Origin of the sequence: Fervidobacterium nodosum Rt17-B1 (assembly GCF_000017545.1) — a bacterium.
GTDB classification, from domain to species: Bacteria; Thermotogota; Thermotogae; order Thermotogales; family Fervidobacteriaceae; genus Fervidobacterium; species Fervidobacterium nodosum.
The window spans coordinates 173,015-288,357 of record NC_009718.1; the positions used below are offsets into that span (position 1 = coordinate 173,015).

The 115,343-nt window shown below is 35.0% G+C and carries 102 protein-coding genes and 1 riboswitch (1 of these 103 cut by a window edge); of the genes, 51 read left to right on the top strand and 51 right to left on the bottom strand.

Annotated features, from left to right (window positions below):
• Positions 1–19: 19 nt before the first annotated feature.
• The gene (locus FNOD_RS00890) at positions 20–1,834 is read right to left on the bottom strand and encodes a heme NO-binding domain-containing protein (protein ID WP_011993360.1); all 1,815 of its coding nucleotides are present in this window, start codon (positions 1,832–1,834) and stop codon (positions 20–22) included.
• Between the two features lie 113 nt (positions 1,835–1,947).
• On the opposite strand from FNOD_RS00890, the gene FNOD_RS00895 reads away from it, so the two are divergent.
• Positions 1,948–2,640, top strand: a complete 693-nt coding sequence (locus FNOD_RS00895) for a class II glutamine amidotransferase (RefSeq protein ID WP_011993361.1) — start codon at positions 1,948–1,950, stop codon at positions 2,638–2,640.
• A gap of 63 nt (positions 2,641–2,703) precedes the next feature.
• On the opposite strand, the gene FNOD_RS00900 is transcribed toward FNOD_RS00895, so the two are convergent.
• The 9 genes from FNOD_RS00900 to FNOD_RS00940 are packed head-to-tail and all read right to left on the bottom strand — an operon-like array spanning position 2,704 to position 10,708.
• Entirely contained in the window at positions 2,704–4,059 is a 1,356-nt protein-coding gene (locus FNOD_RS00900) for an NCS2 family permease (RefSeq protein ID WP_011993362.1), read from the bottom strand.
• Between the two features lie 50 nt (positions 4,060–4,109).
• The gene (locus FNOD_RS00905; protein WP_011993363.1) at positions 4,110–4,328 is read right to left on the bottom strand and encodes a hypothetical protein; all 219 of its coding nucleotides are present in this window, start codon (positions 4,326–4,328) and stop codon (positions 4,110–4,112) included.
• A 17-nt stretch (positions 4,329–4,345) separates the two neighbouring features.
• A complete protein-coding gene (locus FNOD_RS00910) occupies positions 4,346–5,476 on the bottom strand; it encodes a DegT/DnrJ/EryC1/StrS family aminotransferase (RefSeq protein WP_011993364.1) in 1,131 nt (376 codons plus the stop codon).
• A gap of 22 nt (positions 5,477–5,498) precedes the next feature.
• Complete coding sequence (locus tag FNOD_RS00915) at positions 5,499–6,677, bottom strand: hypothetical protein (protein ID WP_011993365.1); 1,179 nt, start codon at positions 6,675–6,677, stop codon at positions 5,499–5,501.
• Positions 6,670–7,347: a RadC family protein gene (radC, locus tag FNOD_RS00920; RefSeq protein WP_011993366.1), complete on the bottom strand. Its 678-nt coding sequence runs from the start codon at positions 7,345–7,347 to the stop codon at positions 6,670–6,672. The genes FNOD_RS00915 and radC overlap by 8 nt, the downstream gene beginning before the upstream one ends.
• The gene (locus tag FNOD_RS00925) at positions 7,338–7,907 is read right to left on the bottom strand and encodes a Maf family protein (RefSeq protein ID WP_011993367.1); all 570 of its coding nucleotides are present in this window, start codon (positions 7,905–7,907) and stop codon (positions 7,338–7,340) included. Before FNOD_RS00925 ends, radC begins: the two co-directional genes overlap by 10 nt.
• Positions 7,908–7,935: 28 nt before the next feature.
• Entirely contained in the window at positions 7,936–8,880 is a 945-nt protein-coding gene (locus FNOD_RS00930; protein WP_011993368.1) for a ribonuclease, read from the bottom strand.
• 55 nt (positions 8,881–8,935) lie between these two features.
• A complete protein-coding gene (locus tag FNOD_RS00935; protein WP_011993369.1) occupies positions 8,936–9,541 on the bottom strand; it encodes an MBL fold metallo-hydrolase in 606 nt (201 codons plus the stop codon).
• 24 nt (positions 9,542–9,565) lie between these two features.
• Entirely contained in the window at positions 9,566–10,708 is a 1,143-nt protein-coding gene (locus tag FNOD_RS00940) for a CD0519/CD1768 family membrane protein (protein WP_011993370.1), read from the bottom strand.
• 218 nt (positions 10,709–10,926) lie between these two features.
• Between FNOD_RS00940 and rnr the strand changes: the two genes are divergently transcribed.
• From rnr to FNOD_RS09340, 11 genes are all read left to right on the top strand, one after another.
• The gene (rnr, locus tag FNOD_RS00945) at positions 10,927–13,227 is read left to right on the top strand and encodes a ribonuclease R (protein ID WP_011993371.1); all 2,301 of its coding nucleotides are present in this window, start codon (positions 10,927–10,929) and stop codon (positions 13,225–13,227) included.
• A gap of 44 nt (positions 13,228–13,271) precedes the next feature.
• Complete coding sequence (ligA, locus tag FNOD_RS00950; protein ID WP_011993372.1) at positions 13,272–15,317, top strand: NAD-dependent DNA ligase LigA; 2,046 nt, start codon at positions 13,272–13,274, stop codon at positions 15,315–15,317.
• Complete coding sequence (locus tag FNOD_RS00955) at positions 15,281–16,012, top strand: IspD/TarI family cytidylyltransferase (protein WP_011993373.1); 732 nt, start codon at positions 15,281–15,283, stop codon at positions 16,010–16,012. The genes ligA and FNOD_RS00955 overlap by 37 nt, the downstream gene beginning before the upstream one ends.
• 16 nt (positions 16,013–16,028) lie before the next feature.
• Entirely contained in the window at positions 16,029–17,105 is a 1,077-nt protein-coding gene (locus FNOD_RS00960; protein WP_011993374.1) for a lysylphosphatidylglycerol synthase transmembrane domain-containing protein, read from the top strand.
• Complete coding sequence (locus FNOD_RS00965) at positions 17,098–17,592, top strand: metallophosphoesterase (protein WP_011993375.1); 495 nt, start codon at positions 17,098–17,100, stop codon at positions 17,590–17,592. Before FNOD_RS00960 ends, FNOD_RS00965 begins: the two co-directional genes overlap by 8 nt.
• Positions 17,570–18,250 (top strand): ComF family protein, encoded by a 681-nt coding sequence (locus FNOD_RS00970; RefSeq protein ID WP_011993376.1) that lies wholly within the window; start codon positions 17,570–17,572, stop codon positions 18,248–18,250. Before FNOD_RS00965 ends, FNOD_RS00970 begins: the two co-directional genes overlap by 23 nt.
• A 32-nt stretch (positions 18,251–18,282) precedes the next feature.
• On the top strand, positions 18,283–18,528 hold the full coding sequence (locus FNOD_RS00975) for a hypothetical protein (protein WP_011993377.1): 246 nt from the start codon (positions 18,283–18,285) through the stop codon (positions 18,526–18,528).
• A gap of 85 nt (positions 18,529–18,613) precedes the next feature.
• On the top strand, positions 18,614–19,876 hold the full coding sequence (locus FNOD_RS00980) for an ABC transporter substrate-binding protein (protein ID WP_011993378.1): 1,263 nt from the start codon (positions 18,614–18,616) through the stop codon (positions 19,874–19,876).
• 147 nt (positions 19,877–20,023) lie between these two features.
• Positions 20,024–20,914: an ABC transporter ATP-binding protein gene (locus FNOD_RS00985; RefSeq protein WP_049750982.1), complete on the top strand. Its 891-nt coding sequence runs from the start codon at positions 20,024–20,026 to the stop codon at positions 20,912–20,914.
• Between the two features lie 41 nt (positions 20,915–20,955).
• On the top strand, positions 20,956–21,756 hold the full coding sequence (locus tag FNOD_RS00990; RefSeq protein WP_011993380.1) for an ABC transporter permease subunit: 801 nt from the start codon (positions 20,956–20,958) through the stop codon (positions 21,754–21,756).
• Positions 21,753–22,385: a TetR/AcrR family transcriptional regulator gene (locus FNOD_RS09340; protein ID WP_011993381.1), complete on the top strand. Its 633-nt coding sequence runs from the start codon at positions 21,753–21,755 to the stop codon at positions 22,383–22,385. The genes FNOD_RS00990 and FNOD_RS09340 overlap by 4 nt, the downstream gene beginning before the upstream one ends.
• Positions 22,386–22,441: 56 nt before the next feature.
• Here FNOD_RS09340 and FNOD_RS01000 read toward each other — a convergent pair whose 3' ends face one another.
• The 5 genes from FNOD_RS01000 to uvrC all read right to left on the bottom strand — a co-directional run bounded on the left by FNOD_RS01000 (position 22,442) and on the right by uvrC (position 28,509).
• On the bottom strand, positions 22,442–23,635 hold the full coding sequence (locus tag FNOD_RS01000; protein WP_011993382.1) for an ABC transporter ATP-binding protein: 1,194 nt from the start codon (positions 23,633–23,635) through the stop codon (positions 22,442–22,444).
• The gene (locus FNOD_RS01005; RefSeq protein WP_011993383.1) at positions 23,632–24,663 is read right to left on the bottom strand and encodes an ABC transporter ATP-binding protein; all 1,032 of its coding nucleotides are present in this window, start codon (positions 24,661–24,663) and stop codon (positions 23,632–23,634) included. Before FNOD_RS01005 ends, FNOD_RS01000 begins: the two co-directional genes overlap by 4 nt.
• Entirely contained in the window at positions 24,663–25,595 is a 933-nt protein-coding gene (locus FNOD_RS01010) for an ABC transporter permease (protein WP_011993384.1), read from the bottom strand. Before FNOD_RS01010 ends, FNOD_RS01005 begins: the two co-directional genes overlap by 1 nt.
• Positions 25,596–25,609: 14 nt before the next feature.
• Complete coding sequence (locus tag FNOD_RS01015) at positions 25,610–26,647, bottom strand: ABC transporter permease (protein WP_011993385.1); 1,038 nt, start codon at positions 26,645–26,647, stop codon at positions 25,610–25,612.
• A 170-nt stretch (positions 26,648–26,817) separates the two neighbouring features.
• Positions 26,818–28,509 (bottom strand): excinuclease ABC subunit UvrC, encoded by a 1,692-nt coding sequence (gene uvrC / locus FNOD_RS01020; RefSeq protein WP_011993386.1) that lies wholly within the window; start codon positions 28,507–28,509, stop codon positions 26,818–26,820.
• 140 nt (positions 28,510–28,649) lie between these two features.
• Between uvrC and FNOD_RS01025 the strand changes: the two genes are divergently transcribed.
• The 5 genes from FNOD_RS01025 to FNOD_RS01045 all read left to right on the top strand — a co-directional run bounded on the left by FNOD_RS01025 (position 28,650) and on the right by FNOD_RS01045 (position 32,856).
• The gene (locus FNOD_RS01025) at positions 28,650–30,227 is read left to right on the top strand and encodes a CTP synthase (RefSeq protein WP_011993387.1); all 1,578 of its coding nucleotides are present in this window, start codon (positions 28,650–28,652) and stop codon (positions 30,225–30,227) included.
• Positions 30,227–30,949 carry a PHP domain-containing protein gene (locus FNOD_RS01030; protein ID WP_011993388.1) on the top strand — a complete coding sequence of 241 codons (723 nt, stop codon included), beginning with the start codon at positions 30,227–30,229 and terminating at the stop codon, positions 30,947–30,949. Before FNOD_RS01025 ends, FNOD_RS01030 begins: the two co-directional genes overlap by 1 nt.
• 34 nt (positions 30,950–30,983) lie before the next feature.
• Entirely contained in the window at positions 30,984–31,577 is a 594-nt protein-coding gene (tsf, locus tag FNOD_RS01035) for a translation elongation factor Ts (protein ID WP_011993389.1), read from the top strand.
• A 210-nt stretch (positions 31,578–31,787) separates the two neighbouring features.
• Positions 31,788–32,255 carry a type II secretion system protein gene (locus tag FNOD_RS01040; RefSeq protein ID WP_011993390.1) on the top strand — a complete coding sequence of 156 codons (468 nt, stop codon included), beginning with the start codon at positions 31,788–31,790 and terminating at the stop codon, positions 32,253–32,255.
• Between the two features lie 163 nt (positions 32,256–32,418).
• Entirely contained in the window at positions 32,419–32,856 is a 438-nt protein-coding gene (locus FNOD_RS01045; RefSeq protein WP_011993391.1) for a prepilin-type N-terminal cleavage/methylation domain-containing protein, read from the top strand.
• 61 nt (positions 32,857–32,917) lie between these two features.
• Here the strand turns inward: FNOD_RS01045 and kamE are convergent, their stop codons facing one another.
• Genes kamE through atoD form a run of 11 tightly spaced genes read right to left on the bottom strand, consistent with a single transcriptional unit; the run spans position 32,918 to position 43,158 of the window.
• Positions 32,918–33,703, bottom strand: a complete 786-nt coding sequence (gene kamE, locus FNOD_RS01050) for a lysine 5,6-aminomutase subunit beta (RefSeq protein ID WP_011993392.1) — start codon at positions 33,701–33,703, stop codon at positions 32,918–32,920.
• Positions 33,704–33,731: 28 nt separating this feature from the next.
• Positions 33,732–35,282, bottom strand: a complete 1,551-nt coding sequence (gene kamD, locus FNOD_RS01055) for a lysine 5,6-aminomutase subunit alpha (protein WP_011993393.1) — start codon at positions 35,280–35,282, stop codon at positions 33,732–33,734.
• Between the two features lie 20 nt (positions 35,283–35,302).
• On the bottom strand, positions 35,303–36,730 hold the full coding sequence (gene kamC / locus FNOD_RS01060) for a lysine 5,6-aminomutase reactivase ATPase KamC (protein ID WP_011993394.1): 1,428 nt from the start codon (positions 36,728–36,730) through the stop codon (positions 35,303–35,305).
• A gap of 36 nt (positions 36,731–36,766) precedes the next feature.
• Complete coding sequence (kamB, locus tag FNOD_RS01065) at positions 36,767–37,765, bottom strand: lysine 5,6-aminomutase reactivase subunit KamB (protein ID WP_011993395.1); 999 nt, start codon at positions 37,763–37,765, stop codon at positions 36,767–36,769.
• Positions 37,765–38,166 carry a MaoC family dehydratase gene (locus FNOD_RS01070; RefSeq protein WP_011993396.1) on the bottom strand — a complete coding sequence of 134 codons (402 nt, stop codon included), beginning with the start codon at positions 38,164–38,166 and terminating at the stop codon, positions 37,765–37,767. Before FNOD_RS01070 ends, kamB begins: the two co-directional genes overlap by 1 nt.
• A 14-nt stretch (positions 38,167–38,180) precedes the next feature.
• Complete coding sequence (kamA, locus tag FNOD_RS01075) at positions 38,181–39,449, bottom strand: lysine 2,3-aminomutase (protein WP_011993397.1); 1,269 nt, start codon at positions 39,447–39,449, stop codon at positions 38,181–38,183.
• 38 nt (positions 39,450–39,487) lie between these two features.
• Positions 39,488–40,525, bottom strand: coding sequence for an L-erythro-3,5-diaminohexanoate dehydrogenase (gene kdd, locus FNOD_RS01080; RefSeq protein WP_011993398.1), 1,038 nt, complete (start codon positions 40,523–40,525; stop codon positions 39,488–39,490).
• On the bottom strand, positions 40,522–41,349 hold the full coding sequence (gene kce / locus FNOD_RS01085) for a 3-keto-5-aminohexanoate cleavage enzyme (protein WP_011993399.1): 828 nt from the start codon (positions 41,347–41,349) through the stop codon (positions 40,522–40,524). The genes kdd and kce overlap by 4 nt, the downstream gene beginning before the upstream one ends.
• 25 nt (positions 41,350–41,374) lie before the next feature.
• Complete coding sequence (gene kal, locus FNOD_RS01090) at positions 41,375–41,797, bottom strand: 3-aminobutyryl-CoA ammonia lyase (RefSeq protein ID WP_011993400.1); 423 nt, start codon at positions 41,795–41,797, stop codon at positions 41,375–41,377.
• Between the two features lie 55 nt (positions 41,798–41,852).
• Positions 41,853–42,503: a 3-oxoacid CoA-transferase subunit B gene (locus FNOD_RS01095; RefSeq protein ID WP_011993401.1), complete on the bottom strand. Its 651-nt coding sequence runs from the start codon at positions 42,501–42,503 to the stop codon at positions 41,853–41,855.
• 1 nt (position 42,504) lies between these two features.
• A complete protein-coding gene (gene atoD / locus FNOD_RS01100; RefSeq protein ID WP_011993402.1) occupies positions 42,505–43,158 on the bottom strand; it encodes an acetate CoA-transferase subunit alpha in 654 nt (217 codons plus the stop codon).
• A gap of 298 nt (positions 43,159–43,456) precedes the next feature.
• Between atoD and pgeF the strand changes: the two genes are divergently transcribed.
• Together pgeF and FNOD_RS01110 are read left to right on the top strand one after the other, a co-directional pair.
• Entirely contained in the window at positions 43,457–44,257 is an 801-nt protein-coding gene (gene pgeF / locus FNOD_RS01105) for a peptidoglycan editing factor PgeF (RefSeq protein ID WP_011993403.1), read from the top strand.
• Positions 44,258–44,294: 37 nt separating this feature from the next.
• Positions 44,295–44,966 (top strand): Mpv17/PMP22 family protein, encoded by a 672-nt coding sequence (locus FNOD_RS01110; RefSeq protein WP_011993404.1) that lies wholly within the window; start codon positions 44,295–44,297, stop codon positions 44,964–44,966.
• Between the two features lie 9 nt (positions 44,967–44,975).
• On the opposite strand, the gene FNOD_RS01115 is transcribed toward FNOD_RS01110, so the two are convergent.
• The 3 genes from FNOD_RS01115 to FNOD_RS01125 are packed head-to-tail and all read right to left on the bottom strand — an operon-like array spanning position 44,976 to position 48,153.
• Positions 44,976–45,926 (bottom strand): alpha/beta hydrolase, encoded by a 951-nt coding sequence (locus FNOD_RS01115; RefSeq protein ID WP_011993405.1) that lies wholly within the window; start codon positions 45,924–45,926, stop codon positions 44,976–44,978.
• Between the two features lie 8 nt (positions 45,927–45,934).
• On the bottom strand, positions 45,935–46,591 hold the full coding sequence (locus FNOD_RS01120; RefSeq protein ID WP_011993406.1) for a phosphatase PAP2 family protein: 657 nt from the start codon (positions 46,589–46,591) through the stop codon (positions 45,935–45,937).
• Positions 46,588–48,153 (bottom strand): PatB family C-S lyase, encoded by a 1,566-nt coding sequence (locus FNOD_RS01125; protein WP_011993407.1) that lies wholly within the window; start codon positions 48,151–48,153, stop codon positions 46,588–46,590. Before FNOD_RS01125 ends, FNOD_RS01120 begins: the two co-directional genes overlap by 4 nt.
• Positions 48,154–48,279: 126 nt before the next feature.
• Between FNOD_RS01125 and FNOD_RS01130 the strand changes: the two genes are divergently transcribed.
• Together FNOD_RS01130 and FNOD_RS09345 are read left to right on the top strand one after the other, a co-directional pair.
• Positions 48,280–49,560, top strand: a complete 1,281-nt coding sequence (locus FNOD_RS01130) for a hypothetical protein (protein WP_011993408.1) — start codon at positions 48,280–48,282, stop codon at positions 49,558–49,560.
• 4 nt (positions 49,561–49,564) lie between these two features.
• Positions 49,565–50,623 carry a SpoIIE family protein phosphatase gene (locus FNOD_RS09345; RefSeq protein ID WP_011993409.1) on the top strand — a complete coding sequence of 353 codons (1,059 nt, stop codon included), beginning with the start codon at positions 49,565–49,567 and terminating at the stop codon, positions 50,621–50,623.
• Positions 50,624–50,627: 4 nt separating this feature from the next.
• On the opposite strand, the gene guaA is transcribed toward FNOD_RS09345, so the two are convergent.
• The 3 genes from guaA to aglB form a co-directional block, all read right to left on the bottom strand.
• Positions 50,628–52,196, bottom strand: coding sequence for a glutamine-hydrolyzing GMP synthase (guaA, locus tag FNOD_RS01140; protein WP_011993410.1), 1,569 nt, complete (start codon positions 52,194–52,196; stop codon positions 50,628–50,630).
• 140 nt (positions 52,197–52,336) lie between these two features.
• Positions 52,337–52,468, bottom strand: a complete 132-nt coding sequence (locus FNOD_RS09910) for a hypothetical protein (protein WP_274376820.1) — start codon at positions 52,466–52,468, stop codon at positions 52,337–52,339.
• 37 nt (positions 52,469–52,505) lie between these two features.
• The gene (gene aglB, locus FNOD_RS01145; RefSeq protein ID WP_011993411.1) at positions 52,506–53,930 is read right to left on the bottom strand and encodes a cyclomaltodextrinase; all 1,425 of its coding nucleotides are present in this window, start codon (positions 53,928–53,930) and stop codon (positions 52,506–52,508) included.
• Between the two features lie 174 nt (positions 53,931–54,104).
• On the opposite strand from aglB, the gene FNOD_RS01150 reads away from it, so the two are divergent.
• Together FNOD_RS01150 and FNOD_RS01155 are read left to right on the top strand one after the other, a co-directional pair.
• Positions 54,105–55,652: a Na+/H+ antiporter NhaC family protein gene (locus FNOD_RS01150; protein ID WP_011993412.1), complete on the top strand. Its 1,548-nt coding sequence runs from the start codon at positions 54,105–54,107 to the stop codon at positions 55,650–55,652.
• 199 nt (positions 55,653–55,851) lie between these two features.
• Positions 55,852–57,426: a bifunctional aspartate carbamoyltransferase catalytic subunit/aspartate carbamoyltransferase regulatory subunit gene (locus FNOD_RS01155; protein ID WP_011993413.1), complete on the top strand. Its 1,575-nt coding sequence runs from the start codon at positions 55,852–55,854 to the stop codon at positions 57,424–57,426.
• Between the two features lie 169 nt (positions 57,427–57,595).
• Here FNOD_RS01155 and FNOD_RS01160 read toward each other — a convergent pair whose 3' ends face one another.
• Genes FNOD_RS01160 through nuoE form a run of 4 tightly spaced genes read right to left on the bottom strand, consistent with a single transcriptional unit; the run spans position 57,596 to position 62,626 of the window.
• Entirely contained in the window at positions 57,596–58,279 is a 684-nt protein-coding gene (locus FNOD_RS01160; RefSeq protein WP_011993414.1) for a redox-sensing transcriptional repressor Rex, read from the bottom strand.
• A complete protein-coding gene (locus tag FNOD_RS01165; RefSeq protein ID WP_011993415.1) occupies positions 58,227–60,230 on the bottom strand; it encodes a [FeFe] hydrogenase, group A in 2,004 nt (667 codons plus the stop codon). The genes FNOD_RS01160 and FNOD_RS01165 overlap by 53 nt, the downstream gene beginning before the upstream one ends.
• A 22-nt stretch (positions 60,231–60,252) precedes the next feature.
• On the bottom strand, positions 60,253–62,151 hold the full coding sequence (locus FNOD_RS01170; protein WP_011993416.1) for an NADH-quinone oxidoreductase subunit NuoF: 1,899 nt from the start codon (positions 62,149–62,151) through the stop codon (positions 60,253–60,255).
• Between the two features lies 1 nt (position 62,152).
• Complete coding sequence (gene nuoE, locus FNOD_RS01175) at positions 62,153–62,626, bottom strand: NADH-quinone oxidoreductase subunit NuoE (RefSeq protein ID WP_011993417.1); 474 nt, start codon at positions 62,624–62,626, stop codon at positions 62,153–62,155.
• Between the two features lie 299 nt (positions 62,627–62,925).
• On the opposite strand from nuoE, the gene FNOD_RS01180 reads away from it, so the two are divergent.
• The gene (locus FNOD_RS01180; RefSeq protein WP_011993418.1) at positions 62,926–63,927 is read left to right on the top strand and encodes a glycosyltransferase family 2 protein; all 1,002 of its coding nucleotides are present in this window, start codon (positions 62,926–62,928) and stop codon (positions 63,925–63,927) included.
• 30 nt (positions 63,928–63,957) lie between these two features.
• Here the strand turns inward: FNOD_RS01180 and wecB are convergent, their stop codons facing one another.
• Entirely contained in the window at positions 63,958–65,025 is a 1,068-nt protein-coding gene (gene wecB, locus FNOD_RS01185; RefSeq protein WP_011993419.1) for a non-hydrolyzing UDP-N-acetylglucosamine 2-epimerase, read from the bottom strand.
• A gap of 177 nt (positions 65,026–65,202) precedes the next feature.
• Between wecB and lpdA the strand changes: the two genes are divergently transcribed.
• Positions 65,203–66,567 carry a dihydrolipoyl dehydrogenase gene (lpdA, locus tag FNOD_RS01190; protein WP_011993420.1) on the top strand — a complete coding sequence of 455 codons (1,365 nt, stop codon included), beginning with the start codon at positions 65,203–65,205 and terminating at the stop codon, positions 66,565–66,567.
• Positions 66,568–66,572: 5 nt separating this feature from the next.
• Here lpdA and FNOD_RS01195 read toward each other — a convergent pair whose 3' ends face one another.
• The 3 genes from FNOD_RS01195 to FNOD_RS01205 are packed head-to-tail and all read right to left on the bottom strand — an operon-like array spanning position 66,573 to position 68,518.
• Positions 66,573–67,022, bottom strand: coding sequence for a YqeG family HAD IIIA-type phosphatase (locus FNOD_RS01195; RefSeq protein WP_011993421.1), 450 nt, complete (start codon positions 67,020–67,022; stop codon positions 66,573–66,575).
• Positions 67,023–67,036: 14 nt separating this feature from the next.
• Positions 67,037–67,660 (bottom strand): sigma-70 family RNA polymerase sigma factor, encoded by a 624-nt coding sequence (locus FNOD_RS01200; protein ID WP_011993422.1) that lies wholly within the window; start codon positions 67,658–67,660, stop codon positions 67,037–67,039.
• 27 nt (positions 67,661–67,687) lie between these two features.
• Entirely contained in the window at positions 67,688–68,518 is an 831-nt protein-coding gene (locus FNOD_RS01205; RefSeq protein ID WP_049751066.1) for an HAD-IIA family hydrolase, read from the bottom strand.
• A 200-nt stretch (positions 68,519–68,718) separates the two neighbouring features.
• Here FNOD_RS01205 and FNOD_RS01210 point away from each other — a divergent pair, with 200 nt between their 5' ends.
• From FNOD_RS01210 to hydE, 7 genes are all read left to right on the top strand, one after another.
• Positions 68,719–69,978, top strand: coding sequence for an IS110 family RNA-guided transposase (locus FNOD_RS01210; protein WP_011993258.1), 1,260 nt, complete (start codon positions 68,719–68,721; stop codon positions 69,976–69,978).
• Positions 69,979–70,331: 353 nt separating this feature from the next.
• A complete protein-coding gene (locus FNOD_RS09350; RefSeq protein WP_011993424.1) occupies positions 70,332–71,123 on the top strand; it encodes a hypothetical protein in 792 nt (263 codons plus the stop codon).
• A 256-nt stretch (positions 71,124–71,379) separates the two neighbouring features.
• Complete coding sequence (locus tag FNOD_RS01220; protein ID WP_011993425.1) at positions 71,380–73,140, top strand: NADH-dependent [FeFe] hydrogenase, group A6; 1,761 nt, start codon at positions 71,380–71,382, stop codon at positions 73,138–73,140.
• A 384-nt stretch (positions 73,141–73,524) separates the two neighbouring features.
• Entirely contained in the window at positions 73,525–73,779 is a 255-nt protein-coding gene (locus FNOD_RS01225) for a TM1266 family iron-only hydrogenase system putative regulator (protein WP_011993426.1), read from the top strand.
• Between the two features lie 28 nt (positions 73,780–73,807).
• Positions 73,808–75,217, top strand: coding sequence for a [FeFe] hydrogenase H-cluster radical SAM maturase HydG (hydG, locus tag FNOD_RS01230; protein WP_011993427.1), 1,410 nt, complete (start codon positions 73,808–73,810; stop codon positions 75,215–75,217).
• Entirely contained in the window at positions 75,204–75,464 is a 261-nt protein-coding gene (locus FNOD_RS01235; RefSeq protein WP_011993428.1) for a hypothetical protein, read from the top strand. Before hydG ends, FNOD_RS01235 begins: the two co-directional genes overlap by 14 nt.
• Positions 75,461–76,510, top strand: coding sequence for a [FeFe] hydrogenase H-cluster radical SAM maturase HydE (gene hydE / locus FNOD_RS01240; RefSeq protein WP_011993429.1), 1,050 nt, complete (start codon positions 75,461–75,463; stop codon positions 76,508–76,510). The genes FNOD_RS01235 and hydE overlap by 4 nt, the downstream gene beginning before the upstream one ends.
• A 51-nt stretch (positions 76,511–76,561) precedes the next feature.
• On the opposite strand, the gene FNOD_RS01245 is transcribed toward hydE, so the two are convergent.
• Entirely contained in the window at positions 76,562–76,831 is a 270-nt protein-coding gene (locus FNOD_RS01245) for a CPF_0552 family protein (RefSeq protein ID WP_011993430.1), read from the bottom strand.
• Positions 76,832–76,999: 168 nt separating this feature from the next.
• Between FNOD_RS01245 and FNOD_RS01250 the strand changes: the two genes are divergently transcribed.
• The 6 genes from FNOD_RS01250 to FNOD_RS01275 all read left to right on the top strand — a co-directional run bounded on the left by FNOD_RS01250 (position 77,000) and on the right by FNOD_RS01275 (position 83,074).
• Positions 77,000–77,746 carry an ABC transporter permease gene (locus FNOD_RS01250; RefSeq protein ID WP_011993431.1) on the top strand — a complete coding sequence of 249 codons (747 nt, stop codon included), beginning with the start codon at positions 77,000–77,002 and terminating at the stop codon, positions 77,744–77,746.
• A 33-nt stretch (positions 77,747–77,779) separates the two neighbouring features.
• Positions 77,780–78,502, top strand: a complete 723-nt coding sequence (locus tag FNOD_RS01255) for an ABC transporter ATP-binding protein (protein ID WP_011993432.1) — start codon at positions 77,780–77,782, stop codon at positions 78,500–78,502.
• Positions 78,499–79,419, top strand: coding sequence for an ABC transporter substrate-binding protein (locus tag FNOD_RS01260; RefSeq protein ID WP_011993433.1), 921 nt, complete (start codon positions 78,499–78,501; stop codon positions 79,417–79,419). Before FNOD_RS01255 ends, FNOD_RS01260 begins: the two co-directional genes overlap by 4 nt.
• A gap of 39 nt (positions 79,420–79,458) precedes the next feature.
• Positions 79,459–80,670: a [FeFe] hydrogenase H-cluster maturation GTPase HydF gene (gene hydF / locus FNOD_RS01265; RefSeq protein ID WP_011993434.1), complete on the top strand. Its 1,212-nt coding sequence runs from the start codon at positions 79,459–79,461 to the stop codon at positions 80,668–80,670.
• 16 nt (positions 80,671–80,686) lie between these two features.
• Positions 80,687–82,066 carry an aspartate ammonia-lyase gene (locus FNOD_RS01270; RefSeq protein ID WP_011993435.1) on the top strand — a complete coding sequence of 460 codons (1,380 nt, stop codon included), beginning with the start codon at positions 80,687–80,689 and terminating at the stop codon, positions 82,064–82,066.
• A gap of 75 nt (positions 82,067–82,141) precedes the next feature.
• Positions 82,142–83,074, top strand: a complete 933-nt coding sequence (locus FNOD_RS01275; RefSeq protein WP_011993436.1) for a glycosyltransferase family 4 protein — start codon at positions 82,142–82,144, stop codon at positions 83,072–83,074.
• 52 nt (positions 83,075–83,126) lie between these two features.
• Here the strand turns inward: FNOD_RS01275 and FNOD_RS01280 are convergent, their stop codons facing one another.
• Positions 83,127–83,387, bottom strand: coding sequence for an SHOCT domain-containing protein (locus FNOD_RS01280; protein ID WP_011993437.1), 261 nt, complete (start codon positions 83,385–83,387; stop codon positions 83,127–83,129).
• A gap of 157 nt (positions 83,388–83,544) precedes the next feature.
• Between FNOD_RS01280 and FNOD_RS01285 the strand changes: the two genes are divergently transcribed.
• From FNOD_RS01285 to FNOD_RS01300, 4 genes are all read left to right on the top strand, one after another.
• A complete protein-coding gene (locus FNOD_RS01285; protein ID WP_011993438.1) occupies positions 83,545–84,732 on the top strand; it encodes an ISL3 family transposase in 1,188 nt (395 codons plus the stop codon).
• 155 nt (positions 84,733–84,887) lie between these two features.
• Positions 84,888–85,643 (top strand): glucoamylase family protein, encoded by a 756-nt coding sequence (locus FNOD_RS01290; protein ID WP_238374598.1) that lies wholly within the window; start codon positions 84,888–84,890, stop codon positions 85,641–85,643.
• Between the two features lie 29 nt (positions 85,644–85,672).
• Entirely contained in the window at positions 85,673–86,863 is a 1,191-nt protein-coding gene (locus tag FNOD_RS01295; RefSeq protein ID WP_011993439.1) for a glucoamylase family protein, read from the top strand.
• 239 nt (positions 86,864–87,102) lie between these two features.
• Complete coding sequence (locus FNOD_RS01300) at positions 87,103–88,029, top strand: DUF4382 domain-containing protein (RefSeq protein ID WP_011993440.1); 927 nt, start codon at positions 87,103–87,105, stop codon at positions 88,027–88,029.
• 65 nt (positions 88,030–88,094) lie between these two features.
• On the opposite strand, the gene FNOD_RS01305 is transcribed toward FNOD_RS01300, so the two are convergent.
• From FNOD_RS01305 to FNOD_RS01340, 8 genes are all read right to left on the bottom strand, one after another.
• Positions 88,095–89,660, bottom strand: a complete 1,566-nt coding sequence (locus FNOD_RS01305; RefSeq protein WP_011993441.1) for an ABC transporter permease — start codon at positions 89,658–89,660, stop codon at positions 88,095–88,097.
• Between the two features lie 42 nt (positions 89,661–89,702).
• Positions 89,703–90,443: an ABC transporter ATP-binding protein gene (locus FNOD_RS01310; protein WP_011993442.1), complete on the bottom strand. Its 741-nt coding sequence runs from the start codon at positions 90,441–90,443 to the stop codon at positions 89,703–89,705.
• A gap of 126 nt (positions 90,444–90,569) precedes the next feature.
• Complete coding sequence (locus FNOD_RS01315) at positions 90,570–93,605, bottom strand: hypothetical protein (RefSeq protein WP_011993443.1); 3,036 nt, start codon at positions 93,603–93,605, stop codon at positions 90,570–90,572.
• 87 nt (positions 93,606–93,692) lie between these two features.
• Positions 93,693–94,682, bottom strand: coding sequence for a FecCD family ABC transporter permease (locus FNOD_RS01320; RefSeq protein WP_011993444.1), 990 nt, complete (start codon positions 94,680–94,682; stop codon positions 93,693–93,695).
• Position 94,683: 1 nt separating this feature from the next.
• Positions 94,684–95,574 (bottom strand): ABC transporter substrate-binding protein, encoded by an 891-nt coding sequence (locus tag FNOD_RS01325; RefSeq protein WP_011993445.1) that lies wholly within the window; start codon positions 95,572–95,574, stop codon positions 94,684–94,686.
• A 58-nt stretch (positions 95,575–95,632) separates the two neighbouring features.
• Positions 95,633–95,804: riboswitch (cobalamin riboswitch) on the bottom strand.
• Positions 95,805–95,905: 101 nt separating this feature from the next.
• Positions 95,906–96,274 (bottom strand): hypothetical protein, encoded by a 369-nt coding sequence (locus FNOD_RS01330; RefSeq protein ID WP_148202022.1) that lies wholly within the window; start codon positions 96,272–96,274, stop codon positions 95,906–95,908.
• On the bottom strand, positions 96,271–98,157 hold the full coding sequence (gene feoB, locus FNOD_RS01335; RefSeq protein ID WP_011993447.1) for a ferrous iron transport protein B: 1,887 nt from the start codon (positions 98,155–98,157) through the stop codon (positions 96,271–96,273). Before feoB ends, FNOD_RS01330 begins: the two co-directional genes overlap by 4 nt.
• A gap of 2 nt (positions 98,158–98,159) precedes the next feature.
• Positions 98,160–98,636, bottom strand: a complete 477-nt coding sequence (locus FNOD_RS01340; RefSeq protein WP_011993448.1) for a FeoA family protein — start codon at positions 98,634–98,636, stop codon at positions 98,160–98,162.
• Positions 98,637–98,945: 309 nt separating this feature from the next.
• Here FNOD_RS01340 and glnA point away from each other — a divergent pair, with 309 nt between their 5' ends.
• Positions 98,946–100,265, top strand: a complete 1,320-nt coding sequence (glnA, locus tag FNOD_RS01345; RefSeq protein WP_011993449.1) for a type I glutamate--ammonia ligase — start codon at positions 98,946–98,948, stop codon at positions 100,263–100,265.
• 32 nt (positions 100,266–100,297) lie between these two features.
• Complete coding sequence (locus tag FNOD_RS01350; protein ID WP_041257042.1) at positions 100,298–101,995, top strand: YgiQ family radical SAM protein; 1,698 nt, start codon at positions 100,298–100,300, stop codon at positions 101,993–101,995.
• Here the strand turns inward: FNOD_RS01350 and FNOD_RS01355 are convergent.
• Entirely contained in the window at positions 101,961–103,037 is a 1,077-nt protein-coding gene (locus tag FNOD_RS01355; protein ID WP_011993451.1) for an alanine/ornithine racemase family PLP-dependent enzyme, read from the bottom strand. The genes FNOD_RS01350 and FNOD_RS01355 overlap by 35 nt on opposite strands.
• Before the next feature lie 258 nt (positions 103,038–103,295).
• Between FNOD_RS01355 and FNOD_RS01360 the strand changes: the two genes are divergently transcribed.
• From FNOD_RS01360 to FNOD_RS01390, 7 genes are all read left to right on the top strand, one after another.
• Complete coding sequence (locus FNOD_RS01360) at positions 103,296–104,099, top strand: purine-nucleoside phosphorylase (RefSeq protein WP_011993452.1); 804 nt, start codon at positions 103,296–103,298, stop codon at positions 104,097–104,099.
• Entirely contained in the window at positions 104,096–105,094 is a 999-nt protein-coding gene (locus FNOD_RS01365; protein ID WP_011993453.1) for a DHH family phosphoesterase, read from the top strand. The genes FNOD_RS01360 and FNOD_RS01365 overlap by 4 nt, the downstream gene beginning before the upstream one ends.
• A gap of 271 nt (positions 105,095–105,365) precedes the next feature.
• The gene (locus FNOD_RS01370) at positions 105,366–108,878 is read left to right on the top strand and encodes a diguanylate cyclase (protein ID WP_041256765.1); all 3,513 of its coding nucleotides are present in this window, start codon (positions 105,366–105,368) and stop codon (positions 108,876–108,878) included.
• Entirely contained in the window at positions 108,872–112,834 is a 3,963-nt protein-coding gene (locus tag FNOD_RS01375; protein WP_011993455.1) for a GGDEF domain-containing protein, read from the top strand. Before FNOD_RS01370 ends, FNOD_RS01375 begins: the two co-directional genes overlap by 7 nt.
• Positions 112,827–113,747: a UDP-N-acetylmuramate dehydrogenase gene (gene murB / locus FNOD_RS01380; RefSeq protein ID WP_041257044.1), complete on the top strand. Its 921-nt coding sequence runs from the start codon at positions 112,827–112,829 to the stop codon at positions 113,745–113,747. The genes FNOD_RS01375 and murB overlap by 8 nt, the downstream gene beginning before the upstream one ends.
• Before the next feature lie 29 nt (positions 113,748–113,776).
• Positions 113,777–115,129: an aminopeptidase gene (locus FNOD_RS01385; protein ID WP_011993457.1), complete on the top strand. Its 1,353-nt coding sequence runs from the start codon at positions 113,777–113,779 to the stop codon at positions 115,127–115,129.
• Between the two features lie 41 nt (positions 115,130–115,170).
• Positions 115,171–115,343: the start of a MarR family winged helix-turn-helix transcriptional regulator gene (locus FNOD_RS01390; RefSeq protein WP_011993458.1), read on the top strand. It continues 256 nt past the right edge of the window; the window shows 173 of its 429 coding nt (coding positions 1–173); its start codon is at positions 115,171–115,173; its stop codon lies off the right edge, out of view.

The window sequence follows — 115,343 nt, forward strand, 5'->3', positions numbered from 1 at the left end:
TTTATAATTTTTTCAAGTCTTATATTTTTACTTCCTTGAAATTCTCTTGTATCATGTTGAGAAGACTAATTGTTTGCTTAACGTTAGCAAAGACGTTATTTAGTTCATCTAAAAATCTTTGAATTGATGCGCTTATCTCTTCAGCTGTTGCCGAACTTTCTTCAGAAATTGCAAGTAGGTTTTGAATACTTGTTGTTATTGCTTCCAGTTTTTGCGTTTCGTTGTTTAAAGAATTTACCAAATCATTTAGTTGATTTGTGATATGGGAGATTATATCGCTTGATTCTTTACTCTTTGTTGCACTATCCGAAAGGTTTTTAGCTTGTTCTTTCAGTTCCTCATAACCTTTTACGACACTTTGGCTTAGTTTATCAATACCGTTTGAAATTGTCCCTAAGAATTGCGATATTTTTACGGCAGATGCTTTGCTTTCTTCAGCCAACTTCCTTATTTCATCTGCAACAACTGCAAACCCTCTTCCAGCTTCCCCACTTCTTGCAGCTTCAATTGCAGCGTTAAGCGCTAACAAATTTGTTTGTTCTGCGATGCTCATCACTGTATTTGCGATATCCATAATTGCGCTTGCTTGAGTTCTAAGCTGTTCGCTTTCTGTTGCAATATTCTCAAATTCTTTACTCATTGCGTTCATACCTGAGGCAGAAAGCTCTACGCTCTTAGCAGCTGTGATTATTTTTTCAACAGCGACGTTTAAATCATGAATAATTTGATTTTGTTGACCTATTGTTCTTGAGATAGTTTCGACATTCGATGAGACCGCTTCTGATATTCGTTCGGCATCGTTACTAATTTGAACGGCTGTATCGGCAACTTGACTTGATAATTCTTTCATTGTATCAATCTGTTCTTGTACTACACTGGACGATTCCAATGTTTTCTTTGCGAACGCCATAATTTCTTCTGTGTCACCTTGGAGAGAAATTAAAAATTCTCTCAATTCATAGATAGCTTCAATATGTTCTTTTGATACTTCCTCGAATGATTTTTCTCCACCAATAACAAGTAAATTATTAAAATCTTTGTTTTTGTAAACCTTTGCAATATCCTTTGTCGCACTCAAACCTTTCTTAAAATCAACCAAACCGAAAGAAACTCCAACCAAAATCGCTAAACCTACGGCGATGGAACCAAACAATGGGCCAAATAAAGATGTGAATAGCCAAGACAAAACGAAAGTCAAAATTGGGAATGTTACAGTATATGTTTCAACCAAAGATTTTAGCAAACCAAAAGAGAAGATTTTGTACGATTTTAAATTTACTTTCTTTCCGTAAGGTTTTGTTGAAATGATTTTAACTTCTATAAAAGAACCAGAATCCGTTTTTCCTTGGTTTAGTACTTCGATTTTCAATGGATCATTGAAAAATTCAGATGCACCTTTAAGTAATCCCATAAAGTAATACCTAAAATCCCTTCTTGACTCATAGCGAACAATTGCAGTTTTTTCATCTATGTAGTTAAAGATTATTCTTGGTGGCTTCGCACCGGTTATTCGCCTTGTGAGAGCTCTATGTACACTATCCATAGCACTTAAAAACGACATACAACCTTCTTTTTTAAAGTAATTTGGATAGAAAGAATGAAATGAGCGGATATTGTGATAACCGGTTTCTTCCCATAATTCTTCGTATTTTTTCCCAACTTTCTGTGCAAGCTTTTCTGAAAATCTTACAACAAGTTCGTCTGGTACATCATTTGTTGGGATTAATAGTTTTGTTCTGTCGATATTGAATTCCTGAACTAAATTATCAACAATCGATTCTCCATAAATTTTTTTCCACGTGGATAACCAGATATTCATAACGAAACTCTTCATTAAAAATACACCTCCCACATTTTACTATAGCATTTTAATACTGTAATGGTATAATATATTATATCACAAAAGTCTCTATTTATAAATTCAATTTTTATTTGGAGGGATTTTATATGTGTAGAATGGCTGGTTTTAGTTTTGATGATAATCAAAATATATCTGAAATTTTTGAGTTTGTCAAATCTATGGCACTTAACGGTATGGAGGCACCACATAACGATGGTTGGGGATGTTTCTGTAAAAATGATGTTAATCATATTTTGTACAAGTCACTCAGACCAATATACGAAGATTCATATAACATAAATAAAATAACTGAAGAAAAATTTAAATTAGGTTTAATTCACGCAAGGCTTGCTTCGAAAGGTCTTCCAAAGACAACATTGCAGCTTCATCCATTTTACATAAACGGGAGATATTTTGCGCACAACGGCACAATAAAAAGCGCAAGAAGAGAAAATATTTACGAGAGTGATACTTACGAATATTTTGAAAATATCGTCAATTTTAATTCGATTGGTCAACTTGTTCAGAATATCTTGAAATATTCTAAAATAAATGAGTTTAGTGGTATGAATTTTATTATGGTTGATGAAAAAGAAAACGCTTTATACGTATGTTGTCTTTACACAGACACATCAAGAAATAAAGAGTATTTTACGTTGCACTATTACTATAACAAGTCTGATAAGAAGTTCATCGTTTATTCAGAAAAGTTCTCTGATGAATTCCAACCAATGAAAAATGGTGAAATAATTAAGGTCATCGATGGTATCATAGTGGAAAAGTTTTTTGTTAATATTTAAAATTAAATTGTATAAAAAAGCGGTCCAATAAAAACTTTGGACCGCTTTTATTTTTTGATTATTTTATTCTCTAAAGAATGTGAGGTAAGCTATGAAGAGTAAGGCAAGGACCCATGTGAACCAGTGAACTTCTTTTCTCTTTCCCGAAAAGGTTTTAACGATTGGGTATGTTATTATTCCTAATGCTATACCGTTTGCTATTGAGTAAGTGAAGGGGATCATAGTGAGTGTGACAAACGCGGGTACCGCATCTGTTATATCATCCCATTTTATAGACATTAAGCTCTTAATCATTAAGACGCCGACGAATATAAGAGCTGGCGCTGTAGCGGCCGATGGAATTGTTAACGCTAGTGGCGAGAAGAATAACATCGCTAACATTAAAAGTGCAACTACGATAGCTGTTAAACCTGTTCTTCCACCTGCTGCAATACCGGTACTGCTTTCAATATACGTTGTTACAGTTGATGTACCAAACAAAGAACCAATAACTGTACCAATAGCATCAGCTAAATAGGCTGGTTTTGCTCTTTCAAGTTCGCCTTTTTTCTTTGTAAATCCAGCGCTTTCAGCTAATCCTGTAAGTGTACCTAAAGTATCGAAGAAATCAACAAAGAAGAATGTTGCAACAACTACCCAAAATGCACCTGAGAGAAGTGTTTTTGAATCGAATTGTATTTTGAAAAACGTTGGAGATATATCGGGAATTTTTCCTATTATTCCTTGATAATGTGTAACGTTGAATATAGGAAATGTTCCTATTACAGTTGTCAATATTATTCCAAGGAGTATGGAACCTGGTACTTGTAGTGCGAATAAAACAACGGTTATGAAGAATCCAATTATTGCAAGCAATGTGTCTGGTTTATTCAAATGTCCGAGTGTAACTGCTGTTATCGGATCAGGCATGACTATCCCAGCATTTTTCAATCCAATTAAGGCAATAAACAAACCAATTCCAGCCCCTGTTGCTGCTTTAACTGGTTGTGGTACAGCTGTAGCTACGAAACTTCTTGCGCCAGTGAGAGTTAATATAACAAATATCAAACCTTCAATAAACACAGCTGTAAGTGCTAATTGCCATGGTATTCCAAGTTTTAAACATACTGTGTAAGTGAAATAGGCGTTAAGTCCCATACCGGGAGCCAAGGCGAATGGGTAATTTGCAAATAATCCCATTATGAGTGTTGCTGTTGCGCCACCAAGAATGGTAGCAACCATGAAAGCCCCGTAGTATGAGTTGTAGAGTGATTGGTCGATAATCTTCCCGGTTTGGTCAAAAATACCAGGAACTGCTTGAACTAATATAGACGGGTTTACGAAAACGATGTAAGCCATCGTTAGAAAGGTTGTGATACCTGCAATAACCTCCTTACGGACTGTGGAACCTGACTGTGAGATACCGAAGTACCTATCCATACTTTATCACTCCCCCCACGAAATGTTCGGTAAAAATTGATGGATATTTTTTATTTTAGCTTTATCTTTGTTCTATTTTCAAATTCAACAACTGTGCCATCGACTATGATATGATCTATGTCTGTGCCTTCCACCATTTGTATAATGGCGTCTTCAAGGTCTTTTTTCTCTTTGTTTAATTCTTTTATTGTATCTTTAACTCTTAAATATCTTCTCACGAAATTTTCAAGCGCTTGAAGTAATTGTTCATTTTGTATATCGTTATCCATATGAAAGACCTCCTAGTTTATAGTGATTCTTTAATTTTTTCAACAACCTCTTTTATCTCTTCGTTTCTTAGCTCTGGGAAAATTGGTAAAGCAAGCGTTGTTTTTGATAAACTTTCTGCAACAGGGAAATCGCCTTCTTTGTAACCATACTCTGAAAAACACTTTTGTAAGTGTAGTGGTAATGGATAATATAAAGCTGTCCTTATTCCACTTTCTTCTAAATGCTCCTTAACTCTATTTCGTGTTTCTTCATTTTCAAACTCAACAACGTATTGGTGGTATACATGATTGCGATATCCAGTCTCTACAACTTTTGGATATTTCACTGGAAGTTTATAATCTTCAAATAATCTTTGGTATTCCTTTGCAATTTCTATTCTTCTTGTCGTCCATTCGTCTAAGTACTTAAGTTTAACAGATAATATTGCAGCGTGAATTGAATCAATTCGCGAATTGTACCCTACCATTTCGTGATAGTACTTTTTCTTTGAGCCGTGTTGTCTAAGCATTCTGCATTTTTCTGCTAATTCATCATTGTTTGTTACTATCATCCCGGCATCGCCGTATGCTCCAAGGTTTTTGGTTGGAAAGAACGAAAAAATACCAATATCACCGATTGTTCCAGATTTTAAAATTTTATTGCCGATTTTTCCCTCACTTCCTACGGATTGCGCCGAATCTTCTAATATTTTAACATGATACTTTTCTTTTAGGAAGAGTAGATTTTCAAAATCAACTGACCTACCAAAAAGATGGACTGGTATAACAATTCTTATTTTTTCTCTTTTCAACACATCTTCAACTTGATTCAAATCTATGTTGTAAGTTTCCTTATCTACATCAACAAAGACTGGTACTCCACCATTCCTAACTATGCACGATGCAGTAGCGAAGAATGTGTATGGTGTTGTGATTACCTTCTCACCTTTTTCTATACCGATAGAATGTAGTGCAATAACCAAGGCATCGCTGCCGTTAGCAACTCCAATTGCGTGTTTAACATTTAAATACCTAGCAAATTCACTTTCAAATTCGCTAACTGCAGGTCCAAGTATAACTTTCCCACTTAATAAGACATCATCAATCGCTTTGAGTATTTCTTCACGTAAATTTTCATATTGCCTTGTCATATCGAAAAGTGGAATCATATAACTTTAGCCTCCTTAAACCTTATTTGTAATTGATTTTACAATGCTTTTCAGAAAAAACTAAACGTACGAATTCGTACTTTCTGTAATTTACATATACATCGTAACCGGTGTTTTTCTGCAAGAAATCAATAATTGATGGATTTTCCTGTTTTAAAGGAGTAAAACCATTTGGAATAGATATGAACTGTTCGATACCTATTTTTGGTTGTTTCAGTGGTTTTGTATATATAGCATAAAATCCAACTTGGGACTCGAACATTTTAAAATATTCTTTTGCTACGGTAATATTTCCCTCGTTGAAGTGATAAAATCCCAAAAATAGTTTGAATTCGGGTGATTTTTCGAATTTTCTAAGATTTTGAATCTCTATTTTATAACCTGCTAAATATTTTCTAGCAGCAGCAATTAGTTGACCATAAATACACCATTCAGGTGGTGTAACAGTCTCTCCTCGCAAATAAGCTCTATGTGTATTGATACATGTGTGAGACAAATTGGGAATTTCTTTTGTACTATCTACATAAACATTTAGTAAGAGTATTAAAGTCGCGAATATTCTTTCTCTGACTGCTTGAATTATATCTTGTTCGGTGGCTTGGTTAACGAAAAGTTTGTGTATTAAATTCCAAAATTCAGATTTTTTGGACAATATTTGCAATATTTTATCCATACCATCGGCTGAGCCCTTTAACATTTCTCTTTCCAGAAGTAAGAGCAAAGGATACAAAGAATCTGGATTTTTTTTCAAAAGCAAAACAGCGTTTTTTGATATGTCTTCGCCAGAGTACATTTCTGCTAATAATTTATTGTACTCCGCCTCAATGCCTCCAGCTTGGCTAAATGAAGCAATCGAATTTTTTATGTTTCCATTGAGGAGATTTATCAACCCCTCGAATATGTTTTTTCGGTTAATGTTATTTGTTCTTTGTTGAAATATACGTAAGGTTTTTTCGATTGAGTCGATACTTGCGTCGTAATCATGGGAATTTATATCGTATAGTGTTAAACTTTCTTCCTCTGTAATATGAGCACTTACTGTTAGATTTTCCTTGAGACGTTTTATAGTCTCTTCATCATATTTTGTTTCTTTTGCATCCTTTGGTTTATCTTTGAGTAAACCTTTTTTCTTAAGGTCTTTTTCTAGTTCTTTTTTCAACTTTATTATATTTTCTAACTTTTCATTTTCATTATCAAACATTATCCCACCCTATTTCTTTACATTTTTGTCTTAGACTGTAAAATGTTTGACCAATTATGACATGGTCATGGAGGTTTATTCCCAATAATTCGCCCGCTTTCTTAATCTTTTTAGTTAATTCTATATCATCTTTGCTTGGCGTTGGATCTCCAGAAGGATGATTATGCGCAAGTATTATACCTGTGGAACTTCGCAAAATCGCTTCTCTGAAAATATCCCTTGGGTGTGCCATTGAAGAGTTTATAGTTCCTTTAGATACATCTTTGCTTCCAATTACTTTTAATTTTGTATCTAAGAATATAACTCTTACTATTTCTTGGGGATAACTTTGCATATCTATACAATATTGAAAAACATTTTCAGGTGAAGTCAATTTTGGGTCTAAGATAACTGTTTCTTCCTTAACTAATCTTTTAGCGAGTTCTAAAGCTGCCATAAGAGTTACTATTTTCACATCTCCAAGTCCTTTAATACTTTTGAAATCATCAAATGTTGCTCTTGACATTTTGTATAAACTTCCACCAAATTTATTGAATAATTCTTTTGAAGTTTCTAATACATCTTTTCCGTTTGTTCCTGTTCTGAGCAGAATAGCTATTAATTCACTTGTTTCAAGAGCTTCACTGCCTTCTTTTAATAACTTTTCCCTTGGACCGTATTCTATTGGCATGTTTTACCCACTATCCCCCTATCGAAGAGAATTTTCCAAAGCTTAGGTAAAGGTAATCCAACAACGTTTGTGTAATCACCTATGATTTTTTCAACAAAAACACCGCCTAATCCTTGAATACCGTACGCTCCAGCTTTGTCGAGTGGCTCTCCAGTGGATATGTAATATTCTATCTCGCTATCTTCGAGTTTTCTAAACTTAACTTTTGTCATTTCATAAAATAATATTTCTTCGCTCTTTATTTTAACACAAACACCTGTAAAAACTTTATGCCATTTTCCTGAAAGTTCTTTAAGCATTTCAAAAGCTTCTTTTGAGTTTTTTGGTTTCCCAAAAATTTTTTTACTGGTACAAACTAGTGTATCTGCCGATATGATTGTATCATCTGCTTTAGCTTTTATAGCGTTCGCTTTTTTTAAAGCAAGTTCGATAACGATATCTTCAGGATTGGTTGAGTTTATTTCGCTTTCGTCAATTTCTGGGGAAATGGCAACAAAATCTATTTTAAATGTTTTTAATAGTTCTATCCTTCTTTGGGATGATGAACCGAGAATTATCAACTATGATACCTCCTATACTTGATAATTTTCACAATTTTAATTCGTACCATATGTTTTTTATGTTAATTTCGTATTCTTTAAACCTGTCCATTGAACATACGACTCCTTTATATTCTTTCGCGAGGTTTATAATTAACTCATCGGCGGGTGAATGGTAATAAGTTTTCTTGTAGTTGAAGTATTTTGTGTGAAATTTGTATTTCGCGTTCTCATCAAAAACAATGTAAAATGGAAAATAGACTTTATCAAGTTTAGCAATAAGTTCAAGCAATGAATCTATTTTTTCAGGACCTTTTATATTTTTAGACATAAGTATGTTGTTTCCATCTATTATAACAGGTATGGTATTTTCCTTAGAGGATAAAACCTTCCAAACATATGGATGGAGTCTTGCTTTTAAGCTTTTGGACTCAATAGGATTTAAATATTTAATGAAATCCCGCATCCATAAATATTCTTCAAGCGTTTCGGGAGTTATTGAAATAGCTTTTTGGATGATATCTTTTATAAATGTATCGTTTTGTGCACTCTCGAGTGCGTACAATTGGACGAAATTTTCTAAGTTTAATTCTTTCAACTTTTTCTTTTGTTTCACTAGGAAGTCTTTATAGTTTTTTATGTTATCAGTTGGGAATGGATACAAAGAAGGCTTTGCCCAAAAAAGTATCTCAAAGAGCACATATCTGGAAATTTTATTTTTTTCAAATTCAATTATTTTATTTTCAATGCTCTCATTAATGTTAAAAAGACTATGCAGTAAAAAAGAAAAAGTCAGAGGATTTATCTTCTTTAAATCCGCTTTCTCTGGTCTTTCAAAGTTTCTAATTAATACTCCTATCTTTTGCTGGTTCATGCTCTTGTATTCTTTAAGTATATCCAATATAACTCTTCTTTTAACTTCGAGGGATTTGATGCGTTCGAGATACTCTTGACTGTATATATCCACATACTTATTGTTATCTAGTTTAGCCACATAAAGCCCCCTAATTTCTAAATTATTTTAGTTAGTTTTGATTAGCTTTGACTCATCAAAAAGATTTGAAGAATGGATTAATTTCAAATAATCTCTTTATTGTCGTTTGGTTTTCATGACCAGGACAGATTTTCCAGTCATCAGGAAAAGTTTTAAAAATTCTCCTTAAATTTTCTATCGTTTTTTTCATTTCTTCACGCATTTTTTTGGCTTTTTCCTTATCTATATAAAGATCCACTCTTCCTATAGTATCTGAAAAAACAACATCTCCGGTGAATAAATGTCCATTTATGATAATTATTCGAGAGCCCGCAGTGTGACCGGGTGCTAAAATTGTCTCGAAGTACTCATCGATATTATACCATTTATAATCTATACTGAAAATCTCGTCGAAAAATATAGAAAGGTTTAAAGATGGATTTGATAGGCATTCGCTATCTTCAGGCGATATGTATATTTTTCCCACATTTATTTCCTTTAATCCAGCGATATGGTCGTAATGACCATGTGTAATTATAACATCGTAAGTTTTTGTTTTATCAACATAGTTACCAATTCCTTTTCCTGGATCTACTATGTAATCTATACCATTAATTGTAAAAGAATAGCTGTTTGTTTGTAATTCACCAGATGTTTTGAACACTTTAAGATTTTCAATCATATTTATTCTCCCTCTTTTTGACACTTAAATATGAATAAAAAGATTATACATCAAATTTGCACTGAAGCCAGCCACTATACCACCGATTGTATGTGATAATATAGCCTTACTTGTTAAATATCTATATCCAAGTGCATCCATCATTCCAACGTGTGTACTCAGATATCCACTCCATGTCATTCCAATAGCGGTGAAGACAGCCACATCACTTGGTTTTATAAGGCCATGTTCCATAAATCTTGGAACAAGTGCGAGGGCCGCGCCTGTTGAGCCAAGACAAGTGATAGGAAATGCAATGAGCTGTGGTGAATCGAAGCCAAAAAGGATTTTCAATGGCCAAAATAAGTATTTTCCAATTTTATCAAAAAGTGCGATTCCTTCATATGCAAGTCCTTGATAACCGACAGAGTTGTCCTTAGGGCCGAATGTAAGCATCATAACGAGTGTGCTTATTATAAGAACGCCTGGTATAATTCCTATACCGATATCAACACCCGTTTTCCCGCCATCTAACATCGCTTCAAGGAATCTTTCAAAGGCATTACCTTCTCTTATCTCTCTATGTTTCAAATTTACGTTCTCAACTTCTTTATGAACGCTCCCAAGCTTTTTCTTAGTCCATATAGAGAAAAGTCTAACACTGACTATACTACCTATAATTGTCGCGATATTCCCAACTATAACTGCAGGAACTAGGTTAACTCCAGCTCTTCCACCCTGCGCAATGAAAAAAGTAGATACAATCATTCCCATACCAAATGCTGTACCAAGATTACATAATAAAGGTTCCTGCCACTTTTCAAAATGCGAGATGAAAGATTTATCTTTTGCAAGCGCAATTATAGCAGGGTTGTCAGAAAAGTAAGTTGACAGTATTCCCATTGCAGCAATTCCAGGTAAATTGTAAAGGGGTTTCATCAATTTATCAAGAAGCAGGTGTATCCAGTATATAACTCCAAATTCATTCAAAAGAGCTGCGAAAGCACCAGTTAATACTGCAACTGCCATAATGAAGAATACAGTATTTAACAATAAGTCATGAGCAGTTGACATTAAAGTCTTAAAAAAATTTGCGCTTCCCATTGTTGAAGTAAAAATCCAAAAAAATATTATAAGAAAGAAAAGAAATACAAAAGTTTCAAATGAAAATAAAGGTTTCCTATTCATAAAAGGTATCCTCCTTCTCCTGCATAAATTTATATGAATTTCATTACAAATAGAGTTTATCATTGCCATTATCACTGGTCAAACTTTTTGTATTGTAAAAAATTAGGTTTTTGAACTATATATGTTTTAATGATATAATATTCTTTAGTATTGACAGTTGTTTTTTTTGCTACTTTCGGTATGCAACTTTTAGGATAATATTTAAAGGGGGAATATAAATGCCAAAGAAAACGGAATTGAAAAAATTATTTAGTCAAAAAGAATACACACCAATGACATTCAAGGAGATTTGCAGATACTTTGGGATAATAGAGGATAATCAGAAAGAACTTTTGAAAGAGCAACTCAACGAATTAATAAATATTGGATATATATTCAAAGATGATAATGGTAGGTATCAACTCTCTAAGGGTAATTTATTTGTTGGGACAATAGAATTTACCAGAAGTGGTAATTTAACTTTTGTTACAACAGAAGATGGTCAAGAGATAGCGGTACCAATCGAGAAAACAAATCTTGCGATGCATAAGGATAAAGTCCAAGTTCAGATTATAGGTAAATGGTACGAATTACCAGAGGGTAGAGTTGTCAAAATACTGGAAAGAGGAATAAAAAAATTCGTTGGTGTTTTTGAAACGCGAGGGCAGTTTGCATATATCATACCTGATGATCCAAAATTACCTTTCGAATTTAAAGTTCCGATAGAAGATATAAATGGTGCTAAACCTGGGATGAAAGTAGTGGCTGAAATTACCAAGTATCCAAGTATAAAAAGAGGGCCGGAGGCAAAAGTTGTTGAAGTACTTGGAAAAGTAGAAGACCCTGCTACAGATTTTCCAACAGTTGTTGTGAAACATGACTTACCAGTTCAATTCCCAGATGATGTGATGGAAGAAGTCTCGAAACTACCAGATAAAGTTTCTGAAAAGGATTTGGAAGGAAGATGGGATTTCAGGAACGAAGTCATCGTAACAATTGATGGTTTGGATGCGAAGGATTTTGATGATGCAGTACATGTTAAGAAGTTACCAAATGGTAATTATCTGCTTGGCGTTCATATCGCTGATGTTTCGCATTACGTGAAACCAAATACGGCTCTCGATAGAGAAGCTTTCAATCGTGCAACGAGCATATACCTTGCAGATAGGGTTATACCGATGCTACCATTTAAACTATCTAATGGCTTGTGTAGTTTGGTACAAGGTGAAGACAGATTGGTAATGTCGCTTTTAATGGAAATTGATAAAAAAGGGGAAGTTGTTGACTATAAAGTTGGGAATGGTGTTATACGAAGCTACAGAAGGCTTGTTTACGATGACGTAAATGCATTTTTAGAAGGACGTCCTGAGGGTGATAAACTTAAAGACCTTGCTGAGCACATTTACCTTATGAAGGAGCTAAAAGATATTCTCAGAGAAAATAGAAGACGTAGGGGAGCTATATTGGATATAGAAGGTGATGAAGTAAAGATTATTTTAGATGAAAAAGGCCATGCAATTGATATAGTACCCCGAAAGCGTGGAGAATCAGAGGTAATAATAGAAGAATTTATGATAAAAGCTAACGAAACTGTCGCCGAAATATTCCATAATGCCGATATACCTTTTATTTATAGAATTCACGAACAACCTGACTTTGATACATTATTCCAGTTGAAAAATTACCTAAGTGCGATAGGTATCAATATGAAACTTCCCCAACAGATTCATCCTAAGATACTCCAAGAGCTTTTGGAGAAAACAAAAGATCATCCTCTTAGAAGTAGTATTCAAAGGCTTTTGGTTAGATCTATGAAACGTGCCATTTACTCGCCAAGCAATATAGGTCATTTTGGTTTAGCGTCGGAAGCTTACACGCACTTTACATCTCCGATAAGAAGGTATCCTGATCTTATCGTTCATAGATTGTTGAAAAAATACCTCGAAACTGGAGGAAGTATTTCTAAAAAAGAGATGAAAAATATTGAAAAATATCTTGAAAAAGCTTCAATACATTGTAGTAAACGTGAACGCGTGGCAGACGAAGCCGAATGGGATTATGAAGCATTAAAGAAGATAGATTACATATCAAAACATATCGGTGAAGTGTACAAAGTTGTTGTAACATCTGTTGCCAAATTTGGTTTATTCGTGGAGATACCTGATAAATATATCTCAGGACTTATACACATTTCCACTTTGGATGATTATTACTTTTATGATGAGCAAAAGAGTATTTTAACGGGGAAACACTCTGGAAAAATCTATAGAATAGGTGACGTGTTGTACGCAAAAGTTGTTAAGGCTGATAAGGTAAGGATGGAAATAGATTTTGTTGAAGCTTCTTCAGAAGATTCAGCACTAATGGAAGAAACTGAACAGATAGTAAAAGAATACGGTGTATCTATAAAGGCTAAATCAAAAGAGAAATCATCGAAAAAGGCTTTAAATAAGTCAAAGAGCTATGAGCAAACTGTACAAAAAAGAAAGAAATCAAGCAAAGAATCTAAAACGGGAATGAAAGATAAAAAACAGAAATAATTTTTAAATATTCGAAAATTTCGAAAATTTCCGAGGTGGTAATCATGGTTTCTGAAAAAATAAAACAGGAGGTAGAAAAGCTAAGAAAAGAAATTGAGTACCATAATTACAGATACTATGTTCTTGCTCAGCCAGTCATAAGTGATGAAGAATACGATAAATTGATGAAACGATTAATGGAGTTAGAGGAAAAATATCCTGAGTTAAAAACTCCCGATTCACCAACACAAAGAGTTGGTGGACAGCTGATTGAGGGATTTGAGACAGTTGAACACAGCGAACCAATGCTCAGCCTTGATAATACATACAACGAAAATGAAATAAGGAATTTTCACGAAAGAATTAGAAAAGTTGTTAGAGATGTTCAATACGTTGCAGAACTTAAAATTGACGGAGTATCTATTGCTTTGAGATATGAGAATGGTCTTTTAGTAAGGGCTATCACAAGAGGCGATGGGTTAAGAGGCGATGATGTTACTGCAAATGTCAAAACAGTTAAATCAATTCCGCTTAGACTTCCCGAACCTCTAACGATAGAAGTACGTGGTGAAATATTCATGCCAGTTCAATATTTTGAAGAATTTAATCGACAACGTGAAGAAGAGGGTTTACTGCCATTTGCTAATCCAAGGAACGCAACGGCGGGAACGCTTCACCTACTTGATCCATCACAAGTTGCTCAAAGAAAATTGGATTCCTTCATGTACTATATTGTAAAACCACAACAATACGATTTGAAAACTCAATGGGATGCGCTTAAGTTTTTGGAAAAATTACATTTCAAAGTTAATCCACATAGTAAATTATTAAGCTCGATAGAAGAAGTGATAGATTATTGGAAAGAATGGACCGAAAAAAGGAAGAAACTTGAGTATTGGATAGATGGTGTTGTAGTAAAGGTTAACGATTTTGAACAGCAAAACGAACTTGGTTGGACTGCTAAATCACCACGTTGGGCAATTGCCTTTAAATTTCCAGCGCAACAAGTTAGAACGAAGGTCTTAAATATCACATTCCAGGTAGGAAGAACAGGGACTATTACACCTGTTGCGGAGTTTGAACCGGTTGAACTTGAAGGTAGCATAGTTAAGAGGGCTTCTTTGCACAATTTTGACTATATAAAAGAAAATGATATACGTGTAGGAGATTATGTTTTTATAGAAAAAGCTGGAGGTATAATTCCACAGATTTCGTATGTCTTAAAAGAATTACGTGACGGTGATGAAATAGAAACTGTTCCACCAGAAAAATGTCCCGAATGTGGAGGACCTGTTGGTAAAGAGTCGGGAGAATACGTAGCTTACAAATGTCTGAATCCACATTGCCCAGCAAAATTGAAAAGACATATTGAAGTATTTGTATCACGTCAAGCGATGGATATACAAGGTCTTGGGCCAAAGATTATTTCTAAGATTGTTGATGCTGGATTAGTTAAGGATATAGCAGATTTATATTATTTAAATATCTTTGATTTAGCGCAAATAAGCGGACTTGGTCCAAAAATGATATCAAATATACTAAGTGAGATAGAAAAATCAAAACAAAATCCAATTGAAAAATTGCTAGTTGGACTTGGAATACCAGGTGTTGGTGAAAAGATTGCAAAAGTGCTTGCCAAAAAGTATAAAAGCATGGAAGAACTTTCAAAAGCAGATATAAAAGAATTGAGTGAAATTGAAGGAATTGGAGAAGATATCGCTAAGAATATAGTCGAATATTTCAATTCGCCAAAGACAAAGGAAATATTGGAAAAATTACGAAAAGCTGGAGTAAATCTCGAAAGTGCTGAAACTACAACTTCAAATATTCTAGATGGACTTACATTTTGTGTAACTGGAACCTTGGAGAATTTTTCAAGGGAAGAGATAAAACGCTTTATAGAATCACTTGGTGGACATTTTACGGATAACCTTACTAAGAAAACAGATTATCTTCTAGTAGGCACAAACCCGGGAAGCAAATTAGAAAAAGCGAAAAAGTTTGGTGTTAAAGTTTTGAATGAACAAGAATTTTTAGAAATGCTTGAAAAGAAAGGAGTTGAACTCAAAGAATCGTGGAAAAAGCCGAAACCAAAAGATACGCTGTTTTAGCATTTGGTGGTCAAGGTAACAGATTTGGATGGGTAAAACCAAAACAATTTTATCCTATAAAAAACGATAAAACTATATTAGAATACATTGTTGAAAAATTTATTTCTTTTGACTTGTTTGATAAAATAATTTTGCTGTCTCCAGAAAATTACATCGATGAAACAAAGAGGATAATCAGTGGAATATCCGACTTTTCGAGAAATAGCATAACAATTCTACCTGGTGGTGACACACGTCAGCATTCGATATGGAATGCGATCTCTTTCCTAAAAGACTTTGCGTATGATGAAGATATAGTTTTAATCCACGATGGGGCAAGACCTTTAATTACAGAAGATATAATCTTAAGAAATTTGGAAGAATGCAGAAAATTTGGAGCTGTTGTAACAGCAATATCTGCAACAGACACTGTAAGTTATTCTGGAAATGGTGAATTGATAGATGAAATAATTCCAAGAAGTAAGATACACCTTCACCAAACTCCTCAAACTTTTAAATTTGAAATAATTAGAAAATCAATGGAAGAACATTTAAATATGCTTCATTTATTTTCAGATGACGCTTCCATAGTTTTGGCTTCTGGCTACAGTGTAAAGTATGTAAATGGTAGTAGGGCGAATATAAAAATAACAACGATGGAAGATATTGAAATAGCAAAAAAATTAATAGAAAAATCGGAAGAAACAAAGTACTAGTAAGGGGGAGAGTTATTTGAATTTAAGGAAAATAATAATTAACATAATAATAGCTGTTGTCGTAAGTTTATCCGTTATAAATATTGTTGGTATTTTCTTTGCCAAGGAAAATCCTTACAAGGCTTTGATTTCTTATCCTTTTAAATATGTCCCTGTATTTTTAGTTATTTTAGCGCTTGATTATTTAGCACATGCCATTAGGACGATGATAGTTGTAAAAAGTATGGGATACAAAATAACATTCTTTCAAGCACTTGAAAATGTGTTTTTCAATATCTATTTTTCTTTTGTGACACCAATGTCTATCGGGGGACAGCCTTTTCAGATATACCATCTTACAAGGCTTGGGCTTTCAACTTACGATGCAACTAACATAACTATTTCCAGGATGTTTGTTGGAATAATGATTGTTTTCACAGTAGACATAATTTTTATCAACAAAGTTATAGGAATCTTGAGGGGTACGGTGGGTTTAGGAGTAGTACTACTTGGATTTTTCGTTACTACGGCGATTAGCATTTTAGGTTTTATAGCTTTTACAAATAAAAAGTTTCTCTTTTCAATTTTCAGATTGATTAGGAAAATCACAAGGTCAGAGAAACTAAAAAACAAAGAAGAAGCAGCACTCAAGTGGATAGAAAATATGAGTGATTCAACTAAAACATTATTCTTGAAAAATTATTGGGCTCTTATATTAGACTGGTTGTTGGGAGTCATAGCTTCGGTAGCTTCACCACTACTTTTAAAACTCTCAATAGAAGCTGTAACAACTATCCGTGTACCACTTTCAGTAATTTGGGGAACTCTTACGATGTTAAACACCGTTGTTTATTACGTTCCAACACCGGGTTCGAGTGGTAGTATAGAGGGGTTTTATCAATTAGTTTTATCACACATGTACGATAGCAAATCTTCGATGGTAGGAATTCTAATGTTTAGAATTATAACCTACTATTTAATTGTTTTCCTTGGTACTGTTCTCATTTGGAGAGTAGCTAGACACAAGGATGAAATGATGAATGATAGTTCAACAAATTTAACAGATGACTCAATTAATACAACGGGTAATCAAGGGGGAAAAAAAGATGAGTAAAGAAAGTCTTTGGTTGATAATAAGTGATTCGCATGACAACATACCAAATGTAAATAAAATTGTGGAAATAGCCAAAAAAAGAGGCATAAGCAAAATTTTTCATCTTGGAGATATCGTTTCACCTTTTCTTGCACCATATTTTTTGCACGATGGAATAGAATTCTTAGGCATATTTGGAAATAACGATGGTGAAAAGTTATTTCTAATGCAAAAGTTCCAATCTAAACTCCACAACGGACCTTATGAAAAAGAAATTGACGGTTTTAGAGTATTCTTAATGCATGAACCATATGCGCTTATACCTGCTATAAAATCTCAACTTTACGATTTCGTCTTTTATGGACATACTCATCAAATTGATATACGTCAAGAAGGAAAAACGCTTATCATAAATCCTGGAGAATCATGTGGCTATCTAACGGGAAAAGCAACAGCTGTTATTTTGGATCCTTCGAATAAAGAATATGAAATCATTGAAATACAATAGGTTAATTAAAATATTCAATAGCTTAAATGAAACAATTTCTGAAATCACAGGACTTATAACAAATACACAGTGTGTAGTCTGTGGAGATGAAAGTAACGGTCACAGGCTATGTGAACGCTGTCTTGAATTGACACATGCTCCACCTTCTACTGTTACTTTAATACATAGAGGTCTTGAAATATACTATTTCGGGATTTATAAAGAACTCTTGAGAGATTTTATTCTATCTTACAAATATCAAAACCATGATTCACTTCATAAAGAATTTGCTCAGATGATTGCGAGGACTATAAAGTTTAATCATTTAGATTTTGATTACATAACGTACGTTCCGGCAACTAAGAGTGCCAAAAAGAAACGCGGGTACGATCATATGAATCTCATTGCTAAAAGAATTTCAAAGATGCTAGACATACCATTTGTACAGACTATGAAAGCAGTTAGAGAAACGGACCAGCTTATTGCCAAAAACAGAGAGGAAGCAGTTAAAGGGAAATTTATTCTCTTAGATAATTTGCCGAATTTTTCAACAAAATCTATTTTGATTATTGATGATGTGTATACTTCTGGAAGTACAATGAGGGAAGCTATAAAGACTCTTGAATATTTAAAACCAAAAGAAGTGATACCAATAGTCATTGCTATGAACAGAGGTTAAATGAATGTGTTTAATAGAAAGGAGGTTTCTAAATGTCTGGAAATGTGTATATAAACGAAAACACATCATTTGAGAAAATTGCTGAATATTTTCCTTATCTTATACAGCCACTTCTTGAAAAGGGGATAAAGGTTATAGTATGCGGTGATGTAAAATGGGGGACCATAGGGGAAGAAATTGAAAAAATGGGACTGAAAAAAGAAGATATATTGAAAGAATTAAACGAAATAGCGCAAAAAAACGGTGGTCCTGTCCGCTCTTTGAAGTTAGACCTTTAAAATTCTTAACGAAAAAAAACATAACTTATGGTAAAATAATATGCTACGGTGATTTCTTACCACAAATTTTGGGAGGTGTAGACATATGAGAAAAGTTCTTTTGGTTGTTTTGTTAATCACATCTGTACTGTTTTTTGGTGCGACAAAGGTAGTTTTTTGGCATGCTATGGGCGGTGGACAGGGCGAAACTTTGAACCAGATTGTTAAAGCTTTTAACGAATCTCATCCAGATATCGTAGTTGAAGCAGTTTATATAGGTAACTACAACGCATTACAACAAAAATTACTTGCAGGTGCACAAGCAGGTCAACTTCCAACAATCTCACAAGCTTACGCGAACTGGACAGCCAAATTATTACAAAGTAACATAGTTGAGCCACTTAACAAGTATATGAACGATCCAAAGATTGGTATGACAAAAGCGGAATGGGAAGATGTTTTTAAAGCATTTAGAGATAACTGTACATGGGGTAACACAGTTTACGCAGTTCCTTTCAACAAAAGTTTGTACATACTTTACTATAACGCAACAGCACTATCGGCAGCAGGTATTAGTGCACCAAAATCTATAAACGAACTTCTTTACGCTTCAAAAGCCCTAACAAAGGATAAAAATAAAGATGGTAAACCAGATGTTTACGGTTTTGCGTTCAGAACAACTGTTGATACATTCCAAATATTCCTTATGATGCGTGGCGGAGATATAGTCAAAAAAGATCCAAAAACAGGAAGATATGTTTCTGCGATAGATTCTCCCGAAACAAGAGAAGTTCTCTCATTCTTCAAGAAACTTCTCGACGACAAGGTAGCATTCGCACAAGGTGGATATCTTAATGACATATTTGGTCAAGGTACCGTATTAATGTACATTGATACAATAGCTGGAAGAACATACGTCGAAAGTTCAGCTAAAGGTAAATTCCAATGGTCATGGGCACCAGTTCCTGTTTGGAAGACAAGAAATGTTCCATTTGCAGGAACAGATATAATTATGTTCAGTACAGCTAAGGAAGAAGAAAAAAGAGCAGCTTGGGAATTTATGAAATACTTAATTTCACCAGAAGTCACGGCATACTGGGCGATAAACACAGGCTACTTGCCAGTTAGAAGAGCCGCTCTTCAAACAACGATATGGAAACAAGCAGCAAAGTCTGATCCATTGTTGGAAATTCCTCTACAACAGATTGACAATGCAAAAATGGATCCACAACTTAGCGTCTGGACGGAAATTAGAAACGTTGTTAGCACAATGTTCAACGATTTCATCAACGGAAAAGTTGACATGGAAACAGCAATTAAGAAAGCGGATGCGGATATAAAGAAATATTTGGCTGAAGAATATAAATAATTTAAATTAAAAAAACAAATAAGGGCTCGATTTATAAATCGAGCCCTTATTTTATTTTAACCTTGATATTTTTCAATAAAAGTGATATAACAATAAGTGACCATATGGTCACTTATTTTTTTTGTTTCTTATTTGGAGGTGATTGACTTGGTAGAAAATGCCAGAGGCACATATTTGCTTGAAATTATCGGATTAACAAAGTACTACGGAAAAAAGTTGGCAATTTCAGATGTTAATCTCTATGTTGATTCTGGGGAAATAGTTGGATTTGTTGGACCAAATGGTGCGGGAAAGACTACAACGATGAGAACGGTGATGGGATATTTAAAACCTTCGAATGGAAAAATTTTCCTTTTTGGTGAGGAAGTTACAAGAAACAATTTACATAGACTAATTAAAGATGTAGGTTACGTTCCAGGAGAAGTAAATTATTATCCAGACGTTACTGTAAAGAAAATTCTCGATTTTTATGCAAGTTTTTATCCTGATTTTGATAAAGATTACTGTGAAAAGTTGTGCAGCAATTTTGACATACCCTTAAACAAAAAATTTGAGGAATTGTCTTTAGGAAATAAGAAGAAAGTCTCGATAATTCAGTCACTTGCGCATAAACCCAAGCTTTTGATATTAGACGAACCTACTAACGCACTTGATCCATTTATTCAAAAAAAACTTTACAACGTACTTGAGGAACTCAAAAAACAGGGAGTTGGTATTTTACTTTCCTCACATGTGTTAAACGAGGTTGAGAGACTATGTGATAGGGTAATTTTTATAAAGGGAGGAAAGGTGATAGTTCCTAAGGTATTTAGAAAGTCCTTGAAGAAGGTAACCCTTATAAATGGAATATTTGACGAATCTGTTTTTAAAAATTACAACGAAATTGTTGATTTGAAAAGAAATAATTCTGATATAACCATATTTTTCGATGGAGACGTAAAACGTTTAATTGATTTATTAAACAAAGTTGAATGTTCAGACGTTCTTATTGAGGATTTATCGTTAGAAGACGTGTTTGAGAAGCTTTATCAATCCTAATATTAAATAATTAAAAAATAAAATGAGCGGGAGGGAGAAATGTGCAGGTATTTAAATGGGAAATGAAGAGGAATTTTAAATCTTTTGTAATTTGGTCCGCGTTTATAATAGCCATACAATTTATGTACTCAGCTTTATTTCCATCTTTTGCTGGTGAAGGTGGTTTGTTTTCATCAAAGATGCAACTTTTACCAAAAGCCTTTTTAAAAATATTTGGTGTTGAAAAGATAGATTTCAGCGATATACTTCACTTCTTTGCGATGCAAGGCCAAATATGGATATTTCTCTTTGCAACTTTTTATTTGACAAAGCTTTCCTCTTCTATGTTTGTAAAAGAGGAGCACGATAAAACCGCAGAATTTGTCTTATCAAGACCTATAAGTAGAAAAAAATACGTTTTGGAAAAATTTTTATCAGTTAATCTATATTTAATTTTCTATGACTTTGTAATTACATTTTCTCTCCTTGGAATGTTTAACAAATACAAAGTGAAACCTTTTGATTTGTCGCTTTTTTGGCAAATTGCATTCTCCTTTTGGGCAGTGCATATATTTATGACGGCTGTAGGAATTGCCTTTTCGCTTATAACTCGAAAAAGAAATATCGCCGATACAGGTTCTTTGTTTGTTCTTGGATTTTTCTATGTACTTTCACTTATTTCACGTGTGTATGAAAAGTACGAATATATAAAAAATTTCACGCCATTTGGAATATTTGACCCAGCGATGCTTATAAAAGGTAAAAATTTTAATGTAACTGCATTTGTTGTAATTATACTAATTTACATCACTACTTTATTTTTTGGAGTTTATTACTACGAAAGGAAAGATATATACTCATGAAAGAAGTTAAAAACGAAACAAAGAAAGATTTAATATTGAAAATAGCCTTAGAAGAATTCGCTAATTACGGTTTTGTGGCGGCATCTACCAACAGGATAGCAAAAAAAGCTGGCATTTCTAAAGGATTGATATTTAAATACTTTAAAAGTAAAGAAAAATTGTACTTTTCGGTTTTTGAACAACTTATATCCGAATTATATTCAGTTGTTTTACCTAAAATAGAAGTTTGTAATGACTTTTTTGATTCACTGATAGAGGTGACTAAATCAAAGATTGAGTATTTTATCGTACATCCACTTGAGTTTAAATTTCTTGAAATCTTGAGAAACGATTTAGAGAACGTTAATTCAAAAGTTTTCACCACAGAAATGAAAAAGAAATTGATAGAATTAATGATGAACGAAGAAAAGAAAAGTTACAACACTTTATGGGAAAAGTTTTCAAATATCAAACTTAAAGATGGTATTGATAGAAACTTTGCTTTTGAGTTCACGTTTACTGTGCTCAAATCATATGGAAATTTATTGTTGAATAAGTATAGTCTCCAAAAAAATATGGAAGATGGTATGAACAAAATTTTGGACGAGTTAAAAAAAGTTATAGAGTTTATAAAATATGGAATTCTCTGATATACAAAAAACAATCGACCCAATTAATTGGGTCGATTGTTTTTTTATTCTGGGTATTATAAACTTCCTGGGAAGTGACAAGCAACGAAGTGTTCAGGTTTAATTTCCCTTAGCTCAGGTTTTTCTTTTGAACAAATTGGTTTTGCAACTGGACACCTTGGGTGGAATGGACATCCACTTGGTGGATTAACCGGACTTGGAACGTCTCCTTGGAGTATTATTCTTTGTTTTTTAAACTCTGGGTTTGGAACTGGTATAGCACTCATAAGTGCTTTTGTATATGGATGCAAAGGTTCATCGAACAAGTCTTTTTTACGCGCAGTCTCAACAACCTTTCCAAGGTACATAACAACAACTCTACTGGAAATATATTTAATCAACGACAAATCGTGCGATATGAAAAGATACGTTAAGTTATGTTCTTTTTGTAAATCCATCATGAGGTTTATAACCTGCGATCTGATTGAAACGTCAAGTGCGGCAACAGCTTCGTCTGCGATTATAAGCTTTGGATTCATTAGTAAAGCTCTTGCTATACCAATTCTCTGTCTCTGACCACCGGAAAATTCGTGTGGGAATCTGTACATGTGTGTCGGGTGAATTCCAACTTCTTCAAGTGCTTTTCCAACTTTATCAATTGCCTGTGATTTCGTAATCATTTTGTGAGCTAAAGGACCTTCGGCAAGGATATTTTTTATACGCATTCTTGGATCAAGCGAACTGTATGGATCCTGGAAAACTATTTGGATATCTCTTCTGAATTGTAATCGCTTTTCTTCCAAATCATCAACAAGGTATTTAATTAGCCCTTCTTCGCCTTTTTCCTTGAATATTTTAAAATATTTAGTATCAACGTCGTCTTTTGGAGTAAAGCCACTATTTCTGAATTTTTCGATGTATGTCTTTTGTACGTATCTTTTAGCCTTCCATGAAGGTAAGAAATAGTGTGTTGTATCTTCACCATTCACTATAATTCTACCTGAAGTGGGTTCGTAAAGTCTCAAAAGTGTCATACCAACTGTTGTTTTCCCACAGCCAGATTCACCGACAAGACCAACTGTTTCACCTTTATAAACTTCAAAACTCACACCGTCAACGGCTTTTACCCAAGCAACTATTCTTTTAAAAACTCCAGCTTTGATAGGAAAGTGTTTAACAAGATTATCTATCCTTAAGATAACCTCTTTTTGTTCATCTTGATTTTGGAAATTTGTATTTTGAACAGCTTGTGTTATTTTGTTTTCGCTCATGCGCCTTCACCAGCCTTTGCTATTTTTTGTGCTTCTTCAACTTTCTTGTAGAAGAAACACCTTGAATAGTGCCCTTCTTCAACTTGTACAAGGTCTGGCATTTCTATAGTACATTTTTCTTCTTTGAATTCACATCTATTACTGAATCTGCATCCTGGTGGGAAGTGTAATGGGTCTGGAACCATACCCGGTATACTGTAAAGCCTGTCTTGTTCAATATCCAATCTTGGAATTGCGTTCAATAGTCCCCATGTGTATGGATGTTTAGGCTTTTTAAAGACAGTTTTTACATCAGCTGTTTCCATAACTTTTCCACCGTACATAACAACTACTCTGTCGGCGTTTTCCGCTATAACTCCAACATCGTGTGTGATAAGTATAATAGCCATTCCGTATTCTCTCTGTAATTCTTTCATTAGTTCGAGTATTTGTGCTTGAATCGTAACATCAAGAGCCGTTGTTGGTTCATCTGCTATGAGAAGTTTTGGCCTACAAGAAAGAGCCATTGCTATCATCGCTCTTTGTCTCATACCACCGGAGAGTTCGTGTGGATATTCGTCAACGCGTTTTTCTGGTTCAGGAATACCGACTTTTCTTAACATATCTATAGCCATTTGTCTTGCTGTTTTTTTGTCAACTTCTTGGTGGAGCAAAATAGCTTCCATAATCTGTTCGCCAATAGTAAAGACGGGGTTAAGAGCAACCATTGGTTCTTGGAATATCATTGCTATCTCATTACCACGAATTTTACGCATTTCATCGTCATTGAGTTCTAATAAATTCTTTCCATTGAATATGATTTCGCTACCTTCTTCTATCTTGCCTTTTGGATCAAGCAATCTTAATATGGTTAGTGAAGTGACGCTCTTTCCACTTCCAGATTCACCAACGATACCTAATGTTTCGCCTTCATATACTTCAAAATCTACTCCGTCTACTGCTTTTACAACGCCATCTTCTGTATAAAAATATGTTCTCAAATTTCTAACAGTTAATAGTGGTTTTTTATCCAATTTGTCCACCTCCATTACTTCAACCTTGGGTCGAATACATCTCTGAGAGCGTCGCCAACGAGGTTCCACGCAAGAACAAATAACACCATAGCCATACCTGGATAAAAGACTGCATACCAGTATGAGAATGTTGAACCACTTGTACCAAGTATCCAGTTACGTGTGAAGTTAAGCATTGAACCCCAGTCAGCGTACCCAAGTGGAGCACCTAAGCCTAAGAATGATAAACCAGCAGCGGTTATAACAAGCGAACCCATACGCATTGATGCTTGAATCAAGACTGGGAAAATTGTATTTGGCAATATGTGTCTAATAATTATAAAGAAATCTTTTACTCCAAGTGCTTTTGCAGCCAAGACAAATTGTTCTTCTTTAACTTGTAAAATATTTGCCCTTATAAGCCTTGCAGCACCCATCCAACCAAAAACGGTCATTGCAATCATAACTTTATCCAGACCGTTACCAAGGATAGTTGTTAAAACCATTGCGGCAAGCAAAAATGGAATAGACATGAACACATCTGTAATCCTCATTAAAATTTCGTCTATCCAGCCACCATAATACCCAGATATTGCCCCGATTATTATACCAAATAGTGTAGAAATAATTGTAACCGTAAGCCCGATGTAAAATGCTGTTCTTGTACCCCAAACAACACCGTAGAATATATCTCTACCTTGGATCATACCAAATGGATGCTCTGCCGATGGAGGAACTGGCTCAGAACTCCAAGTTATAATAGGCATAATGTAAGGATTATCTAATTTCATTGGATTACCATTTTCATCTAACATCATTGGGTTAACTGGTTTAGCTATAACAGGTGCAAGAATAGCAATGATTATAAAGAATATTAACAGAGAAAATCCCAATACTGCAGAAGGATTTCTAAAAATCTTACGCATTACACGTTTAAATTCTGTATTTTGCTTTTTATTTTCACTCATCTTTTGGCACCTCCTTAACCAAGTCTGACTCTTGGGTCAAATACTGCGTATAAGATATCTATAATGAGGTTACCAAGTACAAGTAACGTTGAATAGAACAGAGTTGTTCCCAGAACAGTTGCATAATCAAGTGCAACAGCCGCTTCTGCCGCCAATCTTCCTATACCTGTTCGGTTGAATATAACCTCGATTATAACTGTACCAGAAAGTAAACCGATAACCATTGCACCCGCAACTGTAACTACCGGAATCATAGCATTTCGCTTTGCATGTTTGTGGATAACATCTTTTTCGGGAACACCTTTTGCACGAGCAGTTCTGACGTATTCTTTTGAAAGAACTTCGAGCATACTTGATCTTGTAATTCTAAGTAAGTATGCCCACCACAAGAATGAAAGTGTTAGAACAGGTCCAATTATATGCCTTAATGCGTCCCAAAATACATCAAGTCTACCATTTATGAGTGCATCGATAGTCAAAAGATGAGTTGCCTTAATAAACGATGATGATTTAACTACTTCTTCAGCCCATTGTGAAAGATTTCCCGGAGGGAACCAACCGAGCACTGAATAAAAGACCATTAGTACGAGAAGGCCAAAGACAAAGTCTGGGAAAGACCAACCAATTATAGCAACAATTCTTATAAAGTGGTCTAAGAATTTATCCCTTTTAACTGCAGCCATTACTCCAAGCCATATACCAACTCCAACAACTGGGAAGAGAGCGTACAAAGCAAGCTCAAATGTATATGGGAACCTACTCCAAATAGCTTTTAATACAGGTTCTTTACCAACCTGTGACCAACCTAAATCTCCTTTTAAAGCGTTCAAAAGCCATTTTCCATATCTTTCTACAAATGGCTTGTTCAAACCGTACTTTTCTTTTAAAGCGTCAAGCTCCGCGTTTGAAAGTTTATCAAACACGTTTGGGTTTACGTATGAAGCAAGAAGTTTATCTGGACCCAAAATCTGGAACAAACTAAATATAATCAGTGAGACTCCTAAGACTATGAGTGGTAACAAAAGTAGCCTTCTGATGATAAATGTTGTCAACTACCTCCACCTCCTGTGATAATCTAAAAAATAAAAAATTAAATTCGAAATACTGTTAATTTAAGAATATGTCCAAATTTATATGTTGGTTACAGAAAAATAGAAATCTTATACATCCTAGAAAGAATTATAACACTCAAATTACATTTATCAACTTATTTAACACGAATTTAAAGGTTCCTACGATACGATAGTTCATTTAACAAACTTTCAGTGGCTTTTTTCCCAATTAATTGTTCAATTTCGCTCCTTGACACCGAGAGTATTTCTTCAATGGAAGTGTAACGTTCAAGCAGAGTCTTTTTTCTTTTGGGACCTATCCATTTTATTTCATCGAGAATGCTTCTAAGTGATTTTTTTGTGGATAAATTCCTTGTAAATTCATTTGCTACCCTGTGCGTTTCATCACGTATCTTTACAAGTAACCTTAAAACAGGATGGTCGAAAGCCAATCTTATTTCTCCATGTAAAGTTACTATAGTTTCTTCTTCTTTAGCCAAGCCTATTACATCACATTCTCTTTCCTTCCCAATTTCTTTTAGGGACTGGTAGGCGGCATTTACTTGTCCAATTCCACCATCTATGAAAAGTAAATCTGGGACATTATGCTTCGTATACCTTTTCTTGACAACGATACGTATACTTTCAAAATCGTCCAAAATATCACCAAGTTTGTATCTTCTGTATTCTTCCTTCTTGATTTCACCGTTTTCAAAAACAACAAGCGAAGCCACCGTATTTTTGCCAGCCAAGTGCGAAATGTCTATTCCCTCTATCCTGTTTGGCAACTTCATGAGTCCAAGTAATTCCTTCATTTGTTTTAGAATAATCTTGTTAGTCAAGATAAGTCCTATCTCATAATTTAGGTTATCTATGGCTTTGTTGAGTAATTGCAATTCCAAATCATCTTTGGCTTGGGCTATTTTGATTCCTAATATTTTGGCTATGTTTTTAAGCTCTTTATTCTCTTTTTCGACAATTATCTTTTCTGGTATGTCTGAAGTGTTTTGTGTATAGAATAATTCTATGAAATCCACTATATGGCCATCGTATTCATACACAAGCTTAGAGATAAGGTATCCGGAGCGTATCTTGAAAACGAGGAAAGTCTTATGTTTCCCAACGACTAAATCGATGTTTACAGACTCTGGTAAAACTACGCCTTGAGATTCCATGACTTTATTAAAATTCAACAATATATCCCTATACTTTGCCGCGTTTTCAAAATCGAGTAATCTGGCATGTTGCTCCATTTTTAACTTTATAAAAGAAATAACATTGCTAAATTTTCCTTTGAGAACATTTTTAACCTCGTTAATTTTCTTTTTATAATCTTCTGGACTCTCTTCGTTGATGCACACGCCAGAACACAAACCTAAGTGATAATCCATACAAGGTTTTTTCAATTTTGTAATATCACGTTTGCACGTTCTGAATTTGTATACTTTTCTCAGTACTTCAAAGAGCTGCCTTGTAAAATATACATTTGTAAAAGGTCCGTAAAATTCACCCTCGCCTTTGCGATTGCGAACAATTTCAAGATATGGAATTTCGTCATTGCTTATCCTTATATATGGATAAACCTGCGTGTCTTTTAACATAGCGTTGTATTTTGGCTTGTATTTGTATATCATATTAGCTTCAAGTATTAGTGCTTCTTTCTCATTATCAAGTAATATAACTTGTAAATCATCAGCTTCTTCAACTATTAACTTGCTTTTCCCATCTTTTGCTTTAAAATGTGAGGTTAATCTTTTTTTCAGCTCTTTTGCTTTGCCAATGTATATGTATTCTTCTCCTTTTTTGAATATGTAAACTCCAGATTTATTCGGTATTTTTTCCAAAATTTTAAAATCTAACATAAAAAACACCCCAAGTATCTAATTTTAACTTTATCTTCATATGATATTACTTGAAAATTGCTAGAAATAATTATAAACTACTTTCAGTTAATTGTCAGCTAGAAAATTCAAAAATAAAATTTCGATTTGGGGGGATTAAAATGCCCGAAAAGTACATAGTTGTTACTGGTGGTGTTTTAAGTGGCATAGGTAAGGGTATTTTTTCCGCATCGCTTTCAAGAGTATTAAAAGAAGTTGGAGTTGATATAAATGTTCTCAAAATAGATCCGTATTTAAACGTAGATGCTGGGACGATGAATCCGAACCAGCATGGTGAGGTTTTTGTGACTGATGATGGTTACGAAGCAGATCTTGATTTGGGACATTACGAGAGATTCTTAGGTGTCAGTATGACAAGAAAAAACAACATCACCGCAGGTCAGGTATATTCTACTATAATTCAAAGGGAACGTGAGGGAAAATACTTAGGCTCAACAGTTCAGGTTGTTCCACACGTTACATCGGAGATAAAAGAAAGAATAACGACAATGCCAGGAAAAGTACTATCTATAGAAATCGGTGGAACTGTTGGAGACATCGAAGGTGAAGTGTTCTTAGAAGCTGTCAGAGAACTCGCGTTTGAAAAAAATAGAAATGATTTCCTGTTTGTTCACGTCACGTATGTTCCATATCTGAGGGTGACGAACGAGTTCAAAACTAAACCTACCCAACAATCTGTCCAGCTTTTAAGAAAAATAGGTATCCAACCGGACATTATTGTTGTCAGAAGCGAATTACCAATTGATTCTCAAAGTTTGTATAAAATAGCGCTCTTCAGCGGTGTGCCAAGAGAAATGGTTATAAATCTTCCGGACATCGGAAATGTTTACCAAATACCAGAAATGTTATACGAAGCAGGCGTGCACAAGCTTGTCGCAAAAAAACTGGGAATTGAAATAAATGAAGGTCCACTTAATTGGGTATATCCAAAGTCATTTAAACCATATAGGATAGCACTAATTGGTAAGTACCTTGGGACAGACGATGCATACAAAAGCATAATTGAATCGATATTTTTATCAGGAGTTCAAAAACCGGTTGTCGTCGATGCACAAGAATTAGAAGAGCTTGATGATGATGGCGTTGCTCAGAAATTGAGCACATTTGATGCATTGATAATTCCAGGAGGTTTTGGAAGAAGGGGAATAGAAGGAAAAATAAAGGCAATAAAATATGCAAGAGAGAACAAAAAACCGATTTTAGGTATTTGCTTAGGTATGCAACTCATGGCTATCGAATTTGCAAGGAATGTTATGGGATTAAAAGGCGCGAACTCTACAGAGTTCGATGAATCGACTCCTTATCCGGTTGTAAATATGATGGAAGAGCAAAAGAAAATAATGAACCTTGGTGGTACGATGAGACTTGGTGCACAAAAGATGAGAGTGCTTAAAGGTACGAAACTTTATAACATTTACAATCAAGAGGAAGTCTTTGAAAGACACAGGCACAGATATGAAGTTGATACAGAGAGATTTTCAGAGATGTTTAAACGACCTGGTGAAGAAGGATACAAATTTGTAATATCTGGTGAATCCGAATTCCTTGAAGCGATAGAAATTGAAGGTCATCCATTCTTTATCGGCGTACAATACCACCCAGAATACAAATCAAAAGTTGGACAACCACACCAAATTTTCTTAGAATTGATAAGGGCTATTGAGGAGGTTAATAGTTAATGCGAAAAATAATTGCTGATTATCACATTCATAGTAATTATTCACCGGATTCCAATAGCACTATAGAAGAAATATTGGAAACGGCAAGAGAAAAGAGGATTGAACATATAATTATTACCGACCATTATGAGTTAGCCGATAGCCATTTCAACGTTATAGATATTGAGACATATCGAAAAGAAATGGAAAAATACTCGCTACCTGTTGGCGTAGAACTTGGTTGGGATGGCATAAAAGAACTCAACATAGATACGACAAAATTTGATTATGTATTACTTGCACATCACTACGTGGAAGAACCTATAACGCAGGAAAGTTATAAGAATTACTTATTAAGGTTGCTAGATATTGTAAAACGATTCGACAGTTACCATGCGTTGGCACATTTGGACTTTCCAAGAAGATACCATCCGCAAAGAGAAGAATTTTCAAAAGAATTGTACGATATAATAACCGAAATACTAAAAATAGTTATATCAAATGGAAAAATGTTAGAGGTTAACGTTTCACCTATCAAACTGTACGGTGAACCAAATCCAAGTATCGATATTCTAAAGTTGTATAAATCGCTTGGTGGGAGGAATATAACGATAGGCTCTGACGCGCATAAGTTGGAAGACATTGGCAAAGGAATAGAAAAAGGTATTGAAATACTTTCGGAATTAGGTTACAATTATATCTTGGTGTTAGATACTGAATGGCGAGAGGTTAAGATAAAATAACATTTTATAAATCACAATAGAGGAGGTATGTTCTATGGAAATTAGTGCACAAATGGTTAAGGAACTTAGGGAAAGAACCGGCGCAGGTATGATGGATTGTAAAAACGCACTTGCTGAAGCAAACGGCGATTTTGAAAAGGCTATAGAAATTCTTAGGAAAAAAGGACTGGCAAAAGCAGCTAAGAAAGCTGGAAGAGAAACAAAAGAGGGTCTTATCATCTCTTACGTTCACCACAATGGCAAAATAGGAGTTTTACTTGAACTCAACTGTGAAACAGACTTCGTTGCGAGAACAGATGACTTCAAAGAACTTGGTAACAAAATCGCTATGCACATCGCAGCGATGTCACCAAGATGGGTTACAAGAGAAGAAGTACCAGCTGATGTAATTGAAAAAGAAAAGGAAATATACAGAGAACAACTCAAAGATTCAGGAAAACCGGCGCAAGTTATTGAAAAAATTATCGAAGGAAAGCTTGAAAGCTTCTATCAAGACAACTGCTTACTTGAACAAAAATTTGCTCTCGACCAAAATGTAACAATTAAAGATATGATTCAACAAGCAATCGCGAAGATTGGAGAAAACATCCAAGTTTCAAGATTTGTTAGAATGCAAATCGGGGAATAACAAAGAATAAATTTTTAGAGCTGTGCGTTATCGCACGGCTTTTTTGTTTTTCTAATGTTTATCTTTGAAATGCTGCGTTTTACTGTTGTAATTACGCCTTTCATACTTAAAAATTAGCAGAATATATTTTGATGTGAATTTTTTAGAAAATATTTGGTAAAATAACAACATACAAAAGGTTTAACACTGTTAAAAGTGGAAGTGATTGAAGTGGCTGACACGGATAAGTATAATGGATTCAAAAGAGGTTTTACAATCATTGAGCTTCTTATAGCGATAGTTGTCATTGCTCTACTTATGGTAGTTGTTACTCCATTTGCCATAAATGTGGTAAAGAAAGCTAGAGCATCACAAGTTGCACAGAATTTTAGGAACATTAAAACCGCGGTTGAAAATTATTTCTATATGGAAAATCCAGAAAATCCAGTCTATATGGAAAATCCAGAAAATCCAGAACGTGAGATCAACTTCTCCAACCTCATAAGCAAAGAATATATTAAATCAATTCCAGATGATTTTTCGCTTTCAATAAAATCAGCTGGTAACAATACCTGGTTGTTAGAAATAACCTACAATGGTAAAAACGTTGATATTGAAGACGTAAAAGCAAGTGGTATGAATTATGTAAAAGAAATACAAGATAAAGTTATTGTCTTCGAATTTACACTGAAAAAGTAAAAAAATGAAAAAATCATTTAACCTGTAATTTTTGCATTTCATCTTTTTAAACATGTAATTTAACATCAAAATTGTGCTGTTTATTTTCGAATAATTTAACTTTGGAAAATCTTGTGTTATAATTAAAGTGTGATTCCAAATCTTAAAAAAGGAGGTAGGTATTATGAGAAAAGGTTTTACGTTGGTTGAACTTTTGATAGTATTAGCGGTTATTGCAGCGCTTATGGCAGTCGCAACACCACTTGCGCTTAACGCAGTTAAGAACGCAAAGGCAAGCCAAGTGGCGCAGAACTTTAGAAATATAAAGGCGGCATTTGAAAATGCATGGAACACTGAGCGAGGAAAAATAAATAATGTAGATCTAACAACAAATGGAGGTACCTTGAAGCTTTCTGATCTCCAAGCAGCTGGGTATTTAAGCTCTGTACCGAGTGGTTTTTCAGATATAACAGTTTCAGCACCGTCAAACGGAGTTTACAAAGTATATTTTACTTACGATAATACTGATGTTGACGTCGAAAGAGTTGTAAAACAATATGCCGATGTAAAAGAGGATGGCACCAAAGCAAAATTAGAATTTTCAGTACAGAAATTCTGGTAAGTCTTCTAAATTGAACTTCTCAGTTATAGAGCCCCCTTTATGGGGGCTTTTATTTTTTACCTTATTTATGCCTTCTCACCCATTCTTGTGCGATGAATGCACCAACGTCTTCGGCAAATGTTCCTGGTCCAAAGCCCGCATCAAAACCAAGTTCTTTTGCAAGTTCGTGTGTTATTCTTGGTCCACCAACAACAACAATTACGTCTTTTCTTATGCCTTCCGCTTCAAGGATTTCTATTAAATTTGTCAGGTTCTTAATGTGTACGTTCTTTTGTGTAACTGTTTGCGATACCAAAAGTGCGTCGGCTTTTACTTCTATTGCCTTCGCTACGAATTCTTCGTTTGGTACTTGACTTCCCATGTTGTATACTTCAAACATCTTATACCTTTCAAGTCCATAATGTCCTGCAAAACCTTTCATGTTGAGTATCGCATCAAGTCCAACAGTGTGCGCATCTGTTCCCGTTGTCGCACCTACGACGATGAGTTTCCTTCCTATGTTCTTTTCAATGAATTCGTCTATCTCTTCCATCGTCATTCTGTGTACTTCGACTTTTGGCACGCTTATCGCTGTGTAATCAATAGTATGTACACAATCACCGTATCCAATGAAGAATGTGAAACCTGGTGTAAGTTGATGATGATAAACTATCATGGGATTATCAAGCCCCATCTTTTTCATCAGTTGCTTTGCGGCTTCAACAGCTTCGTCACCATCTGGTACAGGTAACGTAAAGCTTACCTGTACTTTTCCATCGTTCATTGTGTCTCCGTAAGGTTTTATCGCTTTTAAATTGAGCGTCTTGTCAAAATCTTTCTTTTCAAGTGAGTATAATCCTCCAGACATGGAATTCCCCCTTCCGAGTAAACGCAAGTTAGTGTTTCAATAGCTTTTCTTCAAATGGGTTGTAATAATACTTGCCTTTTTCGAATACTCCGTCGAGTCCTTTTCCACCTTTGATTGGTCTTTTTGTGTTTGCGAATACTCCTTTCTCAAGTGATTTGAATAGCCCATCTTCCCTCATTTTTTCCAATAGTTCTATCGCTTGGTCAAGTACTTCTTTTGCCCTTCTTTGGATTATTCCATCTTGTTTGAATACGACTTCATCGCCTAAATTCCTCATGTTGTTGAATATATACTTTGCCGTTTCGATAGCTACGTATCTATCAGAGAGGAACGGCGTATGTATTGCTTCCGTCATCATACCGAGCAATTGGATACCTTGTTTTGTCCATATACCTATAACGTTGAACATCGCGTCTTGGACAAGTCCTCTGAAAATATTACCGGTCATGAATCTTGTTGGTGGCATGTATTTAAGAGGAGCTTTCGGGAATAGCTCTCTTGAAAGCTGAGCTTGTGCGAGCTCGTATAAGAATCCGTTTTCAAGCCATGGGTCCATTTCAAACGCGTGACCAAGTCCCATCTGCTCTTCTGGAATGCCGGCAAGCAGTGCAAGTTGTTCGTTTATGAGCTGTGAAGAGATAACTGTGTATCCTTGTTCGTAGGCATCTGCCGTTGTGAGGTAGTTATCTTCACCAGTGTTTATGATAATTCCAGCGTAACCAAGTATTATCCTTGAGAAATATTGGTCAACCATGGTTCTTATCATGTTTATGTCCCTGAATAGTATTCCATAAAGCGCGTCGTTTAGCATTACGTCTAATCTCTCGAGCGCACCTAATGCAGCTATTTCAGGCATACACAAACCCGAGCTGTAATTGGTCTGCCTTATGTACCTTCCAACTTCCTTTGCAACTTCATCTAAAGCTTTCCTCATTATTCTAAAGTTTTCCTGTGTTGCAAACGTTCCGCCGAAACCTTCGGTTGTTGCACCGTAAGGTACGTAATCAAGCAAGCTCTGGGCGGTTGAGCGGATAACCGCGATTATATCTGCACCTTGTCTTACCGCAGCTTGCGCTTGTATAACGTCTTCGTAGATATTTCCCGTTGCAACGATAACGTATATGTAAGGTTGCATCGGGTCTCCAAGCTCTTTTATCATTTTTTCTCTTTCCATTCTTTTTTCATCGATAATCTTTATAGTGTTATCAGCAATCTTATTGACTTGTGCTTTTATTTCATCTATATTGTGCATAGGTAATTTAGTTAAATCGAGTTTACCATCGGCAATTTGTTGCGCGATTTCCTGTGGAGTCATACCGGTCTCAAGAATTGCGTTACCTAGATAGAGAGCCACGCCGTTGCTGAGTGCGCCTTTTTCTTTTAAATGATCAACCACGACGTTTGGAAGAGGAATATCTTCGTTGTTAACACCATCTATTCCGAAGAATCTGCATATAGTTCTTTCAACGCTTACAGTTGAGTACTTCCTGACGAAATTCACAACGTCTAAGGCTATATCACGGGCTAATTGCCTTGCCTTTTCTATCTTCTTTGGATCAAGACCGAGTTTGCTTTCCATCTCTATGCCTCCCTCTCCTTTTAAATTTTAATTTCTTTAACTAACCTCATTATTTTTTCATCTATATTGAGTAATTCCATTATCTTTATAGCATCCTTTGGAACAGTTGAATTGTCTGCTTGAATTATCTGATAATCTATGTAATCTTGCAAATTGTTTATAATGTCTTCCGAATTACGATTGCTTTTATCTTTTAATAACTTCTCTTTTAGACCTTTTATCCTAAGTCTTCTTCTTGCTTGTATGTCATCGAAATGCGTGACAATGATTGTGTAAGATTTATTCTTTTCGAATAATTTAACTAAGGCGTTTACGATAATTGTTCCTTCGTATGGATTTGTTGTACGAGCTGGTTCGTCTATTAAAATTAAACTTGTTTTCCCTTCAGTTTCTTTTAGTGCTTCGTTGATTAACAATATCTCCGCTCCAAATGAAGAAAGTCCGGAGAGTGGTTTTTGATTGTCTTCAGCTATTATTGAAATATTATCAACATAAGTTAATTCACAAGACTGAGCTGGTACAAAGAAACCAAGTTGAGCCATATATTGGATTAGCGCAACGGTTCTGAGTACTACACTCTTTCCAGACATATTTGCACCGACCATTACCGTGACACCCGGAGTAATTTCTATATCAACTGGTTGATATGTTTTTCCTAATTTTTCAAGTTCACTTTTCAACTTTGGATTAAACATACCCTTTATTTTTATACTTCTGTTTTTTTCTCTTGTAATCTGTGGGCAAGATAATCCGAGTTCTTCCGATAGTCTTGTTTTTGTGAGTATTACATCAAGGTATTTTATCTTCTCTATCGATTCGCTTATTATATGGTGGTAATTTGACAATCTTTGGCTTATTTCTTCCAAAATCATCTTTTCAATTTGGCTTTCCTTTTCTGTAAGTGCAAGTATTTCGTCTTCACAATTATTTTCGCTTTTCAACAATTCTCTTTTTTTCTTTCTTATCTCCGCAAGTTCTTTGCTGTATGCGTCGTATATGTAAAAAGTTGGCATTCTCAAACCTTCTGGATCTAATAAATCTATAACATCCGTTAATTCTGGTGGTACAAATTTTTTTGGAAGATGATTTTTTATCATTTCGCGTATACTATCAACAACAAGCACGTAATTCTTTAGTTCAAAAAGTTCTATTTCATCCAAAATTTCTTTATTTTTTATACGCTCAAACGTGTGTGATACGTCTAAAACACACTCAAGATTATTGAGTATATCCTCTAAGAATTTTTCATTTTGAAAAGTTTTGATAAGTTCTTCAACGTCACTATGATGAGTAAGAATGTTTTCAAAACTCAGTGGCACAAGATGTTGAAAATATTTTTGTCCATAAGGTGTTTTTGGGTCAAGCAGTGATTTTATATAGTCAAATCCAATGAGTCTTTCAAAATCTTCCCGTTTTTTGGGAATCGTCGTTAAATTTGTGTAATTCACCTTCTCACCTTCGAACTTCGAATTTCACTTTGAGTCTTACTTTCGGACATCTATTATTGGTATATCGCTTATATACTCTTTCAGTTCGTTTATCAATGTCTCCGAATCAAGAATATATCCATTTGGTGAAACGGGGTTAACGGTTATCCCTATTATATTTGTCTTTGCTAACACTTTTATGTTCGGTTTGTACTTCACAAAACTATCGTATGTTACAAATATCTTTGTGAAGTCACGCACTATTATCTCTTTGTCTTTTATCAATTTAACAGCGTTATCAGTAAGCGCTCCTGGGATGTATATTGCCTCAAAATTATCACCAATCGTTTCCTTGATTTTTTGAATGTTCAATACAGAAGTTAACTCTGTTTCTTTCCATTCGTTGTTTAGTTTTATACATATATTCTGTGATTTTTCGAGAACTTTACGACTTTCTTCGTCAACTTGTGGAAGGTTACATAGTGTGTAGATATACCTTGTGTGTTTCACTATCTCCCTTTTCTCGATAGAATATGCCGCGCCTGTTGCCAATACTATACTATCTGCGATTGAGGGATTACCTTGGCTAAAGCGTGAAAGCGCACCATCTATTACGACTATATCGGTGTAATTGCTCAGAAATTTTACAATTTCTTGCATCCAATGTGTCGATTGTGGGCCAGAAAGGATTATCTTTCCCTTTTCAAGAGCCCTCGCTATTATTAATCTACCAGTTGGGGTTGATTGCTTTGAAACGTGTATAATTTCAGAGAGTAACTTCTTTTGTTTGAAAAAAACTTCCGTTGTCGTGTACAGAAAATTTTCATCAACATACACGGACGGTTTGAGGGTCCCAAATACAATATCTTTTTCCTCACCGTCCGTGCCTATTGATGTTAATCCTATTTTTCTTTTGGATTTTATATTTTCAACCACAAAGTTGAGCGTCTCAGTCTTTCCAGTGTTTTTTTCTAAACCAATAATGGCTAAAGTTTTAGAATTTAAGACAGCGTTAATGAGTTTTCCTTTATCTTCGTTGAATACGTCGGATACCATTATATTTTCACTAAAGCCTCTCCCTCGATAGCACTTTCGCCATTTTCTTTAACAACAACGGTGTCAAGCAATATTCTTCTTTTATCTTTATCTATTTCTTTTACTATGAGTTTAACCGTTACTTCTTCGCCAACGTAAACTGGTCTTTTAAACTTTGCATTTTGCATTAAGTATATTGTCCCAGCGCCCGGGAATTCTGTACCGAGTACTGATGAGATTATTCCAAGTGAAAGTATGCCGTGTGCTATCCTTCTGCCAAATATTGTATTTTTTGCGTATTCTTCATCAAGATGCACAGGATTCTTATCTCCAGTTGCTTCAGCAAATAATTTTACCATTTCATCTGTAACTATTCTCTTAACTATGTATTCCTGACCAATGTAGAAATCGTTTATATCCATATATCTCACTCCTCTTATTTGCCTTTCTTTTCCTTCCATTCTTTTATTCTTTCATGTCTTTCAAGGTGTGCGGGCTCGATACTTATTTTCTTATCGGTGAAGAGTGAAGCAACGCCTGAGAATTTGTATTTTTCTCTGTATTCGCTATCATCAACGTCGCTTTCCGTGTCTTCTGGTTCATGGTATGCGACGATAACACCTTCGTAGTTTCTCAGTATGACTGTATGGTCTGACATTGATATGACGTAATTGGGCATAACTCTTATCTTTCCACCGCCAGCTGGCGCGTCAACAACAAACCATGGAACGCAGAAGCCTGATGTGTGACCAATCAGTGCTTCCATTATCTCAAGTCCTTTTTTAACAGATGTTCTGAAATGAGTTAAGCCTTGTGAAAGGTCACACTGGTAGATGTAGTAAGGTCTCACACGGATTTTAACGAGTTGGTGAACGAGCTCCATCATTATGTAAGGACTGTCATTTATACCTCTCAGTAAAACAGATTGATTCCCAAGGGGTATTCCGGCATCTGCTAACATTTCACATGCCCTTGATGATTCTGGTGTTATTTCTTTTGGATGGTTAAAGTGTGTATTTATCCAAATTGGATGATATTTCTTTAACATGTTTGTCAGTTCAGGTGTTATCATTTGTGGCAGCACTACTGGAGTTCTTGTACCAATTCTGATGATTTCAACATGTTTTATTTTCCTCAATTCTTTGAGGATATATTCTAACATCTCAATTCCAACGAGCAAACCGTCTCCACCTGATATGAGAACGTCTCTCACTTGTGGAGTTTCTCTTACGTATTCAATCATCGCATCAATTTCCTGTTTGGTTCTTGCCCTATCGTGTTGACCCGCAAATCTTCTCCTTGTACAGTGTCTACAGTACATAGAACACATGTCTGTAACTAACATGAGTACGCGGTCTGGATATCTGTGTGTAAGACCGGGCACTGGTGAATCTTCATCTTCGTGGAGTGGATCCGTCATATCCCATTGCGATGTGAAAAGTTCCTTCGCAGTGGGTACTGCCTGTCTTCTAATTGGACATTTTGGGTTGTCTGGATCCATAAGGCTTGCATAATAAGGTGTTATAGCCATTCTTAATGTCTTGAGCGCGTTTCTCACACCTTCTTCCTCTTCTGGTGTGAGGTTAATAACTTGCTTTAACGTGTCAACATCCATTATCCTGTTTCTAATTTGCCATCGCCAGTCATTCCATTCTTCCTCTGTCACGTTTTTCCAAAGAGGAATGTCTTTAAAATACCTTGCCATCACAAGCACCTCCAAAAATTTGCCAAAATTTGTCTATTTTATACATATAATTTTTCAAATAATTCTCTTATTTCTCTTGATTCTCTCAATATATTAAGTGCAACTTCAGCATGTCCTTTTGTGTATCCATTTCCTATTATCATTGTCACATCTTTTCCAACACCTTCCGCTCCAAGTGCAGCTCTCGTAAACGAAGTTGCCATACTGAAGAAGTAAACTATGCCTTCGTCTTTTGTAATAAGTATCGATGACATCTCAGTTGTTGGCACGTTGACGTTGTTTATAACAACATCACAGTATTTACCACCTGTAACTTCCATTACCTTTTGGTATACTTCCACAGGTTTGGTCGCATCGGCAATTATCACATGGTGCGCCAATTTCAAATCTTCTATACGTTTTGCGTTTTCTGGTGAGTATTCAACAACTATGACTTTTCCATCTTTTCCGACAGCTTTCATTGCTTCGTACGCGCAAAGTACACCAGATTTTCCACCGCCACCGATTATGCAAACGGTCATCCCTGGTTTAACGAGTTTTTGTGTTTGCGCTGGTGCACCTGCTACATCAAGAACGGCAAGAGCTAATTTTTCTGGTATATCATCTGGTAATTTTGCGTAAATACCGCTCTCAAAGAGTATAGCTTTTCCCTTTATATCAACCTGATCTGTCTCCACATTGACTTTTATAATCTCATCGATTCTTAAGGGAGTTAAGGACAAGCTCACAAGTGTTGCTATCTTATCTCCGACTTTTAAATCTGTGGGAAAGTCTGGACCGATTTCCTCGATAACACCGATGAGCATTCCACCGGAACCGGTAACTGGGTTTTGCAACTTTCCACGTTCTTGAACAATTTTTAATATGGTATCTTTAATACATTCAACGTTGCCATGGCATGACTCTTCAATTTGCGTAAAACTTGCGGAATCGACGTTGAGTGTTTTCACATCGATAAGCATTTCATTTCTGTATATTTCCATGTCGTTGTCTATCTTAAGTGCTGCTTGTGGGAGTGTACCTTTCGGTTCGATAACTCTATGCGTGCCAAATGGGCAACCCTTTACATTTTTCATTTATCTTCCCTCCTAATGCCGAGAATTTTCCTTGCTTCATCTGGAGTTGCAATTTCCCTTCCAACTTCGTGTGCAATTCTCACAATTCGCTCTACCAATTGGGCATTTGATGTGGCAAGTTCACCTTTTCGGTAATATATGTTATCTTCGAAACCTACCCGTACATGACCTCCCATAACGATGGCATGTACGGCTAACGGTAATTCGTATCTACCTATACCGGCAACTGACCATGTACAGCCTTCTGGTAATTTGTTGACTAAGAAAACAAGGTCTTCTATATTTCCAGTCATCGCACCAGGTACACCTAAGACAAAATCGAAGTGTAAAGGCAATTCAAGTAAACCTTTCTTTACAAGTCTCAATGCGTTTTCTATCATTCCAGGTTCGAACACTTCTATCTCGGGTTTTATTCCTTTCTCTTTCATACGCATGGCTAATAGTTCCATAAACGATGGTGAATTCATGAATACGTCATCGCCAAAATTACATGAACCAGCCGAAAGAGTTGCCATTTCTGGTTCTGCGTCAAGGCATTGGATTCTCTCTTCAGGTTTATGCCAAACTGCCCCACCTGTTGAAAATTGGATAATGATATCGCAACCTTTTTCTCTTATCTTACGTTTTATCTCAGCGTAAACTTCTTTAGACTGTGTTGGAGTGCCATCCGGAAGGCGTGCGTGTATATGAGCAATTGATGCACCAGCCTTCCAGCACCTGTAAACATCTTCCGCAATTTCGTCTGGAGTTATAGGTAAATTCGGTTGCTGTTGTTTGGTTACTTCAGCACCTGTTACAGCAACGGTAATTATAAGCTTTTCCATATTATCCACCTCGCAGATACTTTATTCATTTCTCATGTTTATATCTTTGCTTCTCAATTGGTACAACACAAGTTCCACTTGCTTTGCAGACTAATATGGGTTCTTCAAGTACCTCCGCTGCACTATCGTTTATATCAGGTCTTGACCTTATTACTTTGTACGCTTCGAATTTCATTTTTCTCGAAGTTCTGCCAACTTCAACAATTTCACCACGTGCTTCTATGTAATCCCCAGCGTACACTGGTGCAAGGAATTCTACGTTATCGTATGCTCTGAACAAACCTTCATCTCCATCAAACCTGATAAGAAGCTCTGTTGCCACATCTCCAAAAAGCTGGAGCATCTTCGCACCATCAACAAGATTTCCACCGTAGTGTGCATCTGCTTGGCTCATTCTAAGTCTAATCACAGCTTTTGGAAATTCTATGTTATCTGAATTATTTGACATTACATTCACCCCCAAACCTTCCTGCAGGACTCGAAAAATCAAATCAATTGTTTTCTCAGAATCTTCTGAGATTTTCGGATACTATTAACTTTGCTTCCGTTAATTTAATTACTTCTTCCAAAGTGGTTTCTTCTGCTATTTCTTCGAGTACTAACCCTTCATCTGTAGGTCTTATCACGGCTAACTCGGTTACCACTAAGTCAACTCTTCTTATAGATGTTAGTGGTAATGTACATTTTTTAAGTATTTTTGGTTCGCCTTTAGCGGTATGCGTCATTGCAACAATAACTCTCTTTGCACCTGTTACTAAATCCATTGCGCCACCCATACCTGGAATCATTTTGCCGGGTATCATCCAATTTGCCAAATGTCCTTCTTCGTCTACTTGCAATCCACCAAGTACAGTTACATCGAGATGTCCGCCTCTAATCATCGCAAAAGAAAAGGCACTATCAAATGTCATGGCTCCCGGTAAAGCTGTTACAAAGCCTGCCCCTGCGTTTGTTAAATCTTTATTTTCAAAACCTTCTTCTGGTTCAGGTCCCATTCCTATTATTCCATTCTCACTTTGGAAGAACACATGCACTCCTTTTGGTATATAATTCGCAACCAACGTTGGTAAGCCTATACCAAGGTTTACCAGATCTCCTTCCTTTAGTTCTTGAGCAACTCTTTTAGCTATTTTTTCTTTTGGATCAACTGGCATATCACTTCACCCCCGCTACGACAACGTAATCTATTAATACACCGGGTGTTCTAACTTCGTTTGGTGCTATCGCTCCTACAGGAACTATTTCTTCAACTTCGACTATGACCAATTCTGCTGCCATAGCCATAAGCGGATTGAAATTTTCCGCTGTAAAGTTGTATACCAAATTTCCATAATAATCACACTTTTTTGCTTTTATTAAAGCGACATCCGCTTTGAGTGGTAATTCGAGAAGATACTTTTTCCCTTCAATCTCTATAATTTGCTTGCCATTTTCAACTATTGTTCCGACACCAGTCGGTGTTAAGATTCCACCAAGTCCTGCTCCACCAGCGCGCACACGTTCTGCTAGTGTTCCTTGAGGTACGAGTTCAACTTCGAGTTCACCAGCTATCATCTGTCTTTGGGTTTCTGGGTTTGTCCCAATGTGTGAAACAATGACTTTTTTACAGAGTTTATTTACAATCAGTTTCCCAATACCACGTTCTGGAGTCGCAGTATCGTTTGCTATGACTGTAAGATTGTCTATCCTATTTTCAACGATCTTATCGATAATGCCTTCAGGTGTGCCAACACCCAAAAAACCACCAATCATAATTGTCATTCCTGGTTTTATAAACTTAATTGCTTCGTCGTGGGTTATGACTTTCAAGGTAAATGCCCCCTTTCATTTTGTAATAGTTTTAGTGGTTTAGAAAAAAGATTTTTCCAATATTCAGTATAACACTATTACCACTTTATTTCTAATGTTAACGGTGCAATTAAAAAAATGCATTCAAAAGCATAGAAGAGATTTAAAGAGCTATAGCCGAGAAAAATTACATTTTCATAGCTTAAAATTACGTCTTTACACATCCAAAAAGTCTTTGGAAAAATTTGAAATAAGCAAAAAAGAATGTATAATTGTTTTGACTTTTATGATTGCTTTTCTAAAACGCGGAGGTGACCAGATGAAGTTTCATGTTGGGAATTATATTCTAAAAGAAATTGATGGTACGATAATAGCCCAATCGCCTATGTTTTTGCAGTTCGAAGGCATCGAACACTTATTCACTACACGGATAATAAAGGATGATGAAGCCAAGAAAGAATTGGGCGAATTGGATATGTCCGTTAAAAATGATGAATTTCCTAAACATTTTGAGTTTTTAACCAAATGTGTCAATATTTCACCTCAAAGGTGTGTATTTTCTCATCAGGTGCATAGCAAGAACATCAAGGTTGTTACGTCGGAAGATATTGGTGAGCCGTATTGGGAAAGGAAGCTAAGAGAAGTTGATGGACTTATCACAAATGAAAGAGGATTGTTTCTTGTAACAACTTATGCGGATTGTATGCCGATATTAGCTTACGATCCAAATAATGAGGTTATAGGTGTTGCGCATTCCGGATGGAGAGGGACGTTAATTGAAATTGCGAAAGAACTTATTTTGAAAATGAACGAAGAGTTTAATTCTTCTCCGCAAGATATATTCGTTACAGTTGGACCTTCCATAGGACCAGATAGTTTTGAAGTGGGCGAAGATGTTGCTGAGAAGTTTTTCTTAAAATTCGGTAGGGAAGTTATAAAAGAATTTGGGAGCAAAGTTCACGTGGATCTTTGGAAGGCTGTGGAGCTGACACTTAAGTCTGTAGGAGTAGAGCACATCGAGTTCTCCATGATTGATACTTACAAACACACAGAGTATTTTTACTCTTATCGAAAGGAAAATACAAAGAAGAGGTTTGCAGCGATAATTGGTTTGAAATAGTTGATTTGAAAATTACATATTTTGAGGGGGGAGCGTTTTGAAAAAAGCGGATATGTTTTCCATACTTTTCTTTATTCTTTTGGCTTTCTTACTCATATACGATAAAACAAGAGCTGCGTACTTAATTTTTAACGCAGCTCATCCGTATATATTAGGTTTTCTTAAAGTTGGAATACTTGCAACATTCGGCGAGATATTAGCTTTAAGGATAATTAAAGGTCGTTATGTAATGCCAGTTGGCTTAATTTACAGGTTTATAGTTTGGGGATTTCTTGGGATAGTTTTTGTTGCCGTTTTTGAATTATTTGGAAGTGGTACCACAGCTTTACTTGATAAAAATTTGCTCCCATACTATTCAAACGCAAGAAAATTTTTCCAAGCGTTTTACACAAGTGTACTGATGAATTTAATATTTGCACCAACGTTTATGGCGTTTCATCGTATAACAGATGCTTATATTGATTTATCCGAAGGGAAATTATCTAAAATGTTAAAAATTAATTTAGATAAAGCCCTATCGTATATCGACTGGAAGACATTTGCCAATTTTGTTGTCTTGAAGACCATTCCGTTTTTCTGGATACCTGCTCATACTGTGACGTTTTTACTTCCATCGTCTTATAGAGTGCTTGTTGCAGCGTTGTTATCGGTAGCTTTGGGTGTTATACTCTCATTGAAAAAGAAGGCAAAGAGTGTGTCTGCGAGATAAATTTAAACTCTATACGGCTTTTTCCATAATTATATTGTTTAAAAACTTCACCGTATTTCTCGAGATAAATCTTCTGAAAATATACGAAGATTTGTGTCCAGATAGAACTACGACTTTTTTAGCGTTTGGTAATAATCTAAAAAGTCCATTTGATGCTTGTGAAGGGATAACTTTGTCAAATACGCCTTGGAACATCAAAACTGGTTGATTAACAAAAACAGCGTACGATATTGGATCGTAATGGAAGCAAGTGGGCTTAAGTTCGAATATTTGTTCTATTGACTTGAGGACATGTACTTTTTTTCTGCTTTCTTTTCTTAATTCAATACACTTTTGTTCATCTTTGCAGCCCCATTCGTTGCTGTACTTTGCGTAACCTTGTCTTACAGGTTCCACGTAAGGAGAGTACCAGTTTATCCATCGCCAATCACCGCCGGTAAACGCGAGTACACCGGCGTCAAATCTTTTGTCTAATGCTAAAGTCATAGTGGTTATCATTCCACCGAAACTGAAACCCATAACGCTTAAAGGCAGTCTTCGCAAGTGTTTGAAAGATTCATCGCTTTCTAACAAATCCACAGTCCTTCTAACGTCTTTTATAGCTTGATGAAACCTTACTATACAATGAGCTGGTGAATGGTGAAAGAATGGTTCGCCACCTTCCCATTCTGGTTTCGCACGTTCCGCATGGTATGGGTGGATTACAAAGAATGTTTCGATGCCCTCTTTTGCAAAATGTTCACCAAACCACATTAGATAAGGAATATGACCGTTTCCGATACCATGCAGAAAAATCATCTTCATCCATGGATTCTGTGCATGGTATTGATAAACGTAAATTCTCTTTGATTCAGGTATATCTGGTTCGTAAACAGTATCAAATGTCAGAAGTGTATAACCTTCTTTCTCTTCCTTCTTTAAGTTGAATGGGATAGTTTTATCGTATTCGTATATGTACATTTTAAATTTTATTCCCCCTTTCTTGCATCGTAAAATTGGCTTCCTATGTTATAACCTATCGAAGCGCCAAACAACACATCGGAAGCCCAATGATTGTTGGACCAAACTCGTTGCAACGAAAATACGACTGGAATTGCGTACCATATATCTCCGAATCTTTTGGCAACAGGTGTAAAAATAGCCCAGCTAAGTGCACTGTGTCCCGAAGGGAATGATTGGTAATCACGGTTAAGATTAAATGGTTCAAAAACAAACGCACCTAAATTATTGTAAGGTCTTGCGCGACCTATGAGAACTTTGATTAAAGCGGTTAACCCGGCACTTACGGCGAAGCTTTCAACAACTGTAAACGCAGTGTAATTATCAAATGGATAGATTATTAACGCTGTAGTCAAAGCAAGCAGCGAAAATTCTAGGGTGTCAAAAGTATCCCAAAAGTTTAAAAATGATGATTTAGGAACAGATTTGTTTATATGTTCATCGAGCAAAAAAGACAAACCACTTAACATGGTAAGCGGATTGGTTATAAAATCGCTATTGTAAATCAAGTGATTTAAGTCGTATTGAGTTTCATCAATAAGATTAAAATCGGTAAAATCGGCAAAAATCGATACAAATGTCAATAAAAATAATATTACGATGGTTTTTGATGTCTCAATTTTCATACTCTTTTCTCCATTCTTACATGTGGTATACCGGCTTCGTAAAATTCTTCCCCAACTTGTTTATATCCCAGTTTTTCATAAAAGTCTTTAACCTGTTTTTGAGCGTTTAGGACGATCTTTTTATTTTCCAAACTTGTTAGAAACATTTCAATGTGCTCCATTATCATCTTTCCATATCCGTACCCACGATAATTCAAAAGTACAGCAACACGTTCTATTTTCCAGTAATCTCCTATATCTCTTGCCCTCGCTACCGCAACGGGTTTTGAGAAGTGCTTTAAAATAAAGTGAATGGCTTCTTCATCTTTTCCATCTATTTCAAGCTCTTTATCTATGTTTTGTTCATTTACGAATACTTCTTCTCTTATATTACGACATATCTCAAACCTTTCATCTGGTAATCTAAATGCCTCAAATTCTAAGGCGTTGTCATACGCTTTTTTCATTCTTTCAAGTCCATCATTTAACAGGCTCCTAGGACATGCAAAATTGAGCCTGACACAATTTTTATCACCAAACTCTGCACCATCGTTTAAATAAACGCGTGCATTTTTTAAAAAGAATTCGTATGGATTTTCCAAGTTAGCTTTTGAACAATCGATCCACATAAGGTAAGTACCTTCCGGAAGTGACGGTTCAAGAAGTGGTAAATTCCTTTTAATGTATTTATAAGCGTAATCTCTGTTGTTTTTTAAATACTCAACTAACTCATCTACCCATTCAGGTGAATTGTAAGCAGATTTCAATGCCTCTAAAGAAAAAATGTTTCCAATTAAAAGCTCAAGGTTTTCGATGTAATTTTTATAAGCCTGCCTTAAAGCTTTATCTGGAATGATACCGTACGCATTTGGCAATCCGGCTATATTAAACGTTTTCCCTGGTGAATTCAGTACGATAACATTATCTTTCGCTATTTTTAAAAAACTTGTGAATTTGGAGGGACTATAGACGATATCGCCGTGGATTTCATCAGACACGATTACAAGATTATATCTCCTTGCTATTTCGTATAACTTTGTGAGTTCTTCGATACTCCATACTCTTCCAACCGGATTATGTGGGTTTGAGAGGATTAACATTTTCGTTCTATTATCTACTGATTTTTCGAGATTTTCATAATCTATTAGCCATTTTCCATCTTTTTTGATAAGTTTATTTTCAACTATTTTTCTTCCGTTGTTTTCAACTACTCTGAAAAAAGGTGGATAAACTGGTGTTTGTATGATGACTTTGTCTCCGGGCTGTGTGAATATATTTATTACGAACGATATCATAGGGACAACCCCTGGACCATTAACAATCCACTCTTTTTCAATTTCAACCTCGTACCTTGACTTGTACCAGTTAGTGATTGCTTCGTAATATTCTTCCGAGCGGTAGGTATAACCAAAGATACCGTGATTTGCCCTATCGATAAGTGCTTTTATAATCTTCTCCGAAGTTTTAAAATCCATATCTGCAACCCACATAGGGAGTATATCATCACCGTGTATATTTAAAATCATATCCCACTTAAAACTATCTGTTCCCCTGCGATTAACAATTTCATCGAATGAAGACAAAATGAACACCCCCAATAGGAAATTATTAAGAAATTAAACTCTAAATAATATTATAACACCTTTTAAATTATCATGTGTTATAATTAAATAAACAAGTTTACGTAGTATCTGAGGTAGGTGAAGTTTATGAAAATTCCAAATTTTACCTTTTGGTTTATAATAATTGTCTTTGTGATAGGTGGCTTAGCCATATACGTTTACGAACATTTTAGATACTCACCTTTTTCACTCCAAGTTGATTTTGAGGTCGCGAAAGGGTATATTTACGATAAACATGTGGAATGTTACAACCCAAATTTCAGAAACAAATTTAGAACACGAAATGTACAATTTAACTCACGTATGACACCCTATCAGTTTGCTATGAATGTAGCACCTGTTTTATCGGAATTAAATGACGGTACGACGCGTATAGAAATACCGATTAGGCGTGTTGATAAAATTCTGCCTTTAAAATTTAAATACATTGATAATGAGGTATTTGTTTACGAGACAAATTGTGAAATTCCAGAAGGTTCGAAAATAATCTCGATAAACGGTGAACCTATTGATACAATTCTTGAAAGGTATACCAGACTTTACCCAAACCTTAGCGAATTTGAGGCAAAATACGCATTTGTGGAAAAGTTATTGACATATTATTTAAAGATAATCGATGCCAATTCTATTCAAATTGTTTATAAATCTCCACAATCGTCCGTTCAAAAAACGACTTATTTAAAAGGAATTGAAAAGTTCCAAGAAAAAAGAAACATAATTGATTTGATAAAATTAGACGAATCGTTAGTTGTTAAAATCAATTCATTTAAAATTTCATCAAAAGAAGATATGCAATACGTAGCGCAAAAAATGGAAGAAATTGCTGGTGAATCATCTGATTCTTCTATTACTATTTTTGATTTACGTTACGCTTCAGACGGTGATGAAACAATTCCATTGGCAATTATCTCAATGCTCATTTCTCAGCCAGAAAAACTCTATCAGGAGCTCTATGTTAGATACAAAGACCATCTTGTCAAAAAAGACCAAATCCCCATACAACCCGATGAGAACCAATTACTTGGAAAAGTTTATTTCTTGGTTGATAAGACTTGCTTTTATACTCCTCACAAGGTTCTATTAAGCTTTTTTGCAAAAAGTGGAGAAAAAAATAATAACGTTACTATAATTTCATCGGATAATGAATACAATTTCTCAAATGTATTTTACGTCGATGAAATCGCAAAAATTCTCCCAAACACGAAAGCATACTTAATAATTCCGACTGGCAAAGTCTTGGTTAACGGTATTCCAGATATTCAGGTTAATGAGTATTTAAAACTAAACTGTGAAGAATTAATTAATCTGGATTCGTACAAAACTTACTTAGAAAAGATAGCAAAGATAATAAAAAACATAGGAAGGTGAATATATGTATAAACTTTTAAGTTACTTAGAAAAAGAGAATGTCATTAATTTCCTTATGGATTTAGATATACCTGCTTACATTGTTTCTAAAGATAGGGTAATTGTATTTTGGAACAAAGCAGCTCAGAAATTAACAGGTTATTCACCAGAAGATGTTATTGGTAAACCATGTGCTAAACAAGTACTAAATCACGTTGATAGGACAGGAATACCGGTTTGTTCAACGGAACTATGTCCGCTTTACCAAGCGATAAAGAACGGTATTCCAGTTCAAGTACCGTTTGCTGTGTACGGTTTAACGAAAAGTGGTAAGCGAAGGCCGCTGTCTATTTTTGGCATTCCAATTAAACCAAATGGTGAAGTGATAGGAGCTATAGAACTATTTTCCGATGCAGAAAATATGCATAGCGATATGTCTCTTGCGATAAAAATTCAGCAGGCATTTGTACCACAGGACACGGATAACGTTAAGTTTTTTTACAGACCATCCGTTGGGCTTGGTGGAGATATGATTTACTATAACCCTCCATGGGTTGGTATAATAGATATCAGTGGTCACGGTGTTGCGGCTGCTCTTGTTAGTATGTTGCTACGAACAATTTTTGACATCGTACTTTCCTTTGATCCACCATTGCATGGGGTACCATTTTTGATTGAGAATGAATTGAAAAAATATCAACTTGAAGATATATACTTTACAGCGATATTGGGGAAACTTGAAAATGATGTATTTAAGTTCCTTGATATTGCTCACCCTTCACCGGTGAATATCTCAAAAAAAGAAATATTGAATACAATTAACATTCCACCTATTGGGTTTGGTTTTTCTGAAGATTATACTGAAGAGGTTGTAAACGTTTTCAACTTATCTGATGGAAAGTTGCTACTGTACACCGATGGGATAACCGAAGAAAAAACAAAAAATGGCATGCTCACAACTGAGGGGTTAGTTAATTTAGTAAGTCCTGACGATAATTTAGAGATGATATACCTTAAAGTACTAAAAGAAAGAATGTCCTCCTTACAGGAGGACGATGTGACGATGATTCTCTTACAAAAATAACTTTTTATTCCCATTCGATTGTTGCAGGTGGTTTCGATGTGATATCGTAAACCACTCTGTTTACTCCTTTTACTTCGTTGACAATTCTTTTCGCCACATGGTTTAGAAAATCGTGTGGCAATTTTGCCCAATCTGCTGTCATACCATCTTCACTTGTTACCGCTCTGAGTGCGATAACATTTTCATATGTTCTGTAATCTCCCATAACTCCAACGCTTTTAATCGGTAATAATACGGCAAATGCTTGCCAGACTTTGTCGTAAAGGTCCCATTTTTTAAGTTCTTCTATGAATATGAAATCAGCCTCTTGCAATGTTTTTACAGCTTCTCTTGTTACAGATCCGATGATTCTCACAGCTAATCCTGGACCTGGAAATGGATGACGTTTCAAAATACTTGACGGTAAGCCAATTTCTTGACCTAACATTCTTACTTCATCTTTGAAGAGATATCTCAGTGGTTCGATAATTTCGAATGGTAATTTCTCTGGTAACCCACCAACGTTGTGATGCGTCTTTATCTTCGCACCGGCTTTTCTTTCGGCAACTTTACTTTCGATAATATCCGGATAGAGTGTTCCTTGAGCTAAGTATTTGATATCACCATACTTTTCTTTTAATTTCATTGCTTCTTCATAAAAAACATCTATGAACGTGTGACCAATTCTCTTTCTTTTTTCTTCCGGGTCTTCCACACCATCTAACACCTCCAAGAATTTCTCGGAGGCATCAACATAGTGTATATGTATGCCTATTTCTTCGAATTGTTTAACTACTTCGATACATTCATTTTTTCTTAGCAATCCCGTGTCAACGAATATCGGTATGAATTTGTCTGGTACCGCTTTGTGAAGCAACATGGCTACAACCGAAGAATCCACACCACCGGATAGCCCAAGTATAACTCTTCCGTCTATTTTTCTTCTCAAATCTTCTATTATCTGCTCAGCAAGGTTTGATATCTTCCAATTTGGATTGAGTTTGGCTACTTTCTTTAGAAAATTTTCAAGAATCTGTTTACCAAATTGAGTGTGGGCAACTTCAGGATGAAATTGTACCCCATAAAATCTATCGTCAATACTTCTAACAGCTGCATAAGGTGAATTTTCACTTCTAGCTATAACTTCGAAGTTTTCAGGTAAAACTTCCACTCTATCTGAGTGACTCATCCAAACTGTGAAAGAATTCGGTAAATTTTGGAAGATTCCAACATGTTTAATTACATTTAACGTTGCTGGCCCAAACTCTCTATGAGTTGATTTTTCTACTTTCCCACCAAGTTGGTGAACGATTGCCTGTAATCCGTAACAGATACCGAGCACTGGAAGATTGGAATCGAAAACATACTGAGGTATTTTTGGTGCATTTTCATCGTAAACGCTGGAAGGTCCACCGGATAGAATAAATGCGACAGGTGACAGTTTTTCAACATTTTCCCAAGGCTCATCGTAAGGCAACAGTTCGCAATAAAAACCCAACTCCCTTACTCTTCGAAGGATAAGTTGAGTGTACTGGGATCCAAAATCAAGCACAACGACTGTTTCTTTTTTTTGGTTTCTCTTTTCCTCTAACATACTTTTCCCCCCACGACAAAATATTCGGTGTATTTGGTGTTTTGTATTTTGAGATACAATACTTTTACCACACACCTCTTTAATTTTCAACTTAAGTCTTCGTTAAATCTTTGAAATTATTTTTAATTTATTCCCGTTTATCATGGATAGCCTTTCAGTCTTATTGACAATAAAAACTGCAATTTCGTTAAAATCATCACTATGACAATGAGAATGATGAGCACAGCGACAAGTACACTTCCCTTACGTCCCCACCTACGCCCCTTATTCATTGAAATTCCCCCATGGAAATATATATTAAATTAATAATCAATAAATTCTTTTATATTGGTTGTAATTACCTTTGGTTTTATTTGTTGCCTTGAGTATTCTGAAACCTTTGGCTGGAACATTTATTCTTAGTATTCCACCAACAATCCAAAACTCTTCGTTGGTGAATAAGTCAACAAAACACGTACCAGCAAGGAGTCTTCCATCAGGTACAGAAAGAGCAATTTCTTGCTTTTCTGATTTGTTAACAACAACTATAACATCATCGAGTACATACGGTGCTTTTCTTAAAAAGGCTAAAGGTTCATCGTTTATAACTTCAAATGTTCCTATTTTAAGAGCAGTCTCTGTTTTTCTTATCTTGATTAGCTTTTTGTAAAACTCTCTTAAATCGTTGTCCCATCGTTTTTCATCCCATATCATACCAGCTCTATTTTCTGGATCCCAACCGCCTTCCATACCAATTTCACTTCCGTAGTAAACAAAAGGTACACCGGGATAAGTGAATTGTAGGGCTATCGCGAGTTTCCTTAAATCTTTATCTGGCAAAACGGTTGCAATCCTTTGAGTATCGTGACTATCCAACATGTTCCAACAACCGTAAATATTCGGTGTTTTATCGTAAGCGCTTTGAAGCGCGTAACCGATGTTTTTAAGACTATCATTCAACCAGCCAATTACACTTTCCCTGAAATGATAATTCATTATCCCATCAACCACTTCCCAATTAGATGGAAAATTCCATGTTTCCGTTACAACATACTTTTCAGTTGATACAGATTTTGCTCTTGATGTTATAAGCGCATTATTAACGTATCCAACATCGAATCCGACATCCAACCTCCAACCATCTACTCCCATTTTCAAGTAATGCTCCACAACATTTAATAAATATTCTCTAACCGGAGTTTCTTCCCAATTCCATTCGGGCATACCATCAACGTTTTGCCACGCCCTGTAACCATTTTTATAAAATGAAAATTTAGCTAAATGCTCTTTTTTACCTCTAAGTGCACTCTTAAACCATTTATTTTCTTTACTCAGGTGATTAAAGACACCATCAAGCATAACTCTAAATCCATTTTCTTTTGCTTTTTTTAGGTAATACTTGAACGCCGCTTCACCACCGAATTGGGGATCGATTTTCATATAGTCTATAATATCGTATTTATGGTTAGAAGGTGAGAGGAAAATTGGAGTTGTATAAATCAAATTTACGCCAAGATCTTTCAAATAGTCTATCTTTTCAGCAATTCCCCACAAATCTCCGCCGTAGAATTCAAAACAATGTTCAATATTTGGCTTATGTTTTGGTAATGTGTTCCATTCAACAATTTTTCCACCTCTTTTTGTGTAAAGATGTGCTTTATCATGCACTGTTTTTCCTTTACCTATTGCAAATCTATCTGGAAAGATTTGATAAATCACAGATTCGTAAACCCAACTTGGGAGTGGATAAATCATCTGACATAGCTCCTTTCCATTATTTTATATTTCCTGATGACTTTGAAATTTCATTCATGAAAATTATAACATACAGATTAAATGTTACAATATAAATTCAATCGCGCTGTTTGAAAGAAATTATGTTATAATGTACCAGATTTCTTATTTATTTTATTTTGGGAGGTGTGGAGGATGCAAGGTACAGCTTGGTCTATATTGCCACCGCTTGTAGCTATTGTTCTCAGTTTCATCACCAAAAACGTTCTTCTTTCTCTTTTCCTGGGTATATTCACCGGTGGGTTACTCTTGAGTTCTTTCAACCCAATAGCCGCAGTTGGGTATTCGCTTGACAAAATTATAGGTTCTATGGCGGATGAATGGAATGCTAAACTTCTCCTTTTCAATTTGTTAATGGGAGCAGGTATAGCTTTTATATGGAAACTCGGAGGCAGTATGGCGTTGTCAGAATGGGCAAAAAAGCGTATAAAATCGAGGAAGACGGCCAATGTAACCGCATGGCTTCTTGGAATAATTGTTTTCTTCAACGATTACATCAATGCCGCCATTGTTGGAAATGTTACAAGAGATATATTTGAAGAACATAAGATATCAAGAGAAAAATTGTCTTATATCCTTGACTCTACCTCTGCACCTGTGGCAACATTCTTTATTTCTGATTGGATTGCATATCAATTATCTATGATTCAAAATGGTATGGATGCTGCGGGAATAAAGGATGTAACTCCTATAAAAGCCTTCTTTGGAAGCATACCGTTTAACTTTTATTGTATTTTTACTGTTTTGTTCGTTGGGTTAATTGCCATTACCGAATGGGATTTTGGACCAATGCTTAAAGCAGAATTAAGGGCGAGAAAAGAAGGAAAGACATATAGAGATGGGGCAGTGCCCATGCTTAACGTTGATTTCGAACTTGGGGAACCAATAACTAAAAAACCTATGATACTGACGTTTGTTTTACCTATCGTTGCTCTCATAGGAGTAACTCTCTGGGGATTTTATTATACAGGCGCAAAAGCCGGTGGAACAACTTTGATTGAAAAGTTAGGAAACGCGGATGCGGCAACTGCGTTGCTCTGGGGTGCTTTCGCAATGGTTATCACAGGCATGTTAATTGCTGCAGGATTTAGACTTATGAACGTCTCTGAAATGATGAAGACATTCCTTGACGGTTTGAAATTAATGTTACTCGCATGTGCTATACTTGTACTTGCATGGTCCATTGGAAGTGTGACAAAAGATATGGAGCTTCCAAAATTTGTAATTTCTATGATAAGCGAAGATGCTTCATTTGCTTTGGTACCAAGTATAATCTTTGTAGTCTCTATGCTTATCTCCTTTGCAACAGGCACATCATGGGGAACAATGGCAATTATGACACCTCTTGCAATACCGATTGCTTACAAAATTACTGGCGATGCATTTTTCTCTGTTACAGTAATGGCTGGAGTTGTTTTCGCAGGCTCAATATTTGGTGACCACTGTTCACCTATATCTGATACAACTGTTCTTTCCTCGATATTCTCTGGTTCAGACCATATGGACCACGTGAATACACAAATACCATACGCAATGACAACAGCACTGGTTTCACTTTTCTTATACTTAATTTTCGGTTTTTCAAAAATTTCAGCGTTTGTGCTCATACCAGTCGGAATTGTAATACTTGTTATCTTGTCAAGATTGCTTCATATATCAAGTATGAAAAAATACAATATGTAATCTTTAAAAAAGAGGTTCTGAAATCTTTCAGAACCTCTTTTTTTTACATTATATCTCTTTTAGACTTTCTGGATTGTGGTATAATTCAATAGGTATAGAATACAAAGCATAGCGTACTTTTGTGCAGAATGTGTACACTATGCTTACGAAAAAAAGAAAACAGGAAAGAAAACTTAGAACGTGGGGGGAGTGGTTTTGTATGAAGAGAGACTTTTTGGGAAGGACACTTGCGGTTATAAACGACTTTTCTGTTGAGGAACAACTTTTCTTGTATAAGAGTACGCAGAAGTTAAAAGAAAAGATTAGAAACAAAGAAGATGTTTCAGAATTTCAAATCAAACGAGAGACAGGTATATACATCGTCTTTGTAGAACCTTCCACACGTACAAAGGAATCGTTTATAAACGCCGCTAAATTCCACAAAAACGCAAAAGTAAATGTATTTGATTCAGAACACTCATCTTTTAATAAGCAAGAAAGCTATGTAGATACCTTTAACATGTTAACGGGTTACAGTGGATATTCAATTTTCATACTCAGAACAAGATTAGAAGGTGTTACACGCTTACTCGAGCAAAAAGTTGGTGAATTCGCAGAGAGACACGGAATCGAACGCCCAGCGTTTATTAATGGTGGAGATGGTAAACACGAACATCCAACACAAGAATTACTAGACGAATTCACTTTTTTAGAACAGATGAACTTCGATAATTCCCATATTCGAATCGCACTTGTCGGTGATTTGTTACATGGAAGAACTGTTCATTCAAAAGCCAATGGGTTGAAAGTCTTTAAAAATGTTGAAGTCGATTTAATAGCACCGGAAGAACTGCAAATGCCGAAAAGTTATATTGAAAAAATGAAGAGAAATGGGTTCGAAGTTAGATTGTATAGCTCGATAGATGAGTATTTAGAAACCACCAATCCCGCACCAATTTGGTACTTCACAAGATTACAACTTGAACGAATGGGAGAAGATATCCTCGAAAAAGCCCACCTTTTGAAAAAAGCAGTCACATTCAGAAAAGACATGCTCGATAAAATACCAGAAGGTACAAAGTTTTACCATCCACTTCCAAGGCCCAAGATTGATCCTGAAATTCCGACATTCTTAGACACGCTTCCACTAAATGGTTGGGAACATCAGGCGATTAATGGATATTGGGTGAGAGTTGTTTTGCTTTCCATGCTTGGTGGTGCACTTTTAGCGGATTTTGACACAACAAAGAAACGAGAAGAATTACCTGACGATTTTATAATCCCAGCTCCAATAGTTGATGGTACAAAAGGTGTTGCTAAAGAAGGCAAGCGAGGAATTAAACCCATCAGTAATGGTACGGTTATTGACCATATAGCGAAAGGTAAAACAACTGAAGAGATTTACAATACTATTGTAAAGATAAGAAAAATTCTCAAAATTTACGATGTGGATAGCGCTGATGGAATATTCAAATCTGCTGATGGAAATTACAAAGGGTACATAAGCCTTCCTGATAAATACCTCTCGTTCAAAGAAATAAAGAAATTAGCTGCCATTTCGCCGAATACGACAGTGAATATAATTAAAGATAGCAGAGTTGTAGAAAAGTACAGACTGCAGCTTCCACCGAGGATTTATAATTTCGATGAAATTAGGTGCAAAAACGAAAACTGTATCACAAACCCAGCGCATGGAGAGAATGTTTCGGCATCGTTTATTCAAGTTGATGGTAAATTTGTATGTGAATACTGTGAGACTCCTCACGAGTACCACGAAATTTGGAATGTAAAGTGATGTTTTAAAATTACAAATTAATCGGCTGCTTTAATTATGAGCAGCCGATTTTTTGTATAATTGTTTGATAAAATGACAAAATGATAAAAAAATCCCCCGGTAAAAACCGGGGTGGGAAGGTGTGGTGGCCGTTGTGAGGTCGCGTCCTCACTATATGTAATATTTTTTATTATTTAGTTACGTTAGACTTTTCAGCTTCGCTTTGTCTTCTTTCGATTAACATATGTTTTATTCCGAGCAGTCCCCTTGTTATATCTTCGTTTTGTACTATGATATCTTTAGGTAAATCTAAAATCTTTGTGGAGAAATTCCAAATTGCTTTTATTCCATATCCAACGAGTAAATCTGCGGCTTCTTGGGCTGAACTTTCTGGAACACATATTGCTGCAATCTCTACTTTGAACCTTCTTATAACTCTTGGAATATCTTTTAGTGGTAATATCATAAGCTCGCCAACCATTTGACCGATTTTCGCTGGATCGTTATCGAAAATAGCAACTACTTGCGTACCTATGTTTTTAAAACCTTTGTAATTTGCCAATGCCTGTCCTAAATGTCCCGCTCCAATTATGATTATGCTATCTCTATCTTTTGTTCCAAATAACTCATCTAATTCGGCAAGTAACTCCGGGATATAATATCCAACCTTAGGCTTTCCGTTTGTTTCAAGAAATGAAAAATCTTTTCTAACTTGTTCTGGAGTAATTCTGAGCATATCTGCTATCTCGTCGGATGAAATGTATTTAACGTTTCCTTCGTTTTGAAGTTGAGTGAGCAGCGAATGGTAAATCTTCAACCTTTCAAATGTTGCTTTTGGAAACCTCAGGATCCCCTTTCTTTCTTCCAAGTTCATTAAGCGCCACCTCTTTTATTTTTTCGATTGTTGCTTGCTCTACTATTTTATCATTAACTACGACGTTTGGTGCCATGCCACAGTTTTCTACACAGAATGTACCTTTAATCTCTAAGTTCTTTGCCCATTCTTCTTTGTTCGCTAAAGATATAAGGTTTTCAAGAATTTCGTATGAACCTTTTGAATAGCACGATGTACCGAGACATACACTGACGGAAACTTTATCTTCAACATCTGGTAATGGGAGTATTTCTATTTCTTCCTCTTCAATTCTCTTTCTGTGTTTGTATTCAGTATGTAATACTTCGTGTGCTTCGTGGCTGAGTGGTGCTCCAAAGTATTTTGTGTAAAGTTCTCTCATATGGAAGTTTTCCGTTGGTGATATAAGTACATCGACACTTTGTGTTTCCTTGAGAATCTTTGCTCTTCTTGCTCTTGTTCTTACATCGTTTGGATATGGTTGTCCACCGCCACCGATACAACCATAGTTACAAGCCATGACTTCAACAACGTCTGCGTTGAGCCTTCCTTCTTTTATGTCACTAATTACCTTTCTAACATTGCCAAGACCGAAAACAGCTACACCTCTTACAACTTTTCCATTTTCAAGTTCCACTTCTGTTAAATTTACACCCTGAGCAATTTCTCTTGTATTTACGCTTTTAACGTTTACTTTGTCTTCTATAACTTTTACGACGCTACCCAAAACTCCACCTGTCTTACCAAAGCTCAATCCTGATTGAGAAGAAAGACCGTAAGGTCTGTCGAATGATTCCGGTTCAACCATCTTTATATCAATTCCCGTTGCTTTGAAAATCTTAACAAGTTCTCTTGTTGTAAGGACTATATCAATATCCCCTTCAAATTCTTCTCTTTCCGCTTCGAATTTCTTCGCGGTACATGGCATAATTGAAACAAGAACTATATCTTCTGGATTAACACCGATTTCTCGTGCATAGTACTTTTTGATAATCGCTCCAAGTGCCATCTGTGGTGATTTAACACTCGATAAGTTTGGAAGATATTCTGGATAATATTGTTCAGCGAATTTTACCCAGCCAGGGCAACATGATGTGAATTGTGGTAACTTTTCACCATTTTCGAGTCTTTCCATAAATTCATGCGCTTCTTCATATGCAACTAAATCGGCCGCAAATGCAACATCGAATACTTTTTTGAAACCTATCATCTTTAGAATAGATACCATTCTACCAGCCATTGCTATATCGTCTTCCATACCGAACTCTTCTTGTAATGAAGCCCTAACTGCTGGTGCAATCATACCGATGACGTACTTTCCTTCCTCAATTGCTTTATAAACCTTGTCAACGTCGTTTCTTATAGCTAGAGCGCCTGTTGGACAGTAAGCGACACATTGACCGCAGAATACACATTCTGTATTTTCAAGTTTTTCTTCAAATGAAGGAACAACTTGTGCTTCAAATCCCCTGTAAGCAAAATCGATTGCTGCAACTGTTTGAATCTCATCACATGCTCTTACACAATCACCGCAGAGTATACACTTTGCATTATCTCTAACAATAATAGAATTTTTATCTGTAATTGTTTTCTTTGATATCTTTTCGAATCTATTTGTTGTAAGTCCGAAATCTTGAGCATACTTTTGAAGTTTACATTTTCCGTTCATCTCACATGTTGTACAATCGCCATCGTGAGAAGCAAGTAAGAGTTGGAGTATACCTTTTCTCATTTCGTAAATCTTCGGTGTGTGTGTCTTTATTTCCATTCCTTCCCTCGGCATAAGTGTACATGAAGTTGTTATTTCTCTTCCATCGACTTCTACAAGGCACATTCTACATGCGCCGTAAACGGAAGTTTCTGAGAGATAACATAAGTTTGGTATCTCTATGCCCACTTCTCTAAGTGCTTCCAGAACATTTCTTGCATCGTTCCTAATTTCAACTTCTCTACCGTTAACTTTTATTTTCATTGCTCATCACCCTCCCGAATAATTAACCGACAAGTTCTATGGCGCCAAATTTACACTTCGTTACACACAAGCCACACTTAATACACTTATCCTGGTCGATGACGTAAGGCTTACCTCTTTCGCCACTGATTGCATTATTTGGACAACTCCTCGCACACAAGCTACAGCTCTTACACTTTTCGGGTATGATAATGTATTTCTTAAACGCGGTACACATTCCACTCGGACATTTACCTTCTATATGTTCGATGTATTCATTTTTGAAATACTTCAATGTACTGATAATTGGGTTTGGAGCCGTCTTACCAAGTCCACATAGTGATGCTGTCTTGATTATTTCTGACAATTGTTCGAGTGTTTCAAGGTCTTCGTAAGTAGCTTTACCTTGTGTGAATTTTTCTAGTATGTTATACGCTTGCGTTGTTCCTTCCCTACATGGTACACACTTTCCACATGACTCACGCTTTGTAAAATCAAGGAAGAACCTTGCAACTTCGACCATACACCTATCTTCCGTAATTGCAACGATACCACCTGAACCAACCATCGCACCTACTGATTTCAACGTGTCGTAATCAAGAGGTAAATCGAATAATTCTTCTGGGAGACATGCGCCTGATGGTCCACCGATTTGTATAGCCTTTATCTTTTGACCATTTGATGTACCACCACAGATATTGTCAAGTATATATCTTAACGTTGTACCAAATTGGATTTCAATGATACCTGTAAGTTTGAGAGGCCCTGTGACTGAGAACATCTTCGTTCCAGGTGATTTTTCAACACCGCGTTTTCTATAATTTTCAACACCATCTCTAATTATCTTTGGTACATTTGCGTAAGACTCAACATTGTTTATTAACGTTGGCTTGCCCCACAAACCTGATTGTGCTGGGAATGGAGGTCTTGGTCTTGGTACACCTCTTTTACCTTCGATAGATGCAAGTAAAGCTGTTTCCTCACCACAAACAAACGCTCCAGCACCTTCTTTTACGTACAATTCAAATGAGAAATCTGTACCTAAAATATTTTCACCGAGCAAACCGTATTCTTTTGCATCTTCTATAGCTTTATTGAACATCTCAACTGCAATTGGGTATTCAGCTCTGATGTACGCATAGCCCTTTTGCGCACCGATTGTGTACGCAGCGATAATCATACCTTCAAGAACAGAATGTGGGTCTCTTTCAAGCAAAGTTCTGTTCATAAATGCTCCTGGGTCACCTTCGTCTGCGTTACAGACAACGTATTTGATATCCCCTTTACTATTATAGGCAGCCTCCCATTTTAAACCCGTTGGGAATCCACCACCACCACGACCACGCAGGCCAGCTGCTTTAATTTGTTCTATTATCTCTTTCCTATCCATACCAGAGAGTACTTTGGCAAGAGAAGTATATCCACCACGTGCCATGTAATCCTCTATGCTTTCACATTCGCTTGTACCTATTGCCTCCATTATGTAAAATGTTTGGTTTTTAAAGAATGTCGCATCTTCAAGCCTTTCAACCTTTTTATCTGTAATCGGGTCTGTAAGCAATAACCTTTCAATTGCTTCGCCTTTCATAAGAGTTCTCTCAACTATTTCTTCAACATCGTTAACACTGACATGGCTGTATGTAATTCCATATGGCATTATCTTTACAAGTGGGCCAAGTGAACATAATCCACAGCATCCTGTTTTTTTCACTGGTGTGTCATCATCGTCAATCTTTTCTATATTTACATCCAATCCTTTTTGATTTATAACTTCGACGAATTTAGCGTAAACCTTTCTCGAACCACTCGCGGTACAACCTGTACCAACACATACGTATATAGATGTTTTTTGGAGCTTCTTTTCTCTTTTTATTTTTAATTCTTCTATGTATCTCAACAAATCAGCTGGATTTTTGAACTTTCTTTCAACAGCTACTGCCATATTACTCAGCCTTCCTTTCTTTTAAATTTCTAAGAATCTCCTTAACCTTTTCTGGCTTCAAATTACCGTAAACCTCTCCATTAATAACCATAGCTGGAGCAAGAGCACAAGCGCCAAGACAACCAACTTTATCAAGGCTGAATTTCAAATCTGGCGTGACTTCACCTGGCTTAATTCCCACTTCTTCCTCTATAGCTTTTACAAGACTCATTGAACCTTCCATATGGCATGCCGTACCATCGCAGATGAGAATTGTGTATTCGCCCTTTGGTTTGAGGGAGAATTGCGCGTAAAATGTTGCAACACCGTAAATCTTTGCAGGTGGGATACCTAAAGCGACACCTATGTAGTTAACGACCTCTCTTGGGATGTGTCTGTACTCTTTTTGAACCTCAAGGAGAATTTTTATGAGCATCTCTTTCTTGTAACCGTACTTTTCCAATATCTTCTCGACCTTATCGAATGTCCTTGTCACCTTAACCACACCTCCAAAAATTAGTTCATTTTAATTAGCTTTATCATGTATTTTTCATGTTCATCTATAACTCGATTCTACGAAATATTACAATTGTTATTTTTATAACGTTATTTTTTTCACAATTATAATAAACCAAAAATTGCTATTAGTCAAGAGATAATTTAGAATTTTTTCACGAAATTTGATTAGGTTTGACTAAGAGACAAATATATATCTTAAAATGCTTTGTTGTATTGACTAAAAGGCGAAAAAAGTTATAATTGTAATTGGTAAATCACTTCAAGGAGGAAATAAAATTGGCTGAGCAAAAGGTATCCATTGTGCTGCCTGTTAGGAATGAGGCTAAGACTATACAAAAGGTGCTTGATGGCTTACTAAGGCAGGAATATGAAGATATTGAAATTATAGTTATTGATGGTATGAGTACCGATGAAACACGTAATATAGTTCAAAGGTATGTGGGGCGTTTTCCAGAAAAGGTTAAATTAATTGAAAACGAAAAGGTTTATACCCCATCTGGGCTTAATATCGGTATCCGTAATTCTTCAGGTGAATATGTAATGATAGCAAGTGGACACGCTTCTTATTCAAAAAATTACATTAAAGAATGTGTAAAAGCAATTGAAAGTAGTGAGTGTGATATAGCGGGTGGAGTCGTTGAAGTTTTGCCAAGAAGTGAATCGAAGAAAGCTTTGGCGATAGCTGAAATCTTAAAGCATCCATTTGGTATTGGCGGAGCGAGGTATAAACTGGGCGCGGTCGAAAAAACTTATGTTGATACTGTCGCATATGGTGTTTATAAAAGAGAAGTATTTGAAAAAGTTGGTCTTTTTAATGAAAATTTGATAAGAAATCAAGATATCGAATTTAACTTGCGGTTGAAGGGTTCAGGATACAGGATTATGTTGATTCCACAAGCAAGAGCTTACTATTTCGCGCGAGATAAGTATAAAGAATTGTGGAAAAATAACTTTTCAAACGGTTTTTGGGTTACTTACAGTAAAAAGTTTGCTGAAAATCCTTACAGATTGAGGCATCTTATTCCATTGTTTTTCGTCGTTTACTTGATTACACTTTTTGCATTTATTCTATTCTTCGATGACTTTCTCAAAGTCATTTTTTCAATACCTTTAATTTTGTATTTTGTATTGAATATTTTATCTTCATTTGGAATTTCTCTAAATCACAAAGATTTTTCTTTGTTTTTTTACGCTTTGATAGGTTTTCTTACCTTGCATATATCGTACGGTATAGGTTCACTCTTTGGGATTTTTAAATTTTTGAAAGACAAAAAATAAGAGCACAGTGAAAACTGTGCTCTTATTTGTTTATAATATACTCATTAAAATTCTTTCCGAAGCTTTTCCGTCGCCAAACGGGTTTTCCCTATCTTCTGGTTTAAATTCGAGCGCTAATTTTAGGTTTTTATAAACATCTTCTTGTGTTGTACCTGCCAAGACTCCAAACCCACTTTCAATAACTTCTGGGCGTTCCGTTGTTTCTCTGCAAACAACAACAAATTTCTTAAATGTTGGAGCCTCTTCTTGTAACCCCCCACTGTCACTTGCGACAAATAGACTATCTTTAATTAATGAGGTCATTTCAACATAGTTAACTGGTTCTATGAGATGAGCACCTTTGCAATTTTCCAGCTCGCTGTACACAATTTCTCTAACTTTTGGGTTTTTATGCACTGGAAACACGAACTCTATATTTTGCTCCTCTGAGAATTTCCTGATAGCTCTTAGGATATTTCTCATTCGCTGACCGATGTTTTCTCTTCGATGTAGAGTTACGACAAAATAATTCGTATGGTTGATTATTTTTTTACGTATAGACTCCAAATCAAATTTGTTCATTACGTACATTTGAGCATCGATAACGGTATTGCCTGTTATGATTATTTTTTCTTCTGGAAAGTTTTCTTTTAAGAGTGTGTTTTTTGCATTTTTCGTGGGTGCGAAGAGTTTTTCTGAAACTTGGTCTATAACTCTTCTGTTCATTTCTTCAGGGAATGGATCGTACAGATTTCCACTTCTTAACCCGGCTTCTATATGTCCAACTTTTATACCTCTGTTGAACGCAGCTATAGCTGTTGCCATTGCTGTTGTTGTGTCTCCTTGAACAAATATCCAATCGTAGTGTTTTTCTTTTGAAAGTTTTTCGAATTCCATAACTACTTTGTAAGTTACATCGTTCAATGTTTGGTCTTTAGTCATGATGTTCATATCGTAATCAGAATCGATGGCAAAAATATCTTTCATCATATCGACCATTTCTCTATGTTGACCTGTGCAGATAAAGTCGGTACTTATACCCATCTCTTTTGCTTTCAAATAAACAGGTGCAACCTTTATAATTTCCGGTCTGGTGCCAAATATGATTCCTATGTGCATCTTCAAACGTCCTCCCAGTTTTTCAGTTTTTGTTTACGATTTTTGTGCTTTTTAAATTATAGCATGAATTTTGCTTTTCTTAAATAGCTAATATTAATGTTGATTTTTGTTGTTTAGTGTGTTACCATATAATTGATAATTATCCGTGGTAAAAAACAAAGCAAGGAGGGAAATTTTATGTTCGATGCAGTGATTATAGGTGGTGGACCGGGAGGGTACGTTTGTGCGATAAAACTTGCACACTTGGGTAAAAATGTTGCACTTGTTGAGAAAGAGAATCTTGGTGGTACTTGTACTAATTGGGGTTGTATTCCAACAAAGGCGTTGCTTACAGCTACACATTTAATAGATGAAATAAGAGAAAAAGCAGATAAATACGGAGTTAAAGCGACTTTTGAAGGATACGATATTTCCAAAGTAATGGCACACGCACAGAAGAGTGTAACGTTGTCGAGAAAAGGTATAGAGTTTCTCATGAAAAAGAATAATGTAACATTAATAAAGGGTACTGCAGAGGTTGTAAATAAAAATCAGGTGAAGATAAAAGAATCAGGTGAGATATTTGAAGGGAAAAATCTTGTTCTTGCTCACGGTTCCGTTCCTGTCGTATTTCCACCGTTTGATAGCATCGAGGGTATATGGACAAGCAATGATGTTTTTAAGTTACAGAGTGTGCCACAGAGTTTGCTTATAATTGGTGGGGGAGTAATTGGTGTTGAATTTGCAACTTTTTTCAGTTCGCTTGGAACAAAAGTAAGAATTGTGGAATTAGCTGAACACATATTACCAACCGAAGATTCAGATGTTGCCGAAGAAGTTAAAAAAGCGATGATAAGAAAAGGCGTAGAAATCCAAGAAAAAAGTAAAGTTACAAATATTGAAAAACTCGAAAAATCTTACAGAGTTACGATAAAAGATAACAACGAGAAAGAAAATGTTGTGGAAGTTGAACGTATACTCTTAGCTGTTGGGCGAAGGCCAAATATACCGGAAGATGTAAGAGCATTAGATGTAGAAATTGAAAGGGGAATAAAGACAAATAGAAAGATGCAAACTAACATAGAAGGTGTTTACGCTATCGGTGATATAAGAGGTCATATTATGTTAGCACATGTGGCATCTTATGAAGGAATAACTGCCGCGTTGAATATAGCTGGAATAGAAGCAGAAATGGATTATTCAGCGGTTCCATCAATCATATTCTCAAATCCAGAGGTTGCATCCGTTGGTTTAAGGGAAAAAGATATCGACCATGAAAAAGTAAAGATTTCGAAGTTCCCACTATCAGCAAATGGAAGAGCAAGAACGATGCTTGAAAACATAGGCTTTGCAAAGGTTATAGCCGATAAAGAAACAGGTACAGTTCTTGGAATGTCTATTGTCTCACCAGTTGCAACTGAGCTTATCATGGAAGGTGTTGTAGCAGTTAAGAATAAACTCACGGCTCATCAACTTGAAGAATCAATACATCCACATCCAACGTTGAGTGAGACTTTACTTGGTGCACTCGAAGGAATAACAGATAAGCCATTACATTTATAAAGATTTCAGTGTAATTTGAACAATCTCTCAAAGAATCTGAAAATCTTAGTAGTTATGAATTCTTTACTTGTATCTAATGGTTCAACTTTTATAGTGTAAGCACCTATCAATTTACCAAAGAGTATGTCTGTGAATATTTGATCACCGATAACTACTATCTCATCCTTATTTTTAAAATGTTTTTTCAATCTCATCATTACTTTGAATGGCAAGGGTTTAAGAGCGCGCCAGATAATCTTTACGTTGTTGATTTCTAATTTTCTTTTTTTCCCATTTGAGACAATAAAAACAGAGGCATCGTTAGAGAGGAGATATTTGAATATCTCCTCTATTTCTTTTGGCACGATGTTAGATTTCCATACATTGATTGTGTTATCAAAATCAAAAAGAAAAACTCTCTTTCCTTCAGAGAGTAATTTTTTGAAATCTATATCTTTAACACTTTTTACTTTCAAATCAGGCTTCAGAATTATCCCTCCAAGAACGGTAAGATAGATGCACTCAATTTACTTCGGACGATTTTTTTAACTTTCTGTACCGTATTATCGACTTTTTTGAAATTTACACCAACCATTTCTTCAATTTCTTTGTAACTGTATCCGTCAAGCCAGAGCTCGAATATCTGCGTTTCTTCTTCGTTTAGCTTTTCCAATATTTCTTCATGGACGATACTTAAAATGGTCTTTTTCACGACGTTAGTACTTGTGTTTTCATCGGCCACAAAATAATCTATTTGCTCGTCATCAACATCGTCAAAAACCGAATCCATACTTGTTGAATCTGAAAGCATCTTGTTTTTCTTTCTGTTTTGGTAAGTAATAAATGTTTTTATTTCAGATTCTATACTCCTCCAAGCGAATGTTGAAAACGAACTTTTATTCTCTTCAAAATAATATATCGCTTTTATAAGCCCGATAAGTCCATTTTGAACGATATCATCAAATTCAGCCCATGGTGCATAAAATTGTGAGGCGATTCTCACAACCATTGGGTAATACTTTTCAATTATCAAATCAACAGCGTCATTCAATCCACTTTGGGCAAGTTCAACAAGTTTTTCTATTGGTTTATTTCTAAGAGCGTATTTAATCATATTTTAATGCTCTATATCTCCTTCATTTTATTTTATAAGCATTTCTGCAATTACCCCAATATCTTTTGCTATTATATGAGGTTTGATAGGTCCTTTTTCAGCTTGTTCTAATGTAGCCTCTCCTGTCAAAACAAGTGCTGTCCATGTTCCAGATTGGATACCTGCCAGTATGTCTGTATAAAGTCTATCACCAATCATACAAGTCTCAGTTGGGCTTATGTTGTAGCGTCTCATTACCATTTCCAAAAGTTTAGGTTCTGGTTTTCCAAATACTATGTTAGGGTAAACTCCAGCAGCTTTTCTGATAACTGATGCAATAGCGCCTGCATCAGGAAGTGGTCCTTCGTCGGATGGACAGTTCAAATCTGGATTTGTTACGACAAAAAGCGCACCATTAGCAACAAATTGCGTTGCTTTTTTGATTTTTTCATATGTTAATGTCTTGTCAAATGTCACGACAACAATTTCTGGGTTTTCTTCTACAACATTTAATCCTACTCTTTTGAATTCTTCTTTTATCTCGTCTGTTCCAACGATGTAAACCTTAGCAGGACCGAATTCTTCAAATAAATACTCAGCGGTTGCTACACCAGCTGTTATGAAATGCTCTTTCGAAAGGTTAAATCCAATGTTCTTAAACTCTTCAACATAGCTATCTATAGTTCTGTTGGAATTGTTGGTTAAAAATACAAACTTTTTACCAAGTTGTTCAACTATATCAACAAATTTACGTGAACCTTCAAATGGTTTCCCACTTAAATAGAATGTACCATCGATATCTAAAATAAATAAATTACATTGTTTAATACGTTCGACAACACCGTTTCTTAGCTCGATAACGCCGTCTATTTTTTCCATGCTCTTCAAGATTTATCACCACCACTATTTTATTTGTTCTTCTTTTTCATTATATCATAAAATAATTTTTTGTTTGGTGGTATAATTCTATTGTGTTATAAAATTCAAGCATTCCTGTAAGGAAAAATAGATTTTGAAAAAAGTATCGCCTCCTGATAATATATAATTACCCCATCACACTAAAATCAGGAGGCGATACCATGGAACAAAAGTATGTTAATCCAAAAGTTTCAAGAATTTCTCAAGACACTCTAATTGTCGGTATTGATGTTGCTAAAAGAAATCATTGGGTTAGGATGACTGATTATCGTGGAATTGATTTGATTAGCCCTTTCAAGATTAATAATACCATAGATGGTATTAAAATGTTAGAGGAAAAAATAAGAATTATTAAGCAAAAGGAAGGGTTAAACAACGTAATCTTAGGCATGGAACCATCAGGGCATTATTGGAAGGTTTTAGCTTGGCAAATGAAATCTAACGAGCAAGTAAATTATCTTGTTGGAGTAAATCCATATCATGTGAAGAAAAGCAAAGAATTTGATGATAACTCACCTAGTAAAAATGACAAGAAAGATGCAGGATTAATAGCCAAATTAATCAAAGATGGAAGATATTTCGATATGCATTTATCAAATGATGTGTATAGTGAGTTAAAAGTATTAACCACGACAAGGGAACAATTAGTAAGTAAGAGAAAAAATTCAAAAAATATTGTAATAGCTATAATAGACGAATACTTTCCTGAGTATGAGAAGATATACAAAAACATATTTTCGGAAGGTTCGATGAAATTATTAAAGACCTATCCATTTCCGGAAGAGATATTAAGAGTTGGAGTAGAAGAAATAGAAAGTGTATTGAAAGAATCGACAAAGGGGAAAGACTGGAAAAGTAGGGCGCGGAAGATATACGAAGCAGCGAGAGAATCGGTAGGAGTAAGAGCAGGGCAAAAAAGTGCGAAAATGAAATTAAGGATGCTATTGGAAGAAATAGAGCTATTAACAAGACAAATTCAAGAGCTAGAAGAAGAGATGAAAAAAATGATAGAAGAAACAGAAGAAGGGGAATATATAGAAAGTGTGCCAGGGATAGGAACGGTAATGACAGCCACGATATTAGGAGAGACAGGAGGGTTAAGCAGGTTTAAAAGCTGGAAACAAATAAGGAAATTAGCTGGATTGAACCTGTACGAAGAAAGTTCTGGAGAACACAAAGGAAAAACGCGGATAACAAAAAGAGGGCGGCCGTTACTGAGGAAAATAATATACTTGATGGCAAAAACGGTGATAAGACATAACCGTGAAATAATGGAAAAATATTTAAAACTGAGGAAAAGAGAAAAAAATCCATTAAAAGAGACACAAGCATTGATAGCAATAGGATTGAAAATGATAAGGATAATATTCAAGTTAGTGAAAAGCAAGACAAGATATGAACCGGAGAGAGTATATGTATAGGTGAGAAAGCCGGTCACCTCCATTAGGAAAGTAACCAGGATACGAGAATAAGCAAACTCACCATACCTCAAATAGGACGAAGGAATGTGAGAGTGTGGAACAAACCAGGTGGGCATAAGAGGGTTAGTTTGAGGGAAAATGGTGGGGAAGTAGTTAAAAAAAATAATCTAAGAAGGAATAAAGCGACATAAAAATAATGAATTAATTCATTAAAGATAAAAAATTAAAATTATTAAGATTTTAGATAAACTCTTTTGGAAAAGAAAGGGAAGTAAGAATTTTTTGAAAAAATAAGAAAAAACGTATTTCAGGAGGCTAATCAAAAATATTTCTTTGAAGAGGAGGTGAATATTATGAGAAGAAAGCCTATTTTAGTTATTTTTGCAACAGCGTTTGTAATATTAACATCTTTGGTATTTGCTGATAGTAAATCTTCTGACTTTGTGTTAAGTATAATTCCACAACACAAGGAAGGTTTCTTCGTCGAGTTCACATCGGTTGGTGTTTCCTTTGGAAATTCGGAAGTCTCAACTCAACCACTATTTGATGTTCTTGGAATTTTTAATCTTCGCTATAGATACTATGTATCGCCGTTATTTGTTTCTTCAATAGAAACTTATTTTTTCGACCCACTTTTCATTTCAAAAACTTATATGGGAGAACCATATGACGAATCATCACAGGTTTATATTTTATTCAACCGAAGCTACATACATGGGAATATGATTGTAAGACCTGTGATAATTAAACCGTACGCAGAATTGCTGACGATACTCGTTGGAAATTATAATTTTTCAGAGTATGCAGGTTCAACGATATCAAGAGGATTTTTAAGTATGGGGACATTGTTGTCTAAAAATATTGAATTATTTGGTACACTTGAGTCAGGGATGGCACTTACGATTTGGACAAGTTCAACCGTAAGCCAAGAAGAATGGAATACATTTTTAGATGAGTTAAGGCAAAAAACGCTCTACATAACCTTTAGAACGGGATTGGATTGGTATTATGATAATTATTCCGGATTAGAAATTGGTTATAGAGTAATATTATACGGTAATGATAGTCCATTAAAGCTCGTTCAAGGTTTCACAATAACGGATTGGATATACAACATAGTGAGTTCTATAAATGCTTCTTCTTAACAAAAAGTAAATATACCATTTATTACTACAGATTATTATTTGAGCTTTTCTGTAAAATTCTAAATTTTTATATTCAATTAGGAATTTTTCTACAATCGTTAAAATAGTTTATTTTGCTTAAAACCGTTGAATATAACTGATATTTCTACGAATATTTCTAAATTTTGACCACTTTTGTGCTTGTGAATTTTTTACTTTTATGGTAGAATTTTTTTAGACGTACTATGTGTTATTATACTATGGAGGTGGGTGGCCGATGGTAACAGTTTATATCAACGACAAGCCTTATGAAGTTTCAGAAAACAAAACAGTATTAGAAGTTGCACAAGAGCTTGGATACTACATTCCAACACTTTGTCATCATCCAGAACTTGAGCCAATTGGTGCTTGTAGAATCTGTGTTGTTGAAGTTGAGGGAGCAAGAACACTCCAACCAGCGTGTACAACGAAAGTGTCAGATGGAATGAAAATAAGGACAAACACAGAAAGAGTAGAAAGTGCAGTCAAATTTAATCTTTCATTGATTATGGCAAATCATCCACACGAATGTATGTACTGTGAGGCGGATGGTAGATGTGAACTCCAGAAGCTTGTCCATATGTACGATATCAAACCTATATTTGGTGTTAATGTTGATATGGATAAAGAAATTGATATCAGTAGTCCATCTATAAACAGAGAGCTTTCAAAATGTATTAAGTGTCAAAGATGTGTGAGAGTTTGTAGTGAAATACAAGGAATGAACATTTATTCAATGGTAGACAGAGGTTATGAATCTCTTCCAGAGACAGAGTTTGGTATACCAGTATATGAGACAAATTGTATAAGCTGTGGACAATGTGCCTACTTATGTCCTGTTGGAGCTATCTACGAAGCTCCAGATTGGAAGAAAGTGCTTAATTTACTTAACAAGAAAGAACCAGGAAAAGTTTACGTTGCTCAAACAGCCCCATCTGTCCGTGTTGCGATAGGTGAAGAATTTGGGGTGGAGCCAGGTACAGTTAGTACGGGAAAGATGGTTGCTGCTCTTAGAAGACTTGGATTTGATTATGTTTTCGATACAAACTTTGCTGCAGACTTGACAATTATGGAGGAAGGTTACGAACTAATCCACAGATTGCAAAACGGTGGAAAGTTCCCAATGTTCACTTCGTGTTGTCCAGGTTGGGTTAATGAGATGGAAAAAGAATGGCCAGAATTAAGAGAAAATCTTTCTACAGCAAAATCTCCACAACAGATGATGAGTAGCGTTGTTAAGACATATTTTGCACAAAAGATAGGTGTAAAACCAGAAGATATAGTTATGGTTTCCGTTATGCCTTGTACGGCAAAGAAAGATGAAATTACAAGACCACAACAGCTTGTTGACGGTATAAAAGTGACGGATTACGTTATTACGACAAGAGAACTTGGCAAGCTTATAAAACTCAAAGGAATTCCATTTGTAAACTTACCAGAAGAACAATACGATAGTCCACTTGGTACATCCACAGGTGCCGGAGCATTGTTTGGTGTTACCGGTGGTGTTATGGAGGCAGCACTTAGAACCGCATATGAAGTTATCACAGGTGAAAAATTACCAAAACTCGTATTTGATTCTGTGAGGGGACTTGATGGCGTAAGAGAAGCTGAAATTGATATTAAAGGTAAGAAATTAAGAGTAGCCATTGCGCACGGTATGGCAAATGTAAAGAGATTACTTGCTGAAATGAAAGAAGGAAAGAGATACTACGACTTTGTCGAGATAATGGCGTGTTACGGTGGATGTATAGGTGGAGGCGGACAGCCAAAGAACCTCGACCCAGATATACTTAAGAAAAGAGCAGCTGCTATTTATTCTATCGATGAGCTTAGCGTACTTAGAAGGTCGCATGAGAACCCAGATATAATAAAACTTTACGAAGAGTTCCTCGAAAAACCAAACAGCCACAAGGCTCACCACTTATTGCATACTCATTACACCGATAGGTCAAGAGCCGTGAGAAAAGCGCAAAAGCAACAAGAAAAAGTAAACTAATAAAATGGTAAATCAGTTCGGCAGTGGTTCAACACTGCCGAACTTTTTTATTTTTTACCACGTAAGAAAGAGATTGACAGAGAAAATTACAAATATTTTTGAATATATGTCAATCAAGACTGAAATTGTACAAATTCTAATGTATGTTATTTTATTCTCTTGTGATAAAATTTTATTGACAAGTGAATAATTTCTCAAAGTGGTATGTCCTTTCTGAGATGGAGGAGTTGTATCTGACATCGAGGAAAGAGGAATGATTGGATAGAATTTGTTTGTGAAAAAATTATCATTCTATTTTTTGCTTTTCAATCAGCCTCTTTCCTTGATGCAAAGGAAAGAGGCTTTTTTCATTTTGTGTAAATACGCTATGGGGAGGTTTTTGGAATGGTTGAACAAAATGAAAGATATTACACAGTGGACATCATTGTAATTGATAGGAACAACGCTTATTCTAAGGTAAATGAATTGCTTCATCAATATTCGGATATTATAAAACTTCGGGTTGGGTATCCTGTTCCAGACGAAAATATCGCGATAGTTTTTTTGATTGTTAAAGCTACGAACGATATTGTGGGTGCATTTACTGGAAAGATAGGAAATATAAAGGGTGTAAAGGTTAAAAGTATAGCCGTTAATTAAATTATTTTGTATATTGGAGGTGTTTAGTATGTTTGTGTTCACGAAAGAGTTGGAAAGTGAAAAGACGTTCATCCCAGAAGATGAAATATTCGAGTTACTCGAAACAACAAAAAATCCAGATTCTGTTAGAGTTAGAGAAATCCTTGAGAAATCTTTGAATAAGAATCGCTTAGAGCCAGAAGAAGTGGCAACTTTACTAAACGTTGAAGACAAAGACTTGCTTGAAGAGATTTTTCATGCTGCAAGGACTTTAAAAGAAAGGATATACGGTAACAGGATAGTTTTATTCGCACCTTTGTACATTGGAAATGATTGTGTTAATGATTGTGTTTACTGCGGTTTCCGTACGTCAAATCCAGAGGTGTACCGCAAAACTCTGACTTTTGATGAATTGAGGAATGAAGTTAAAGCTTTGGTGTCTAAAGGGCATAAGAGGTTGATAGTTGTCTATGGTGAGCATCCTCGTTACAGCCCAGAGTTTATAGCCGAAACTATAAGGATAATATATGATACTAAAGTCGGAAACGGTGAAATAAGAAGGGTAAATGTCAATGCTGCACCACAGACTGTTGAAGGGTATAAAATCATAAAAGAAGCGGGAATAGGTACGTTCCAGATATTCCAAGAAACTTATCATCAGCCAACTTATAAGAAATTACACCCACGTGGTCCAAAATCAAATTACGCTTGGCGATTGTATGGGCTTGATAGAGCTATGTTAGCTGGTATAGATGATGTTGGTATTGGAGCTTTATTTGGATTGTACGATTGGAAGTATGAAGTTATGGGACTTATTTACCATACGATACACCTCGAGGAAAGATTCGGTGTGGGTCCTCACACAATATCTTTCCCAAGGATAGAACCAGCAGTTGGTAGTGAGATATCGTATAATCCACCACACAGAGTTAGTGACGAGAATTTCAAAAAGTTGGTTGCAATAATTAGACTTGCCGTTCCATACACAGGTATGATTCTTACCGCAAGGGAACCGGCGGAATTGAGAAAAGAAGTACTGAAAATGGGTGTGTCTCAGATAGATGGTGGTTCAAGCATAGGTATAGGTTCGTACTCTCAAGAAGATCCGGAAAAAGTTAAGAAAAGTCAATTCATTTTAGGTGATAACCGAACTCTTGAAGAGGTTATTTACGATCTTCTCAAAGAGGGATATATTCCTTCGTTCTGTACAGCGTGTTACAGAATGGGAAGAACTGGAGAGCACTTTATGGAATTCGCAATCCCTGGTTTTGTTAAAAGGTTCTGCACGCCTAACGCTCTTTTCACGTTGAGAGAATATTTAAACGATTACGCTTCAGAAGAGACAAAAAGATTGGGTCATGAACTCATAAAGACCGAGCTTGAAAGAGTTAACAATAGGGATTTAGTTGAGAAGTACCTCCAAAGAATCGATAGTGGTGAGAGAGATGTCAGATTTTAAAACACTCAGTAAGTATCTTGAAGATGTTGCTAAAATGCTTAACACAAAGGTGTGGATATGTGAAAAAATAGGTCGAAGGTTGTCCTGCATTGCACGAGCAGGTGAAGAAAGTTACAGTGAAGCATATCAAGTTTACGAAGATGATAAATACGTGGTTTTTGCTGAAAGGCAATTAAATAATTCCGAGGAAAGCGAGTTGATAATAGATTTCATCGTTAAGTATTTAAAAGTAGGTGATTGTAAATGATAGAAATAAAAAAGATACAAAATGTTGATTTGGATTATCTAACTTATCTCTTGAGTACAGATGAACATAACGAAGAGATATTTAAAGTAGCTGATGAGGTAAGAAGAAAATACGTAGGTACAGAAGTACATCTGAGAGCTATTATTGAATTTTCAAATTACTGTTCACAGCATTGTCTTTACTGTGGTCTGAGGGCTGAGAATAGAAATTTAAATAGGTATAGAATGACGGAGGAAGAAATTTTAGAAAGAGCAAGGTTGATTGCCAAACTTGGTATAAAGACAATAGTGTTGCAGTCTGGAGAGGACCCTTACTATACAACGGAAAGGATAAGTTACCTTATTACTGAGATAAAAAAGCTCGATGTAGCTATAACTTTGAGCATAGGGGAAAGAGATTTTGAAGAGTACAAAATTTGGAAGGAACTTGGTGCTGATAGATACCTTATGCGTCATGAGACAGCTTCACCAGAATTGTACGCAAAACTCCATCCAGGTGATTCTTTCGAGAATAGAAAAGCACACCTATTTGAGTTGAAAAGACTCGGGTATGAAACGGGAGCAGGCTGTATGGTTGGGCTTCCCGGTCAAACACCTTACGATATGGCTTTAGATTTGGCTTTTCTCAAAGAATTGGATGCGGATATGATAGGTATTGGACCGTTTATACCAAATCCAGATACACCTCTTGCGAATCAAGGTGGAGGAACATTAAAAGACACTTTAAAAATGGTGGCACTTGCACGAATTGTAGTACCAACAGCAAATATACCAGCTACAACAGCGTTGGGTTCTATAGACCCGTTTGGTAGGCAAATGGGATTAAAGTGTGGAGCGAATGTGATTATGCCGAATTTAACACCGAATCCCTACAGACCAAATTACTCCCTATATCCCGGTAAAATCTGCTTATTTGAAAAAGATACCGCCTGCGTCGAGTGTACAAAAGCGATGATTAAAGGTGTGGGACTTGTCGTTGGAGAAGGTTACGGATACAGAAGAAAAATAAATATTGAAGAATATAAAATAACAGCTGTTGGTGATTAACACCAACAGCTGTTATAAACCTTTTAAATTTTTTGAGCTTTCGAGATAAAGTTAAACTTCTAATTTCATGTATTTTGCTTGTACTCCATCGATACTGTTTAGTTTTTGGCAGAGTTCTTCGTGTTTTGACTCATCGTCTACGAGTTCTAATATGATAAGTCCAACTGGTGAGCAATACTGACCTGCACCTTCGTGTAATCCAAGACGCGTTTTGATGTAACAACCGTACTCTGTCAAAAGTTTTTGAACTTCCACTGCGGCTTGTTCGCGTTTGTCAACTAAAATAGCCATAACTGTTCTTACTGTAATATCTTTCGCCATAGTCCATCCCCCTTTCAAAAGGTTGAAATAGAGTAAATCAATTAAATTATACTAAATTTTTCTATACATTGTCAAGTTTTTCACTAAGTTTAATTAATGTGAGATAAAATGAAATAGATGTAGTATAATTAATATTAAACGAAACAAAAAAATTTGGAGTGATTATAAATGCAGAAAAGAATAAATTACTTAATAGGTATAGTTGTTATATTTCTTATTTGGACAATAGCTTCGTATTTTATTAATTCACAACTTATACTCCCTGATCCATTAGTGATTTTAAGAACGATGTTGCAAGAACTCTCAAAAGATATACTTTGGAACAGCCTATTTTACACGCTTTTAAAGGTTGTTGTCGTGCTTTTTCTAACGGTTTTATTTGGTGTTTTTATTGGATTTATTATTGGGCTTAACGAGACTTTGTATGAAATCTTCAGACCATTTGTTCTTTTTATCCAAGCTTTTCCGATAATAACTTGGCTTGCTTTGGTTATGTTCATATGGGGAATTGGATGGACAGGTCCGGTAGTTGTTAGTTTCCTATCTTTACTTCCTCACGCGATACTATCCACAGCTATAGGTATACAAACAACGGATAAACGCTTAATCGAAATGGCTCAGGTGTACAATGTTAAAAGGTCTAAAGTTGTGAAAGATATATACCTTGGGTCTATATTGCCACAATTCGTAAGTACAATTCAAGTTGTTATCGGAAATGTTTGGAAGGTTGTCGTTGTTTCGGAATACATGTGCGGTGATAAGGGTATAGGTGTGCTTATCGCTTGGGCGAGGCAGTCTGTTTCTGTTGAAAAAGTTTACGCTTACACGATGATAATAATTACAATAGGGCTATTTGTTGAAAACTTTGTTAACGTAGTCACAAAGAAAGCTATTCAAAAATGGAGTATAGCGTGAACATAGCTTGATATTTTGGTTTGGGGTGATGATGTGCAAGAAATAAGAGATGAATTAGATGTGATTTTGAGTGTTGAAAATTTGAGTAAATCGTTTGAAAAGTTAAAGGTATTAGAAAATATATCTTTTAACCTTCAAAGAAATATGTCAATAGCATTTCTTGGACCTTCTGGCTGTGGTAAAACAACTATGATAAGGATTATTGCTAATTTGGAAAAGGATTACGAAGGTAAGATTGAAAGAAAATATTCGAAGATAGGATACGTCTTTCAAGAACCAAGGTTGATACCATGGAAGAGTGTACTTGAAAATTTGAAATTTGTTTGTGAGGATGAGGAAAAGATAATGGATGTTCTTAAAGTGATGAAAGTAGACAAGTATGCAGGTTATCTTCCGGCCAAATTAAGTGGTGGTATGAGGCAAAGGGTTAACCTTGCAAGAGCGTTGGTGACAGAACCAGATATTCTTTTTTTAGATGAGCCGTTTGCGTCGTTAGATATCCATACGAAGATAGATATAATAAACGATTTAAATAAAAGGCGTGAGGAGAAAAGATATTCAATGATAATTGTTACACATGATATCAAAGAGGCAATGCTTTTAGCTGATAAGATTATTCTTTTGAGTGATAAACCTAGTACCATAATTGGTGAGTTCATCACAGCTGGTGTACCAAAAACAATAAGTGACGAAACTTTTCAAAAGATTGAATCAAAGATACTTTCCGAAGTCATTAGGAGGTGGAGTGCGGTATGAAAAAAGTGTTGTTTGTTAGTATTTTACTTTTATCGGTTTGGATTTATGCGGTAAGTTTTATTAATCCATTTGGTCCAACTATTTTTCCTGTTGCTGGATTAATAGGTAAAGAAGTTAGGACGGATATATCACTTGATATGAAATTTTGGAAGACATTGGATGAAGCAACAGCTTACATAGTTTCAAAGAAGGTTAATTTTGCAGCTTTACCTGTGACTTTCGCGGCAAATTTGTACACGAAGGGAATTGATGTCAGACTTGTTGGTGTTTACAGCTGGAGACTTTTCTATGTTGTAGCATCACCTGATTTCGAATTTAAAGGATACCAGAGCTTGAAGGGTGAAAAAATTTACACGGCACACGGTAGAGGTCAAACAGCGGATGTTGTTATGAGATACTTACTTGTAAGGAATGGGCTTGAACCAGACAAAGATGTGACATTTGCTTACGCTCAACCTCAGGAGATAGTTTCTTTGTTTAACAGCGGTAAAGTCAAAGTCGCAGCTATTCCAGAACCATTTGTGACAATGGTACTTTCAAAAGGTAAGATAATATTAGACTTGCAAGATGAGTGGAATAAAGCGAGTGGAACAAAATATGGAATACCAATCACAGGTATATTTGTTACAGGCAAACTACAGGATTATTCAAACACTGTCAAATTGTTTGAAAAATCGTTTATTGCAAGTTTGAATTGGTCATACAATAACGTTGATAAAGCCGTTGAAATAACAAGTAAGCAATTGGGCATACCTGTAAACGTATTAAAAACATCTCTCAGCAGAAGTCAATACAATTACGTACCAGCGAAAAATTGCAAAGATGAGGTACTTACTTACTTGAAAAAGCTCAATGAACTTTACCCAGATGGAATGCCAAAAGTACCAGATGAAAATTTCTTTTTCACCGGTAAGTAATTTCTAATTTTACCCAAGAATTTTGTAAGGAGGCACAAAATGTTACCTACAAGCGGTTTTAGAAAACATATCTCCATTGTTGGGCGAAGAAACGTTGGAAAATCTTCATTTATGAATGCATTAACTGGACAGGAAATCTCTATCGTTAGTGATACCCCTGGTACGACTACGGACCCAGTTCACAAAGCCATGGAATTATACCCACTTGGTCCTGTGACTTTAATCGATACACCTGGACTTGACGATGTTGGTGAACTTGGTGAGAAACGTGTTGAAAAGGCTATAAAAGCATTTTATAAATCAGATGCAGGAATTTTAGTAGTCGATGATTTTCCACATGAATATGAGATGAAAATTAAAAAACTCTTCGATGAATTGGAAATACCATTCATCGTTGTGGTAAATAAATCTGATATACTTGGTGAAAAAGCAAATGAGATAGCGAAAGAGTATGAAAAGATCTTTTCTGTTCCGGTGTTTGTTGTAAGTTCTCTGGGGCGTCAAGGCTTTGAAGAGATAGGTAAGACACTGAATAGTATAATTCCAAGCGATGAAGAAATACCATTTATTCCGGACTTTATCGAAGGTGGAGACTTGGTTGTACTTGTTGTACCTATCGACTTAGGCGCGCCAAAGGGAAGGTTAATAATGCCTCAAGTTCATGCGATAAGGGAAGTACTTGATAAGGAAGCAGTTGCGATAGTTGCTAAAGAGAGAGAACTTAGGTATACTCTTGAAAAACTCAACGAAAAACCTAAGTTGGTTATAACCGACTCTCAAGCTGTGATGAAAGTGGATTCTGATGTGCCGGAAGATGTTTACCTCACAACATTTTCTATTTTAGAGTCTCGTTACCGTGGTGATATAGAGTATTTCGTTGAAAGTGTTTATAAAATAGAAGAACTAAAAGATGGAGATACTGTTATTATAATGGAAGGATGCACACACAGACCACTTACGGAAGATATAGGTAGAGTAAAAATCCCAAGATGGCTTGTCAACCATACAGGAGCTAATTTAAATTTCAAAGTCTGGGCTGGTGTTGATATGCCAGAATACGAAGAAGTAGCAGATGCGAAGCTTGTTATACACTGTGGTGGATGTGTCAATACACGAAATCAGATTATGAGAAGAGTGCGGATGTTCAAAAGACTCGGTATACCTATGACAAATTATGGAATTGTAATATCTTACATGCATGGGGTGCTTGAAAGGGTTTTAAAGCCACTGGGAATTGTCGTTGAAAAGTAATGAGGGTGATGTGATAATGAATTGTAGAACAGAGAAAGATTATTTAGGTGAATGCCTTATACCTGAAGATGCTTATTATGGTGTTACCACTCAAAGAGCTTTGGAATTATTCCCTTCTACAGGTGAAATTTTAGATGATAAATTCATTTGGGCATATTTTATGATAAAAAAATCGGCAGCGATTTTAAATAGCCAGCTAGGATATTTGGATAATCAGATTGCTCAAGCTATACAAAAAGCATGCGATGAATGGGAGAAATTGAAAAGTTATATCGTTGTCGATCCACTATCAGGTGGTGCTGGTACATCGGTAAACCTAAACATAAACGAGGTTATAGCTAACAGAGCTACGGAATTATTGGGTGGTAAGAAAGGTGAATACATTGTTAACCCATACAATCATGTAAACCTACACCAATCGACGAATGACACATTTGTCACAGCTGGGAAGATAGCTGTAATCGTCAGATTAAGAGAATTAGTGGAGGCAGTTATAAAATTACAAGAGAAGATACAAGAAAAGGAGAAAGAATTTTATTCTATAAGAACAATCGCTCGAACTCAGTTGATGGATGGTGTCCCTATACTTATGGGACAACAATTTGGTGCATGGGCAGACGCACTTGCACGTGACAGATGGAGATTAAACAAAGTTGAAGAGCGGATTAGAAGTGTAAATATAGGCGGAACAGCTATTGGCACGGGAATAGGCGCACCAAAAGAATACGTTTTGAAAATAGTTGACGTATTGAGGCAAGTCACGAACGTCAAAATTGCTAAATCAGAAAATCTAATAGATGCAACTCAAAACCTCGATGTGTTTGTTGAAATCCATGGGTTGATAAAGGCACTTGGAGTCAATCTATTCAAAATATCGAATGACATAAGACTTCTTGGGAGTGGACCTAATGCAGCCATAGGTGAGCTTGAACTCCCAAAAGTACAAATTGGAAGCTCTATAATGCCAGGAAAAGTCAATCCAGTTATTCCAGAGTACGTTATGCAACTTGTTCTTGCGGTATTTGGACATGACGAAGCAATTTCTCATGCCACAGCTCAGGGGAATTTGCAGTTGAATCAATTTGCTCCATTAATAGTTCACTATACACTTAAGTCCATGCAATTTTTATCAAAAGCTTGTAACTCGTTAAGTGATTATATAGCGCAAATAAAAGTTAAGGAAGAAAAGTGCAAAGAACATCTTAAAAAATCAACTGCAAATTTAACCCCACTGATAAATTATTTTGGGTATGAAAGAGTAGCTGAGAAAATAGTAGAAACAAATTGGGATATAGAAAAGGCAATAGAACTGTTAGCTAAAGAAGAAGGCATTTCATCTCAGGAACTTGTGAAAAAATTGAATATAGACAAAATGACCGGGCTTGGATATTATTGATTTTAGGTAAATTTTGATTTATAATAGCATTGGATTTGAAATTTATATATATAATTGGGATGGTGAAATAAATCAATGATTTCAATGCTTTATACTTTTTTAGCTTCTTTTATATTCACACTTATCATTATTCCTTTTTTAATAAAAATAGCCTTTAAATTGAATATCGTTGATAAACCTGATTATAAATTGAAAACCCACGAAAAAGCTACCCCATACTTAGGTGGGGTAGCTTTTGTTCTTTCTTTCCTGATATTTACGCCATACAGCTTGTTTAGGAAATTGTACATTACGGTATTAAGTTTAATGGGATTGTACGATGATATCAAATCAACAAATCCTTGGATAAGGTTAATTGTAGAATTTCTTATAGGATTTTTAGTCTCGACAAGATTTTTGACAAGCCCTGTTGAAATATTTGTAGCCACGTTTTTTTACGCATTTTTAATTAACTCGGTAAATATGATGGATGGCATGGATGGAATTTGTGCAATAACTTCTGCTATTGCGGCTTTTGGACTTATTTGGACCGTTATGTTCCCATACGATAAATTTTATTTAATATCATTGATGGGAGCATTATTAGCTTATCTAATATACAACTTCCCACCTGCGAAAATTTTTATGGGTGACATGGGGAGTTACACGATAGGTGCAATTTTAGGAGTTTCGGTGATATCCTCCTTTTCAAAAAGTTTATCCCACACTGTAGCTGCTTTGATAATTTTGACTCCATTTTTCTTAGACACATTTACGAGTATGATTAGAAGAATATTGACAGGCAAATCACCATTTTACGGTGACCGCGACCATATTTACGATAAATTATACCGCAGATTAAATAGCAAAAGGAAAACTTTCACGGCTATGGCTTTAATAAGCTCTGCATTTTGTTTCTTAGGAATGATTTACATAAAATTTGAAATAATCTCGGCGCTATTTACGATTGTTTTAATTATCTTTTTAACGTTAAAACTGAAACTTTTGAAGTACGATGAATTAAAATAAAAAACCCCTAAATGGCTTTAATAAACCATTTAGGGGGTTTTTATATTATTACTCACTTTCCTTCAATTAAACTTTTCAGCTTTCTATATTCTTCTTCTGTTATCTCACCTTTTGCTAATCTTTCGTTTAAAATATCAAGATGCTTGTCTTTTGGTTGGAAAACCGACAATTTAGAAAAGAATATTTTGTAGACTATATAAACTGCAAGCAAAAATAGTGCGAACGAAATTATCGGTTTCAGCCATAAGAGCCACGTACCACCCCAAAAACTTGGTCCTATTCCGTAAAATCCGTGACAAAAACCTCTCCACATAAATTTCACCTCCTTCTGTTTTTCAAATTCGGCTCTATAATAAATATTGGGGTGGGTAAAAAGGAAAAAATATAGCACTTATTCTGAATGCCTGCTATAATAAAAACTGTTTTATGACAAAAAAAACACTCAAAAAGAAAGGAGGCATCCAGAATAAGTGCTCAAATCTAATTATATCACTGAACTTTTAAAATCGAAAGATATTATTCTTCACCAAATGAATGAGAATGAAAGTGAAATAGAACTTCACATAAGTCAGGTACAAAAGCCCCACAAATGTCCTAAATGTGGTAATATTACAAGTAAGGTACATGATTATCACACACAGAAGGTAAAAGACGTACCTATAATGGGCAAGAAAACATATTTGATTATAAGAAAGAGAAGATATGTCTGCAAAGCATGTGGGAAGAAGTTTTTTGAACACATAAGTTTTTTAGGCAAATCTCAAAGGATGACAAATAGACTTGCAGCATATATTATAAGTCAACTTGGAAGTTTAACAAGTATGAAAGAGATAGCAAAACACACAAATGTTTCAGTGACAACAGTTATGAGATTGTTTGATAAAGTAAATCCAGGTCAAACTGTAGATGAGTTTTCTTCTGAAGCAATATGTGTAGACGAGTTTAAAGGCAATGCAGGTGGAGCAAAATATCAATGTATATTTGTAGATCCTGTAAAAGGGCAAATAATCGAGATTTTGAAAGATAGAAAGCAAAATATTTTAATTGAGTATTTTAAGAGGCTGAAAGGTAGAGATAAAGTAAAATATTTTATCTGTGATATGTGGAGACCATTTGTAGAGGTAGCAAAAACATATTTTAAAAACGCTAAAATAGTGATAGACAAATTTCATTTTACCCGATACGTTTATTGGGCTTTAGAAAATGTGAGGAAAAGGGTACAAAAGAAATTAGGAAGTAATTTGAGGAGATATTTTAAGAGGAGTAGGAAGTTATTATTGAAGAATTATGAAGAACTTGAGCCTGAGCAAAGAGAAGAATTAGAAGTAATGTTTTGGTATAGTCAAGATTTGAGGAAAGCCCATCAACTCAAAGAAGAATTTAAGAGAGTGTTAAAGAGCAGTAATTCTGAAGAAGCAAGACTCGTATTAAAAAAGTGGATAGAGAGAGCAGAGCAAAGTGGACTTTCTGAATTTATGAGATGTGTAAAGGTTTTTAGGAGCTGGTTTTCGGAGATAGTAAATGCATTTGATGTTCCGTATACTAATAGTATGACAGAAGGTTTTAACAACAAAATAAAGGTACTAAAGAGGAATGGATTTGGATACAGGAATTTTGAAAGATTCAGGAAGAGGATTTTGTACAGTTGTGGTAGATAAGTTGAAAAAGTTGAATATTTAAAAACCCACTATATGAGTGGGCAAAAGTGGTATTAGTTTTTTTAGATTTGATTGCCTATAATATACATTAATAACATTTAATGTATGCTTGAAAAAGCTAAAAAGGTGGGCATTCAGAATACCCACCCCACTACTTGACAAAGAGCCAAAATTATTTCTACATGGCATATTATCCTGAGAAAGGCTTTCAAGGGTACTGGGATTTTTACGCTGAACAACTGATGTTGTACATTCTCGGCGCGGGTACACCTAATGAAAAGTATAAAATTGATGACACAATTTATTATTCATTTAAGAGAAATTATGGAAGTTATAAAACAGAAAAATTCATACATTCATGGTTTGGTTCTCTTTTTACTTACCAATATTCGCATGCATGGATAGATTTTAGAAATTACGTCGATAAATTTGGTGTTAATTGGTATACCAACTCTGTGCTTGCAAGTATGGCTAATTATTACTTTTGTCAGGATAATAAAGAAAAATACAAGAGTTTTACAATTGGGTGGGGTGTAACTGCTTGTGATACACCGAATGGTTACAACGGATTGCTTGGTACACCACCTTCTGGGAATAATAACACAGTCCATCAAATTGATGGCACTCTTGCTCCGTCAGGAGCCTTAGGTTCAATTGTATTTACCCCCAAAGAATCACTTTGGGCATTAGATAATTATTATAAGATGCCGCAATTGGTTGGGAAATATGGTTTGAAAGATTCATTTAACCTTGATTTAAATTGGTTTGCTACAGATTACATAGGGATAGATAAAGGGATAACACTGCTTATGATTGCAAATTACAAAGATGAGTTCATCTGGAAGATATTTATGAGTATCTCCTATATAAATGATGGACTTAAAAAATTGGGATTTTCTTATAAAAGTTAAAAAATTTATTGAGAGGAGAGCGGCATAATATGAAACCACGTGACATTATAGAACTTGAAGAAAAATTGTGTTTCGAATTTTTTTGGAACGAGGTGTCTAAAAGTGATGAAGGTTATGGACTAATTCTTGATAATACGCGAGACAAAGATGTGGCGAGTATAGCTTCAGTGGGTTTTGGTCTTAGTGGCATACCGATTGGTATAGAACATGGCTGGATTACAAAAGCTGAAGGAAGAGAAAGAGCCAAGAGGACACTTGAAACTTTTCTCAATAACGTTGAGCAAAAAGAAGGATTTTTCATCCATTTTGTGAATATGAAAGACGGTAAACGTACATGGCAATCGGAAGTTTCCATTATTGACACAGCATTATTTTTAATGGGAGCATTAACTGTAGGTGAATATTTTGGCGGAGAGGTTAAGGATTTATTTGAACAGATATATTCAAGGGTAAATTTTCCGTGGTATTTAGATAAGGAAAATAATCAATTTTACATGGGATACAGTTACGAACGAGGTTTTTGGGGGCATTGGGATAAATATGCAGAGCAGTTGATGATGTACTTTCTCGGAGTAGCGTCGCCGACGTACCCGGTAGAACCTTCTGTTTATTGGTCGTTCCAAAGAGATATCGGAAATTATAAGGATTACGAACTGATATACACATACACAGGTTCGTTGTTCACATACCAATTTTCACATGCATGGATAGATTTTAGGAAAATTACCGATAAATCTGGTGTCAATTGGTTTGAAAATTCTGTTAAAGCCTCATTAGCAAATTGGGAATATTGCAAAGAGATGCATGATAAGTATAAAACTCTGCACGAGTACTCTTGGGGATTGACCGCATGTGATTCGCCAAGTGGTTACAGAGGAGATTTTGGGGCACCACCATCTGCAAACAATAATACACAGCATTATGTTGATGGTACTGTACCGCCATGTGGAGCACTAGGTTCCATAGTTTTTGTACCGGAGATTGTTGAAGAAACGGTAAGATATTACTATGAAAAAGTACCACAACTATGGGGAAAGTACGGATTCAAAGATGCGTACAACTTAGATAAAAATTGGACATCTGAGGTTTACATAGGTATAGATAAAGGTATTGAATTGTTGATGATTGAAAATTACCTAAGTGGATTGATATGGGATATAGTTATGAAAAGCGAATATATTAGGAAAGCAATTAAAATGCTTGAAATGGAAGAAAAATAAAAAAATCAAATCCCCCTTTCCGGGGGATTTGACACTTACGGGGGGAGGGGATAGGGTCATTCATTTAACATTGTTGAATTTATAATTTATTTATGATTTTCAATATTAATTGTATTCCTTAAAGCTTAATAAATCCTTAGAATTTCAAAATTTAAATACGAATTTTTCTAAGGTTTTTTAAGGTTTTATTTATAGTATAAAAATATATCTCACGATAATTTTGAAAGGAGGGATTGGCTATGAAAAAGGTTTTATTGATTTTTGCTGTTGTGTTGATTTTAGTTGTTATGTTCAGCTGTACACAGATTTCTGAAATGCTCTCTTCAAAAGCAAAGGTTTCAGTTGTGCTAACAACTGGTACGGAAGGCGAAGGTGATACCACAAAACCGCAAGAATATTCAGATGTAAGTACCCTGGGAATTTTCAGGAACGAGGCACCTTGGATCAAAGATATTCAAAAATTAGAAGTTAAGGTCTCTAAGTTCTCTTACAAATATTCTACAGGCCCTGGCGAAGGAAAATGGGCAACTCCAACTTCAGTTGATCAAGTAATTGATTTAGTGTCATTAGACTCAACCGATGTCAGCTGGTTGACATTCGATATTCCTAAAGGTGCGGTTATTGTAGCCTTAGCATTTGAAGTAACTCAGGCTACGGTTACAATAAATGACCAAAGTTATCCTGTGACAATTCCTTCGGGAAAGGCTAAAATTGTTCTAAAAAATATGAACTGGACAATCAATGAAGATGGTGAGATTGCTCTAAGCATTGATTGGACAAGGAGTATCATAATGATTGGGCCGAATTCATATATGCTTGTTCCACGCATTGCTTACAGATGGAGAGGTGATTTGAAGGATTTATGGGCGATAGAAGGTCGTATAACACATAATGGCGCGGCTCCAACTGAACCACTTTTGATAGGGTTGTACAATGGAACAGATACTACAGCAACACCTCTTGTTCTAAAGATGATACCGGTTAGAAAGGAAGGAAACTTCTACCTTGGTAAACATAAGCCAGGCGAATACACAGTAGTTGTTTGGAATAACTTGACATTTACTTATGAAGGGACAGATGTGACCTTCAATGCAACTGAAGCTACACGAACAACATTTGACCACGGTAAAACAAATGCTACGACAAAATTGAATTTGACTTACTAAAAAATAATCTAACAATTTGAACAAAGCCCACCGATTGGGTGGGCTTTTTTGATTATATAACTTTTTTAATCGTTCATATTAATTATCGTTTTTTTCAATTTTTTATAGTAAACTATTGCAAGAATTATGGAAAGAACAATTGAAACTATCAATGATGTCCAGGATAAGATTATAGTCCAGCCTTTTGACTTGGGACCAGCTGATAGATAGCCTATTGGGAAGAGCATACCAAAGGCTAATCCTAATGTTATTCCTTCGATTATGAACGTAGTTACGGTTGTGAATGGTTGATTTTTTCGCCTTCCAGGCTTTGTTATACTGTAATACGCTCCTATGAGTGCACTAAGTAGAAAAAGCAAAAGCGCGAGTGGTAAGAAAATAAAAGCTTCCTTGGAGTATCTGTTGGTTAACAGTGCCACTAAATTTATTAAAATGAGCAAAAGAAAGTTCATTGATACTGGTATAACTAATTTTGGAATTATTATAGATGATTTTTTAGATGGTAATATTTTAACTATTTCTGAGTATTTAAATTCGTCCATAGTTAATAACCCAGATTCCATAGCGCAATACAAAACAGCGATAGCAAGAAACGGTACGCTTGAACTAATAACAGAATTGGATACAAACATCATGAATAAACCAAATGCGACGGGATAAAATATGAGAAATATAAATTGTTCGTTTCTCTGCAATGCTTTTAAATCTTTCCAGAAAAACGGGCCGAATTTTGAAGCATACGAAGAATTATTTGAGAGTTTTACTTCATCTTTTTTCTTAGTTTTTGTGCGAATTTCTTCGTATATTACTTTATCAGCTAAGTACCAAAATAGAATAGAAGCAACAATTGATATAGCGATAATAATTGATATCAATAATTTATCACTTGAATAAGCCCAAGTTAAAACATTGTATTTGGAAGTAGTAAAAGCAAACCACCTAATAATATTCTCATTTTCTGCAAGCTTTGTAACATCAATATCTTGAAGGTAAGAAAATCCAAAATATATAAACACAAGTAGTAAAACTATAATTACGTTTATTTTCCTTACGATACTCTTCGAATTAATACCACCACTCAATATCGAAAAAAGTGCAGAAATCGAAGTAATAAAACATAATTGCAATAAGGTTTTTAATAGAAAAGTGTAAGATACGTTCTTCCAACCAAGCATGAATCCAAAAGTTGCGCCCAAAAAGAAGGCAATTGTGAAGAGTTGGCTTGAAAGGGAAATGATGAGATTGTAAATTGTTAATATCCTTCTTTTAATAGGCATTGTTAAGAGCAGTTCCAACTCATCTGTCCTTGAGAATGCGTACATTCCAGTTCCTATAAACCCAACAATGTAAAATATGGAAAACATCGTTATATTCATCATGTAAAACATAATACCAATCTCTTCGAATTGTGGATAAAACTTCAAAGCTTCGTAAAGTTTCGAATAGATACTTTTATTTGAGTAAAGTATGAATAAAAACATCGGTAAAATACCGATAATCATTGTTGAAATATATCTTAAGGCGTAATTAGTATTTCCGATTTTTGCTTTTTTTCTTTTTATCTGCCGGGTTGTTTGCATTGTTGTTGGTGAAAGACCAATGTATTTAAACAGTATCGATAATTCATTCATTTTAAGACACCTGCCTTTGTTATGCTTATTGGTTTATTAAAATCACAATTCTTCAACAAGTTCTTTTATATCTTCTGAAGCGGTTAAATTAAGGAATATATCTTCAAGTGATTGACCATATTTTTCTTTAAGTTCAGTGACACTTGCTTCAGCGATGATTTGTCCTTTATTTATTATCGCTATTCTATCGCACATCTTCTCTGCTATTTCGAGTATGTGTGTGGTCATAAATACAGTGGTACCTTCTTCTGCATATTTCTTAAGAAGCTCTTTTAAAATTTTTGCACTTTTGGCATCTAGCCCGACTGTTGGTTCATCTAGGAAAAGCACTTCCGGTTTTCTCATCAAAACAGATATGAGCATTAGTTTTTGCTTCATACCGTGTGACATTTCGCCAGCAAATTTGTCAAGATAATCCACACCAAAAACATTGCAAAGGTCATCTATGCGTGATTTAACAGTTTTTTTATCCAACTTATAGATAGAAATAATAAATTCAAGGAATTCGTATCCTCTAAGGTGTTCGTATATTTTAGGTTCATCTGGAACAACGCCTATCCTTCGCTTTATTTCTATTTCTTTGTTTTTCATATCCATACCAAGGATTTCAACCATACCAAACGTAGGTTTCAGTGCACCAGTTAACATTTTTATCGTGGTTGTCTTACCCGCGCCGTTTGGTCCAAGAAATCCAAATATCTCTCCTTTTTTTACATTTAGGTTGATACTATCGACAGCTGTAAAATCACCAAACTTTTTTGTTAAATTAACCGCTTTTATCATTTAATTCATCACCTCTTACCTTCTTTTAAAAGTTGTGAAATTTTTCTAATACATTATAGCACTAACACTAAATAACATAAAGTCCCCTTTTGGGGGACTTTATGTGGGGTTTATAGAAATTACATTTTATCTTCCTATAATTTTATACATTGGCAGATTAAGTGTTGAAATCGGTTTTACTGCAGGTAAGTTAGTAATATCGTAAAGTAATATTCCGTTATCTGTTCCTACAACCATTTGTCTGTTATCAGCTTCCGTATGAAATGCGTAAGTTAAACCTTTGAAATCTATGTCAGTTATTTTCTCACCGCTTGAAGATAATATCTTTATTCCAAATCCACCACCAGATACAAAGATTTTTTCTCCGTACCAGGATATATTCCGTGCAGGTGCACCTTCGAAAACAGGTGTTTTTGTCAAATTATCATCATCTTTTTCTGTAAGCGTGACACCGTTTCTATCAAGTATCCATATACCGTTGAAATCACCATCAGCGACAAAAATTCTATCGAAGTATTTATCTACAGCTATTGCCAAGTCGTTTCCAGGATTGTACTTCTTAAGTGTGTATCCGTTTGGACTTTCTGTAATAACGTAATATGGTGTTGAAATTTTTCTCTCATCGTTGAAGCCAAGAATATTTCCAGCATTATCTGTAAGTAAAGTATACCTAACTATCCCAGCTTGGCCACATGATACAATAACATGAGATGGTTTTTGAGCTTCAGATATGTAATCAACGACAACTTGCAACGATTTTGGTTCAACGTTTTCCTCAATTGATGAGAAATATGGTATATTTTGACTTATTGTTGCTGGAAGCGTTACCGATACTCCTAGTGAATTACCATCATAGCTAAAAATTTCTACAACGTTTCCTGAACTTTTCTTCCCCAAAACGTAAGCTCTTCCTTGCGCGTCTATTGCGACATCATATATAGAGTTAAATCCAGATAGATCCAAAGGAGTTGCCGTAGATAAATTCAAAGTTGTATAATCAAAATCATACAATTTTGCGATTTTTGATTCAGTATTTGCAACGACTATTTTTGCTACTCTTGTTGAGTTACTTTTTGGTACAGCTTTCATTTTCACATCGATTTTGTTCAAAAATTGACCGGTATCCCATCTTCTAATTGTCGGTTCAAGTGGATCTCTTACATCTAAAACATATAAACCATTACAATGGAATCCATCACCGACTGCAAAAACAAAGTTGTTTAGATATTTTATATCAAAAGCTTTGTATAACTTATTTGGTTCATTTTTCGAATCGTTTAAGTAAGTTGTAAGCCCTTTACCACTATCGAGAACAATCGCATGATTGTTACTATCGTCTTCTTTTATAAATAACATATCTGTAAATTTAGCTCCAAGCTCAAATGCAACCTCAGATGATATGGAATCGTTTATCCATTTTCTAATTCTGTCGATTGTGAATGCGTATAAATTGTTGTTTGACAACTTTACGCCTTTAACTTCTGTATCAAATAGATTGTTGGCTAAATTTGTTACGGAAGATGATGGAAGCTCATTGGGGGCATTTTCTGCATCTGAAAGGTTTACATATTTTACGCTCTTATAATCTGAAAATGCAATAACAAATTTCGAATTAAATTGACCTATATCTAAATCGTTTACCTGCCCTTGATAAAGAATAATTACATCATTGATGGTAATATTTGGTATATTGACTAAGTTAAGCTTTAATAGTCCGTAATTACTGACAGCCAAATATGCATTTGTGCCTGAAAGTTTTATGGAGCTTATCTTACCTTGGGTAATATCTACTTTTGAGTTTGTTTTTGTTCCAAATTTTGAGTACGTAGATACTGGAACTTGTAATCTCTTTATTATTTTTCCGAACTCTTTGCTTGCAACTATTGGATTCGCGGGATCTTTTAAATCCACAACAGTTAATCCACGAGTACCTTCACCTATAATTGCATAATGTTTGTAAATTTTTATTGATGTTAATGTTGTTCCAAGGTCTATTTTTTTAATTAGCTTTGGTTGACTTTTGTCTGATGCGTCTATAACATAAAGGCTTGTGCCACCAACAGTATAAATATAGTCTTCTACGACATCTAAATCTACAAGTTCTGAATCATCTGAATTTACGAAAAATCCCTCAAGCTTTATAGTTGGCAGGTTTATAGTGCTTGATATATTAATTATTGATTTTCCATCAAAGCTCTTTGAGATTACATACGAATATCTTGGCTTTGAGTTCGTTTTGAAAGTAACTTCTGCCGTTGAAGATGCTTTTGAAAGATCGTAAGCGGTAACTGATGCTTTATATTGTGCGTTGTATTCTAAACCACTTACTATAAATTCCGTAGCTGTTGTTTCAGAAGTTAGTATAGTGCTTGAACCTTTTAAAATTGAAACCTTATATTTAAGTCTGTCGTTAGGATCGTTATCTATACCATTCCAACGTAAAATAAAGTACGTTGGTACTATTTCATTCTGAAATGGTTGTACTATTTGAACTGTCGGTGATTGATTTATTATGTTTACCATTTTTTGGACAGTTCTTTCTGCGTCGTAAACATCTTTGGCGTAAATATCTATAATGTAATTGTCTCTTGGAAAACTTTTAATTGGTATTTTTACTTGGAGGTCTTTTTCATTTTTCCAAATTATGCTTCCGTCCAACTTCAAGACTTTTACCGATGATATTATTCCATCATTTTCAGGATCAGATATATTAACAGTAACTTCTTCGGTTTCTTCAGTTATAACTTCAGGTGTTATAATTACTACAGGTTGGAGATTATTAACTTTTATCTTTTTTTCTATGCTGACACTTTTTCTACCATCACTAGCTGTTATTGATAGTGTGTGCTCTATATTGAAAAATGCAGAGTTCAAATTCAGCTTTGATGCGTAATCATTTAACTTTAATTTTGTCAAATTTTGCCCCGAGGCAAATGTAATGTCATCCAATTTCCATGTAACGGTTGGGTTGTTTCCAGTTACGGTGACTGAAAATTCTTTAGTTCTGTCTACTGAGATGGTCTCGGTTACTTGGGTTATATCGTTGTTATCATACTTTAAGTTTCTTATGCTTAAAACTGAAATGTTGGAGCATGAGAATAAATAAAACAAAAGTATAGGTATTCCAATAAACAAAAAAATGCTTGAATAAAACCTTTTCACAAAAATCCCCCCAAATAATTTTGTATAAAATCTAAATAAAATTATAGCACATTTAGTGCTTAATTTTGTACAAGTTTGCAATTTCTATCAACTTTTTCTTTTCATGAGCCAAAACATAAACGGGGCGCCAATTAAGGAGGTTATTATACCAACTGGTATTTCCACAGGATTGAGAAGTGTACGTGAAAGGGTATCACACACTGACATAAATAATCCACCAATTAAAATCGTCGACGGAATGTTTTTTCTATGTGAAGGTCCAGATATCATGCGTGCCATGTGCGGGACTATCAAACCTACAAAGCCAATAATTCCTGTTTTAGATACAAATGCTGCAGTTACAAATGAACCAAGCAAATAAAAAAGCCACTTTACGCCTTCAACATTTACTCCTAGGCTTTTTGCCTCCTTCTCACCAAGTGACATCGCATCAAGTTGTTTGCTATACAATAAAGATAAAAAAACGAAAACACCTAATGATAATGCTGGAACAGGTATATCAGAAAAAGTAATACCAGAAAATGAGCCAAAGAGCCATACATGACCTGTTACTAAAGTTTTTTGCGCTATGTTCAATAATAACATACTGCCTGCAGAAAACATCGTACTCACCAATACACCGCTTAGTACGAGATGAACTACTGGTATTACACTCCCTTTTCTTGCCAAAGTTATAGTCATAAGAGAAGCAATTACCGCAAAAATGAAGCTCATTGTTGGAATGCTTACATGTGCAATAGAATTGACCACAAAATATACAGCAAGTAAAGCTCCAAAGCTTGCACCCGCGGATGTTCCCACTAAATATGGATCAACAAGAGGATTTTTCATAATTGCTTGGAAAGTGTTACCAACGATTGATAGTGCGATACCTGTAAGTGTTGCCATGAGTACCCTTGGAAATCTTAAATTCCATATCATGTACTTTTCTGGAGAATCTTCAGTTAAAAGTTTAAAAATTTTGAAAACGCTTACATTCACTGTACCGAAGGATAGATTTAAGAGAAAGACCACAACAAAAATAACAGGGAGAGAGTATCTCCCTGTTTTTAAAATCAAAGACTTTAACTTGGACAAATTACTTTCCTCCATAGAAGAAATTATAGAAAATATCGAGATATTTGAATATATGTGGAGCCGCTTGACTTACTTCGTCACCATCAACTACAAAGATTTTGTTGTTTTTCACAGCTTTAAGATTTTTCATTATTGAATGATTTTTGACAGCCTGTTCAACAGACTTTACATCACCATAAGCACCAATGATAATTACATCGGGATCTTGTTGTACCAACCATTCCCAGCTTACCGATAACCAACCGTTATTTCCGGAATATGGAGCTGCGATATTTTTACCGCCAGCAATAACAATAAGTTCATTCATATAGGACCCCGTACCAGCTGTCCAAAGTTCTTTTACTTTTTCATCAGGTACGGTTATAGTGAAAAATACTGTAGGTCTTTTTTCAAGAGGTATTTTTGAAGTTTTTTGACCAACTTCAGTCATTTTTTGCCTCAATTCGTTGGTAATTTTATCTGCTTTTTCTTTTACGTTGAAAACTGCTCCGAGTTGTCCAACTGCTTTTATTATGTCGGTGAGAGTGTTGGCGTTCAAAACATAAGCGGTAAGATTTGCTTTTTCAAGTTTCTCAACCTCTGGGAATTGGAATCCACCAAACATCAGTACAAGATCAGGCTTTAAAGAATAAATTTTTTCAATATTAAGCGGAACCATGTTACCTATATTTTCCGCTTTTTTGTAATTATCCCATGCTGTAACTCCAACAATCCTATATTCCAATCCCAAAGCTTGAAGGTACCTTGTTGCACTTGGTGCCGCGGAAACTACTCTACGAGGTGGCATAGGAATGTTTACAATTCTTCCTGCATCATCAACAACCGCAATAGCTAAGGAAAGAACCGTAAACAATAACAGTACCAATAACCAGACTTTTCTCAAAGTTTTCATACACAAACCCCTCCTCTATGCAAAAATTTTTTGCCATCCCCAGGCTACGTGGTGGATGGCTCCCTTCCTTTGCATGTTAGGTCTCCCGACTCGTGGATCATCCTACTCTTCACACCTTCCCAGCCAAAATTAGGCCAGTGGTATATTGTGAATTTCGTCCCCACTCACGGTGGCGGCCCCGCGCCGGATTTTCACCGGGCTTCCCTTTCAACATGCAAAGGGAGGTTTATTTATATTTTTATCCTTAAATTTTATTATAAACCACTCTTTTTCAAAATTCAATATTTACTTTCTTGAATTAAAGCTACATATACATGTTTTTTGATAAGCATTATTTCTTAAAAGCTAATTTTCTGAGTTTTTGTACGTTATAAATGTTATACAGCGAAAATATCATCAGAACGATATCCGCGTTAGTTAATTTATAGATAGATTCACCAAAAATTTTATTAATCATGGAAAATATGAATGTTAGAAATACGTACCCACCAGTTATTAAAAATAGGATATTTCCAACGTAAAGATGCGCTATGCGGTATGATATAGCTGGTTTGCCAAATTCTCTGAAGCTTGTTAAAAATACAAGAGAAAATGTGAAAAGTATAAGTGCAAATATATACTGTTTTTCAAAAATATACATAATAGATATAAGGAAAGAAGAAAATATCGATATCCAAAGATTCAAATTTATGTACTTCATGATAACAGCCTCCAAGAAATATTAACCAAAAATGCGATAAAATAAGAAATGGTTAAACTATAAAGTATCGCAAACAACGTGTATTTGTTACTATTTGTTTCCGCCTTTATAGCTGCAAGTGTTGCAAAGCAAGGTATGTAACCTAGAACAAATACCATCAACGTCGCTGCTGTAGCAGGTGAAAGCACTACGTTTTCAATACCGTTGTAGAATTGTGAGAATGATGATACTATAATTTCTTTTGCTACACCACCAAATATAAGTGCGGAAACTGTTTGCCATGAAAAACCTAAAGGCCTAAATAAGAATTCTAGAGATTTGCCAATCATGGCAACAAAACTATTTTCAATATTGTTTGGATCTGGAAAATACGAGAGTGCCCATACAATTATGCTTGCTGCAAAGATTATTGTTCCAGCTTTTTCGATAAAATGTTTACCTCTGTTCCACATATACACTGCTATATTTGATAATTTTGGAAGCCTGTACCGTGGTAATTCCATTATAAAAGGTACAGTTTCTCCTTTAAGTATAACTTTGTTGACAATTCTTGATGAGATAGCGGTAAGTACTATACTTAAAAGATAAATTAAAAAGAAAGCTTCAGCTTTGTATTGCGAAAAAGCCACGCCTATTATCATTAGATAAACAGGTATTCGTGCGTTACAACTTATGAATGGAGACACCAAAATGGTTGTTATTCTTTCTCGCTCGTCAGATAAGCCACGAGCTGCCATTATTGAACTGACGTTGCAACCAAACCCTAAGAGTAAGGTCATAAATGAACGACCTGTCAGTCTTAGAGAGTACATTAATTTATCCATAATAAATGCTATTCTTGGTAAATATCCACTTTCTTCCATTATCCCAAGTGCAAAGAATAAGGCAAATATGCTTGGTATAAAAGCTAAAACACTTCCAACGCCATTTATAATTCCATCAGATATTAAAGATTTAAACATAGTGTCGTTTCCTATAAATTCGACAAGTTTTCCAAATAGGAATTCCAAAAGTCCAACTAAAGGTTCCGAAGTTTTAAATGTAAAGTTAAATGCTAAATAAATGAGTGAAATAAATATAGGTATGCCTAAATATTTGTGCGTTAAAACATGGTCTAAAGCTTCCATGGTGGATAACAAATTGTTCGATTTGGTAAAACATCTCGAAATTATTGCGGTTATGTATTCATACCTCTTTTTAGCTATTTCCGTGGCTATTGATTCATCTGTTGTAAAGTCGCAATTATTTATTAATTCACGAACGAATTTATCGTTCTCAAGGTATTTTATTGCCATAAATCTTTTGTTGTATTCGTTTGAGACGCAATTTTCTACTTTCTTTATTAGATTTTCTATTTCTTCGCCATATTCAAATAATTTTGTTCGCGTTACCTTTTTAAATGAGTTAATTATCGTTTCCTTCAATTCGTCAATACCTTCACCTGTATGGGCGGAAGTTAGAACTACTGGTACACCCAAAAATGTTTGTAACGCTTCTTTATCGATGTTTATGCCATTCTTCTTTGCTTCGTCTATAGTGTTAAAAACTGCAACAACATTTAAGCCTAGTTCAAGAGATTCTAACAAAAGGTACATACCTTGTTCAGGTGTCATGCTATCTATAACAACGACCGTGACATTTGGAGGAGTAAAAAGAAGAAAGTCTCGTGTAACCTTTTCATCTAAAGAAGTAGCAGAAAGCGAATAAACACCTGGTAAATCAACGAAGTGTAATGTATAGTCCCTATAGCTTGTTGCGCCTTCAATTCTTGTAACTGTAACACCCGGCCAATTCGCAACGTATTGGCGCGCGCCAACAAGTTTGTTGAATAAACTAGTCTTGCCTACATTTGGATTTCCAAGAAGACCGACTGTTATTACCATTCTTACTCCTCCAAATCTGTTACAGAGTTTTTAAGCACATTATCCCTTATCTTAGTTACCATAACTTTCGATAGTCTTCCAAAACCAATGTCAAATATTCCGACGGAAGTCTTAACTCTCCTATCAGGCAATATCTCGATAGTTTCATTCTCAATTATCCCACATCTACTTAAAGATGACCTTGCAATTCTACCAGCTAGGATATTTACAACTTTATAAATTCCAGGCTCTACAAAAGTAGCGGGAAGTGGTATTTCTTCGATAAGTTCAACTTCAACTAAATCAGCTTCAGCATCTCTTAGAGAGATAGTTTTATTGAAGACTTTGTAAAGCCTTGGGTCACCCATTGGTGCAGCTTTAATCACCTCTATTCTTACACCTGGAAGTATTCCAACAGCCCTTAATTTTGGCGAAATATCGGAAGGGAGTACACGTTTAACTTCTACAATTGCACCTATCGGTACCTCGGAGAGTTTCATAAAGTCACCTCACTGTGGAATAATTTGGTAATTCTTAATGTTAATTATCAAAAAAAGATTAGGTTCAAGAGGAATTTTCTAAAATTAGGTGAAACTTATTCTCAACAAAATTCTATAACATATTATGTGTAGTGTCAAGGAAAATATTAGTCAAAATTTTTAAGTTTATTGTTTTTAATAAAAATTTTTGATTTTAGTTGACTATTATTGATTGAAGTTATATAATAAAATTAATTTTCTTTTTACTGCATGTTTTACCTAATTGAACACTATTTCTTAAATAACAACTGGTATATGGGGGGGAAGTTTATGGAGCGAAAAGATGTTTTCAAATTTATCGAGGAAAACCAAGTAAAGTTTATAAGGCTTCAGTTCACGGATATAAACGGTACGATGAAGAATGTCGAAATACCGTCTGATGAACTTGATTCTGCTTTGGATAGTGGGATAATGTTTGATGGTTCATCAGTTGAGGGTTTTGCAAGGCTCCATGAGTCTGATATGTATCTTAAACCTGATTTGAGAACAGTTGCAATGCTTCCGTGGACTTTTGATGGACACAGAAGTGCAAGAATCATATGTGATGTTTACAATGACCCTGAAACGTCATTCGATGGAGATCCAAGGTATAGATTGAGGCTTGTTGAAGAAAAAGCTAAATCAATGGGTTTTATTCCTTATGCTGGACCCGAGGTAGAGTTTTTTATCCTACCACGTGAAAAAGGTAGACCTGTATTTGAATTTTTAGATAAAGGAAGTTATTTTGACTTATTACCTGTTGATATCGCGGAACATATAAGAACTGAAGTGTCTGTTCACCTTGAGGAAATGGGACTTGACGTTGAAACAACACACCACGAAGTTGCGCCATCTCAACATGAAGTAGATTTTAGATACGCAGAACCACTTTTTGCCGCCGATAATGTTCAAACAGTAAAGTTGGTTATAAAAACACTTGCGATTAAAAACAATTTGTATGCGACGTTTATGCCGAAACCATTTTTTGGTGTCAATGGCAGTGGTATGCATGTGCATATGAGTTTGTTTACTTTGGACGGTAAGAACGCATTTTATGACCCGGATGCACCAGATGGAATCTCTCAAACAATGAAGTATTTCCTCGGAGGATTAATTGCACATGCAAGAGAGATAACAGCTATAACTAACCCCACTGTAAATAGTTATAAAAGGCTCGTTCCAGGTTATGAAGCACCCGTGAATATTGCATGGAGTAAAGGTAACAGAACAGCGTTAATAAGAATTCCAAAAGCTCGTGGTAAATCAACAAGACTTGAGTACAGAGCCCCAGATCCATCTTGTAATCCTTACCTTGCTTTAGCTGTAATGTTTGCTGCAGGACTTGATGGAATTGAGAATAAAATAGAACCTCCTGCTGCCGTTGAGGAAAATATATATCGTATGTCTGAAAGTGAAAAAATCAAAAGAGGTATCAACAAGTTACCATCAAACTTGAAAGAAGCTTTAGTAGAAGCTGAAAAAAGTGAACTTGTTAGAAAAATTCTTGGAGAACACATATGGGAAAAATTCTTAGTTTTGAAAGAACGCGAATGGTGGGAATATACGACAACAGTGACTGAATGGGAGAGAACTAAGTACGAGAATATTTAATTATATTTAGGTTATAACATGAGGTGGTTGGACTGTTTTTACCGATTACAATGGAAGAGGTTCAAAGGAGAAAATGGAATAAATTAGACATCATATTTGTGACGGGTGATGCGTATATCGATCACCCGTCTTTTGGTGTTGCACTACTTGGGAGATTACTTGAATCAAAAGGTTATAAAGTTGGAATAATAGCACAGCCAGTAAGTGTTGAAGATATAAAAAGGCTTGGAAGGCCTAATTTGTTTTTCGGAGTGACTTCTGGAAGTGTAGATTCTATGGTGGCAAATTATACTGCATCTAAGAAAAAAAGAAAATCAGATGATTATACACCAGGTGGCATAAACAATAGAAGACCAGATAGAGCTGTCATACAATACGTAAATATGATCAAGCAAGCTTTTAAAGATGTACCTATTGTTGTAGGTGGTATTGAGGCGAGTTTGAGAAGGTTTGCGCATTATGATTGGTGGAGTGATAAAGTTAGGAAATCTATACTTGTAGATTCTAAAGCCGATATCCTTGTTTATGGAATGGGAGAACATGCTGTACTTGAGATAGCTAAACGAATTGAAACCGGGAAAAATTTAGATGGAATACTTGGAACTGTAATATGGAAAAGTGAATTAGATAAATTAGATGAATCTTTCGAAATAGTTGAAATTCCTCCTTTTGAAGAAGTTTCGCAATCTAAAGATGCTTACAATGAAATGTACAAAAAGATAATACATTTAACTGACCCCATGAAAAAAATAAAAATCGTTCAAAAGCAAGATACGCGATATGTTATACAATATCCACCTTCCATGCCATTAAGCTCGAAGGAATTAGATGAACTTTACCTTTTGCCGTACGAGAGACGTGTTCATCCATTTTATGAAAATTTGGGAAGAGTGAAGGCAATAGAGACTGTTAGGTTTTCCATAACGGCCGTACGTGGTTGTTTTGGAAACTGTTCATTTTGTGCAATTACACATCATCAAGGTACGCATGTGACTTTTAGAAGTGAAGAATCTATATTAGAGGAAGTTAAAATTCTTACGAAAATGCCAGATTTTAGAGGAACTATAGTCGATGTTGGCGGACCAACAGCAAATATGTATGGTTATACATGTACTATAAGGGAGAAAAACGGACAATGCCTTAAAAGTTGTATGTTTCCTAAAGTTTGTAAATCTATTGGGAGAGAAGATAGCGCCATAAAATTTATAAACTTGCTCCAAAAAATAAAAAGCCTTCCAAAAGTAAATCATGTCTTTGTAGGTTCTGGAATTAGGCATGATTTAATTCTTTATTCTACAGATGCACAGTATATAATAGAAAATCTTGTGGATTATACTTCAGGACAGTTGAAACTTGCACCTGAACACGCACATCCGAACGTTTTAAAACTGATGCATAAGCCTTCAATTGAGCTTTTTCTGGAATTCAAAAAGAGATTTGAAGAGGCCTCAAGAAGGAAAGGCCAAGAAAAATACGTTATAGGTTATTTTATAGTTGGTCACCCAGGAGAAGGTGAAAAAGAAAATTTGTATTTAATGGAATTTGTAAAAAAACATCTTGGGTATATTCCACAGCAAGTGCAGATATTTACACCTACTCCCGGAACGTTGAGTACAACGATGTACTATACTCAAAAAGATCCATTCACTGGTGAGAAAATCTTCGTTATAAAAGATGAAAAGACACGTGAAAAATTTAAACAACGAATAATTTTTCAACGTAGGGACTAGTAAACGCTCTAAGTGCGCATCCATAACTCATTCTGAATTTTAGAATATCTCCTACATGAAACTCTCTATCACAATCGGTCACGTCTATTATCAAATGGTCGCTTGAAGCATGTAAAACTTTTATATTTTTATCAAACGGTATCAACCCATCTGGTTTAACGTCTTGCTCACCAACGGCTAATATAATTCTCTTTCTGTATCCTTTATCTTCAAAGTGAGGAGTTCTGCCAAAAGCGTCCTTACCCAATTCTCCAACAGGAACAGAAGGCTTATAATCAACCTCAACGACTTCAGCCTCTAATATAACAGTATCTTGTTTTAAGTACGGTATATCTCTATCACCCGTTGCATCAGTTCCAAGAATTATTCCTTCGCCTACTCTAAATTGATTTATACCTTTTGGTAAAGAACCTTCTTCGAGCATTTTTAGCGTGACAGTACTTCCACCGCTTACTTTCAATTCGTAACCAAGTAATTTTTCAAGTTCATTTTTTATGGAAAGAAGCATATTCATATTTTCTTTTGTTGGTAGTACTCCACCGTAGCAACCTACATTTGTGCCTATGCCTACCAATCTTGCAAATTTTAGTTGTTTGCTAACTTCGTAAATCTCAGAAATTGCATGTTCGTACCAAACACCTTCACGTAAATCGCCAACGTCTATCATGTAAATAATTTGAACATTCTTTTGGAGTTCGCCAACAATTTTATCGATTTCGTAAGCTGTTTCTGGCATAGATACGAGAATTTCATCAGCGTATTTTACTGCCAAAGGTAATTCAGAAATCATAGGTATTCTCAAAAGTTGATATGGTCCGGGGACATTATTTTCGTAAAGTTTAATTATATTCTTAAGTCTTGAATCACCTAATTTATCTACGCCGTTTTTTCGCATTACTCTAGCTATTTCAGGATTTGCAAGTGCTAATTTCGTAACACCTACGAGCTCTATATCGTTACTATGACATATTTCGGCTATTTTTTGAGTATTATAAGCAATGCTATCAATGTTAATCACTACCCGCGGAAAAAAAATACTCATTAAGCTCCCCCCAATTGAAAGATTTTATTTTAAATCGGTATTTGTTTATGGTAATGTTTTATGGTATAATTACATAAAAGCAAATTAAGTTAGTTATTCTAACTATACTATACCATAAGGAAGTTTTCCAAGAAAGATTTTACACTATCTAATATTTTTTGTAAATGATTTAAAATTATCGAATAAAACAAGAAGAGTTAACTAATTTGAATGGCTTTATTTTAATTTTTTGTAATTCATTATCATGGAGGGATTTTTGTGGATAAGAGAGTAAAGGAAGCTTGTGAATTTATAGAAAGTAAAATCAAAACTAAACCGAAAATAGCTTTAATTCTTGGTTCAGGGTTAGGTTTTCTAACAGAGAAAGTAGAATTTAAGCAAGAATTGAATTACAAAGATATTCCGAACTTTCCTTACTCAACTGCTCCAGGTCATGAAGGGAAGCTTGTTTTTGGTGAATTGTTTGGAAAGGAAGTAGTCGTTCTTAGTGGTAGATTTCATATATACGAAGGTTGGAATCCTTCGGATATAAAAATAGTGATACACACTCTAAAAATGCTAGGTATCGAAAAAATATTGATAACAAATGCTGCTGGTGCGGTTAACACAACATACAAGCCTGGTGATATTGTTCTCGTAAAAGATGTAATTAATTTTACCTTCAGAAATCCGTTGAGAGGACCAAATGATAATGATTTAGGTCCAAGGTTCCCTGATATGTTAGGAGTTTTTGATAAAGATTGGATGGGTAAACTAAAACAAATTTATCCAGAAATGAAAGAAGGGGTTTACATAAGTTTGACAGGTCCTACATATGAAACACCAGCTGAGATAAGGGCAGTTAGGAAAATGGGTGCAGATTTGGTCGGTATGTCAACTGTACCAGAGTTAATAGTTTGTGCGCATGTGGGTATTAAGGCTCTCGTTTTGTCTTGCGCAACAAACATGGCAGCTGGAATATTGGACCAGCCACTTTCACATGAAGAAGTTGTGGAGGTTGCAAATTTGGTAAAAGAGAAATTTACGGAGATTGTTAAAAAAGCTTTGGAGGTATTAGAATGAATAGAGATTTTCTAAATATAGTCGCGGAATTGAATAAAGCTAAAAAAATACTTGTTGTGGGTCACATAATGCCCGATGGTGATGATGTAAGTTCTGTTTTAAGCGCTACTTTGGGATTGAGAAAAATTGGAAAAGAAGTGCTTGCTGGAATTGATTGGAGAATACCATGGTATTTTCAAGAATTTGAAGAAGTAAACGAAATACTATCTTACGAAAAAATAATGGAAGCAAATTTTAATCCAGATATTGTTTTAATTTTAGATGCTTCAAGTCCAGATAGAGTTGGGAGGTTTCAGGAATTTTTTGATAATCGGACAGTTCTTGTCGTTGACCACCACGGAACAAACACACTCTTTGGAACGTACAATTGGGTTGACACAAAATATGGTTCAACAGCGCAGATGGTTTTAAGAATCAACACGGAACTTGGTGTGGAGTATGATGAAAGATTAGCAACGCTTAACCTAATGGGTATAGCTACTGACACAGGATTTTTTAGATATTCAAATGCCGATGAAATAGTTTTCTCCGATGCTACAAAACTTGTCTCTTTGGGCGGAAAAATGTACCTTGTTTCAAGATTATTTGAAAATAAAAGAGTTGAACAATTTAAATTACTTTCAACAATGATTGAAAATATGAAGATGGAGTTGGATGGTCAAATAGTTTATTCTTACCTTTCAAAAGAAGATTATGAAAGAAATAACTGTAATGAAGATGATAGCGGAGGTTTCGTTGGAGAATTACGCTCAATAAGGGGAATTGAATTGGCGATATTTCTATCAGAATATGAGAAAGGTGAAGTTCACGTGAGTTTTCGTTCACGTGATTGGTTTGATTGCAGTCGTCTTGCTGTTTTTCTTGGTGGTGGTGGGCATCCAAGGGCCGCAGGTTGTACTTTAAAAGGAAATCTTAATGTTATTGTTGAAGAAGTAATTAGAGAAGCAAAAAATATGTTCGTTAGTCAAAGAGAGAGTAGACTACTTATCAAGTGAATTTACCCACCTTGGGGGGATTAAAACGACTAGCACTGTAAATTCCAAATACAAGTTTATAAGGGAAGTTTACAACGGTTATGAATATCTTTCGAACGAAGATGGAATTTACCTTTTAAGGTTTATTCCAAGAAATTTTATTGATAACTTCGATAAATTCATTATAACTCTTAATTCATTCTCAATTTTTAACCGTATGTTTTTGCCAATAACAGCAGAAAAACATGATGAATATTACATTGTCAAATTCGCTTACTCGGATGAGAAACCCGTGCTAAATTACGAGGACAAAATAGATGATCAATCCTTGAGAGATTTGATTTATTCTTTGATGTTTTATATTTACGGTGTTAAAAGTGGTGTATTTCCTTCTTTAGGTTATTATTCGTTAGATGATATCTTTGTATATGCAGGCCAAATATTCTTTTTACCACCTACTGTCTACTCATGGGATTTTATATATAAGGTACTTGATAAATCAGGAAGGAGTTTATTTGTAGCTCCAGAATTTTTAGAAAAAGGTACCACAAACTTTCAATCCACACTTTACGTCTGTGGTAAGATTATAGAATATTTCGATCATAAAAAGAAATATAATTTTATTACTCAAGAATTGGTGAAAGAAATACCTGAAGACAGAAAGTTTTACGATGGATGGTTAAAAGAATTTGGATTATTTGACAATGAAGAGATAGAAGAGTTCTCTAAAGAAATGTTTGAAAAAATAAAGAATTCAAAGGAAAAATTCAATATAATAAGATTGAAATCAGCACGTTGGATAGAATTAAATGCTGTATTGCTCAGTATAAATAAAAAAGTATCTAGTTTAGAAAATTCGGCAATGATATTTGTTAAGAACGACTTTACGAATGTTCCAAGGCAGTTAATGGCTAAATACAAAGGATACGTTCCCGCTTCTGAATATAACCTGTTTCTAAGAGCTCTTTATGATAATGTAAAGTTTAATTCTATAATTCCAGTTATAATTTCAACGTTTAATTCATTTGACAACATTTTTGTATTCATAGAGGATTTAGATAATTCTGATTATTTTGTTCGTAGTTTTATTAGCTACTTAAGCGAAAGTAATTTGTCTAGTAAAGTATACGTCTTTTCTAAAGAATCAAAGTTTGCCAATTTCACGTTTGAAATCCCTAAATCAATTAAATTTAAAGTCGAAGATAAGCCACATGCTTTTGACGAACTTTGTCCAAAGAATTTGAAGTATCTTGCATTACTTGGTGAGAACTTTTCAAGAAATGATGTGAGAAATCTTGAAAAATCTTTGAAAAATAGGCTTGAAAAAGAAATCGAATATGGTTTGAAAAAAGGTATTATAGAATTAGATGATGTTAATTATAGATTTTCTAACGAATATTGGAAGCAACTGTATGAGTCGATAGATTTAGGAGAAAAGGTTGCTATACATTCTAAACTTGCAAAGGTGTATTTGAATTTGGATAATCCATACAGGGATATTTTAAAAAGCGGATTCCATTACACGTCCGCTGGTAAAGATATATCAGCTGCAGTAATTTATTTGAGATTCATAAAGAAAAATTTGGATACATACGTATTTTCAACTGAGCGAATGAAAGATATCTTTTCTAGGATTTATTATCTTCTAAAGAAATGTAATCACCTTGACTCTTATGCTTTTCATTCACTCAAATTGAAGTTTCAATATCAATCTTTTGAAGATTTACCTTTTGAAGTTCCCTTGCCAGAAAGCAAAAAATTTCTGCATCTCAAATTATTGGAAAAATACATCAACAATAAAGAAAGGGAAGTTATAGAAGATTTTACAAAGTTTTTTGAAAAACCACAAGTAAAATCTGAATATGATTTTGAAGATTTTAAATTGCTTTCAGCTTACTTAATTTACAATTACTCGTATTACAGAGTCTACGATAAGTTGGAGAATACCGAAGAAGTAAAAAATATTGTTAATAATATTAAGGAAAAAAACGAAAAGTGGGCGACTTTGAAAGCAGAATATTTATTGCTGATAGCTAATTCAATGTTATATAAAAACGGAAAAGAAGCAAAGATTTATTTAGAACAAATGACAAAAATCGCGACTCACTATAACAAAAAATATCTTTTGATACAAGCATACAATGCTTTTGGTATATTAAATGATGCAACTGCTCTTTCTATTGATAATTTTAGAAGGGCAATTCAAATTTCAGATGAGATAGGTTATGTAAAGAGAAAATTTATTCCGATGGTAAACCTTTTAAGAGCATTACTTTATTTTGGATACATTGAAGAAATGCGAGATAAAATAGATGAGTTTGGGAAATATAAGTTAATTATAAATAATCCATCAGATTTAGCTTTTTATTATAGAATAATATCATTTTTACCTATGTACGAACAAAAATACAAGGAAGCAAAAGAGATTCTCAACAAATCTTTAGAGATAGAATCTAATTTTGGATTGCAAAAATCCTCGCTTAGAGCAATCATTCTAAATGAGCTTATCTGCGGTAATTACGATAATGCAAGAAGAATTATAGTTGAGAATAAAGATGATCCAGCTATAAAAACAAGAGCCTTCGAGTATTTAGTGAAGATGGTTTTAGCTGAGAATGATGATGAATTAAAAGAAATATGGATTGAATATAAGAACTCATCTTACGAACTTTTAAGGGAGGAGATACTGTATATCTTCGCTGAAAAAATTGCAAAAGTTGATTTAGACGGATTTTTAAAAGAAATTAGTAAGTGGGAAAATGAGTATACAACCACCGGTGTTAAACTGTCGCTTTTTTACGTATTACTTGCGAAACATAAGTATCTAAAAACAATCGGGAATCATGTTCGTTTAGCGCAATTAAATTCTGAAATTTGTACACTTGCAAATGATATAAAAATTGATCATCCTATCTTAAATGAATGTATAAGTGAAAACACGGATAAGTTCCTTGAATTATTGCATATCTTTAAGAGAATAGACATGAAAATTACTATAGAGCAATTTGTTAATCTTTTTGCAGCGGAAATTCATAGGCTATTTAGCGCAGAAAAATTATTTTTGAATGTCAATGATGAACTAATTGGAATTAGTTATAATATATCGAATATTCCGTATATCACAGAAATTCCAAAAGAAGAGGTATTTCAACTATCGCCATTGGAAGTTTTAATCAAAGAAAACATAGACGATAAATCAAGTTATTTGATTTACATATATAGTGAAAATTACAAATCAAATGATTCTTACGAACTTGAGAAGAGGCTGACGTTATTACAAGAGTTATTTAGCGGGCAATTAAGAGGCGTAATTTTAAGAGAAAGGGCAAACATAGACAGTCTGACTGGTTTGTATAACAGGTGGAAATTTAACCAATTTATCAACGAACTTTTCGATACAAAATCAAAAGAATTTTCAATTTTTATTGCCGATATCGATAATTTCAAAAAAATCAACGATACTTATGGTCATATGGTTGGGGATAGCGTATTAAAAAATATAGCTAAAATTTTGAAAGAACATGTACGCGATGAAGGATTAGTAGCACGTTATGGTGGAGAAGAGTTTGTTGGGATAGTATATAAATCAAAATATGAAGCAGCAAAATTATGTGATACTATAAGAGAAAATATAGAGAAAGAATCTTTAAAAATATTTGGTTTCAGAGTAACAATCAGTATAGGTATGGCAGACGTTAATGAAAAAGAAAATGTTACTGAATTGCTTGGTTTAGCTGATCAGAGATTATACAAAGCTAAAGAAGCGGGAAAAAACAGAGTTGTTTGGGGTGAATATAGATGCTGAATTTTGAAGTTTTGGAATTTTTAGTTGAAACATATTGGAGTAAAGATTATATAGTTGAACAAGATGGAAAAAGAAAGCTTGCCAAGTTTGTAAAAGAAGGACTTATTACTAGACCCGAAGAAGCAGTTTTAAAATCAGAGTTAGCTAAAAACATTCAGGGAATAATCGTCCCTGAAAGTTTTGTTTTTGAGAAATCAACTATATTAATTTACGATATTGATAATATCAAATACTATAGCAAATTCGACGAAGAGATGAAAAAGCTTGTATCTTTGTTTTTATTAAACGTTGTTAGAAACATTCTCCATATTCCAAAATTGTACGTCCCTGTTCTCGGTTTTATGGATATAGTCAAAGTGGGAACTGATATATTGCTGTTTTTACCTTTTGTACAAGATTATAAAAAATTAATTGACTTAAATGTTCAGGAGAAAGAAATTCAGTATTTTATCGCTCCTGAGGTTATTCAAAATTCTTTGGTAATAGATAGCTCAACAATTTACGTTTTTGGAAAGGTAATAGAAACTGTAACAGAAGATGAAACAATTAAAGAACTATCTTTTGAGATGACCAAAGAAGAGCCATCACTAAGAAAGATAAAAGAGGATATACCATACTTTACTATTTCAAGAAAGAAAAGAACACTTGCGTTAAAGAGGATAGTTCGAGATGAGGAAAGTGAAATATTAAAGTTTATTGAAGATGAAAGTGCTGATGGGAATTTTTTGGGAGTTGTAGGTAGCCAAAGAATAGGTAAAACTACTATTATTGAAAATATTGAGAATACATTAAGAGAGAAAGGTATTCCTTTCTTACATGCGATGAGCGGCTCAGATATAATTGCTCAAACATTACAACTCGTGTCAGATATCATACCAAGTGAACTACTTAACGAATTGTCGAAATGTATTGAAAAAACGTGTAAAATAGATACTATTTCTATAGCAGTTGTACAAGCCCTTGAGAATTTAAATAAGGTTGTTATATTTGTCGATGATTACCATGAAGTTCACGAAACTCTGAAATCTTTTCTCAAGAAAATTTCAGATTTGAGTAAGAGTAAAAAGATAAAGATAATAGCATTCAGTGTCGAAGATTTTGAGGAATTTGAAAAAAGAATATACATTAGTCCTTTCACAGTCGAGCAGGTAAAGAATTTGCTTGAAGTTTCTTTTAACACAGTGCATGAAATTAACATTCTTTCCAATTGGTTAACAATAGTATCGAATGGTTTGCCTGGCGTAGTAGTAGAGTATTTGAGATACCTTTATGAAAATGATGTTCTTTACTTTAAAGGCAATGAATTGATGTACGATTTAGATAAATTAGCAGAGATAGAGATGAAAGATGTTTTTGAGAAAAAAATAGAAAGTCTTAGCAATGAAGAAAGATATATTGCTATTCTTGGGCAAAAGTTCACAAAAGATGAGATAAAAATGCTTAGTGATAAAATAGGTAAAGAAATAGATATTTCTAAGTTTGTGTCTGAAGGGATTATTTACAAAGAGTATGATAAATACCGTTTTACGTTAAGGCAATATTGGGAATTACTTTATAACAGTATACCTTTACAAAAAAGAATTGAATTCCATAAATTTTTCGCTGAAAAATCTAATGATATATTCAAAAAAGCTTGGCATCTTGAAATGGTTGGGAATAAGGTAAGTGCTGCTACCGTTTATCTGAAGTATATCAGAGAACTTCTTAACTATTACGCTTCTCCTTCTCTTGTTAAGTCTGTTATTCGTAAGGTAAAGGAAATTATTGGAAATAGAATTTCTTACGCGCTCATAAAATTCGAAGTAGAACTTCTTACAAGAACAGAAGAGATGGAAGAGCTTAAAAGCTTAAATATTCCGGAAACAAGGCTTTATTCATATCATTTAGCAAAGAAATTTTTCTTTTCGTATGATGAAAAAATGACGTATGAAATTTTGAAGAGATTTCCAAACGCATACGGCAAAATTGGTGAGTTAAGAAAGAAATTGCTCTTTCTACGTGCAGAGTACGAAATCACAAAGAAAAGAAGCGATTATTTTCAAAAAGCCACAGCTATAGTTTCTGAATTAAAAGAAAATAATCCTATTCACGCTGATATTCTTGTTGATGTTTATTTTTTCACTGCGCGCGTTTTATCTGGTAATCCTCAAAAGGCTTTGCAATATCTTAAGAAAGCCGAAACAATAGCTTTGGATTATAATTTTGCTCACAAGTTGCCAAGTATATACAATAATATGGCTATTGAAAGTTCGAACATGCACATTTCGATGGCTTATCTGAAAAGGTCCGTTGACATTGCAAACAATATAGGACTTCCTGCAAAAGGCTATCTGGCACAATTAAACATTTTGTATCATCAATTGTATGCTGGAAAAATTAACGATTTTATAAATGGGATTTCAAGTATAAAACCAAGAATAGAGCTACTTGGATTGACACATGAAATTGTTTATGCCAATTCATTAGAAGCTTATTATCATGCTTACAATTTTGAAATTGAGGAAGCTCTCGAGCACATTACAGAAATTGAAAAATTAACGAATGAAACTTACGATGCAGAGAAAATTTTTTTAAATGTTTTAGTTAGAAATTTTGAATCAGTGAAGAAATTAATTTCAGAAATAGAGATTTCTAAATTAGATGAAGAAAACCTAAATGTTTTAGAGATTATAAAAAAATTTGAAAGTAATGAGTTTGGAATTATGTGGGAAAAGTACATAAATAGAGGAGGAAAGGTTTTTAGGGAAGAAATGTGCGCTGTTTTCGGCGATAAACTTGTTAAATTAACCCCTGAACTTTTCAGAAAAGAACTTGAGTATTTGGAAAATAGATTTACATTAGATGGAAGTTTACTCTCGCTTGCGTTGGTTTATGAAGGATATGGTCATTATTATAAGGGAATTGGGAAAATTTATAAGGCGAATGTTTACTATTCGAAAGCTATAACAATTTACAAGGATATAGGATTGATTAAAGCTGCAGATTCTTTGTCTAAAATGTATGATATATCAACTTCTACAGAATCATTAAAGGAAATTGAAGATACAAGATCTCTTTTACTCGATGTCTTAACGAGCTTAAAAGTTGTTGATCCAAAAACCGATCCGCAAGTTTTAATGGATTACTTTGTTTCAAAAGTTTTATCTGTTTTTCCAGTTAAAAATGTTTATTTCAAAATATACGATAGCGTTTTAGATAAAACATTTGAAAGTGGTATTGGGGATTTCAAAAAATATGATATGGATTATATAAGTGTTTCACCGTTAGAAATTTATCTTTTGGATAACTTTGATCCTAAATCACATTATGAAATTTATGCGTCTAACCCAGATGTTTCTTTCAGTGAAGAGTTAAAGCAAAAACTTATTTCTAAAATAGAAATCATAGAATACGGTTTTGTTGCTGTTTTCAAAAGTTTTTTAACCCGTATGAGAAGTTACGTTGATCCACTTACAAAGCTGTTTACAAGGTATTATTTTGCTGAACTTTTATCTCAATATTTTGAAAACGCAGTTAATCAAAAAGATAGTCTTGCTATAGTCATGTGTGACATAGATAATTTTAAGAAGATTAATGATACTTATGGACACCTTACAGGTGACAAGGTGCTTAAAACTATAGCAAAAATTTTGAGAGATAATGTTAGAACAACAGATATTGTTGGAAGATTCGGAGGAGAAGAATTCATAATGGCATTTCCATCAACAGATTCTGAAGAGGTTGTTTTAATATTAGAAAGATTAAGAAGACTAATAAAGGATGTTCAAGAATTCCCATTTAAGTTAACTCTTAGTTTTGGAGTTGTAAGTTATCCACAAGACACTGAAAATATTATAATAAAAGCCCCAGAAGATCTTATAAGACTTGCTGATACTGCCTTATACCATGCTAAGAATACAGGAAAAGATAAGATTGTTGTATATTCGGAGGGAATGACAGGTGGATTACATGCTTAATATTTCAACTAATATCACAAGAAAAATTCTTGAGACTCTTTGGAATTATGGTTGTGATTTATTTTTGAATGAAGAACTCGCGGATCATGTTAATTTTAAGTTAGGAGGTAAAGTCCCACTATTTGCAATTCCAAATTCAACTAATGGTTTTATAGAAACAATAAATCTACTAAATAAGGAGGGTATAGAATTTCGGATTATAGGTCGTGGAACAAACATCCTTCCTGTTGATGAACCTTTGCCATATGTTGTTGTTTCCACGGAGCGAATGGATGATGTTTTCGTTGACAACGAAAAAATACAAGTAGGAGCTGGCCTGTCATTCAAAAAATTGTGCCTTGTTGCGCTTGAAAACGAGCTTTCTGGTTTTGAAAACGCTTTTGGTTTACCCGGTAGTGTTGGTGGAGCTGTTTATATGAACGCTGGCTGTTATGGTTGGGAAACTGCTGAAAACATTGTTGAAGTTGTTGCTTTTGATGGTAAAGATATTATAAAACTGGGTAAAAATGAAATAGGGTTTGGATACAGAACTAGTATATTTAAATCTGAAAAAAATCTAATAATTCTCCAAGCTACATTTAAGTTGAAAAAGGGGAATAAGAATGAAATATATAATTTAATGCTTGAAACGATGAAAAAACGTTATGAAAAGCAACCTTTAGAATTTCCAAGTGCTGGTAGTGTTTTTAAAAGACCGAGACCGGATTTTTATGTTGGGACAGCTATTGAATCTCTTGGTCTAAAAGGTTTTTCAATTGGCGGAGCACAGATTTCCGAAAAACATGCTGGATTTATAATTAACAAAGGTGGTGCGAAGGCAGAAGATGTTTTGAAATTAATAGAATACGTAAAAGACAAAGTTAGAGAAAAATACAATGTTGAACTTGAGACAGAAATTGAAATATGGAAATAATATAAATTTTAAATACGGAGGTGTAAATCATGGGTATTGACAAAGGATTGGTATGGAAAAAGAGAACACGTGAAGAAATTGAGGTTTTTTCCGAAAGTTATAAAACGTTTATAGACTATGCGAAAACCGAAAGACTTGCAATTGAATATTTTGAAAAATTATTAATAAAGGCCGGGTTTGTAAGCATAGATAATTATACGGGTAACGAAGATGGAGTCTTTTTCGTAAACCGTGGAAAGTCATTGGTTGCCATTAAAGGAGATATTACAAAAGGTATAAATTTTGTAGCAGCACATGTTGATGCTCCAAGGATAGATTTAAGACCTTATCCTTTATACGAAGATAGTGGAATAGCACTTGGCAAGACTCATTATTACGGTGGAGTTAAGAAATACCAATGGCTTAGTTTACCGTTAGCATTGGTTGGAGTTGTTGTTAAAGAAAATGGTGAAAAGATAAATGTTTGTATCGGCTGCGATGAGAAAGATCCGGTTTTTGTTCTTCCAGATTTATTGCCACACCTTGATAAAGAAGACAAAAAGGTAAGTGAACACTTTAAAGCTGATAAAATGAATGTCATTTTAGGTTCTATACCTCTTATAGGTGAAGAAAATGAAGCGGTTAAGAAAAATGTTTTAAAGTTGTTAAAGGAGAAATACAACATAGATGAAGAAGATTTTATAAGTGCAGATTTAGAACTCGTTCCTGCGTTGAAACCAAGAGATGTCGGAATTGATGCAGGTATGATAGGGGCTTACGGTCACGACGATAGGATATGCGCCTATCAGGCAATCATGGCGTTTGTAAATTCAGAAGTTTCTAAAGACCAAAAAGCAGCTGGAGTTATATTATTTGACAGAGAAGAGATAGGTAGTGAGGGTGATGCTGGAGCTCAAGCAAGATTTTACAAATCGTTTGTAAGAAAGTTATTAAAAATAAAAGGTTTTTCAGATGCAGAGAGTGCATTTGATGAAATCATCAATAAATCTTATGTTATTTCAGCGGATGTTACAACGCTTTATGACCCTTCATATCCAGATGTTCACGATAAATTGAATGTTGCAAAGCCGGGCTACGGAGTTGCGATTGTTAAATACACAGGTCGTGGAGGTAAAGGTGGGGCTAGCGAAGCACATGCAGAGTTGGTTGCGAAAGTACGGGGCGTTCTCAACAAAAATGGCATTTCTTGGCAGAGTAGTTTACTCGGAAAAGTTGATGTTGGTGGTGGAGGCACTGTTGCAAAGTTTTTAGCTCAGGAGGGTTTTGATACAATAGACATGGGACCTGGATTAATGAGCATGCATGCTCCATTTGAACTTGTTTCGAAAGCCGACTTATACGAAACTTATTTGGCATTTAAAGTGTTAATGGAACAACTTTAATTTCTTCAATTTTTCTTGTTTAGAAGTGATGAGGTGAAAAAATGAACGACGAAATGATTGTTCAACTTGAAAAGTTACTTAGAGAAATATGTTTTAAAATAAGAGTTCATGGTCGAGAAGCTTTGAAAAATTACTCTATAACACCAGCTCAATTTGATTTGCTACAAAAAATTTATTTCAATGGCCCACAAACAATGACAAAATTAAGTCAAAT

Coding starts and splice junctions, on each gene's coding strand:
- FNOD_RS00890 (WP_011993360.1), bottom strand. CDS start 1,834: ATGAAGAGTTTCGTTATGAATATCTGGTTATCCACGTGGAAAAAAATT.
- FNOD_RS00895 (WP_011993361.1), top strand. CDS start 1,948: ATGTGTAGAATGGCTGGTTTTAGTTTTGATGATAATCAAAATATATCT.
- FNOD_RS00900 (WP_011993362.1), bottom strand. CDS start 4,059: ATGGATAGGTACTTCGGTATCTCACAGTCAGGTTCCACAGTCCGTAAG.
- FNOD_RS00905 (WP_011993363.1), bottom strand. CDS start 4,328: ATGGATAACGATATACAAAATGAACAATTACTTCAAGCGCTTGAAAAT.
- FNOD_RS00910 (WP_011993364.1), bottom strand. CDS start 5,476: ATGATTCCACTTTTCGATATGACAAGGCAATATGAAAATTTACGTGAA.
- FNOD_RS00915 (WP_011993365.1), bottom strand. CDS start 6,677: ATGTTTGATAATGAAAATGAAAAGTTAGAAAATATAATAAAGTTGAAA.
- radC (WP_011993366.1), bottom strand. CDS start 7,347: ATGCCAATAGAATACGGTCCAAGGGAAAAGTTATTAAAAGAAGGCAGT.
- FNOD_RS00935 (WP_011993369.1), bottom strand. CDS start 9,541: ATGATTGAAAATCTTAAAGTGTTCAAAACATCTGGTGAATTACAAACA.
- FNOD_RS00940 (WP_011993370.1), bottom strand. CDS start 10,708: ATGAATAGGAAACCTTTATTTTCATTTGAAACTTTTGTATTTCTTTTC.
- rnr (WP_011993371.1), top strand. CDS start 10,927: ATGCCAAAGAAAACGGAATTGAAAAAATTATTTAGTCAAAAAGAATAC.
- ligA (WP_011993372.1), top strand. CDS start 13,272: ATGGTTTCTGAAAAAATAAAACAGGAGGTAGAAAAGCTAAGAAAAGAA.
- FNOD_RS00965 (WP_011993375.1), top strand. CDS start 17,098: ATGAGTAAAGAAAGTCTTTGGTTGATAATAAGTGATTCGCATGACAAC.
- FNOD_RS00970 (WP_011993376.1), top strand. CDS start 17,570: ATGAAATCATTGAAATACAATAGGTTAATTAAAATATTCAATAGCTTA.
- FNOD_RS00975 (WP_011993377.1), top strand. CDS start 18,283: ATGTCTGGAAATGTGTATATAAACGAAAACACATCATTTGAGAAAATT.
- FNOD_RS00980 (WP_011993378.1), top strand. CDS start 18,614: ATGAGAAAAGTTCTTTTGGTTGTTTTGTTAATCACATCTGTACTGTTT.
- FNOD_RS09340 (WP_011993381.1), top strand. CDS start 21,753: ATGAAAGAAGTTAAAAACGAAACAAAGAAAGATTTAATATTGAAAATA.
- FNOD_RS01000 (WP_011993382.1), bottom strand. CDS start 23,635: ATGAGCGAAAACAAAATAACACAAGCTGTTCAAAATACAAATTTCCAA.
- FNOD_RS01005 (WP_011993383.1), bottom strand. CDS start 24,663: ATGGAGGTGGACAAATTGGATAAAAAACCACTATTAACTGTTAGAAAT.
- FNOD_RS01010 (WP_011993384.1), bottom strand. CDS start 25,595: ATGAGTGAAAATAAAAAGCAAAATACAGAATTTAAACGTGTAATGCGT.
- uvrC (WP_011993386.1), bottom strand. CDS start 28,509: ATGTTAGATTTTAAAATTTTGGAAAAAATACCGAATAAATCTGGAGTT.
- FNOD_RS01025 (WP_011993387.1), top strand. CDS start 28,650: ATGCCCGAAAAGTACATAGTTGTTACTGGTGGTGTTTTAAGTGGCATA.
- FNOD_RS01030 (WP_011993388.1), top strand. CDS start 30,227: ATGCGAAAAATAATTGCTGATTATCACATTCATAGTAATTATTCACCG.
- tsf (WP_011993389.1), top strand. CDS start 30,984: ATGGAAATTAGTGCACAAATGGTTAAGGAACTTAGGGAAAGAACCGGC.
- FNOD_RS01045 (WP_011993391.1), top strand. CDS start 32,419: ATGAGAAAAGGTTTTACGTTGGTTGAACTTTTGATAGTATTAGCGGTT.
- kamE (WP_011993392.1), bottom strand. CDS start 33,703: ATGTCTGGAGGATTATACTCACTTGAAAAGAAAGATTTTGACAAGACG.
- kamD (WP_011993393.1), bottom strand. CDS start 35,282: ATGGAAAGCAAACTCGGTCTTGATCCAAAGAAGATAGAAAAGGCAAGG.
- kamB (WP_011993395.1), bottom strand. CDS start 37,765: ATGGTATCCGACGTATTCAACGAAGATAAAGGAAAACTCATTAACGCT.
- FNOD_RS01070 (WP_011993396.1), bottom strand. CDS start 38,166: ATGGATATAAACGATTTCTACATTGGTCAGGAATACATAGTTAAGAGA.
- kamA (WP_011993397.1), bottom strand. CDS start 39,449: ATGGCAAGGTATTTTAAAGACATTCCTCTTTGGAAAAACGTGACAGAG.
- kdd (WP_011993398.1), bottom strand. CDS start 40,525: ATGAAAAATGTAAAGGGTTGCCCATTTGGCACGCATAGAGTTATCGAA.
- kce (WP_011993399.1), bottom strand. CDS start 41,349: ATGGAAAAGCTTATAATTACCGTTGCTGTAACAGGTGCTGAAGTAACC.
- kal (WP_011993400.1), bottom strand. CDS start 41,797: ATGTCAAATAATTCAGATAACATAGAATTTCCAAAAGCTGTGATTAGA.
- FNOD_RS01095 (WP_011993401.1), bottom strand. CDS start 42,503: ATGCCAGTTGATCCAAAAGAAAAAATAGCTAAAAGAGTTGCTCAAGAA.
- pgeF (WP_011993403.1), top strand. CDS start 43,457: ATGAAGTTTCATGTTGGGAATTATATTCTAAAAGAAATTGATGGTACG.
- FNOD_RS01115 (WP_011993405.1), bottom strand. CDS start 45,926: ATGTACATATACGAATACGATAAAACTATCCCATTCAACTTAAAGAAG.
- FNOD_RS01120 (WP_011993406.1), bottom strand. CDS start 46,591: ATGAAAATTGAGACATCAAAAACCATCGTAATATTATTTTTATTGACA.
- FNOD_RS01130 (WP_011993408.1), top strand. CDS start 48,280: ATGAAAATTCCAAATTTTACCTTTTGGTTTATAATAATTGTCTTTGTG.
- FNOD_RS09345 (WP_011993409.1), top strand. CDS start 49,565: ATGTATAAACTTTTAAGTTACTTAGAAAAAGAGAATGTCATTAATTTC.
- guaA (WP_011993410.1), bottom strand. CDS start 52,196: ATGTTAGAGGAAAAGAGAAACCAAAAAAAAGAAACAGTCGTTGTGCTT.
- FNOD_RS09910 (WP_274376820.1), bottom strand. CDS start 52,468: ATGAATAAGGGGCGTAGGTGGGGACGTAAGGGAAGTGTACTTGTCGCT.
- aglB (WP_011993411.1), bottom strand. CDS start 53,930: ATGATTTATCCACTCCCAAGTTGGGTTTACGAATCTGTGATTTATCAA.
- FNOD_RS01150 (WP_011993412.1), top strand. CDS start 54,105: ATGCAAGGTACAGCTTGGTCTATATTGCCACCGCTTGTAGCTATTGTT.
- FNOD_RS01155 (WP_011993413.1), top strand. CDS start 55,852: ATGAAGAGAGACTTTTTGGGAAGGACACTTGCGGTTATAAACGACTTT.
- FNOD_RS01160 (WP_011993414.1), bottom strand. CDS start 58,279: ATGAACTTGGAAGAAAGAAAGGGGATCCTGAGGTTTCCAAAAGCAACA.
- FNOD_RS01165 (WP_011993415.1), bottom strand. CDS start 60,230: ATGAAAATAAAAGTTAACGGTAGAGAAGTTGAAATTAGGAACGATGCA.
- FNOD_RS01170 (WP_011993416.1), bottom strand. CDS start 62,151: ATGGCAGTAGCTGTTGAAAGAAAGTTCAAAAATCCAGCTGATTTGTTG.
- wecB (WP_011993419.1), bottom strand. CDS start 65,025: ATGCACATAGGAATCATATTTGGCACCAGACCGGAAATTATAAAGGTT.
- lpdA (WP_011993420.1), top strand. CDS start 65,203: ATGTTCGATGCAGTGATTATAGGTGGTGGACCGGGAGGGTACGTTTGT.
- FNOD_RS01200 (WP_011993422.1), bottom strand. CDS start 67,660: ATGATTAAATACGCTCTTAGAAATAAACCAATAGAAAAACTTGTTGAA.
- FNOD_RS01205 (WP_049751066.1), bottom strand. CDS start 68,518: ATGGAAAAAATAGACGGCGTTATCGAGCTAAGAAACGGTGTTGTCGAA.
- FNOD_RS01210 (WP_011993258.1), top strand. CDS start 68,719: ATGGAACAAAAGTATGTTAATCCAAAAGTTTCAAGAATTTCTCAAGAC.
- FNOD_RS09350 (WP_011993424.1), top strand. CDS start 70,332: ATGAGAAGAAAGCCTATTTTAGTTATTTTTGCAACAGCGTTTGTAATA.
- FNOD_RS01220 (WP_011993425.1), top strand. CDS start 71,380: ATGGTAACAGTTTATATCAACGACAAGCCTTATGAAGTTTCAGAAAAC.
- FNOD_RS01225 (WP_011993426.1), top strand. CDS start 73,525: ATGGTTGAACAAAATGAAAGATATTACACAGTGGACATCATTGTAATT.
- hydG (WP_011993427.1), top strand. CDS start 73,808: ATGTTTGTGTTCACGAAAGAGTTGGAAAGTGAAAAGACGTTCATCCCA.
- FNOD_RS01235 (WP_011993428.1), top strand. CDS start 75,204: ATGTCAGATTTTAAAACACTCAGTAAGTATCTTGAAGATGTTGCTAAA.
- hydE (WP_011993429.1), top strand. CDS start 75,461: ATGATAGAAATAAAAAAGATACAAAATGTTGATTTGGATTATCTAACT.
- FNOD_RS01245 (WP_011993430.1), bottom strand. CDS start 76,831: ATGGCGAAAGATATTACAGTAAGAACAGTTATGGCTATTTTAGTTGAC.
- FNOD_RS01250 (WP_011993431.1), top strand. CDS start 77,000: ATGCAGAAAAGAATAAATTACTTAATAGGTATAGTTGTTATATTTCTT.
- FNOD_RS01260 (WP_011993433.1), top strand. CDS start 78,499: ATGAAAAAAGTGTTGTTTGTTAGTATTTTACTTTTATCGGTTTGGATT.
- hydF (WP_011993434.1), top strand. CDS start 79,459: ATGTTACCTACAAGCGGTTTTAGAAAACATATCTCCATTGTTGGGCGA.
- FNOD_RS01270 (WP_011993435.1), top strand. CDS start 80,687: ATGAATTGTAGAACAGAGAAAGATTATTTAGGTGAATGCCTTATACCT.
- FNOD_RS01275 (WP_011993436.1), top strand. CDS start 82,142: ATGATTTCAATGCTTTATACTTTTTTAGCTTCTTTTATATTCACACTT.
- FNOD_RS01280 (WP_011993437.1), bottom strand. CDS start 83,387: ATGTGGAGAGGTTTTTGTCACGGATTTTACGGAATAGGACCAAGTTTT.
- FNOD_RS01295 (WP_011993439.1), top strand. CDS start 85,673: ATGAAACCACGTGACATTATAGAACTTGAAGAAAAATTGTGTTTCGAA.
- FNOD_RS01300 (WP_011993440.1), top strand. CDS start 87,103: ATGAAAAAGGTTTTATTGATTTTTGCTGTTGTGTTGATTTTAGTTGTT.
- FNOD_RS01305 (WP_011993441.1), bottom strand. CDS start 89,660: ATGAATGAATTATCGATACTGTTTAAATACATTGGTCTTTCACCAACA.
- FNOD_RS01310 (WP_011993442.1), bottom strand. CDS start 90,443: ATGATAAAAGCGGTTAATTTAACAAAAAAGTTTGGTGATTTTACAGCT.
- FNOD_RS01325 (WP_011993445.1), bottom strand. CDS start 95,574: ATGAAAACTTTGAGAAAAGTCTGGTTATTGGTACTGTTATTGTTTACG.
- FNOD_RS01330 (WP_148202022.1), bottom strand. CDS start 96,274: ATGAAGTACATAAATTTGAATCTTTGGATATCGATATTTTCTTCTTTC.
- feoB (WP_011993447.1), bottom strand. CDS start 98,157: ATGGTAATAACAGTCGGTCTTCTTGGAAATCCAAATGTAGGCAAGACT.
- FNOD_RS01340 (WP_011993448.1), bottom strand. CDS start 98,636: ATGAAACTCTCCGAGGTACCGATAGGTGCAATTGTAGAAGTTAAACGT.
- glnA (WP_011993449.1), top strand. CDS start 98,946: ATGGAGCGAAAAGATGTTTTCAAATTTATCGAGGAAAACCAAGTAAAG.
- FNOD_RS01355 (WP_011993451.1), bottom strand. CDS start 103,037: ATGAGTATTTTTTTTCCGCGGGTAGTGATTAACATTGATAGCATTGCT.
- FNOD_RS01365 (WP_011993453.1), top strand. CDS start 104,096: ATGAATAGAGATTTTCTAAATATAGTCGCGGAATTGAATAAAGCTAAA.
- FNOD_RS01375 (WP_011993455.1), top strand. CDS start 108,872: ATGCTGAATTTTGAAGTTTTGGAATTTTTAGTTGAAACATATTGGAGT.
- murB (WP_041257044.1), top strand. CDS start 112,827: ATGCTTAATATTTCAACTAATATCACAAGAAAAATTCTTGAGACTCTT.
- FNOD_RS01385 (WP_011993457.1), top strand. CDS start 113,777: ATGGGTATTGACAAAGGATTGGTATGGAAAAAGAGAACACGTGAAGAA.